The sequence below is a fragment of the Methylobacillus sp. DLP286 genome (genome assembly GCF_056636515.1).
This window is the reverse complement of record NZ_CM153145.1, coordinates 2,336,859-2,450,641: the sequence shown is the minus strand read 5'-3', so window position 1 is coordinate 2,450,641 and position 113,783 is coordinate 2,336,859. Positions and strand designations below refer to the sequence as shown.

Genomic DNA, 113,783 nt, shown 5'->3' with positions numbered 1-113,783 from the left:
TCAACAGCAAGCGGTCATGGTGTCCGATCAGGTCGGCCTCAAGCTTGGCAAGGGAGCGCCGGTGCGCTTTGACCAGCAGGCCCAGCGTCTCCTGCTCCATGTTGGAGAAGCCCGGCATGTCGGCATTCTCGACTATATAGGCGGAATGCTTGTGATAACCCGCATGTGCGATGGAGACACCAATCTCGTGCAGGTATGCGGCCCAGGTCAGGTATTGTGCCGCCGTTTCTTCATCCCATTGCTGCAATTGGCCGGCGCATTGCGCCAGCAGGCGCAATGCCATTTCGCGCACGCGCTCGGCCTGATCGGGCTCTACATGGTAGCGCCGCATGAAGCTTGAAACCGTGATCTCACGAACATCCTGGTCATGCAGGCGGCCAAGCAGTTCATAAAGCACGCCTTCGCGCAGGGCGCTGTTCGCCGTTGTCATGCGTTCGATCTTGAGGGCGTCGAATGCCGCCGTCATGATGGCCAGCCCGCCTGGCAGCACCGCCGCGCGGTCGGCACTCAAGCCAGGCAAGTCTATCTTTTTGATGTCCTTGACCTTGATCAATTGCTCGCGCAGAAACTCCAGGCCCTCCCTGGTAATTTCGCCTTCGCTCAAGCCGCTCAGGCGGATGATTTCGCCCAAGGCCTTGGCCGTCCCGGACGAGCCGACCGCTTCGTCCCAGCCTTCCGCAATGAAATGCTTGCGTATGCTCTGGATTTCCGCGGCAGCGGCAATCCGCGCGCGTTCGAACGCGCTTTCCGTGAGCTTGCCGTCGGGGAAATAGCGCAGGCTGTAGCTGACGCAGCCCATATACAGGCTTTCCATTTCGATGGGTTCGATACCCTGCCCGATGATGAACTCGGTAGAGCCGCCGCCGATGTCGATCACCAGGCGCTTGTGCGTGGCAGGGGGCAGGCTGTGGCTGACGCCGACGAAAATCATGCGCGCTTCTTCACGGCCTGCGATGATTTCGATGGGGAATCCGAGCGCGGCCTGCGCTTCTTCCATCAGGTTGGGTGCATTGCGCGCAACGCGGAAGGTATTGGTGGCAACCGCACGCACCGCCTGCACAGGCAATCCACGCAAGCGTTCGCCAAAACGCTTGAGACAGTCGATCGCCCGTTGCTGGGCATCGGCACTCAGGTTGTTCTTCGCATCCAGCCCCGCGCCTAGGCGGACGGCTTCACGCAAGGAGTCATGGAAAATGAGGTGGCCGTCTGCAACCCGTGCGAGTTGCAGACGGAAGCTGTTGGAACCCAGATCGACTGCCGCGATCTCAGGAAAATCCGATTTTTTGGTAGGCAAGTTCGACCTTCTTGTAAAACGCTAAACCGTTGCCGCCATCACGGCGGCTGACATCAGGGTTCCTGAGCTTCGCGCTCCATCTCCTGCACCGTGGTATGGCGTACGTCCTTACCTTTTACCATGTAGATCACGTATTCGGCAATATTCTTGGCATGGTCGCCGATACGTTCGATGGCCTTGGCGACAAACAGGACCTCCAGCGACATGGAAATGGTGCGCGGGTCTTCCAGCATGAAGGTGATCAGCTGACGCATCGCGGCACGGAACTGCTCGTCCACCTGCTCGTCCTGGCGCGCCACGTCCACAGTCTTGGTCACGTCCAGGCGCGCAAAGGCGTCCAGCGCGGTGCGCAGCATTTCACGCACATGGCCGACCATGGTCTTGATCTCGTTGAAACGCGGCGTATAGAGACGGCCGGACTCGGACACTTTCTGCGCCACGCGGGCAATCTTGGTCGCCTCGTCGCCGATCCGCTCCAGGTCGGTAATGGTCTTGACCACCATCATGATCATGCGCAGGTCGCCCGCGGCAGGCTGGCGGCGCGCGATGATGTGGCTGCAGTCCTCGTCCACCTGGACTTCAAGCGCATTCACCTTGTGGTCATTGGCAATCACCTTGTCTGCCAAGGTGAGGTTGACAGTCACCAGGGCTTCCAGCGCATTGACGATTTGCTGCTCGACCAAACCGCCCATTTCGAGCACTTTTGCACGGACTGATTCCAGCTCGGCATCGTATTGCTTGTATGTATGTTCAAATTGCATAACGCGATCCCTTCCGTGATTGAAACTGGCCGGACTGCGCTAGTTCCGGCCAGTGTTTTGAGTCAACGTTGTAGTGTAATTGCCGATTATGACAATTTCATGTTGAACTGGTGCGCGTCGATTACTTGGCGGTCAATGTCTTGACGCCGTCCGCTGTCGCCAGCAGCAGCACATTAGCTGGACGGGAAGCGAACAGGCCGTTGGTCACGACGCCGACGATGGCGTTGATCTTGGTTTCCAGTTCCACCGGGTCGGCGATGGTCAGGCCATGCACGTCCAGGATCACGTTGCCGTTGTCGGTAGTGAAGTCGCGCAGCTTGGGCTGGCCGCCCAGCTTCACCAGCTCGCGCGCCACATGCTCGCGCGCCATCGGGATCACCTCGACGGGCAGCGGGAACTTGCCCAGCACGGACACCAGCTTGCTCTGGTCGCAGATACAGATGAAATCCTTGGCACAGGCCGCCACGATCTTCTCGCGTGTCAGCGCGCCGCCGCCGCCCTTGAGCATATGCATTTGCTCGGTGATCTCGTCCGCGCCGTCGACGTAGATTTCCATGCCGTCCACGTCATTGAGGTCGAACACTTCGATACCATGGCCGCGCAGGCGCTGGGCAGTCGCTTCGGAGCTGGCGACGGCGCCGTCGATGCGGTCCTTGACCTTGGCCAGCTCATCGATAAAGAAATTGGCCGTGGAGCCCGTGCCTACGCCGATAATGCCGCCCTTCACGTATTCGACGGCCGCCTTGGCAACCTGTTGCTTCAATTCGTCTTGTGTAGCCATTTATTTAAACCTTTTGCTTATTTGTGACCAAATCGGGGCTTTCAAACGCTGTATGAGCCAGCGCAACATTTTGCAGGCCCCGTGTTTTCTTTATAATTCAGGTTCTTTGTGAACCAAACCCCTCAATCATACACTGCCGCACTATACAGTGCAGCCCTGGACAGCGTCCCCAATGAAAATCGATTACCTGCAGAAAATCAAATCCGCCCGCGTTTACGACGTCGCGAGCAAAACCCCGTTGGACCTGCTTCCCAACATTTCCCGACGCATCCACAACCAGGTACTGCTAAAACGCGAGGATATGCAGCCCGTATTTTCATTCAAGCTGCGCGGCGCCTACAACAAGATGGCGCAGCTCTCCGCCGAGGCATTGTCGCGCGGCGTGATCACCGCTTCGGCAGGCAACCATGCGCAGGGCGTGGCCCTGGCCGCCAAGAACGCGGGCTGCCGCGCCGTCATCGTCATGCCGGTCACCACGCCCGGCATCAAGGTCGATGCCGTGCGCAACCGCGGCGCCGAAGTGGTGCTGGCTGGCGAATCCTACACGGATTCGTACAACCACGCCCTGAAGCTCATGGACGAGCAGCAGCTCACTTTCGTCCACCCTTTCGACGACCCGGACGTGATCGCGGGGCAAGGCACCGTGGCGGTGGAGATATTGCAGGACAACCCCGGCCCTATCGAGGCGATTTTCTGCCCGGTCGGCGGCGGCGGCCTCATCGCGGGCGTAGCCGCCTATATCAAGGCGGTACGCCCCGAGATCAAGATCATCGGCGTCGAGGTCAACGACGCCAATGCGATGACGGTTTCGCTGCAACGAGGCGAACGGGTCACATTGGACCAGGTCGGCCTGTTTGCGGACGGCAAGGCGGTCAAGCTGGTCGGCGAAGAGACTTTCCGCCTATGCCAGCAATATGTAGACGAGATGATCCTGGTCGACAACGACGCCATCTGCGCGGCGATCAAGGACGTATTCGAGGATACGCGCGCCATCCTCGAGCCGACGGGCGCCCTGGCGCTGGCCGGCCTCAAAGCCTACGCCCAGCAGCATGGCCTGCAGGACAAGGCATTGGTGGCGGTCGCCTCAGGCGCAAACATGAGCTTCGACCGCCTGCGCTTCGTCGCCGAGCGCGCGGAAATCGGCGAGAAGCGCGAAGCGGTGCTGGCCGTGACCATTCCCGAAACTCCAGGCTCATTCAAGAAGTTCTGCCGGCTGATCGGCAACCGCAACATCACCGAGTTCAACTACCGCTATGCCGACGCCACGGCCGCGCATATCTATGTCGGCGTCGCCATCCAGAACCCCAGCGAATCCGGCACGCTGGTCGCGCAATTGCAGGAGCATGGCCTGCCGGCATTGGACCTGAGCGAGAATGAAGTGGCAAAACTGCACCTGCGCCACCTGGTAGGCGGCCATGCGCCGCAGGCAGAGCACGAGCAGGTCTACCGCTTCGAGTTCCCGGAAAAACCCGGGGCGCTGATGAATTTCCTCGACAGCATGCGTCATGACTGGAACATCAGCCTGTTCCATTACCGCAACCATGGCGCGGATTTCGGCAGGGTGCTGGTCGGCATGCAGGTGCCGCCCGGCGAGGAACAGGCATTCACCGATTTCCTGCAGAACCTGGGCTACCCGTACTGGGAGGAAAGCAACAACCCGGCTTACAAACTGTTCCTCGGCTAAGTTCCGACACCCAAATGAAAAGCCCGCCGATTGGCGGGCTTTTTGCATATCCTAAGCTTGAATCAGGCTTTGTCAGCCAAAGGCGTGCCGTATGCGGTGATATCGTAATCGGTGAGCTCGTAGCCTAGCTCGCGCACGATCACCTTGAGGCGCTCTTCGATGCCGAGGTCATAGAATTCGCGCACTTCACCGGTGCTGGTGCTGACCAAGTGGCCATGGTGCTCTTCGCCATCGTTCAGCTCATACACGGCCTTGTTGTTGCCCAACTGGCTTTTCTTCAAGAGCCCAGTCTGCTCGAATTGCGCCAATACGCGATACACGGTAGCCAAGCCGAACTCGGAATGCTCGGTGATCAGGATCCGGTATACATCTTCAGCCGCCAGGTGGCGTTGCTCGCTGTTACGGAAGATATCCAGCACCTTGAGACGTGGCAACGTGATTTTCAGGCCACTGTTTCTCAAATCCTGATGCGGATCCCCTACTCCGTCTTCTTTTTTCGTTCCCACTATCATCTCCTTAATCAATTGAATCCTGACGCCGCAATAGCATATCACGCATTGGGATGATGCCAAGCATCAGGCAAGTAGTTTCATGATGAACTCCCAGTCCCTGGGGTCCACCGGCGTAATCGAGAGCCGGTTGCCGCGCTGCAGGATGCGCAGATTCTGCAGCTCCGGCGTTTCACGCAATTCTTTCAAGCTCAACAAGCGCGTCTTGCGCACCAGCCTCACATCCACATTGAACCAGCGCGGACTCTCCGGCGTCGCCTTGGGGTCATAGTACTTATGGCCCTCGATAAACTGCAGGCGGTCGGGATAAGCCAGCTTGCTGACTTCGGCAATGCCCACGATGCCAGGTTCCGCACAATTGGAATGATAGAACAATACGCCATCGCCGACCTTCATCTGGTCTCGCATGAAGTTGCGCGCCTGGTAATTGCGCACCCCGTACCAATCTACCGTTTGATCGGGGAAGGAAGCCAGGTCATCGATCGACACGTCGGATGGCTCGGATTTCATCAACCAGTAACGCATGAAATTCTCAAATCAACACAGATTCCGTATCATAACCCGAGTCGCATTCAAATTCAGAATCTCCAGCATGGCCCGCAACGTCCTTGGCACTACATTACAACCTTGCAGCATGGACCCGATCACCGGCTTCACACGCAGCGGCAGCTGTGAAACCGGGCCCGAAGACATCGGCAGCCATACCGTGTGCGCCATGATGACCGAGGAATTCCTCGCATTCTCGCTTTCTAGGGGAAACGACCTCAGCACACCGCGGCCGGAATACGGCTTCCCCGGGCTGACGCCGGGCGAGCGCTGGTGCCTGTGCGCATCGCGCTGGCACGAAGCCGCCGAGGCAGGCTATGCCCCGCCAGTGGTGCTGGAAGCGTCCCACGAGCGTGCATTGGAGATTGTCAGCCTTGCCGACTTGGAATACCACGCCTTGAGATAAGGACCTTGAGAGCCTGAAATGGGAGTTCCCCGCAAATGCCATCCGGACCGGCATCCTGAACCTGTACGGTTCAAGTGGTAACGACCTAAAGCTACGTTAGGTACACCCGCATCGGAGCGCGCACACTGTTACTTAACAGACCGAAACCAAAGCCAAATTTATGGTTCAAGGAATCTATGGCCCGAACAGCACCGCAGGGAACAAAGGGAAGAGGACGGGATCATCCGGCCTCTGAAAACTTGTGGCAGTTGAACTGTCTTGGATTAAAAAACCGCTTTAAAACAGCTGGTTTTGATCGTCGCCGACGGCAGTATCAATCTGCTCCTGCATGGAAGCAATTCTACGCTTTAAATCGCCAATGTCAAAACCGCCGGCATCCGTCGTCAATAGCTCATGCGCGATATTGAGCGCCGCCATGATGGCAATCTTCTCGGCACCGACCACCTTGCCGGTATCGCGGATTTCGCGCATTTTCTTGTCGAGATAATCGACCGAGCGCAACAAGGCCTCGCGCTCATCGTCAGTACACGCGATCGTCAGCTCGCGCCCCATGATGCTGACATCGACGCCACGCACGCTGCTCATACGGTTCCCTCCGGAAGACGCTCGATCAGGGCCTGCAGCTTCTGGCTGGCAAGCTCCATGTTTTCCTTCATCTGCTTGTTGTCATCCTGGGAGCGCACAAGCTCCTGACGGAGCTCAAGATTTTCAGCCCGCAACAATTGGCATAGGGATATCAGCCGCGTGAGCTTTTCTTCCAACGTGATCAAATCAGCATTCATGGCGCCACTATAATTGCAAAATCAGCACATGGTCAACTGCACCCAAGAATTTATGGCATGTTTACAATATCTTATATTGAAAACTTATTTCACCGCATAAAGAGCGAATCATTTATAATCAATAGCAAGTTTTGAGGTGTCCTTGGCCTGTTCATGGCGCAAGGGTGAAACTGGGAAACAGGTGCGTGGCATCCCGACGATGCGATCCACAATGCCTGTGCTGCCCCCGCAACGGTAAGCAAGCCGGTATGCCAACATGCCACTGTGAGAAGTTTTCATGGGAAGGCGGCATATCACTGATCTTGCAAGCCCGGAGACCGGCCTGAAGACGACTAGGAAGTGCTGCGGGGATGCGGCTGACCGATGACCATCCGGCGACGGATCATGCCCTCTGCACACTCTCATTCGTTACCAGCTCTTGCGGGGCCGCGAGAGCCTTATGGAGTTTGCAGTTTGATGTTCCGATTTTCCCTGGGCACCGCCCTTGCCGCAATCTATTCCCTACCCCTGGCGGCCAATGCTGCCGATCTCCGGCTGGAAGACACTATTGTCACGGCTTCGCGTACTGAACAGAAAAGCAGCGAGGTAATCGGTGATGTATCCGTCATTACAGCCGAGCAAATACAAAAGGCTGGTCAGTCCACGCTGGCAGAGTTACTGGCGATGCAGCCTGGCATCGAAATGAGCAGTAACGGCGGCGTTGGCAAATCGACCAATATCTACATGCGCGGCGCCAACACTGCGCACACTCTGATTCTGATTGACGGCGTACGCATCAGCTCTGCCACTACCGGCGAAACTGCCATTCAACACATTCCCCTGAGCCAGATTGATCATGTGGAAATCCTGCGCGGACCGGCCAGCAGCATGTATGGAGCTGACGCCATTGGCGGTGTCATCCAGATATTCACCAAGAAAGGCCAAGGCGCGCCTAAATTCAATGCATCAGTAGGACTCGGCACCTACGGTACGGCAATCGGTGAAGCAGGCGTAAACGGCCGCATAGGCAATACCAGCTACAGCCTGCAAGGCGGCATGACCCATGTGCATGGCATCAATGCCGTTCGCAACAAAAATGCGGTCAGTTATAACGCAGATGCCGATGGTTTTCGCAACCAGAACCTCAGTGCGAACATCAGCCAGCACCTCACGGAAAACCACGAAATTGGGCTGAACATTCTCGTGACCGACAGCCGGAATTTCAATGATGGCGGATCCTCACGCACTACCGCCAGATATGATTACTTCCTTGACCAGACCTTGTCGAGTTATACCCTATTCAGTAAAAACCGTTTCACCGATGCATGGGCCAGCACATTCAGCATTGCAAGAAGCATTGACGATCTATCGTCCTACACCAAACGTCCGGCATCAACTACCGAAAGCATGATCAAGACCACCCAGGATCAATACATCTGGCACAACATATTGACTACGAAAGCCGGGGTATTCAACATCGGCGTGGAACGGCGGGAGCAGAAAGTCGAATCCAACGCCACGCCCGCCCTGCTGGTGACGGAGCGGGATATCCAATCCTATCTCGCCGGCTGGCAAAGACAATTTGATCAACACCGCGTCCAGATCAACCTGCGCAATGATGACAACTCCCAGTTTGGCAACAAAACCACTGGCAATATCGGCTACGCCTATCAAATCACACCACAGTGGAAAGCCAACGCCAGCTTTGGCACCGCTTTCGCCGCGCCAACATTCAACCAGCTCTACGCTCCCGCGACCGCTTTCGGTGGCGTGACTTATGCCAGCAATCCCGACCTCAAACCTGAAGAGTCCCGCAACAAGGAAATCGGATTGCAGTATGAAAACGGCCAGCATGCGGCCGGCGTGTTGTATTACCACAATGATATCGACAACCTGATTACCCGCACGGCATCGGGCAACTTCCGGCAAACAGTCAATATCGACCAGGCAAGGTTACGAGGCCTCACATTGAATCTGCGAACATCAATTGCAGGATTTATTATTAGAGCAAATGCTGATTTCCAGCGTCCTGAAGATGCCGGCAATGGCAACCTGCTACCTCGCAGAGCAAAAGAGCATGGGGCACTGTCTCTCGCCAAATCATTTGGCGCTTGGGAGTGGGGAAGTGAAATTATCACATCCGGTCATCGTTTCAACGATACGTCCAACACTGAACGCCTCTCCGGCTATACCCTGGTCAACCTATACGGCAACTACCGCATCAACGACGACTGGTCCGTGAATACGCGCGTCAACAACCTGTTCGACCGCAAGTACGAATTGGCGAAGGATTACGGCACGTTTGGCGCCAACCTGTTTGTATCCGTGCGCTATGCGCCTACGCTGTAAATCCTCTGGCGGCTGCGGATTTCGGTTAAAATTCAGTGTTTTTGATCATTGACCCAGCCCTAAGGAAGACAACCATGCTGACACTCAACAAGAATCACCAGATCATGATCGGCCTCGTACTGGCCGCCTTGCTCATCGTGACCCGCGGCCATCATTTCGCCGCGATCAACCACCTGCCCAGCGCATCCTGGGCGATATTCTTCCTGGCCGGGGTCTACCTGCGCCCGGCCTGGACATTCCCTGCCCTGCTCGGCCTGGCCGCCGCGCTCGATTTCGCCGCCGTGACCTGGGGCGGCGTGGACGGCTTCTGCACTTCGCCGGCCTACGGCTTCCTGTTGCCTGCCTACGGCAGCCTCTGGCTCGGCGGCCGCTGGTTCGCCAAACGCTACCAGTTTGCCTTCAAGCGCCTTGCCACGCTGGCAGCCACTGTCGTCGCCAGCAGCTTTGTCTGCCACCTGTTCTCCAGCGGCGGCTTCTATTTCTTCTCCGGCCGCTATGCCGACCCCACCCTGGCCGAATTCCTGCCGCGCATCGCCAAGTACTACCCATCCTCGCTGGGCACGTTGGCGTTCTATGTGGCGACTGCCGCCATCATCCATATTGTGGTGAAAGCGCTATACGCTGACAACAAACGAACCGCATGACCGACCAGAAGAAACCAGACCTCAACCAGCGCCATTCAGAGCGGATGGCGCGCAAGAAAACCATCGTTGACGCCAAGATAGAGGCCGCCCGTACCGAACGCGGCCTATTACTGGTCAATACCGGCAACGGCAAGGGCAAGTCCACTTCCGCCTTCGGCCTGCTCGCCCGCGCCCTCGGCCACGGCATGAAAGCCGTGGTGGTGCAGTTCGTCAAGGGCCGTTCCGACACCGGCGAGGAAGCCTTCTTCCGCAACCAGCCCAATGTCGCCTGGCACGTGATGGGCGAAGGCTTTACCTGGGAAACCCAGAACCGCGAGCGTGACGCCGCCGCCGCCCGGCAAGGCTGGCAGGCCGCGCAAGCCGCGCTCAAGGACGAAAGCGTGGGCGTGGTCATCCTCGACGAGCTCAACATCGTCCTCAAATACCATTATCTCGACCTGCAGCAAGTGCTGGCCGACATCGCCGCCCGTCCCGCCATGCAGCATGTGGTCGTCACCGGCCGCGCCGCCCAGCCCGAACTCATCGAGCAGGCCGATACCGTCACCGACATGACCATGGTCAAGCATGCTTTCAAGAACGGCGTGCAGGCGATGCCAGGGGTGGAGTGGTAAAGTCATGGCAGCTAGTCGCCCGGCGTTGCTGCTGTCCGCACCAGCCTCCAACCAGGGCAAGACGCTGGTATCCGCCGCCCTGGCGCGTGCATGGCGCAACCAGGGCCTGACAGTACAAGCCTTCAAGTGCGGGCCGGATTTCCTCGATCCGATGATCCTGCATACCGCGACAGGCAGGCCGGTTTACAACCTCGACCTTGCCATGTGCGGCGCGGACGACATCGCGGCCCGGCTATACCAGGCCGCGCAGCAAGCCGACGTCGTCCTGGTGGAAGGCGTAATGGGCCTGTATGACGGCAGCCCGAGCAGCGCCGACATCGCGGCACGGTTCCAGCTGCCCGTTGCGCTCGCTATCGACGCGAGCGGCATGGCGCAGACTTTCGGCGCATTGGCTGCGGGGCTGTTTGCCCATCGGCCTGAACTCATCCCCGCAGGCGTGATCGCCAACCGCACCGGCAGCGCCGGGCATGGCGTTTTGCTGCGCGACAGCCTGCCACCGGATACTCCCTGGCTGGGCGCATTGCAGAAACAGGAAACGCTCGCGTTGCCGGAACGGCACCTGGGCCTGTTCCGCGCCGATGAAATCGACGGCCTGGAGCAGCGCATCGCGCAGGCCGCGGCGTTGCTGACGGAATCAGGCGCGTTGCCCTTGCCGCCTGAAACCGTTTTCGCGCCCCTCCCCCCTGCCAACGATGTGCAGCGATTGCTCGCAGGCAAAACCATCGCCGTCGCGCGCGACGAAGCCTTTTGCTTCATCTATCCCGCCAACCTCGATTGCCTGCATGCGCTGGGGGCGGACACCATCTTCTTCTCGCCGCTGCATGACGAGGCATTGCCGGCAGGCATAGACGCCGTCTGGCTGCCGGGGGGCTATCCCGAGTTGCACCTTGCAACGCTGGGCGGCAACCACGCCATGCGCGCGGCCCTGCAGCAGGCTTGGCGGCAAGGCCTGCCGATATTGGCCGAATGCGGCGGCATGATGGCGGTGGCGAACAATATCGACCGACAGCCAGGCTTTGGCCTGCTGCCCGGGGATTGCAGCATGCAGCCGCGCTTCCAGGGGTTAGGCGTGCAATTCGCCGAATTGCCGGAAGGCAGGCTGCACGCGCATACCTTCCATTATTCCCGCCTGGACACCGCATTGCCGGTATATGCGCAGGCGACCACCCAGCGCGGCAAGCCCGGCGAAGCCGTCTACCGCCACGGCAGACTCACGGCGAGCTATCTGCATTTTTATTTTCCTTCAAACCCTTCGGCAGTCGCCCGGTTATTTTCCGAATGAAATATTTCTTGCGCTCAGCCCTGTGCGGGATTTGGCTTGTCATCGGCCCAGCGCCTGCCCAGGCCGCCACGCTGTTCGGCGTAGTGTCCGACCGCACCGCGCCTGCCGCCGCCATGGCCGCACAGCAGGCGTTGCAGCAATCCGGCAAGCAGGACCGCATCATCCTGCGCACGCAATCCCAGGTGCTCGCTGCCGACAGCAAGACCCTGCAGCGCTGGCTGCGCGATGCCGATGCGGTATTCGCCGTGGCGGTCTACGGCGAAGCATCGCAGCAATTGCAAAGCCAATTGCAACAGCTTGGCGCTAGTAAGCCGCGCAATTTCATCGCCTTCAACGGCGAAAGCGCCCTGTCGCTGCAAAGCAGCTGGCAAGGGGAAGCCGTCAGCAGTTTTTCCCACGCCAAGAGCCTGACGCTGACGCAGAATAATCTTTCTGAAAAAGTCGCCAACCTCGCGCAGCAGCACGCCGCCGCGCGGCAATGGCTGGGCCTGCACGACCTCTGGCAGGCTGGCGGCAACGGCAACCTCAGCGCCTTTATGCGCTATCTGCTGCATCCTTCCGCCAGCCTGCCAGCAACACGGCCCGAGCCGCTGGTGCGCTTGCGCCAAGGCGGCAAGGAAGCCAGCCAGCCCAAGGTGCCGGGCGATGGTAAATCCATGCTGGCTGTGCTCGACCTCAGCACCAGCGACCCGCAAGCCGCGGATGCGATCTGCGCTGCCAGCGAGGCGCAAGGCCAGCCCTGCATAGCCATCATGGCGCGCTGGGGCGAGGCCTCACGCGACGCCATCGCCAACCTGAAAACCTTGCTCGCGCCTGCCACACCCAGCGGGCTGGTGGTGTTGCAGGACTTTGTCGTCGGCGCCGCCGAGGGCCGCGAAGCCGTGACCGAGCTGCTGGCCCAGCTCGACGTGCCGGTGTACAAGGCCATCCGCCTCACCGACCGCGAGGCCAATGCCTGGCAGCTGTCGGAAGACGGCCTGCCGATCAACTCGGTGCAATACCGCGTCGCCATGCCGGAAATCCAGGGCAGCTCGCAGCCTCTGGTCGTGGCCGCCGCCGGGCCTGCCTCCATAGACAAGCTCACCGGCGTCGAACTGAAGCTGCCGCAGATCTTGCCTGCCGAGGTGCAGTCGCTGGTCAGGCGCAGCCTCAATTGGCAGCGCCTGCGCAACACGCCCAATGCCGAGAAAAAAATCGCGCTGATCTACTACAACCATCCCCCCGGCCGCCAGAACATCGGCGCGGACAACCTCGATGTGCCTGCCTCCTTGTTCGAGACGCTGCACGCATTGAAACGCGCGGGGTACGATACGGGCGAACTGCCGGCCTCGCCCGAAGCGCTGCTCGACCTCATGCAGAAATACGGCGTCAACCTGCCGGAAGACCAGGCCGAGCTGGCCGAGATGAGCCGGCACGTGAACAAGCTCGACAATGCCGCCTACCTCAACTGGTTCGGCACCCTGCCTGCGCAAGTGCGCGGCGAGATGGTGGAAGGCCCGCTCGGCAAGCTGCATGCCGACCTGGTGGCGGCGCAGCGCGCCGGGGAGATCGACATCGCGCGCAACCGCCTCGACAAGGCCATGCACGAACTGCGCCACTTGCTTGAGGGTGCGGACCATCCGCAGCGCGACAACGCGCTAAAGCAGATCGAGGCGCTCAACAATGGCTATCTGCAATGCCTGGAAAAGCACACCGACTGCAACGCGCTGGCCTTGCAGAAAACCCGGCTTGCAGGTTTGGGCATCGAGGGAATGCGCGGCTGGGGGCCTGCGCCGGGGAAGATCATGGTGCATGACCGCCAGGTCCTGGTTCCCGGCTTGCGGTTCGGCAATATCTTCATCGGCCCGCAGCCCCCGCGCGGCTGGGAAGTGGACGAGGAACTGCTGCACGCCAACACCACCATCCCGCCGCCGCACCAATACCTGGCCTACTACCATTGGCTGCGCAGCGTGTTCAAGGCCGATGCATTGGTGCATATCGGCCGCCACTCCACCTATGAATTCCTGCCCGGCAAGGCGGTCGGGCTGGCAGTGAGCGATTACTCACGCCTGATCGTGGGCGACCTGCCCGGCATCTATCCCTATATCGTCGACGGCGTGGGCGAAGGCACGCAATCCAAGCGCCGCGGCCTTGCCGTGATGGTGGACCACCTCACGCCGCCGCTGACCTCGACGCCGCTTTACGACCGCCTGCTGGAACTGCGCCAGGTGGTGGAAAGCTACGAGTCCTCCAGCTCCGAGACCATGAAGGTGGAAGCCGCGCGCGAAATGCGCCGCCTGGTGGAAGCGCTGCAACTGCGCGCCGAGTTGGAAGCCAGCATGGCCGACGTGCTGGAAGTACGCGGCATCGGCTATGAACAGACCGACGACGACCTGCTCGCGCATGAAATCGGCCACTACCTGACCAAGCTGCAGGAGAAATTCATGCCGCATGGCCTGCATATCTTCGGCAAGGATTGGTCGGAGGAATCGCTGGCATTGATGCTGGATTCCATGGCGCGCGGCCATGAGCAAGGCGTCAGCGCGGAAACCCGCGACAAGCTGGCCGCCTCGCCGCGCCTGGAAATGCAGGGCCTGCTGCATGCGCTCGAAGGCGGCTTCGTGCCGCCCGGCAAGGGCAACGACCCCTTGCGCTCGCCCGACGCCTTGCCCACCGGGCGCAACTTCCATGCCCTGGACGGCGACGTGCTGCCGACCCGCCTCGGCTTCCAGATCGGCGCCAGCATGGCATCCAAGGTGCGTGAACGCGACAGCGTGCAGGATAGCGAAGGCGTGATCCTCTGGGCCTCGGATGCGGTGCGCGACGAGGGCGTGATGGTGAGCTTCATCCTCAGCCTGATGGGCATAGAACCGGAATGGAACGCGCGCGGCATCGTGCAGCGCATGCAGCTCAAGCCCGGGACTGTGCGTCATGACGTGATCGTCACCACTTCCGGCCTGTTCCGCGACCTCTACCCCAACCTCATGCAATGGATAGATATCGGCGGCCGCCTCGCCCTCGCCGCCTCCGCCCAGGCCATCCGGGCGCAACACCCCGCCCTGCAGCCCGCGCTGGAAGAAGCCCTGGCCCCGCTCGGCGCGAGCCTGGAGGAAGGCGAAGAGCCACTTGCGGGCAACGGCGTCGCCCTGCAATGGATACGCCGCACCCAGGCCCACCGGCAACAGGGCCAACCGCTGCAGCAAGCAGGACGCGAGGCCGCATGGCGCATTTTCGGCGACGCGCCCGGCGCCTACGGCACCGGCGTCAACCGCCTCACGGAGCGCTCGGGCACCTGGAAGGACCGCAACGAGCTCGGCCAGGCCTATCTCACGCGCATGGGCCATGCCTACGGCCTGGACGCTCAGGGCCAGCCCGCACAGGACGTATTCAGGACCGCGCTCACCAGCATCGCCAACACCTATCACGGCCGCGCCTCCAACCTCTACGGCCTGATGGACAACAACGATGCCTTCGACTACCTGGGCGGCCTGTCGCTCGCGACCGAAACCGTGACCGGCAAGCGTCCCACCGCGCGCATCCTCAACCACACCGACCCGTACAACCTCAGCGACGACCCGCTGGAAACCGCCTTGCTGATGGAACTGCGCGGGCGCTACCTCAACCCGGCCTGGATACGCCCGCTGATGCAGCACGGCTATGCGGGCGCACGCACCATGGGGCAGGAATTCATGGAAAACCTCTGGGGCTGGCAGGTCACCCGGCCCGACATCATCAAGGACTGGGCCTGGGACGAAGTGAAGAAGGTCTACATGGACGACAGCCTGCAGCTCGGGCTCAAGCCTTTCCTCGAACATAAGCACAATGCGCAGGTCAAGGCGCACATGCTCGCCATCATGATGGTGGCGGCGGAAAAAGGCTTCTGGCATACCGATGAACAGACCCTGCGCGAGCTGGGCGGCGAGCTGGCGCGGCTGGTCAATAGGAACGGCCTGCCCGGCAGCGGGCATACCTCGCCCAACCACCCGATGTGGCGATGGCTGGGCCAATACCTGGACGGCGACACCGCCGCCGCATTGCAGCAAACCCTAGCCAAGGCGCGCGGCGACGCAACGCCCGGCTATGCGGATGCTAGTACCGCGGTTGCGGAACAGACCGCTATCGAGGCAGAAGACGCGGAGCCTCTGCCGGAAAAAGCAGCGCCGGTAAAATTGCCAGAAGCCAAGCCCGCCGCTCAGCCGGAACCGGAACCCGCCCGGCCCTCCCCGCCGCCACGCGCTTTCGAAGTTGCGGTCAAATCAGTACGCGAATATTGGTATTGGTGGCTGGCGCTGTTGCCGGTATTCGCTGCCGGCTTATGGTTCGGCATCCGCAAACCCAGGCTTTAACCTCATACGGATAGAATGTCATCATGTCATTTGAACTCGATACCCTGCACCACGCGATCACCTGGCTGCTGAAGCCGGTCATCGCCATCCTGGCGGCCTCCGTCATCCTTGCCGTGCTGGAAGCCGGATTGGCCTTGGGCGAGCGCCTGTTCGGCCTCAAGGCCATGCGCAATTCGGGCAATGCCGATGCCGTGGTCAAGCTGGCCCGCCATCGGCTGGAGCGCGCCGACCTGCTTTCGCGCATCCCGCCCATGCTCGGCCTGATGGCCACCATCATCCCGCTCGGGCCAGGGCTGGCCGCGCTCGGCCAGGGCAACCCCGCGCAATTGGCGCAAGCCGTCACCACCGCGTTCGACGCCACCGTATTGGGGTTGATTGCAGGCATCATCGGCCTGGTGGTCGGCAAGCTGCGCCGCCGCTGGTACGAGGATGTACTGGAGGCCTTGGAAGGCCAGTCGCCGGAAACCCGGCCATGAGCAAAGCCAACGTAAGCAAGCTGCGCCTCAAAAGCCGTTTCGACCACGACGACGAAGACCCGCGCGCCAGCCTGGTCAACCTGGTGGACGTGATGCTGGTGTTCGCCTGCGGCCTGCTGGCCGCCTTGAGCGCCGGAGGACAGGCCATGCTGACCACGCCCAGGGAGATCGAGCAAGGCAAGGAAATCGAGGCGCCGGAAACCACTGGCGACAGTGCCGCTGGCAGCGGCTACCAGGCTGTCGGGCAGGTCTATCGAGACCCCAAGACCGGGAAACTGGTGCTGATCGAGCGTCCGGCACCCCAGCCTTGAGTTAGAGCCTGTTCCACATCTTTGCATGGGTACGTTGCCTCGGCAGCGTAGCCGCTGCCGAGGCAACCCTAAAGGCATGGCCCCAATACGCGCCCGCTCTGCGTTGCAGTCCTTGGCAAGGCAATGAGCATTACCTGCGGACTGCGCCTTGATCGGACGCGTACTGATGCCATGCGTACTCGATGAAAAGATGTGGAACAGGCTCTTAGCGCTTCACCAATTGATTAATCGCTTTATACTGGCTGCTTGAATATCCAACTTCGCTCCAATCACGCAATGTCCAGCAACGAATTCGCCTTTACCGAGCCCGAGATCGCCGGAGTCTACCGCGCCATCCACCAGCGCCGCGACATGCGGCACTTCAAGCCTGGAGGAATAGAGCCGGAAATCCTGCACAAGCTGCTGGATGCGGCGCATCACGCGCCCAACGTCGGCCTGATGCAGCCTTGGCGCTTCATCCGCATCACCAGCGATCAAGTACGCCGGGGCATCTACGACCTGGTGCAGGAAGAGCGCATGCAGACCGCCCATGCGCTGGGCGAGCGGGAATCGGAATTCCTGCGCCTGAAGGTGGAAGGCATCATGCAATGCGGCGAGCTTTTGGTGGCCGGATTGTGCGACCATCGCGAGCGCTATATCTTCGGCCGCCGCACCCTGCCCGAGATGGACCTGGCTTCGGTCGCCTGCGCCATCCAGAACCTTTGGCTGGCGGCGCGCGCGGAAGGATTGGGCATGGGCTGGGTGTCCATATTCGACCCCATCAAGCTAGCCAAACTGCTCAACATGCCCGAAGGCGCCAAGCCCATCGCCATCCTCTGCCTGGGCCAGGTTGACGAGTTCTACAAAACCCCGATGCTGGTGGAGGAAGGCTGGGCCAAGGAACGCTCCTTGTCGGAATTGATGATGGAAAACAGCTGGATAGACAGCGAATGAAAGGCCCGCGGCGCATTGCCTGCCTGACGGCGGAAACCACCGAAGTGCTGTACCTGCTGGGCGAGCAGGAGCGCATCGTCGGCATCTCGGGGTTCACCACCCGCCCGGCGATTGCAAGGCAGGAAAAACCCAAGATTTCAGGATTCAGCAGCGCCAAGATCGAGAAGATTCTCGCGGTAAAGCCGGACCTGGTGCTGGCCTTTTCCAACCTGCAGGCCGATATTGCCACCGACCTGGTACGCGCCGGGACGGAAGTGCATGTGTTCAACCAGCGTTCGGTACAAGGCATCCTGGACATGATTGCGACGCTGGGCGCCCTGACCTATGCCGCCGACCGTGCAAACGCACTGATTGCCGGATTGCGCCAGCGCATGCAGCAAGCTGCCGAAACCGCGCGCTACCTGCCTGTTGCTCCCAAGGTGTATTTCGAGGAATGGAATGATCCATTGATCAGCGGCATCCAGTGGGTGGCAGAGCTGATCGAGATTGCGGGCGGCAGCGACTGCTTTGCAGAATTAGCCGCCTGCAAGTCCGCCAAGGAGCGCATCATTGCCGACCCGGGCGAAGTCGTCCGGCGGCAGCCGGACATCATCATCGGCTCATGGTGCGGCAAGAAATTCCAGCCGGAACACGTGCTGGCCCGGCCGGGATGGCAGGCCATTCCCGCCGTGCGATCCGGGCAGGTGCATGAAATCAAGTCGGCCGACATCCTGCAACCCGGCCCTTCCGCCATCCAGCATGGGCTGCCGCAATTGCAAGCCATCATGCAGCGCTGGGGCGTAAGCCAGGCGCACAGCAAACATTGGAGTTGAACATGAACGCACACGACCACCACCTCATCCTCGGCGGCGCACGCTCAGGCAAGAGCGCCTATGCGGAGAAACTCGCCCATGAAAGCGGCCTGGAAGTGGTATATATCGCCACGGCCCAGGTATACGACAACGAATTCGGCCATCGCGTCAACCAGCACCAGCAGCGCCGCCCCGCGCACTGGCAAACCGTGGAAGTGCCGCACAAGCTGGCGGAGGCCTTGCAACAGCAGGCCGCGCCCGGCCGCTGCCTGCTCGTCGATTGCCTGACGCTGTGGCTGGCCCAGTGCATCTGCCCGGACTGCGCGCCGCCCGAAGGCGTGGACTGGCAACGCGAACGCGCCGCCCTGCTCGATGCGCTCCCGTCACTGCCCGGCAAGATACTGCTGGTGAGCAACGAGGTCGGCATGGGCATCGTGCCGCTGGGAGAAATCAACAGGCAGTTCCAGGACGAGGCAGGCCGCCTCAACCAAGCAGTTGCCTCACTCTGCAACAAGGTCAGCTTTATTGCGGCCGGTTTGCCGCTGGCATTGAAAGCCTAACGTTTCAGGCCAATGACGCGTGCGCCAGTATATTGTGCAAACAACGCAATGGCCTGCTCGACGATGAGGTCGTGATCGGGCTGTAGCCGCTCATCCAACACGACCTCCGACAAACGATAAAGAGGCGGCTCGTCCGAATTGACCGAGCCGAGAACACGGAAGCGCAACCTGCCTGCCTCCAGGCCTGTCAACTGCACCAGCACATCGTGCAGGACTATTCTGAGCAATGCCTCCCCCACGGGCAAAGCAAGCTGCCGCTCACGCAGGCTCACAGCCAGCCTTCCTCCGTCATCACTTCCTGGATCAGCGGCATCAGCGCCTGGGGCAATTTCACCTGGGTCAGCAAGGCCTGGTGCCCAGCTTTGGACACCTTGCGCAAGGTCTTGCGCAGGATATCCTTCCATTTCGGCACATCGTATTCCGGGTGCTGGCCGACGAACTCTTCAAGGTAATATTCGACGAACACCATCACGACCACGTCCTCCAGCACCTGCATCTCGGCATCGGCCAGCGGCGCTTCCTTGCTGACCAATGCAGCCACGCGGAGTATCGTTTCCTCGTCATATCCGGCCTGCTGCATGATCTCGCGCGCGACTTCGGCATGGTACTGCTTGAGCTTGCGCCGCCACTGGTGATAGCCTGGCTTGGTCATCGGATAGGCGTCGCGCGGCAAGGTCCAACGCTCGATGTGCTGGCAGCGCGCAGCCAGTTGCAATGCCTCGGAGGCATCCGGGCGGTAGCGCTGCAACATCTCCGTCATGCGCCGGGCGTAAGCCAGCTCCTTGGGAACAGCCACGCCGTTCACCAGCGTCTGGTTGGGGTCCTGGGCATTGCGTGCATCAAAGGCCTGCATCGCCTGGGAAAATGCTGGGCCGAACTGGGCATCGACTTGCATGGAATACTTTCCTGAATGGGTTGATGCCATTTTACGCGAAACACCCGCCCTGCTCGTTTCATTGCCATGCAAAACATGGTGTAATCGCAGGCATTCAATACAGGGCATCATCATGGAATTCACGCTGCGCGACGACTATATCGAACTTTGCAACCTGCTCAAGCTGACAGGCATCGCCGACTCAGGCGGCCAGGGCAAGGCCATGGTCGCCGAAGGGCTGGTGCAAGTGGACGGCCAGCCGGAAACGCGCAAGACCGCGAAAATCCGCGCGGGGCAGGTGGTGGAATGCATGGGGCATACGATCAAGGTGCTTGGCCGATAGCCATAGAGTCACTAACAACATCCTTCTGGCATTGTTGCGCCGCCCTTCCATAATCGCTTAGCTAGGTTTTGTTAGCGATTTAGATAAATAAAAAGGCCGGAAACCCGGCCTTGTGAACACAAGCTGCTAATGCCTAGCTCGCGTACTTGATGGAGCATCCGTAAGGCTTGGTAACGGCATGCGAAACTTTCTTGCCGCTCGCGAGCTCGGAAAGCGCCAGCTTGACATAGTTGTCCGCCTTGGCAATGTCTTCCACCTTGGCTGTCGCGATGCTATCTATGCCGCCCTTGTAGACCAGCACGCCTTCGGGATTGATGATGTAAAGATGAGGGGTCGTCTGTGCATCGTATTGCTTGCCAACCTTGCCGTCATAATCGAGCAATATCTTGCTGGGCGCAGCGCCACGGTCCGCGTTGAGCTTGAGCGCGGTCTGCGCATCGACATGGCCTTGCGCGCCGGGGGCGGAAGAAATCACTTGCAGCCAGACCACGCCTTGAGCAGTCGCTTCCTTCTGCAAGTTAGGAATGTTGCCGCTACCGTAATGCTTCACTACATAAGGGCACTCATTGTTAGTCCATTCCAGCACCACGGTCTTGCCCTTGAGTGAATCCAGGCTCAATGTTTCCCCAGTGGCAGTCTTGACCGAGAAAGCAGGAGCAGCCTTGCCAATATCGGCAGCAGCCTGTGCCGACACTGGGAGAAAGGCCAGGCTGGCACCACAAATAGCAACATTCAGTAAACGGCGTAATAACATGATGATCTCCTCGATTGGTTAGGTTAATGACTAGTGAATGATCACAACTTCTGTACTGCATTCAATACGATTTCCGGCGTCAGGATCTGCGGCAGCACTTGCGGCTTGGCTTCCTTGCCGGGGGGATAAAGGATGTACAAAGGGACGCCGCTGCGTCCGAACTGCTTGAGCAGCTGCGTGATCTGCTGGTCCTGATTGGTCCAGTCGCCCTTCAAGTAGGTAATACCGGAATTGCTGAACGCATCCACCACCCTGCGCTGGCTCAATGCGACTTGCTCATTGACCAGGCAAGTAATGCACCAAGCGGCAGTCAGGTTGACGAATACCGGTTTGCCTTCCGCCCGCAAGTCTTGCAGCTTCTGCTGGCTGTAGGCTTCCCAATTCTTCTCGACGGTTCCGGCATCGGCAGCGACGGCGGCATTGACCGAGGCGAACAGCTGGATGCCGCTGTAACTGCCGTAGATCAATGCCACAAACCCGAGTACCGCAACGGTATTGGCAACATGGCGTACGCGCTCGCTGCCGTGCCGCGTGATCTCATACAGCCAGGCCAGCAAGGCGATGGCCAGCATGCCGGACAGTGCGAGCGCAATTGCATTGGGCCCGGCCTGTTGCGCCAGCACCCAAACCAGCCATACCGCCGCGCCGTACATCGGGAAGGCCAGCGCCTGCTTGAAGCGCTCCATCCAGATGCCCGGCCTGGGCAGGAAACGCTGCAGGCGCGGCCAATGGCTCAATAACAGGTATGGCAACGCCAGGCCGAAGCCCAGGCTCAGGAAGATGGCAAGCAGCACTCCGGCAGGCTGGGAGATCGCATAGCCCAGCGCTCCGCCCATGAAAGGCGCGGTGCAAGGGGTTGCCACCACGGTCGCCAGTACGCCGGTGAAGAAGCTGCCGCTGTATCCGGGCTTGTCGGCTAGGGAAGAACCGATGCCGCTCAGCGAACTGCCGATGGTCAGCAATCCGGACAGGCTCAAGCCCACCGCGAACATGAGGTAGGCAACCAAGATAACGAAAATAGGCGACTGGAACTGGAATCCCCACCCAACCTGGCCGCCTGCCGACTTGAGCACGATCAACGCAACCGCCAAGACGGCAAAACTGGACAGCACCCCGGCGGTATAGGCCCAGCCCTGCAGTTTCACCTGGGCCTGGGATAGTTTGCTATGGTGCAGCAGGGAAAGCGCCTTGATCGACAAGACCGGGAATACGCAAGGCATCAGATTGAGAATGATGCCGCCGAGCAATGCGAACGCCAGGGCGGAATAAAAACCGATATCCTCGGTCACGGCAAGCAGCGGATTATCAGCGGCCGATCCGTCATCCACGATGGTTTCGGCGATTGCAGGCTCCAGCTTGGCTTCCACTCGATACCCTTGAGCCAGCCTGCCGTTGTTGGTCTCCTTGCTGAGCACCAGCACACCCTTCAATAACTCTCCCTCGCCCAAGGGATTGTCGCCCGCGGTCAACTGCAACAACAGGGCTTCCGGATCCACGCGCCTGGGTTGCGCAGCCTTATGGGATACCCTTCCCCACTCTTCAGGGAAGAACCACGCTTCTACCTTGCTGCCGTTCTCCAGCACCTTGCCGTTCACCTTGAGCAAAGGACCTTGTTGCTGGTGATAAGCATTGAATGCCCAAGGGCTCTCGACCGGCAACCTCTCCGAGGACTTGGCAATCAAATCGCTGCCCTTGCCGCCATCCACGCCTGCCGCAACTACCTTCAGCGGCAGCGTCAATGTCACTTCCTGTGGAATGCAGACATCATTGCATACCAGCCAGTTGACCAATGCCGTCACCGGGAAATTGTCGCCCGGCCTGGCGGATTCCGGCACGCGTATCTTGGTCAACAAGGTAACGTCGTCCGAATAGCCGTAGTTGGTAATGGGGCCGACCTGGAAGCGGCTGGGGATGGGCCAGATGATATCGCCGGCTTGCGCGCCTTCCGGCAACGTCCAGGCGATCGAGGTCGACATGCCGGAATCGCCCGGGTTAATCCAATAGGTATGCCAATGCGGGATGATGCGCTGGTTAACGCCTACCGTGATTTCCTCGCCCGCGTGCACCGCGTCCACCGACGCCACCAGCCTGGCCCTGACTTGCTCGGTAGCCGCCTCCGGCCCGTCGGCCAGCGCTTCGCCAAAAAACGCGAGCGAAAGCATCGCCACCAGCAGCCATTGGACCACCGGGCTCATCGTTTGCGGATTGCTCGACCTGTTGTTCATAACCTGGACTTTATCTTTTCCAAACCTGCAAGCGCGCATTCTTCATCTATCTTGGCGCCGCCTATGCCGATCGCTCCCAGCACCTGCCCGTTTGCCTTGATCAATACGCCGCCAGGACGGCTGTTGTATGCGGGATTCCCGGCAACCCTGGCCGCAAGCGCCTTGTCCGTCTCGACGTGCTCGTGCAAATAGCTGGTGTCAACACCGAAAGCCAGCGCAGTTTGCGCTTTTGCCGTGCTGGAACTCACGCCTCGCGGCGTTGCGCCGTCCGCGGCCAGCAATACTTTCAGTACGCCTGCGCTATCTATGATGCTGACCCCGATGAGCCCATCTTTGCGGGCACATGATTCTATGCTTGCCCGAGCCGCCTCCTGGGCCAGCTCCAGGGAAATACCCGGCAACCCGCCAGGGACAGGCTGCTGTGGAGTATTTTCCGCTGCATTCAGCGCAACTGCTGCGGACAGGAAACCTGCCCATACGATGGTGTTAAACAACTTGCTACGCTTCACTTTCAACCAGCCCCCTCAAGCACGGAGGCGCTGATTGAAGAATGCAATGGTGCGTTGCCAGGCCAGCTTGGCTGCCGCCTCGTCATAGCGCGGAGTGGTGTCATTGTTGAAAGCATGCTGAACCCCAGGATAGATATACACCTGGTATTTCACATTGGCAGCCTTGAGCGCACTTTCATACGCGGGCCAGCCGGATGTAATGCGCTCATCCTGCTCCGCCAACTGGACCAATAGCGGCGCCTTGATCTTGGCAACATCTTCCGCGGGCGGGTGAGCGCCGTAGAACGGCACGGCAGCGTCCAAGTCCGGCAGCCGCGTCGCCAGAAAATTGGCAATGCCGCCTCCGTAGCAAAAACCGACCACAGCCAGCTTGCCATTGCCTTCTGGCAGTTTCTTTAGTGCCGTGGCAGCGGCAATGAAATCCTCGCGGGTCTTGGTTTGGTCTAGCGTGGCAAACAATTCGCGGGCCTTGTCCTCATCGCCGGGATAGCCGCCCAGCGGCGCCAATGCGTCAGGCGCGAAGGCAATGAAGTTATCCAGCGCGACACGGCGGGCGATATCCTGGATATGGGGATTGAGACCCCGGTTCTCATGCACCACCAGCACAACTGGCAACTTGCCTTCTACCTTGGCAGGCTTCACCAAATATCCTTTTACCTTGCCGTTGCCATTGGGAGAAGGAAATTCCACCCATGATGTTTGGATGCGTTTGTCATCCGCAGGTATCTGCTCAGCGGCCGCAAACTGGGGAGAAAGTGCAAGCAATAACGCCTCGGCGGATAAGCCAGCCACGCCCAACTTGGCCACAGTATTCAGGAAACCCCGCCGGCTGATTTCGCCATGGGTATAACGATCGAATGCCTTCAATGCCTCTGGCGGGAAATCTTTTGCTGTTTTACGTGCCATGCTTGCTCCTCTGTGCGCATCGGGAATAATTAGAATCCAATGTTCTGCTTCTTAGATGTCAATGGAACAATGGTTCTCCATCAACTTGGAAGTAACAGCAGATATTGTGCCAGCATTGAATGCATAACCGAGTTGAAGGAACCATCGGGAGAGGGATTCGGAATAAGCTTCTGAATCATAAATTAGAATTTCTGCTAATCAAGGCCTGCCGCCATCATGGTGGACATCAAGAAAACCAGGCGTCTGTTGATATATCAACAGATAATGCATTGCATAGTGTTGGCTGAGAAACAGCAGAGGCGCGGCCTGCGCCCCGACCGTCGGGGACACAGGCAATCTAAAGACGATTTATTTTTGTGCAGCAGCGGGTGGTTCAATGCGGGTCAGCTTGCCACCTTCCTCTTCATAGTTCTGGACGCCGATCGCCCCTGCCACATTGAAGCCCTTGTCGATCAAGACATCTCCAGTCTTCAAGGCCCTGCCGGCGTGATTTGAAACCGTCACGACCTTACGATCCTTGGGGATATAAGCCAGATATTTCTCCAGATCAGCCAATTGGATACTTAAATAGACAGGCAAACCGCCGATCTTTGTCAGTTCGTCAGGACGGCGCACATCAATCACCACCAATTTCTCCGGCTGCGCCAATAATTGATCGATCTCAGCTTTTCCCAGTTTCTTGGTTTTATAAACCGGGGCAGCCGGCTTCGCTTCATCAGCGGCCTGAGCCAGAGCAATATTGAATGTAACAGCCATGCATAAAACACTCAGCAGAACTCTCATAGATTTCCTTCAATCAATAATAGTAGTATGGAAGTCCAACTGAATAGCAGCTTATGTGCCAACCCTCCCCTTTACCGAACTGCCACTATTGTCATATTTAATAATTTTTTAATAATCATCCACATAAGCGATCTTCAGGCAGCGTCGTACCATCAACCGCACCTCTCACGCCAGTCCACCAGCTGCTCTCCAGGCAACACAATTCGATATAAATGTTGATTAATCACCAAACCAAATGATCAGAATCGGCCATTTATCAACAGCCCCTCTCTTACGCCCCGAACATCCCTCCATTAGGATTTCCGATTAAGCATATAAAAATCAATGCATTAAAAAATCTCATCACCTGACTGCCCATCTTTGGCATGCATGTTGCCCTCAGAGTTAGCACCTGTAATTCTTAAAGTAACTAAAAGGGGAAATTGTTAGATGTCGAACTATTCCAAGCTGGGGCAAATGCATAAAAAGCCTATAGCCAAACTGCTCTCACGTATCGGCGCGCCTGCCGTCGTGGCCGCAGGATTTGTGCTCGGCCTGCAACACTATGCAGTTGCTGCAGAGAACGACCCGAAATCCGTGGAAACTCTTCAAGAAGAGAATGCGAAACTTATCAAGGAATTGAACGAGCTTAAGCAACGCTACAATCTTCCGGCTGCGGAAACCGGCGCACAGCCCCAGCCCGTAGCCGCCACGCCCGCCACCTCCGTGGCCCAGCCGGAATCATCAGCCGCGGATAACGCCGCGGCATTGGGTGTCGTTGTGGTCACCTCGCGCAACCGTGAGGAAATCGCCCAGGATGTGCCTATCCCGATTTCCGTTATTGGCGGCCCCAAACTGGATAGAGAACGTATTTTCACTGTTGACGACCTCACCAGGGTAGCCCCCGGCCTGACAGCCACCACGCCTAATGCACGTCGTTCAGGTATTTCTATCCGTGGTATCGGCAAATCTACAGGGGATGAATCCCTGGAAGCGGCAGTTGGGGCAATCGTTGACGATGTGTACCTAAGCCTGCCCGGCATGACGTACCAGGACTTTACCGACCTGGACCGCGTGGAAGTGCTACGTGGCCCGCAGGGAACGTTGAAGGGCAAGAACACTACACTGGGCGCAATTAACTATGTGACCAAAGAGCCTACATTCACTCGGCAAACTTATCTCGAAACCGAGGTCGGCGCCAACCAGAACGGCAGTGATTTTCCTGGCGCATTGCGTGCCCGCGGTTCTATTTCCGATGCGTTGGTCGATGATGTCATTGCCTATCGAGCATCATTTTTTATTGATCGCCAAGAGGGTGATATTGAGAATATCAACGACTCCCGAGAAGGCGGCATCACCGATCAACGCTTTCATGAGCGTAATAGATTTGGTGGAAAAATTCAGTTTTTGGTGACACCAACCGAGAATTTCAAAGCAAAAATCAGCCTGGACTATTCCGAGTCAAAGGAATACAGCAATACCAAGCCTTTCCAATATGATCCGGTCAATTTTGCAGACGGCTCAGCAAGAGGAACCACCTATAGCACACGGTTAGCGCGTGATTACTTTGGCGGATATCGTCCAATTATTGGCTCTAAAGACAAGATTGATATCGGTCAAGCCGAGCCATTATTAACCAAAAACTATGGCATCTCTGCTAAATTGGATTGGACTATTGGTTCGAACACTCTAACCTCGATCACTGCATATAGAGGCTATAACTTCGACGCTACCAACGATCAGGAGCAAACTCGTTTTGATATTGCCCAAAGTGGAACACTGGTTGATCACAAGCAATACTCCCAAGAAATCCGCTGGACATCTGATATTGGGGAACTTTACGACTATCAGGTAGGTTTATTCTATTTGCATACCGAAACTTCACAGACAAATCGCGCATCGTATGGTGCTGATGCTGGCGCATTTTTTGCAAGTACTAATGAATACAATAATTTAATAGCCAATCGAGGCCTATTGCAGCAATCATTAAACGGCGTACGACTCAACACTCGCTTTACCCCTGAAACTGATAGCTTTGCCGCATTTGGTCAAGTTAACTGGCACCTGACAGAGAAGACCACCTTAACCACAGGTTTACGTAAAACCTATGAGTATAAGAACAACAGCGCACAAAGATGGACAACTGGCGGCGATGCGATTAGCGATCCAGATGCTGTGGCTATTCGCAATAGACAGATAGGTAATTATGCAAAAAATAATGCGGATGAACTCAATGACAACTCAATCTCTTGGCTAGTCAGCCCAAGCTACAAAGTCAATGATGATTTGATGTTTTATGCCTCCGCTGCTGGCGGCGAAAAATCACCTGCCATTTCATTCAATAACAACAGAGGAACCGTTGTACCTCTTGACCCAGAAAAATCTGTCAGCTTTGAGCTAGGTACCAAGGGGCTGTTCTTTGATCGTCGATTAATGTTCAACGCGAACATTTATCACACTATCGTTAAAGGCTATCAAGCTACCACCAGCGTAGTAGATCCAACAGTAACAGGAGGCACAGGATATCGTTCACAACTTGGCAATATTCCTGAAATTACCGCTAGCGGTATTGAAGTAGAAGGCGGATACCTTGTTTCAGATCGTCTAAGTTTGACGTTTGCTGCAGCCTATAACCGTGCTAAATACGCAGACTGGGACACAGCCACTCTCCCACCGGAGCTTGGTGAAGGTGTGCGCGACAATACAGGCAAGCAAATTGTAGGCGCCCCCAAACTTACCGGCATTATCGGCGCGCATTATATACAACCCATCTGGGGTGGCCTGAAGGCGCAAGCATTCTTCAGCACAGTTATCCGCTCCAAGCAAAACGTGGAAAATTTGTTGTCTGAATATGGCGAGCAGTCTGGCTACTCTGTCACCGATGCTGGTTTCGGCATCATCGGTGGTAAGAAAGACAACTGGGAATTGAATCTTGTAGGCAAGAATATTTTTGACAAGGTTTACACCACCAGCGTCAATACTTATAGCAATAGTGCCCCAGTAGGCTACGATGGTCTTGGTCAACGCCGTTATATAGGTGTGGTCCTGCGCAACAAGTTCTAAGCTCAAGCCCATAGCAGCAAATTCAATGCCGGCGCAAGCCGGCATTTTTCTACCTCCTGCTCACGCAGAAACAAACTGTACAAATTCAATCACATCTCCTATCTAAATCTGTTGAATGACAAACACATTGAGCAATCACTGCCTTTTATTTTCAACTCCCCATAAAAATATACCAAAAATATCAACTACTTGGACTCATCCTGGCATACCCATCCCGGAAAACCATCCCTGGCATGATAAATGCACACGCTACCTCAGTCTTTGCATGAGCTTTCCGGCTATGCATCACGCATTTGCGCAACCAGTTTTAATTTTAAGGAGTGTTCAGTGAAGTTACTGAATTCAAAATTAGCCAGCACTCTTGGCTTGACTATTATTTATGCAGTTTTAGCCTCTACGCCAGCCAATGCCCACCATGCGTTTTCTGCCGAATTCGATAGCAATCAACCGGTGCAGGTAAAAGGCAAAGTCACCAAGCTTGAGCTGGTGAATCCGCATAGCTGGCTGTTCCTGGACGTTCAGGATAGTTCGGGGACTGTCACCAACTGGGGGTTTGAATTCGGCACGCCATTCAGCCTCAAGCAAAAGGGGTTGGCTAAATCCACCCTCCCGATTGGCACCGAGGTCACGATCAAAGGCTATCGTGCCAAGAGCGGCAAATCTTTTGGGTATGCGGTTATTACGACCTTGGCTGATGGCCGCTCGTTTGAAACTGGCGGCGCACAGGATGCCCCGACAGCAAAAGAAGTTTCTCAATAACAGTTTTTTCTTCAGCAATTGATTAAGAATTTTAGGAGAAATTTCTTGAGCATTTTTTCAGCCGCTGGCATAGCCGGTTTCAAGCGCTTGGCATCGCTGGCTTTTGTTTCACTGGCTTTCATCGCGGGCCATGCCCTGGCGAAAGATGATATTCCCAGGCTGAAGGGCAAGCCGGATTTCTCCGGCATCTGGCAAACGACCAGCGCCGCCAATTACGACATCGAGCCTCATGCCAAGCGCATCGACGCGCCTCCCGGCCCGGGGATAGTAGAAGGAAACTTCATCCCTTACTTGCCCAAGGCGCTTGAGCAAAAGAAGAAAAATTTTGAAGCGCGCGCCACTGCCGACCCGGCTACCAAGGGCTGGACACTAGGCACGCCACGGGGCATTTATTATCCGGAACCGTTTCAAATCCTGCAGAGGCCGGAAGACTTGACCGTCCTGTTTCAGTTCGGGCATTCGGTACGCACCATTTTCACCAATGGCACGGAACACCCTGACGACCCGAATGATTATTGGCTGGGGGACTCGCGCGCCCATTGGGAAGGCGACACCCTTGTGGTGGACGTCAAGCACTTCAATGACAAGACCTGGCTGGACAATGCGGGCAATTTCCACAGCGATGCCCTGCATGTGGTGGAACGCTGGACGTTCCTCGACAAGAACACCATTGAATACAAGGCCACGCTGAAAGACCCCCAGGTATTCAGTCGGCCATTCAATATCAGCGTCATCCTTCATCGTCACCGCGAAAAGAATTTCCAGTTGATCGAGGATTACCGCTTCACCCTGGATTACGACCAATACTATCCGCCCAGGCCCGATAGCAAGTAACCCGGGATAGCAAACAGAACAGGTAACTCAGCATGAATCCATGGAAACCTAGCCTCAAACCCGCTGCCTATATTGTCATCAGCGCCTTGTCATTGCTTTCGTTGACAGGCATGGCGGAAGACAAAAAAAGCGAACCGACGCCGGCTCCCCGCCAAAACAATAGCGGTATAGACCAGGAAAGCTCATTCCCCAAGATCGCCTCCGGCAAATGGACCGGTCCGGTCCTCCCGGACGGCCAGCCGAATGTACAGGGATTTTGGTCGAATACCATCGCCAACCATAATAACTTCACCGACCCGCAAGGCGGTATTCCCGGCTCTGGCCGGCAGCCGAAAACGCCTCGCGACCAGCGCGCTCCCAGCAGGGTGAGCGATCCCGCCAACGGGGAAGTGCCTTTCCAGCCCTGGGCCCTGGAAAAGGTAAAGGAATTCCAGGCGCATTTCCATGACCCGGTAGAGCAACAATGGGTGGAGCCCCTTGCCAGATGCGCGCCGGGCGGCATCCCGAAGTCTTTTTATTGGCATGGCTACGAAATCCGCCAATACCCGGGTTATGTATTGTTCTATTTCGGATCCGGCACCCGCTTGATCCACCTGGACAACAAACCCCACCTGCCCGACAACATCAAGCTCTGGAATGGGGATTCCCGAGGGCACTGGGAAGGCAATACCTTGGTGGTGGACGTCAAGAACCACAACGGCAAGGCCTTGTTCGGGCGTACCGGCGAATTCATCAGTGAAAACGGCCATATCCAGGAACGCTTCATCTTCAGTCCTGACGGCAACCGCTACAACTATGAAGCCGTTTTCACTGATCCCACTGTCTATACCCGCCCATTTACCGTCACCATCCCGGCGCGCAAATGGACCGAGAGGGACGAACCCAACGGCTGGCATTTCGAGACGCGCCATGCCAAGCATAAGGGCAAGGAAATCATCGTGGAAAGCGATGAGCGTATTTGTGCGGAAAATAATGCCGCATTCGGCATGGGGGCCGCTGCCAACCAATAGGCCATTGCGCTACATACGCACATGAAGCGCTTGTTCAACGATCGTGCCATCCCGCCTGGGAAACACGATGTAATATTTAAAAGGCGACAATGTCAGTCTTAACCTTTGCAGAACTGCTTTACGATTCCGAAATCGGGACTTCCCTGCGTGAATCGCTTTTTGCCTTCCCTATTGTCGAAGGCGTACACCTGATTGGACTTGCGCTTTCCGTAGGGCTGCTTTTTTTCATCGATTTGCGCCTTGTCGGCGTTTTGTTCCGTAATGTGCCGATCCCGCAAATACTCCAGCAATTGCGGCCTTGGCTGCTCGGCGGCTTTGCCGTGACCATGACGACCGGCGCCCTGCTGTTTGCAGCCGCGGCGCCCAAGCTCATCGTGCTGCCAGTCTTCTTGTGGAAATTGTCATTCATCGCCTTGGCGGGGCTGAATGCCGCATGGTTCGAGTTCAAATGGGGCCGTCATGCGCATGACTGGGGTCATGGTGCATCCGCCATTCCGGCCGGGGTCAAGTTTGGCGCCTGGGCATCGCTCATCCTGTGGAGCCTGGTCGTCATTACCGGCCGCCTGATTCCTTACCTTAGCTATTAACCGGATTCCAACGGCAGCCATCATGACCAGTCTCGAACTATTCAACGCCATTCAGAACAGCAGCATCGGTGTTTTCATCGGAAAACAGGACCGCATGCTGTGGGCCGTGGCCCAGATCATTCATATTGCGGGCATTATCCTATTGCTGGCGCCGATTGTGCTCGTCAGCTTGCGGCTGTTTCGCTTCGGCCTTTATCAACAACCATTGCCTAAACTCGCTCGGGAAAGCAACCGGCTGATCTGGCTGGGCTTGGGCCTGTTGCTCTTTTCAGGCTTGCTGATCTTCATCCCCGCGGCCTTGCACTATCATGACAATCCCGTATTCTGGATCAAGCTATACCTGATCCTTGCTGCATTGTTCTTCCAGTTTACGCTTTATCGCATCGTCACCCGGCTCGAGAAGCCGAATCCATGGCTGGGTGGATTCACTGCTGTGTTGACTCTCGTCTTATGGTTTGGCGTGGCATTTGCAGGCCGCTTCATAGGCTTTGTCTAATGGTGAAAAAGCCCTTCCATTTCCTGCTGCATATTGGATTGCTTATTGCACTAGGGCTTAATCTGGCCGGCTGCAACAAGCCTGACGCGAAGGAGGAAGCAGCAGCATTCAAACCTGGCGCCTCCTTGCAGGAAATCATGCTGTCGATCATCGACCCCAATGCCGACCATGTGTGGAATTCCGTTTCCATCATCATTACCGATAAAGGCGTGGAAGAACACAGCCCCAAGACCGACGAGGAATGGGCCGAAGTGCACCAGCACGCCATTACCCTGGCAGAAGCCGCCAACCTGCTCTTGATCACCGGCAGAAAAGTAGCCCATGAAGGTGCGGAAACATCCACCCATCCCGTAGAGCTGGGTGCGGAACACATCGAACAGGCGATCGCTAAGGATCGGGCAGCCTTCATTGCAAGTGCGCACCTGCTTCACACTGCGGTGTATGAGGCCATTATTGCCATTGACAAGAAAGACCCGGACGACCTCATGCGTGCCGGGGAGCATATCCAACAGGCATGCGAAGCTTGTCATGCGAAATTCTGGTATCCGGATGAAAAAACGCCAACTTTTCCTTCTCTTTCCGGGAGCTAACATTGATTGATTTAACAACGAATAGAAATTAACATTTCTGGGCTTACGGTTTCTCCCTGCCACAGTCAGGGAGAATAATAGGGAATCCGGTGAAGACACGACGATCGTAATCCGGAACTGCCCCCGCAACTGTAATCGGTGAGTCTGTTTGCCACTCTTGCCACTGGATAATAATCTGGGAAGGCTACAAACAAGACGATGACCCGAGAGTCAGGAGACCTGCCGCAAGTCAGCTATGTTGTTCGAGCAAAGGCGGGGTGCCTGGAATCGGCGAATGTTCACCATTTTCATTCGACATTATTGATGAATTGCAGATTTGGGTTGCCATCCGCGGCCTCAAGTCGAATTGCCGTTGCGGCTGCTTTGCATGCATTTCTCTCCCTGCTCCGACCATATGGCTGATTTACACATGACAGTTTGTCATGCTGAACCATCAATTTGGGAGCAATAATGAAAAATAGCAACTACATCCTGGCAACAGCCTTAATGGCCATATTCTCCAGCGGGGCGCTGGCGGAAGATGCTACCTTGGAAGAAGTACAAGTCAAGGCAACACAAGACAAGCCCGGACTTAACCTGAAAAAGAAAACCGTCACCGGCAGCCGTCTTGGCCTGTCTGCTCAGGAAACACCAGCCAGCGTAGAAAGTCTGGATGCGCAAACTATTCGCCAGCGCGGCGATATCACATTGCGTGAGGCAGTGACCCGGACTACTGGCATTACGGATATCAGCACGCCTGGCAACGGTCAATCCTTCTCGTCTCGCGGTTTCACTGGCAACAACTCCGTTGCGCAGGCAGAAGACGGTGTACGCTTAATGACTGGAGCTGGGACACTGACCTACCCCTCGGATACATGGGGCTATGAACGCATCGAAGTCTTGCGCGGCCCGGCCTCCGTATTGTTTGGCGATGGTGCGGCAGGTGGCATTGTCAATAGCGTCCGTAAACAGGCAAGCCGTGAAGCATCCATTGAAGCGCTCGTTGGTGCTGGCTCCTATGGCGCTTATCGTGCAGCATTGGGCGGCACTGGTGCCATTGGCGAAATCGGCGCATTCCGTATTGATGCGTCCGTATTAGGTGGCGACGGCTATATCAGCCGTGGTGATTACGACAGCAAAAAACTCATGACTTCATTGCTGTTCACACCTACGGACAACCTCAGAATTGGCTTTACTCTGGATCATGCAGAAGATTCCCCTACCGCAAACTATGGGTCTCCTCTGCGCTATGGAAAAATCACGCATTCTCTTCGTAGCAAGAACTACAACGTAGCCGATAACAAAATGGATTTTGAGGACACGCGCGCACGTGCCAAGATTGAATGGGAAATTTCAGAGCGCCTGAAACTACGTAATGAAACTTATTGGTTCAAATCTGACCGCGAATGGCAAAATGCGGAAAGTTATACCTTGAATCCCGTAGCCGGCACAGTACGCAGGGGTACTTTTCTCGCCATCACTCACACCCAGAAGCAAATTGGCAATCGCCTGGAAATCATTCACGAAGACACATTATGGGGTCATTTGAACCGTTTTTCTGCAGGATGGGAAATCTCAAAAACCGATTTCCGGCATGCAAGCAACTCCGGCAATAGCGCAACTGACGTCATTCCTGTAGCTGGATATACCGGCACTTTCCTCAGCACGACTTCAGTTTTGCGCAATTACGATGCAGATCTCAAGCAACAGGCTTTCTTCCTTGAAAATGCGTGGAATGCAACCGACCGCCTCAAATTGGTTGCCGGAATACGCCGCGATTACATTGATACTGAACGGCGCGACTATCGTGGCGCAGCAGATAGTGACAAACAATTCACTCCTGAAACCTGGAGAGTCGGAGCAGTATTCGACTTGACTGCAGATACTTCGCTCTACGCCCAAACCAGTCGAGGAACCGATCCGATCACAAACCTATTGGGACTCAACCTTGCCAATGGCGAATTCGACCTGACACGTTCACGTCAGGCCGAAATTGGTATCAAACAAGCATTGCAGAACCTCAAGGGAGAGTGGTCTTTGGCTGCCTACCATATCGCCAAGGACAATATCATTACCCAAGACCCCGTTACCCCTTCCATTTCCGTGCAAGGCGGTCAACAATCCTCGCGAGGAATTGAATTCTCCACCACGTTGTACCCTGTTGAACACTGGCGTCTGGATTTCAATGCTGCATTATTGAATGCGAGATATGATGAGTTGAGAGAAGGTAGCACCGGCATTTCACGCGCAGGCAATACCCCAACCAATGTCCCAGAAAAAGTGGCAAATGCTTGGCTCTATTATCAGGCATCTGAATGGGAAGCTGGCATAGGTGCGCGTTATGTAGGCAAACGCTATGCAAACAATGCCAATGAGATTACCCTTGCGGGCTATACCGTGTATGACGCAAGCGCGGCCTGGCATGTCAACAAGCAAATGACGCTACGCGCCAATATCCGCAACCTGACTGACAAATTCTATGCAGCATTGGCCTACGGCAGTACCCAGCAAATCATCGGCGCACCGCGCCAGCTCGAACTGACTGCGGAATTCCGTTACTAGGCTCCTGAGTACGTACAGCACCATGAAACTCTTCACCATGCGCAACCTCCACCTCTGGCATCGCTGGCTGGGGATAGCGCTTGGGGTGCTGGTGCTGCTCTGGTTCATTTCCGGGGTGGTCATGCTGTTCGTGGCCTACCCCAAGCTCATGCAGGAAGAACGGATTCCCCGCCTGGAGGCGGTTGCACCTGGCTTGGTGCGCATAGCGCCGGCCCAGGTGGGGGTCATGCTAGGCGGTGAGCCGGACAAGCTCCGGCTTGCCATGCATAATGGGCGGCCGCTTTACCATGCCTTATACCAGAACACTTGGCATTCCGTCTGGGCAGACAGCGGCGAGAAGCTGAGCGTCACGCCCCATGACGTCCGCATATCTGCCCAGGCATTCCTGCCTGGCGCATCCATCATCAATACAGAATTGATCGAGCGCGACCAATGGTCGATCTCGTCCTCTCTCCATGCCCACCGGCCTTTGCATCGCGTGACTTTCAGCAACGGGAATGTGCTGTATTTGTCCAGCCACACGGCGGAAGTCGTGCTGGATACCTCGCGTAGCGAGCGCGCCTGGAACTGGCTGGGCTCCGTCATCCACTGGATATATTTCACTCCGCTCCGCTTCGATTATACCCAGGTTTGGCGTCAGGTCGTCATGTGGCTGTCGTTCCCCGCCACGGCGATGAGCCTGATGGGCATCTGGCTGGGAATAGACCGCCTGCGCCTGCGTCGCCGCTACAAGGGAGGCCGCATGACGCCATATCGCGGCTGGGCCAAGTGGCACCATGTTTCCGGCCTGCTCGCAGGGGTGCTGTGCCTGACATGGCTGTTCAGCGGCTGGCTGTCGATGAAGCCGTTCGATATGTTCTCGGGCAAGAAGCTGAGCGAGCAAGAATCGCGGCACTGGGCAGGAAAACCGCCGTACGGGCCGTTGCCGGCATTGCCGGCGCAGATAGGCGCGACGGAGCAAATTGGCGAGATCGAATGGATATATTTTGCTGGCAGGCCTATCCTGCTCGGCCTTGCACAGCATCGCACCTGGATGCTGGACGCCGCCAGCGGGGCGCCGCTCGCCCCGTTCGCGGCGGCAGCATTCACGGCACAGGCGGCAGGCATGCTGCCGGATGCAGGGATCAAGGCTGCCACCTGGCTGGAGCATGGCGACAGGTATTACTACGGCAAACGGTTAGAGGCTGCCTCCCCGGTCATCCGCATCGACCTGGATGACATTTCCGCCACCAGCTATTACATCGACCCGGCCACTACGCGCATCGTGGCATCGCAGGACAATAACAGCCGCACTTATCGCTGGCTGTTTGCGGCGCTGCACCGCCTCGATTTCGCACCGTTCGACAATGCCGAGATCCCGCGCTGGATCGTCGTGATCCTGTTCTCGATCGGCGGCGTCATCCTCACCGCCGCAGGCATGGTCATGGGCTGGCGCCGTCTCACTCGCGCCTAGCCGCCATGTTGGTGCAGTTGCCAGCTACCAACGGCGGGTTGCCTGAGCCCGGCCTGAGGATGGCGCCGCTGCCCACGCCGTTGGACGCCACGCAGGCCTGGAAGCCCACGCGCGTGCTGCGCGGTGTCGCCGTATTCACCAGCACTTCGCGCTGCTCATCAGTCAAAGCCAAAGCGCCGCGCTCGGAAAGCAACTGGCCGTAGGAAGGGTAGGCGCCATGCGTTTCGCGGAACGCTTCCAGCTTGCCATGCAGCTCCTGGGCGATACGGTCGGTATCCACGGGGCCATTCCGCTGCAAAGCCAACGCTTCAAGCGCCTCTTCCTGTTGCTGCTGCTCCGCTTTTCCCTTGGATACATAGTTGGCGCTGACCAGGAATAGTACCAGCAGCACCGTGTAGGCCAGGTTGATGCCAATGGCGAGGATGGCAAACAAATTGCCTTGTCCGGCGGCGCGCGATTTGAGCAGGGCGAATATCCCCACCACGACACCAAGCAACGGCACGCAGAAGACAGACAACAACAAGGCGATGATGCCGGCCTTCTTGCCTGGGTCATTTGTTTTCTTGGTTTCTGGCGATGTTTGTGCAGCGGTCATGAGGGCTGTTCCGGTCATTGAAGCAAGGTGAGATTAAACCACGCCGGCAAGCACTGTGTCCCGCCAAGATAATATACACTATATAAACGAAACGTATATTTTTGATATGATGCGCTAGTTATCCGGTTTTTTAACCAAGCAATGCGCAATACTAGGGAATACAAATGAAAATACTCAACGATTCAATTAAGGCCATGCTAGCCAAGGAACTGCCGGTTCAAGCCACGGTAAGCCAGGATGGACTGCCGGACATCGGCCCCAAGCGTTCGCTGCGGGTCTATGACGACCAGACCTTGATCTACAATGAGAACACCGGCGGCCAGACCTTGCAGAACATACGCGACGGCTCGAAAATGGCGATTGCCGTGATTGACCGCCCCGCCCTGGATGGCTACCGCATCGTCGGCACGCCCGAGCTATTCAGCGCAGGCACTGCGCCTTATGACAATGCGCTGGCATTCGCGGAAAAGAACGGCATGAAAACGCCGAAATTCGCGGTCCTTATCCATATCGACGATATCTATACATTGAGGTCCGGTCCGGACGCAGGCAAGAAAATCGACGAGCCAGCCAGCGTCAAATAAGCCCGGCCAACAAAAACCCAGCCAGTCAATTGGACCGTTCAATACGCTGCCCTGTACTGGCTGGATAGTTTCCACATTGCTGCTGGTGTGCGACCCACTCGCCCAATGCGCGCGTCATGTGCCTGGCCGCGAAAAGGCGCAAACCTTCAGGCGCGGCCACGTCTTTACATAAAGCATCCAAGCGCTGAAAAGCTTCCTGGTAATGCCCTCCCGCCAAAGCCTGCGCATTTTTCCTACGGTAAATATCGGCGAGATTATGTTGAGCAACGACATAAGCCGCAACCACCGCATCGCCGCATTGGGCGACCTCGTCATCGCCTGCGACACTGCATGCCTCCAGCATTTCCTCGGCCAGCACCAAGGCGTGCTGGTAACGGATGCCAGCTTGCACGCCATCCTGATCGAGCACGGCAGCAGCCATGCCCATCAGCTTTTCCCAGGCACGCAAAGCGCCATAAAAAGACATGCAAGCTGGAGATCGCATCATGCAATTTCCTGATAGGCCCCCAACCCATCCGGCCAATCAGTCAGCAGCTCAAATCCTTCCTCGGTCACTGCCACCATATGTTCCCACTGGGCCGACCAACCCTTGTCCTGCGTCACAACCGTCCACTCGTCCTGCAATGTCCTGGTAGCGGCCTTGCCGGCATTGACCATGGGCTCTACCGTGAAAATCATGCCAGGCTTGAGCCTGAGCCCCTTGCCCGGCTGGCCGTAATTCAGCACTTGCGGCTCGTCATGATAGACCTGGCCGACACCGTGGCCGCAATATTCGCGCACCACGCTGAACCCCTGCGCATGTGCCGCCTGCTGGATTGCATATCCCACGTCGCCCAGGGTATTGCCCGGCTTCACCTGCAAAATGCCGGCCCGCATCGCGTCATAGGCGGCCTGCACCAGCCGCACCGCCTCCGGCGCAGCATTGCCGATCAGATACATGCGGCTGGTATCGCCATACCAGCCATCCTTGATGACCGCGACATCGATATTGAGGATATCGCCATCCCGCAACACTTGCTTCCCGGAAGGAATGCCATGGCAGACCACATGGTTGACGGATGTGCAGATAGTCTTGGGAAAACCGCTATAGCCAAGGTTGGCGGGAATCGCCTTCAGCTCATACACGATATATTCGTGGCAAATGCGGTCAAGATCTTCCGTCGTCACGCCCGGCGCCACATGCTCCTTGACCATGGCAAGCACCTGGGCAGCCATTTGCCCGGCTATGCGCGCCTTTGCAACATCATCCGCCCCATGCAGCACAACCCCCATCACACAGTCCGCTTGAGGCTGATCACGGAAGCCACATCGCCCCCGGCCGGTTTCAGGGCATTGCCCACCTCGCCCCCACTCTGCTCGATCTGCAACAACAAGCGGCAGATGTCCGTATAACTCAATTGCGGATGCATTTCCGCCAGCATGCCCACCCGCAACCAATGCTCCGCTTGCGAATTGATCGAACGGCTGAACGCATTGCTCGCGGAACGGATGTTCTCGTGCATTGAGTCGGAAATCTTGACGATGCCCATGGCTTGCTCCTGGTAAATATTATGTATACGAAACGTATAATAGCAAAAAGACTTGCGGATGACAGATTTTTCCTCATCGTCAAAAATAAGAAATGGCATGCATGCAAAAACAGCATCAATAAAAAAGCACGCCCAAGGGCGTGCTTGAATTTGCAGTGCTAATAATGCTTAGAACTGATAGCGCAGCGTCAACATTGCATTGCGTGGCGTCCCATAGAACACAGTGTTGTAATTGCCAATACCGCTGAAGTAATGCTTGTCGAACAGGTTGTTCACTTGCAGCAGCATTTTCAACTTGGGATTGATGTCATATGCAGCATTGATACCCACCACTGCATAGGTATCTTGCTCAAACTTCCAAGTAGCATTGTTCGCAGCAAAGTTGAAATAAGTGCCATTCTGCCAATTTAAGTTGCCCCCCACTGATAGTTTGTTAAGCACACCGGGAAAGCGATAGCTAGTAGCGAATCTAAATAAACTGAGCGGCTGATTGGTACTCACACGTTTGTCATTGGCATCCACGGAATGGCGATAGGTATAACCTGCCAGCACTTGCCATCGCGGTAGCACTTCACCGGACATTTCCAGCTCTATGCCCCGGGTTTCAACGCCTTTGGCTGCAATCATCGCTGAGCCGCCAGTAGGCGTTGCCGCACCACTAGGATCCAGAATGGCAAAATTATCCTGTTTGATCTGGAAGTAGGCAATGCTGGCATTCAGCTTGCCATCGAAATATTCTCCCTTGCCTCCTATTTCATAGCTTTTACCGGTCAATGGGTCAAGCTGCTGGCCTGCGGCGTTGAAATTGTACGCCTGCGGTTTAAAGATGTCGGTGTAGCTGAAGTACACAGAATGATGTGAATCAACATCCAAGGTCACACCGGCATAGGGTGTGACCTCGCCACTGACCTTGGTATCATATAGTGCTGTTCTAGGCAGAGCGTTGTTGCTCAGCAAAGACCATTCATAATTGGTGACGCGCGCACCGAAAATCACGGAAAGGTAGTCAGTAGGCTTTAATGCAGTAGCTGCATAAAATACATTCTGCTTCACATCAACATCATGGGTAATCCACCACTCAAAACGACTTGGTTCAGTAGCATTATTATTCCAATTGAAGACATCGTTGATCGTGCTGTCCGTATCACCATCATAGCGGCGTGACTTGGCTTCGGTCTTGGCAAAGTTGTAGCCGAATACCAATTCATGACTGCGACCGAACAGAGAATATTCACCCCTAGCCATCAGGTCTATGCCGTTTTCTTTGGTATCAGTGTTAAACCTAGCTGCTCCTCCAACGTAGAAACCGTGCGGAGCGCTATGATCCACTACGTTAATCAAGCCAGTCGAAGAAGGATTTGTCATCCCTGAAATCAGCTCTCTGGAAGTATAGTCTCGATGACTCACGGTTGCTTTGACTACCCAATCGTTGTCGAAACGGTGCTCTAGGTCGGCAAATATCCGCTGGGTTTTTTGATCGCGATACGCCCACTTATCTGCTGGATTGGTATCGCGCTTGAATTTGGCAATCGACCCATCAGTGAAGATGGTCGGCAAATGCGAGTTGGTAGTCGCATCGTTATTGTTCTGTTGGTAGTCTAGTCCCAGCGAGAGTTTGGTCTTCTCAGTCAGGTCAGCCTCCAGGATGCCATAGAAAATATTCTGTTCGCTACGCGCATAATCCATGAAACTGCCTTGATCCTGCACCACAGAGACTACCCTTCCCCTGATACGGCCATCCTCAATTAATGCCCCTGACAAATCCAGTTCAGCACGATAGTTATCCCACGAGCCGGCCCCCAGCATGAGATGTCCCTGGAACTCGGCCGTTGGAGGCTTACGAACAAAATTAATTACACCTGAGGGATAACCCGCACCATTCAATAATCCAGTTGCCCCTTTGAGCACTTCGACACGGTCATAGATTGCAGCATTGGTGATACTGTAGTTATCACGCACATTACCTCCATCACTGGATAAGCTGGGCACTCCATCAAACTGGAAATTCTCTACCTGAAAGCCTCGTGCGTAAAAACTATACCCTTCCGTATTCTCACGATTCACGGTAATGCCTGGCGTCTGCTGTAATACATCCGCAATATTGGTTAGCCCTTGATCATCCATTTGCTGACGCGTAATGACACTGACTGATTGCGGCGTTTCACGCAGGGAGCGATTGAATCGTGTCGCGGCCGCTGATGATTTCACGGTATAGGAACCCGTTCCTTCGCTCATGGTGTTTTTATCACTGGCAGCAGAGACCTGCACTTCTGGCAGTGTTACTGCATCACTTGTCTTTTCGCCGGAAACTGTCTGGGTTTTTTGCAACAGATAAACACCCGTTGTTGTGTTGACAGCTTGCAAGCCAGTGCCGGCCAGAAGTGCATTAAACCCCTGCTGCACGCTATAAGAACCGCTCAATCCTGGACTCGTTTTACCATCCACCAGCGCTGGCGGCAACGTAACACTAACGCCTGCAGCGCCTGCAAACTCACTGAGCGCCTGCTCCAATGGGCCAGCCTTGACATGATACTTGCCAGCTTGACTATGCTCCTCTGCAAATGCAGTAACAGCAGAACACAAGGCAGTGCTGGTCATGGCAAAAATAAGAAGCGCACCTTGTACCGCCTGGCGCAGAAGATGGCGTTGATGTTGCGGTTGCATGAATTCCCCTTTAGTGAATATGAATAAGAATTGCTTTCAATTCACTTCACACGCCAGATCGGCGAAGGGGACAACAATTGGAAAATTTTCTGGCTATATTGCCGTGGGATCTCAAGCTCCGGCACTGGGCGCATTGAAAGTGACCCAATACCGCGTGAGGTAGCTGACTTTCACAGGCAACACCATGGGCAGGCTGGCGAATACCTGGTCAGTATCGGCAAGCTGGAACGCACCAGAAATCTTTAGCTCCGCCACTTCCGGCGCACAGCGCACCACGCCCGGCCGGTAGCGTGCTAGTTCGGCGGCGAAATCGGCGAGGCGCATTTCGCGCGCATGGAGGATGCCTTGCGTCCAGCTATCAGCATTGGGCGCCACTGCCGAAGGCGGCATGATGGCCTCGTCATTGAAGCGCGTTTGCCAGCCTGCCTGTATCACGCGCCGCTCGCCCTCGCGCGTGGTGATTTCCACCGCGCCTTCCAACACGGCAAGCTGGATCTCTTCCGCAGACTGCCGCACGATAAAGCGCGTGCCCAGCGGCTTCAATTGCCCATGCCGGGTGGCGACCACCAGCGGACGATATGCCGGATGCCCCGCGGGCGTTTGGCCCTTGCCGGTCTGGATCAGCACTTCGCCCGTTTCCAGCACTATCAAGCGCCGGTTGGCATCCAGTATGGTATTGATGCCGGTGGAGGTATTGAGGTGCACTGCAGTGCCATCGGCAAGCTGGATCTGCCTGCGCTCGCCGGTGCGCGTGCTGTATTGCGCCAACCGCAGGCGAACCGGCTCGCTGCGCCAGCCCTGCCAGCCGGCCGTCCCTGCCACAACTAGCACCGCCAAGGCCTTGACCGCGCGGCGGCGGCTTTCCAGGTGGCTGCGCTGCAAGGTGGCATGCGCTAGCTTGCCTGGCAAGGCTCCCAACATGGCGCTCACCTGCTGCGCCCGCTGCCAGGCGGCCTCGTGCATGGGGTCCGCTTCGCGCCATACAGCGCATGCCTGACGGTCTGCTTCAGTGGCTTCATGCTCCTGCAGCCGGAAAAACCATTCCGCTGCTTGCAGGGCAATCGTTTCATTCATTGCCGTCATGCGGAAAGCAATATGCAACGCGCCATCGCCTGCACCATGTAGCGCTTGATGGTACGCTCGCTGGCTGCCAGCTGCTGAGCGATCTGGGCGTAAGTCATGCCTTCGAGCTGCGCCAGCAGGAACGCCGCCCGCACCTTGGCAGGCAAGCCGTCGAGCATGCTGTCGATCTGCTGCAGGGTTTCGAGGATCACCAGCCGGTGCTCGGGAGAAGGCGCGGATAAGTCCGGCATGAGCGCCAGGGAATCGAGATAGGCCTGCTCCAGGGCACGCCTGCGGTAGAGGTTGGCCACCAGGCGCTTTGCCACCACGGTAAGGTAGGCGCGCGGCTCCTGCAATTGCCAGCCTGACTTTTTCTCGGCAATATGCTCCGGCGCCGTCAGGATGCGCATGAACGTATCCTGCGCCACGTCTGCCGCATCCGCGGCATCGCCCAATTTGCGCCGCAACCAGTCCTGCAACCAGCCGTGATGGTGGGTATAAAGAAGTTGCAGCGATTGCCGCTCCTGGTCGATAGACATTTGCCTAGCCAAAAATAAGAATTGTTCTCATTTTAATGCAAATCCAGGCCAAATGCATGAGGCGAAATAGTTGTCCACTTCGCTTTAAGGCAGGTATGGCTGCAGCTTGCTCCAATCCAGATGCTGCTCCACTTCATCGGCCAGCCGCTCCAGGCTGGCCTCGCGCACGGCGATGTAATCGTAATGGGCGATTTCTTCCTGCGTCTGTTTAAGCTGGTTGTAGCCTGCCCAATCCAATAAGGCCCGGGTCGCTTCGGCATAGTCGAACAGGCCGTGCAGGTAAGTGCCCGCTATCTGGCTGTCTTCGGACAGTGCGCCTTCTGCCTGCGTACCGATATAGAGCAAAGGCCGCTTCAAGGCTGGGCCGTTGCTGACGCCCATGTGAATCTCATAGCCAATCACGGTAGCGTCGGCAAAGGTGAGCTTGCCCTCGACTTCCTTGAGGTGTTTTTCCTTGGTGAGCGTGGTTTCCATCTCCAGCCAGCCGAAGCCGTCGCTGGATCCCGCATCGCCTTCGATGCCATGAGGGTCGTGGATTTTGCGGCCGAGCATCTGAAAGCCGCCGCAAATGCCCAGCAGCTTGCCGCCGTAGCGCAGGTGGCGGGAGATTTTCTCGCGCCAGCCGTGGGATTCCAGCACTGCCAGGTCGCCGCGCACGTTCTTGCTGCCCGGCAGGATGATGAGGTCGGCTGGCGGCACCGGCTCGTTGAGCTCTATGAACTGGAAATCGACATGCGGGTGCATGCGCAGGGCGTCCATGTCGGTATGGTTGCTGACGTGCGGCAGGACCGGGGCAATCACGCGCAGCCAGGTCTGCGGCTTGTCCGGCGTATCTCTCGCCACGGAATCCTCGGCTTCGAGATGCAAGTTGCGCAGATAGGGCAGCACGCCGAGCACGGGAATGCCGGTTTCCTGCTGCAGCCAGTCTAGCCCGGGCTGCAGCAACGCGATATCGCCGCGAAAACGGTTGATGACGAAGCCGATGATGCGCTTTCTCTCCGACTCGGAGAGTAGCGCCAGGGTGCCGACGATATGGGCGAACACGCCGCCGCGGTCGATATCGGCGATCAATATTACCGGGCAATCCGCCGCCTCGGCGAAGCCCATGTTGGCAATGTCGTTCTGCCGCAGGTTAATTTCCGCCGGGCTGCCCGCGCCCTCGACGATGATGCATTCATATTGTTCGCGCAGGCGCTGCCATGAAGCCAGTACGGCTTCCCGCGCCTTGGGCTTGTAGGCGTGGTAGGCCGTTGCTTCGAGGTTGGTCAGCACCTTGCCGTGGATGATCACTTGGCAGCCGGTGTCGGTATTCGGTTTGAGCAATACCGGGTTCATGTCGGTATGCGGCAACAGGCCGCACGCCTGCGCCTGTACGGCCTGCGCGCGGCCGATCTCGCCGCCGTCGCTGGTCACGGCGGAATTGAGCGCCATGTTCTGCGGTTTGAATGGCGCGACGCGCACGCCCCTGCGGTACAATACTCGGCATAACGCAGCCACCAGCGTGCTCTTGCCCGCATCCGAGGTGGTGCCCTGAACCATCAATGTGTTGGCATATGTCATTGGCCCATTATCCCACTACTTTTCTTACAACCCCAGCCCTGCTGCTCGCTGCATTGCTATTGGATCGGCTGCTGGGCGAGCCAGGACGCTGGCATCCGCTGGTGGGGTTCGGCAACCTGGCATCCGCGCTGGAAAAGCGTCTCAACCGCCAACATGCGCCTTTCATCGCGCGCCTGCTGGGCCTGCTGGCCTGGCTAGCATTATTGCTGCCGGCGTTTGTCTTGGCCGTCTGGCTCACGCACCTTGCCCATCGCTGGCTGCCCGCTTTTGGCTGGCTGCTCGACATCGCGCTGCTGTATCTCTCCATTGGCGCGCGCAGCCTCAAGGAGCATGCCCTACGGATCTACCACGCACTCGCACAACAGGATTTGGCCGCCGCGCGCCATGCCGTGGGCATGATCGTGAGCCGCGACACGGCAGCGCTTGATAAACGTGAAATTGCCACTGCCAGCGTGGAATCGGTGCTGGAGAACGGCAATGATGCGATTTTCGGCGCGATCTTCTGGTTTATATTGCTCGGCGGCAGTGGCGCGCTGCTGTTCCGCCTCGCCAATACGCTGGATGCCATGTGGGGCTACCGCACGCCGCGCTTCCTGTATTTCGGCTGGGCCGCCGCCCGCCTGGACGACCTGCTCAACCTCGTTCCTGCCCGATTGACCGCTTTGAGCTACGCGCTTTGCGGGCATACCAGGAGCGGATTCTCGTGTTGGCGGCAACAGGGCGGGCGATGGTACAGCCCGAATGCAGGCCCAGTGATGGCGGCAGGGGCAGGCGCGCTGCACGTGACGCTGGGCGGCAAGGCGCGCTACCACGGGCAGGACAAGGTACGCCCCACGCTGGGAATCGGGCCGGCTGCCTCGGCTGCGAGCATCCATGCCGCGGTGCGGCTGGTGGATCGCAGCATCGCGCTCTGGTGCCTGGTCATTTTCGTCATGTATGCATTGATCGGGGCATACCATGCTTGAGCACGGCGGCAACCTGCATGCAGCCAGCCAACAATATGGCATTGCACCCGAGGACTGGCTGGACCTTTCCACCGGCATCAACCCGCACGGCTACCCAGTGCCGGACATCCCCCCGTCGGCGTGGCAGCGCCTGCCGGAAACCGACCAGCAACTCGAGCGCATCGCGGCAAACTATTATGGCGCCCGGCACCTGCTGACCACCTCCGGCTCGCAGGCCGCGATCCAGGCGCTTCCGCGAATGCGCGGACCATGCCGCGTCACCGTGCTTGGCCCCATGTATGCGGAGCACGCCCACGCATGGCGGCAGCAAGGGCACCAAGTCAATGAAATCGACAACTTGCCTGACACGAACATCCTTGCTGAAACCGATGTGTTGCTGGCGTGCAACCCCAACAATCCCACTGCCCGCCTGATTGCGCCCGGCGCGCTTCTGGAGTGGCATCAAGCCCTCTCGCAGCACGGGGGCTGGCTGATCTTGGACGAAGCCTTCATGGACAGCACCCCGGAATATAGCCTGGCGGCATACAGCCATCAGCCCGGGCTCATCATCCTGCGCTCTCTGGGGAAATTCTTTGGCCTGGCCGGCGCGCGCGTGGGCTTTCTGCTGGCAGAAACACCGCTATTGAACCGTGTTGCCGATATATTGGGCCCCTGGACCGTCACCGGCCCAGCCAGGATAGTAGCCCAGGCCGCACTGGCCGATCATTCGTGGCGGCAGCATAATCGCGCAAGGCTGTTGGCTGAAAGCCAACAATTGGCGGATATGCTGCAGCAGTCCGGCCTGCCGCCGCTCAATGGCTGCGCGCTGTTCCAATGGCTGAGGGTGGAGCATGCGGAGCACCTGCATGTGCAATTGGCGCATCAAGGCGTCTGGACACGGCATTTCCCGGCACGGCAGGGATTGCGGTTTGGCTTGCCCCCTGCGGACGGTTGGCAGAAACTGGCAGCGGCGCTAGCTAACTTGCACATTTAAACCATCGCAGCATCGACATCTCAGCGATTGACGTAGGCCACCCTGGTCAACCGTTCTTCCACGATGATCTTGCTCACGCTGGCATAGTCGATCTGCAGCTTGAAGGTATGCACCAGCGGCAGGTCCAGCGCATAGCCGGCCAGCGCCCGGATGACGCCCGCATGCGTGAACACCAGGGCCGGCCGTTCATGATGCTGCAAATCTGCAACAAAGGATTGCGCGCGCTGGGAAAGCTGCAGGAAGGACTCCCCATTCGGCGGCACGTGCCGCACATGGTCCTCCGCCCATACGTCCACCAGCCCGCGCGGGATATCGTTCCAGGATTGCATTTCCCAATCGCCGAAGTTCAGCTCCTTGAGCCTGGCATCAGCTTGCACCGCCATCCGCGGGCTGAATGTGGCGGCTACCGACTCGGCCAGTTTCATGCAGCGTTGCAAGGGGCTGCTGTAAATAGCAGGATGCTTGAGGTGCTTGAGCTTGGGGTACAACGCATCGAATTCGGCAAGAAACGTCTCCGTGACGTCAATGTCGCTATGCCCGTAGCATGTGCCGGGCAGAACATCCGGCGTCGTATGACGCACCAGGTAAATTTCCAATTACATACTCCACATATCAGGATGCCAGAATCAAAACGCCGAGATAAAACGCCAGCTCAGTGAGCTGCTGCATGGCGCCCAGGCAATCGCCCGTATAACCTCCCAGGCGCTGCCTTAGCTTGAAGCTAAACCAGAGCCAGACAAGCACGACCGGCAGCAACGCCAGCCACAGCCTGGCCGGCAACAATACCATTGGCGCCAGGCCCGACACTGCGGCAATCCATAGGCTCGCGACCGACGGCTTGGCCGCCAAAGGCTTGGCTTTGCCCTCCTCCCGCACGTATTCCTGGGTGGCCATCACCAGCACGGCGGCAAGCCGGCTCGCGGCATGGGCCGCCAAGAGGACGAACGGCACCAATTCAATCCTGATATGGTCAAGGCTGGCAAATTTAAGCAGCAAAGCCAGAAAAAGCGCTATCGCGCCATAGCTGCCGATGCGGGAATCCTTCATGATGACCAGCGCTTGTTCTTTCGTCCAGCCGCCACCCAGGCCGTCCATGGTATCCGCCAACCCATCCTCATGGAACGCGCCGGTCAACCATGCCGTCGCCGCCATGCTGAGGACGATAGCCACCGTTGCGGGCAATATTTGCAAGCTCAAATACAATACCAGCGCCGCCGCCGACCCGACGAGAATGCCCACCAGCGGGAAATAGCGTGCCGCATCGTTCAGCTCGGCGGAATCAAAATTCTGGATGGCGGGCACCGGCAGGCGCGTGAAAAAGCCCAGGGCCAGAAGGAGCAAACGCCACTGCTGGCTCATGAAACACCCTGCCGGCTGATGTTGGCAGAGTCGAACGAGGCCATCTCATTGAGGAAATTCACGGCAGCCTGCACCAGAGGGTACGCCAGCGCAGCGCCAGTCCCCTCTCCAAGGCGCAAGCCAAGGTTGAGCAAAGGCTTGGCCTCCAGTTGCTCCAGCACCAGTTTATGACCCGCCTCGTCGGAACAATGCGCGAAAATACAGTACTCCAATATAGCGGGAGCTATCCGGCTCGCCACCAGCAAGGCCGCCGTCGCGATAAAGCCGTCGATCAACAGGGCGACCCGCTGTTCTGCAGCGCCCAACATCGCGCCCACCATCATGGCGATCTCGAATCCGCCAAAAGTCGCCAGCACCGCCGAAGGATCTTTATTGTCCACCTGATGGCGTGCTATCGCCCGGCGGATCACGTCCGCCTTGTGGGCCACGCCGGCGTCATCCAGGCCCGTGCCGCGACCGACGCATTGCTCCACCGGCAAATTGCACAGCACCGCGACAATGGCCGAAGCGGAAGTGGTATTGCCGATTCCCATCTCACCGAACCCCATCACATTGGTGCCGGCATCGGCTTCCGCCTGTGCGAGCTTGTAACCGTTGACCAGGGCCTGGTTGCACATATACGGGCACATGGCGGGCATCTTGAGGAAGTTACTGGTTCCCATGCTGACCTTGGCACGAATCAGCTCCGGATGCGCCGAGAACTCATGGCACACCCCGGCATCCACAATCCTGATCCGCATCCCATACTGGCGCGTAAACACATTGATCCCCGCGCCGCCATTCAGGAAGTTCATCACCATCTGCCGCGTGACTTCCTTTGGATATGGGCTAACGCCTTCCTCGACCACCCCATGGTCGCCCGCGAACACCAGCATGGCCGGACGTTGCAGGACAGGCGTCAATGATTGCTGGATCAGGCCAAGCTGCAACGCCAGGCCTTCAAGCTGACCCAATGCACCTCTCGGCTTGGTTTTATTGTCGATCTTGGCTTGCAGCGCGGCTTTCAGACCGTGGTCCAATGGGGATATCGCAAATTCTGGCAATGGCAGTGGTTGGTGACTCATGAAATTTACTTTTTAAATCAAGCCTGGAGCATACCCGAGCACGCAACTTTTTTAAACCATGGGAATAAAACACGAATTTTTTCGATCCCAGCTAGACGAAACGCCGAAGTTTGCTATAATGCTGGCCTTGCGTGAGCTCAAGAGCCAACGTAATAAGTAAGTATATGGCCAGGTAGCTCAGTTGGTAGAGCAGCGGATTGAAAATCCGCGTGTCGGCAGTTCGATTCTGCCCCTGGCCACCAAGGAATACCAAAGGGTTAGCTTCAGTGATGAGCTAGCCCTTTTTCATTACTAGGCAATGCCTGATAAACACCTACGATTCCTGAGCAATCTTGCAGCCTATTCCGGCCCTAGAGTCTGCGCAATTGAAAGCGCATGCAGTGACAAGAGAATCGACCACTGATTCATACCTTTTGCCACTCTCCATCAAGAATGGTCACATAATCTTGCGATGAGTTATCAACCATTACACGCATTCCTTATCAATATATTGCCTGCCACACACGAAATGTGCTCTCGATAAAATCACTCCGACATCCAATAACATGCAATGGATGCCGGAATAGCCACAACCTCTCCAATGGCTGAATTTTCTTCCTGAGGCTCCTTACTATGTTTGCCTGGCTTCATTACAGGAATACGCCTGAAATCTTCCCAGCGCTGGGTAATCACATACCCCCTGCGGCACCTGCCTTTCAGGCGAGCTGGCGTGATTGGAGTATCCTGATATTTCACTTCAAACGGCACGAGGCGGTCTAAGATGCTGGTGACGATATCCACTTCCTGCTTGCTCTTGCCATCAATCCAGTAAGAAAACTCTGGAGTTTCACGCCAGTATGTTCACACCTTCCAATTGCCCACACAAGGTGGGAATGTCGAGAATACCGCCATCATGACCCGGTAAAGGCACGCTAGGCACCAACACCTTGATCTTCCGCAAGCAAGGCAACAGGTTGAAAAGCAAGAACGAGATCCGCATTGCGGCACTTTTTCGCGATGCGCCGGAAGCATTCCTGCGCATGATCGTGGTTGCATGAACTCTCTCACCTGAAAGAACACGACCACAACAAGGCGTTCTACCAGCTATGCCACTATATGGAGCCTAGCTATCTCCAGTTGGAATTCGATATGCGGGTATGGCTGACTTGGCGCGAGCACAAGCATGTTTAGCTACCAATGGGCGGCAACCGCATCAATGGCTCAAGAAAAGACTAGTGTATGGTTATGGTAAGATGGCGCGCTCTTTCTTCAGTTGTTTGGATTTCTCATGGCCAGCCACACCGACATCGACGCGCAAGAGCTGCATGCGTTGCTTTCCTCGCAAAAAGCCATCCTCGTCGATGTGCGTAACGATGACGAGGTGGCGCGCGGCGTGATCGAAGGCGCCATGCACTTGCCCATGATGGTGATTCCCGGCATGGGGAGCCTATTGTGCGAGCATGAGGAAACCCCGCTGGTGTTCTATTGCCATAGCGGCATCCGATCCGCACAGGCAGCGGCATTCATCGCAGGCAACATGGAACGCGGGAATGTGTATAACCTGCGTGGCGGCATCCTGGCCTGGGCCAATGCCGGCTATACTTTTGTCACAAAAACGGATTGATCATGGAATTTCATCAAGAACTCGATGCGCGCGGGCTCAAATGTCCGCTCCCCATCCTGCGCTGCAAGAAGGCGCTGGCTGATGTTGGTTCAGGAGAGATACTGAAAGTCATCGCCACCGATCCCGGCTCAGTCAAAGATTTCCAGGCCTTTTGCAAACAGACCGGCCATGAAATGCTGTCTGTCGGTGAAGATGGCAATGCTCCTCAGAAAGAGTTCATCTTCCATATCAGAAAAAGAGTGGCGTGACTGCTTAGTGGGGTACAGCCGCCCTGCCGTGGGTTGCCACCACCAGGGAACTCAGCAAGGTCGTGAACAATACCTTGCGCCAGATCGCCGGGATGATGGAACCCTTGAGCGAGAACAGCAGGACACGGGCACTGGGATTTTGCGGTTGCGTAATCATGAAACGTCCTTTTATTCAGCGCCCGGCTTGCCTTATTTCAGCTTGGCAAGTTGCGCCTGCAGTTTTGCCACTGTGTCGCTGAATGCCGCCAGCCTGGCTTTTTCCTGCTCGACCACGGCGGCTGGCGCACGCGCCACGAAGCCTTCATTGCCCAGCTTGGCCTGCGCCTTGGCGATTTCCGCCTCAAGGCGGCTGATTTCCTTGCCCAGGCGCTCCTTCTCGGCGGCGACGTCGATCTCGATCTTGAGCATGAGCTTGAAATCGCCTGCCAATGCCACCGGCGCTTCCGCCTCGGGTAGGTCGGCCATGATCTCGACTTCGCTCAGCTTGGCCAGCGCCTTGAGGTAAGGCGCATAGATTGCCAGCTTGTCGTTGTCGCCCACAGCGATCAGCGGCACGCGCGCGGCGGGCGACACGTTCATCTCGCCGCGCAGGCTGCGGCAGGCATCCACCGATTCCTTGAGCAAGGCGACCCAGGCTTCGGCCTGCTCATCCAGCTTGGCCGGCTGGCTGATCGGGTATTGCTCCAGCATGATGCTGGGGCCGGTGCGGCCGGACAGCGGGCCCACGGTCTGCCAGATTTCCTCGGTAATGAACGGCATCAGGGGATGCGCAAGGCGCAGGACGGTTTCCAGCACGCGCAGCAGGGTGCGGCGCGTAGCGCGCTGCTGCGCCTCGCTGCCGTTCTGCAATTGCACCTTGGCCAGCTCCAGGTACCAGTCGCAATATTCATCCCAGACAAACTTGTAGATGGCTTGCGCCACGTTGTCGAAACGGTATTCGGCAAAGCCGCGCTCGATGTCGGCCTCGGTGCGCTGCAATAGGCTGACGATCCAGCGGTCGGCCTGCGAGAAGTCCAGGTAGCCCTCGGGCTGGGTCTTGCAGTCTTCCAGGCCGCAATCCTTGCCCTCGGTGTTCATGAGCACGAAGCGGGTGGCGTTCCACAGCTTGTTGCAGAAGTTGCGGTAGCCCTCGCAGCGCTGCAGGTCGAACTTGATGTCGCGGCCGGGCGAGGCCAGCGAGGCGAAGGTGAAACGCAAGGCGTCGGTACCGAACGCGGGAATGCCTTCCGGGAATTCCTTGCGCGTTCGCTTCTCGATCTGCTCGGCCTGTTTCGGGTTCATGAGGCCGGTAGTGCGCTTCTTCACCAGCTCCTCGATGCCGATGCCGTCGATCAGGTCGATCGGGTCGAGCACATTGCCCTTGGACTTGGACATCTTCTGCCCTTCAGCATCGCGGATCAGGCCGTGCACATAGACGTCGTGGAACGGAATCTTGCCGGTGATATGCTTGGTCATCATCACCATGCGCGCCACCCAGAAGAAGATGATGTCGAAGCCGGTCACCAGCACCGAGGACGGCAGGAATTGCTGCAAGGCTAGGTTGGCCTTGTCCTTTTCCTCGTCGCCGGTCCAGTCCAAGGTAGAGAACGGCCACAGGGCGGAGGAATACCAGGTATCCAGCACGTCTTCGTCACGCTTCAGGTTGCCGCGGTAACCATCGTTGGCGGCGAGCTGGATCGCCTCGGTTTCGTTGTGCGCGACATAGACCTTGCCGTCATCGCTGTACCACGCGGGAATCTGGTGCCCCCACCAGAGTTGGCGCGAGATACACCAATCCTGGATGTTGTTGAGCCACTGGTTGTAGGTGTTGACCCAGTTTTCCGGCACGAAACGGATTTCGCCGTTGGCGACCACTTCCAGCGCTTTTTCGGTAATGCTCTTGCCGTCCGCGCCCGGCTTGCTCATGGCGACGAACCACTGGTCGGTGAGCATGGGCTCGATCACGACGCCGGTACGGTCGCCGCGCGGCACCTTGAGTTTGTGCTTATCGACCTTGACCAGGAAGCCTTGGCCTTCGAGGTCGGCCACCACCTGCTTACGCGCGGCAAAACGCTCCAGGCCCTGGTATTGCACCGGCGCGGCATCGTTGATATGGCCGTCCAATGTGAGGATGCTGATCATCGGCAGCTTGTGGCGCTGGCCCACGGCATAGTCGTTGAAATCGTGCGCAGGCGTCACCTTGACCACGCCGGTGCCGAACTCGCGATCCACGTAGTCGTCCGCAATCACCGGAATCTCCCGGTCGCATAACGGTAGCTTGACGTGCTTGCCAATCAGGTGCGCATAACGCTCGTCCTCGGGATGCACCATTACGGCGACGTCGCCGAGCATGGTTTCAGGACGCGTCGTGGCGACAGTCAGTTCGCCATTGCCGTCCGCCAATGGATAGCGGATATGCCAGAGATGTCCGTCTTCCTCCTCGGAAATCACTTCGAGGTCGGAAACGGCAGTATGCAGCTTGGGGTCCCAGTTCACTAGGCGCTTGCCGCGATAAATCAGGCCCTCGTTATACAGCCGCACGAAGGTTTCCGTCACGGTATGCGACAAGCCCTCGTCCATGGTGAAACGCTCGCGGCTCCAGTCCGGCGAGGTGCCCAGGCGGCGCATTTGCTTGGTGATGCTGCCGCCGGAATATTCCTTCCACTCCCAGACCTTTTCGAGGAATTTCTCGCGGCCGAGGTCGTGGCGGCTGACGCCTTGCGCATCGAGCTGGCGCTCGACGACGATCTGCGTGGCGATGCCGGCATGGTCGGTGCCCGGCTGCCACAGGGTGTTGTCGCCGCGCATGCGGTGATAGCGCGTCAACGCGTCCATGATAGTCTGGTTGAAACCGTGCCCCATATGCAGCGTGCCCGTCACATTGGGCGGCGGCAGCAGGATGCAGAAGTTGTCTTGTTTGCTGGAATCCAGCCCGGCTGCATAGTAGCCGCGCTCTTCCCAGAATTGGTACCAGCGGCTTTCTATGTTCTTGGGTTCAAAGGATTTATCCAGGGTTTGGCTTGCAGTGGTATCGGTAGTCATAGGGGTGGGATTTTAGCATAGCGCATTCATGCGAAAACGCTGTCACGCTAAAAACCGGCCCGACTGCAAATGCAGCAACGCCAGCATGAGCGCCACGAACACCAGCCCATGCAGCCAACATAACAATAAATAACGCCGCTTGAGGCGCTGTGGCGACAGGCTGGAAAGCAGGAACAGGCGGCCGTCGGCTGGCGCCCGCATTACATGCACGCCGGGCGCGGTGCGCAATTCGCGATGCTGCCTCTCCACCTCGCGCGCGGCGGCCCGGCGCGCCAGCTCCCACTCCTTGAGGTCGATCTCGCCGTTGCCGTCCAGGTCAAAGCGTTCCAGCAGGCCGGCTTTGTCGCGTTTCCATTCCGCAAGCAATTCGGAAACATCCTCCTTCTGGTTAAGCAGCATATTCGCGCCGCCCACCGTGGTAAATTCTCCCAGCACGTAAATCGACCCGGCAAACAGGATATCCTCCACGCGCTTGTAGTCCGCGGCATAGCTGACCCTGCGTTCCGGCCCGATGACCTCCGCATGGTCAGGGTCGACGAAGCACTGGCCCGAACCGTCGCTGATGACGAAGGTTTCATGGCTGGCGCCTTCATGCGTCAGGCGCCAATGCCTGCGGTCGTGACGCTGGAATACCTGGAAGCGGTACCAGACGCAGCGTACCGAAGAAAACGGACTGATGATCAAGTGCTCGGGATCGGGCACTGCGCGGCCATACAATTCGACATAGCCCTGCGCGGCAGAGCCGATGCGCGAAGTAGGCAGGTCCGCAATCGCGCGGTTGCGCCTGTAGTTGCCAGCCCAGGCCACCAGGCTGACCAACGCGGCGAGTGCCAGGCAAACCGTCCATACCCGGAGGTTATTCGACTGGGCGGCCACCGCAAGCAACAGCAGGTAGGCAGCGCCGCCCAGGCAATCCAGGTAATAGCTGCGCCAGCCGCGCCACATGAACCGCATCGGTTAATTGAGAAACTTATTGCTTGAAACGCGCCGCGATATCGACATCCTTGAGCTCGCTGCGGGCGAAACGCAGCATGGCCTCGTGATTGAAGCCCAATGTGCGGGCCACCAGCAGGTCGGGAAATTGCGCGATGCGCACATTGTGCAGGTTGACGCTTTCGTTATAGAACTCGCGCCGGTCGGCAATCGCGTTTTCAAGGCTGCTGATGCGCGCCTGCAAATGCAGGAACTGCTCGTTGGCCTTGAGTTCTGGATAGGATTCCGCCACGGCAAACAACGTCCCCAGCCCGGCGCGCAATGCGCTTTCCGCCGCGCCCAAAGCCGCGACGTCATGATGCTGGCTCGCCTCCTGCACGCGGGAGCGCGCCTGGATCACCTGTTGCAAGGTGGCCTGCTCATGCTGCATGTACTGCTTGCAGGTATCGACCAGCTTGGGCAACTCGTCATGGCGCTGCTTGAGCAATACATCGATATTGGCCCAGGCTTTTTCGACATTGTTCTTGAGGTTGACCAGCCCGTTGTACACCATGATGAAATACACGACAGCGACCACCAGCAATGCCAGCAAGAAAATCTGCATATTCCCTCCCCTTTTTGCAGGCAGTGTAATCCGCTTCCTCGCACTCAGGCAACGCCGTCAAACAAAAAGCCAGCATTGCTGGCTTTTTGTCTTCGTGCCTCAAACCCTAGCTAAGCATTTTGCGCCGCGCAGCAAACCCTACCAGTCCCAGGCCAGCAAGCATCAATCCATACACGCTAGGCTCCGGCACCGGGGCCAAGGTCGCCGTGAATGCCAGGTCGCCGCCCAGGGTGGTATTCCAATCCGTCCCGGTCAGCTGGCTGCGATCGTTGCCGTTATTCAAGTAAACAAACGTACCGCCCTCATATGCCGTATCGGGAGCAAAGCCCCATTCGTTGGTGCTTTCCACGCCGCCCTGGATACCGGAAGTAGTGAAATAAAGCACATATTGGCTATTGGCTTGCAAATTCACGGAAGGATACGCCGTGATCTCGGTATATTCGCTCGAGCCAGTGAAGCGGAACGGGTCGGACTGATAAAGAATCTCTCCAACCCTTGAACCAGTCCAGGTCCCGACTTCAATGGTGAATGGCGCATTCAGATCGGTCAGGATAAAAGAGAAAGACTCCAAGACCTGGGCCTGGTCGCCAATAGTGATAGTCTGGCCATAGGTAGCCGTATCCGGCGTACCGAATGGCGAGACTTCTCCATCCCATTGATCTATGGTGCTGATGGTAGTGGCGGCATGGACTGCCGGCGTAAATGCCAATGTCAAAACAAAACCCAATGCGGGAAATTTCATCACGACCTCCTTGATGTTGAATGAACTGAGACAACTCGTGCTTAAAAATTCCCCCCCGTTGGGTGACCATATTGCCAGGGTAAAGTTCTGGTACGATGACGGACTAAACACTCAACGGGACACAATCAAGATGCTGGAACCGCTCTGGATATGGGGCATACTCGGATTAGCCCTGATCGCGCTGGAAATGCTGACGGGCACCCTGTATATACTCTGGTTCGGTATCGCGGCGCTCTGCCTGGCATTACTCACCTACCTGCTCCCGGCATTGGGCACCGCCTGGCAATTATTGATCTTTGCTGCGCTGTCATTGGGCTCGCTCGCAATCTGGAAGCAGTTCTATCGCCGCGAACAGGACGATTCCAGCATCGGGCAATCGCGCGGCGATGAAATCGGCCGCACCGGCATCATCATCGAGCCGGTCAGCCCAAGGCAGAACGGCCTGATCGAGTTCGCCCAGGGCGTGCTGGGGAGCCGCCAATGGGTCGCCATCGCCAATGAGGAAATCGAGGCTGGCGCCGAAGCCGTCGTCGTGGCGGTGGAAGGCAACCGCCTGCGCGTCAGCAAGAAAACCACCGGATAATATCCACAAGGAGAAACCATGTTCGAATTCGCATTTGTATTGATCGCAGCCGTCGCCGTCCTGGCGTGGAAAGGCATCCGCATCGTGCCGCAGGGCGAGGAGTGGGTGGTGGAGCGCCTGGGCAAGTTCAACGCCGTGATCACCCCCGGCCTGCACATCATCAACCCGATCTTCAGCAAGGTGACCTACAAGGTCACCACCAAGGACATCATCCTCGACGTGCCCGAACAGGACGTCATCACCAAGGATAACGCCGTCATCCTCGCCAACGCCGTCGCTTTTATCAAAGTGACCAACATCGAGCGCTCCGTCTACGGCATCGAGGATTTCCGCGAAGCCATGCGCAACATGGTGCAGACCAACCTGCGCTCCATCATCGGCGGCATGGACCTCAATGAAGCCCTCACTTCGCGCGAGCGCATCAAGAGCGAACTGAAAAATGCCATTGCCGACGAGGCCGCCGACTGGGGACTCACGGTCAAGTCGGTGGAAATCCAGGACATCAAGCCATCCGTGAACATGCAGAACGCCATGGAGCAGCAGGCATCGGCGGAGCGCGAGCGTGTTGCCGTGGTAACGCGTGCCGAGGGCGACAAGCAATCGCTCATCCTCAACGCCGAGGCAAGGCTGGAAGCGGCCCGCAAGGATGCAGAAGCGCAAAAGGTGGCTGCCGAGGCTTCCGCAGAATCGATCCGCCTGATTGCCGAAGCCGTCAAGCAGAACGACACCTCCGCCACTTTCCTGCTCGGCGACCGCTACATCCAGGCCCTGCAGCGCATGTCCAACGCCAACAACAGCAAGATCGTCGTGATGCCGGGAGACGTGGTCAGCGCTGTCAAGGCATTGGTGGGCGGCAACAAGTAATTATTTGGGCTGGCAAACCGGGCATGCCGGGTCTTTTGCCAGCTTGAGGCTGCGCCATTCCATATTGATCGTATCCAGCAGCAACAACCTGCCCTGCAAGCTCTTGCCCAGGCCCAGCAACAGCTTCATCGCCTCTGCGGCCTGGGTGGTGCCTATCATCCCCACCAGCGGCGCAAACACGCCGTTCTCGGCACAGCGCAGCCCTTCGTCGCCGCCGAGATTGGGGAAAAGGCAATGGTAGCAAGGGCTGTCGTCATGCCGCATGTCGAAGACCGTCACCTGCCCCTCGAACCCGATCGCGGCCCCTGACACCAACGGCTTGCGCAGCTCTACGCACACCTGGTTCACGGCATAGCGCACCGTGAAGTTATCCGTGCAATCGACCACCACATCCGCAACCTGCACCAGCTCGCGCAGGCTTGCCTCGTCCATGCGCTGCTGCAGGGGATTCACCGTCACTTCAGGATTGAGCGTCGCTATCGTTTCCGCAGCCGAGACCGCCTTGTTGCGCCCCACTGCAGCCGTGGTGTGAATGATCTGCCGCTGCAGGTTGGTGAGGTCCACCTCGTCAAAATCGCATATCGTCAGCCTGCCCACGCCGCCTGCCGCAAGATAAAGCGCCACCGGGGAACCCAGCCCGCCGGCCCCGATCACCAGGACATGGCTGTTGACGAGCTGCTCCTGCCCCTCGTAACTGATCTGCGGCAGGAGGATGTGACGGCTGTAGCGGAGAAGCTGGTTATCGTTCATGGAGAGGTCTGCCAGGGATTCACGAGTTGCAATCCCGGAATATTAAGAAAATCCTTGGTGTTGCGAGTAGCGAGTACCAATTGATGACGCAAGGCAATCGCAGCAATCTGCGCATCTTCAGTCGTCATCACGACTCCCTTCAACTGTAACCCTGCCACCAGCAATGCATAGTCCTGCGCGGCAACATGGTCGAAAGCCAGGCAAGCACCGGCAAAATCCTCCTCGAACATCTGGCTGACGGCTGTCGCCAAGGCGTGCTTGCGCTTGCCGTCGGGCAGCAAGGCCACACCCAGCAACATTTCCGCCTGCGTGATCGCACTTGTGTAAAGATTTGCTGCCGGTTGCCGGGCAAACCATGCCATCACCTCAGGCGCTGGCACCGGGCGCATCAATTCCGACAACACATTGGTATCAAGCAGAATCCCGCCCTGCGCCATTATTCATCCATCAATGTCATACGTGCCGGCTGCCGCTGCGGAACCGGCAACGAGTCGATTTCAATGCCGGCAAACCGTTGGCGTACCCGCTCGGCAAAATTCACCTGTGGCTGGCCCGCATCACTGACAGCCCGCAGCAAAATCTCCCTGGCTTCCTGCTCCATGGACCTGCCATGCGCCGCAGCCTGCAGCCGCAGTTTGCTTTTCACGCCCTCATCCAGGTTTCTGATTGTCAAACTCGCCATCATGCCACCTCACAAAATGATTGCAATGCAATCATTGTAATCATTCATGACACGATGAGCAAACCACGCCGGATTATGGCAACTGTCCGGCTTGGATCATGGCGTTGTAGAGGACGTAGGGGGAAATCCAGGTGACAATATCGTCGAAGTCAGCACTGATGTAATCATAAAACTGCCCAGTCTCTCCAAGACTAGACTGGGCTATACCATTCGCACCATCTGAATAAATCACGGCCACCGCATTTTCGATCATGACAGTATTATTTTCATTCAAGACTTTTAGATCAGGGCCCAAACTGGAAAACCCAACATTCGCAATACCATGTACTGTGGTAAAAGCATTAGCAGATGCTTTCGTCACAGCATATCTAATTCGCCGTCCCCAACCATCAAGTGAGAAACCTGCCGCTATTCCCAAAGTTTTGGCTGGTAAATATCCAACTGCAATAGCGTTCGTGGTACATTCACCGCCAGCGACCTCTTCTTCTCCAGGGAGTCTAGTCCCTCCATCTATTGCAGGACACGGCAAACGCCCATTAGCTTGGGCAAACCCGATCAAGGCTTTTTGAGCAATTTCCAATTGACTTTCTGTGTGGCGTAAAAATCCCGCCTCTCTTTGTGCAGTAACAGGTAGCACTAATGCAGTAATCACAAACCCAAGAATGACCAGAACTACGGCCATTTCCACCAAGGAAAAACCGTGAGATGGTCTCTTAATTTTGCAATAAAGCTTCATTGTCTCCATGCTACAGCGCCATCAAACTTATTTACATCATTAAAATTATTAGTAGCTTTTTCTCCACTAGCTAACTCTTTTAAATTTACCCAGCCTCTGGAAAATATCAATTGACTAATATCTTTTATTTCTTGACCATTCCGATTTAGAACTAAACAACTAGAAGGACACACTCCTGCATTATTTGAATTAAATTCCTCAGCTACTACATAAATATACTTATACCACTCGTTAGAGAAATACCAATCTAAATGTTGCGGCCAATCTAAAGGCCTTTTCATTAAAGGTTCATAATAAATTGTAAAATAACTATCTAAAGTAGGCCCCATAGTACCTTTTTTTGTAATCCTGTCCTCCTCAAAAAGTTTGATAGCCTCCTGCCCAGTCAACTTGATAGCATCTCGTCCCATCATCATAATCTCTCGCTCAGAAATGGGGAGGGGCATTGGAATTGTTACACGTAAAATATTCCCTCTTTCATCTTTCAAAACTGTTTCACATGTCATTAATTGATCTTCTGGTTTACAATCAAAAATTACCTGTGCAACATCCCATTTCTTATAATAGTCTTTATCTACAGCACCCGCGATGACATAACTGCCTTCATTATTCCATTTTAAAGATGCATCCAACTTCTTTTTTTCACATCCACTTAAAGTGCATCTGACCATATCTGGCGTGAAATTTAAATTTTTAACTTCCCTCACTACACGCTTCTCAAGAGCACTAATCAATTCATCAATTGTGATATAAACTAAAGTGTCATTAAAATTAATTGAGGCATTTTTCTGAATAAATGTTTGATTATTATCAATGACGCTTTCAAGAAATTGGCTCGCCCCTGCTTTGGTTACTCTATTCTGGTCGCCAATAGGTTCTCCAGGAGCAACCAACACAACTGCAACTCGATCCGACACAGGATTACCATTGGTATCAACAACCTTAAGCCATGGATAAGGTGCTGCAGACAATATTCCTGGGTTAATAATAGGAGGAGAGTCCGTCGCTATTCTCGTACGTACTAAATTTCGTGAAACCGCATACCATATTCTATTACCACTACCATCTCGCAAATCTGCTCCTACGCCATGCCGGGGAGAAACACAGGGTGCAGTTTGTCCATAAATTGGTAATTGCCCAAGCAAAAGACTATCTGACAATTCGGCTATGGGAGCGGACGAACAATCACTTTTCCCATCATACCCCTCCAGATCATCTGCCCGATCAGGAAAAGGCATGATTCCCGGCCATTGAGGATGTGCAACCGACCATGCAAGTAATGCTCCCTTCGCCTCCGCCAACGCCTTCATGGTCTTTTCTTCCTGCCGCGCCTTCATTTCGGCAGCATCGTAAGATCTCACCACCAATGCCGTGACTGCCAAGCCGATAATGAACATGGCAAGCAGCAACGCCGCCCCTCGTTGAGCATGGCGAGAATGGGGAAGATGAGCGGCTGGCATCAGCACTCCTAGCGAATCACGCCCTGTTCAGCCGGGTTGGTCGCCCGCCCGGGTGCCGTCGTGTGAACGTTGCGCTCGATAATTTCCCCGGTGTCAGGGTTGAATATCTGTCCGGCCTTGAGGCGTACTTGGCGCCCGCTTTCATGGATGGTGAGGGGAATGCCCTGCTGGTTGACCTTGCCCACCTGCACTTGGCCATTGTTGCTGCCTTCCTGCAATGGCTGGTGGTTGATCCAGACCGTGCCCTTGCCGCCGTCGCTGCGCTGTATATAGCCTTGGACGCTGAATTCCTGAGGCGTCAAAGGCATGAGAACCTGTTCGGCATCGCCCAGCGTTTCCGGTATCGGCTGTTGCTCCAGCAATTGGCCGCGTTGGCTTTGCCGCAACCTATCCAGGCTATCCCGCTCGGCAGGCGTGGTGAACAACCGGCCAAAGGATTCGGCCGCCGCACTGGCGTGGACGCACAACAACAAGGACAACAGCAGGGCTCTCATCATGGCGTGGCTCCTGGCGTGGATTCGCGCAAGGTCAGCCAGTCTATCTCGCAGGCCACCGACGCTACGGGCGCGAGCATGGTGGTGACGGCGACGCCGCTACGCTCCATGGTGCAATCCCGCACCAGGAAAGGGGTGCTCTGGTTGCGCTTGAGGCCGTCCAGCAATACCAGCAGGTCTCCCTCGTGCAACAAGGGCAGCTCAAGCTTCATGATGGAGCGGTACAGGGTGAAGGGCGCCGTATTGCCGGCGAAGCCCGGCTGATAGGGCGCTTGCGCGCCGATGCTGTACTTGATGCCGAACAGGCGCTGGGATTGGTGGATATTGCGCAGGGCGTCCACCCACTCGATGCGATGCTCCTCGCCGATAAACCCTTCATTGATCAGGCGTTGGTAGACTGGCAGGTAACGGATGATGTTTTCGCGCTCCTGGTCCGAGGACAACAAGCGAGAGCGTGCCTGCATCAACTGGTTCTGTTGTTGTTGCAGCCGTTGTCCGACCTCATTCCGATACGCCTGGGCATACGCCACGATGCCGATGGCAAAGACCAACGCCACCAGCAAGGCGACCAATGGCAACGCCAGCCTTTGCCAATCCTGGCGGTTCAGTTTCATGGCTGCGCTCCCGGTCCAGCTTCGGATGGTCCCGTCTCGGGTTTCAGTACCAGCTTGAGCTTGAACACGGCTTTTTCGTTCCGCGCCGTACGCTCGTCAGTGGTGCTGCCCTGCAGGCTGGAGTAAGAGCTTACATTCACCGGCTGCTGCATGACAGTGGCTTCCTGTACGGCACCGTCAGCCTTTAGTGCCTCGGCGAAACGATGCACTGTTTCCAGTGCGGCCCGGTAATCTCCGTTAAAACCGCGGATTTCACCCGTCATGAATCCAATCTGGTACGCAGTCCCTCCCGCACTGGCTGATTGTTCCGGCTGGGCAGCACCGGCATTTGCCTCATCCTTGATCCCCAGGTCCTGGCTCACCACCCAGCGCAAGCGGTTCAATTGGATGTTGCCCATCTGGTCCATGACGGTGCCCAGCACCTGCATCAACCTGGCCGGACTGGCCGCCTGCTTGAGGATGGCGTCATGCACGCTGGCAGCCACGTGCAAATCCATGCCCTGGATAGGCGTTGCCGGGAAGTTGTTGGCGATTTCGTTATAGCGTTGCTCCTGCTGGCGGGTTTCGACAGCCAGCTCGTTGAGCTGCTTCACGTCCTCGACCGCTTGCGCCAGGTACAGCAAGGTCAGCAGCAACCCCAGGATGGCGACGATCAATGCGGAAAGCACCAAGCCTTTGCGCAGGAATTCCATCCTGTAGGTTTTGACCAGCGGCTCGGGCGCCAGATTGCCCGGCCTGTTCCCGCGGGCGAGCAATTGCATATGCACCAGTTCGGGCAGCTGGCGCACTTGCTCCAGCGACAATCCGCTGCTTTTTGCCAGCCTGGCCAAGTCGATATACTCGCATTGCAGGCCCTGCTCTTGCTGGATATTGCGGCTGATCTGCTCCGCATCTTCCGCTGGCGTCAATACCACCACGCGCAGGGATGTATCGCGCGCAATCAGGCGCTGGCTTAACAGGTAGAGCCTGGCCTTGTCCGTTTCCACCAGGTGGAAATACGAAATCTGCCGGTAAGCCTCGGGCGGTATTTGCACCAGGCGGCTGACGCGCAAGCGCCCCTGGTTGAGATAGCTCTGGCGCAAACCTGACGATAGTTGCTCGCTGAGCAGGATATCGTTGGCCTTGAACTTGAGCTTGTGCAGCAATAGCTGGCTGACCATCGGCAGGCTGTACACGCCGGCAAGCGGTACCTGCTGGCCGATGAGCGCGTCCAGCCAGGGCTGCAGGGATTCCGTATTGCTCAATGCCACGAAAAGGAAGCGGTCGTCACGACGCTTGTCCCGCTCCCGGTTGAGAAACTGCGCCGCCTTGAACGTATTGCCGCGGTATACCTGGTTGAGCTTGCGCTGCAACAGTTCCTTGCGCGAGCGCCCCGAGGTGTGGGGCAGGACTTCCAGGTGAAAATCCTCTTCCAGCGCATCCACCATGAGATAGGTGGGGATGTAATGGTGGTGCGCCAGGAATTCGGTGAATTCGAGATGCCCCTGCGGCTGGTTGGCGAATATCTCTATCCCGCGCAAACGACCAAAACGCCAGCGGCCGGCAATCAGCCGGTCATGCGTTGCGCAAAGAATGAGGCGTTCGAACATAGGGCTATAACTTGAGTTGGCTAAAGGAATCGTACACCGGACCGAGCACCGAGAACATGATCAAGGCCAGGATGGCGCCCAATATCACGGTCAATGCCGGTTCGATCAGCTTGAGCAATTTTTCCACGGACTCGTTGACGTCCCTGTCATAGAAATAGCTGACGTTGAGCAATGCCTTGTCCAGCCCGCCGGTGCTCTCCCCCACGCGGATCATGCGCACCACCAGCGGCGGAAACAGGCCGACGTTGCGGAAACTGTCGCTCATGCTCTCCCCGGCGTTGATCTGCTGCAAGGCGCGGTTCAATGCTTCTGCCACCACGAGGTTGTCCACGACCTCCTCGCAGCTGCGTATGCCGTCCAGCACGGGGATGCCGGTCTGGTACATCAGCGCAAAATAGCGCGAGAAGCGCGCCAGGATGATCTTATTGAGTATGTTCCCCGTCACCGGCAGGTGCAGCTTGATGAAGTCGTAGCGGTAGCGCACTTCCGGGCTGCGATGGATGGCGATGCCAATGATGATGGCTGCCGATACCGGCAAGCCCAGCATCAGCCACCAGTAATCCACCACGGCGTTCGACACCGCAATCAGGATGCGGGTCTGTAGAGGCAGCGCCTGGCCCATATTGCCCAGGAACGATACCATCTGCGGCACCAGATAGGCCATGAGGAAGATCACTGCCGCCATGACGACCACCAGCACGAACATGGGATATGCCAGCAGCTTGCGCGTCTGCGCGATCAGCTCGTCCTGCCATTTGAGGGTATCGGCCAGGTGGCGGAAGATTTCCGGCAGGCGACCGGTCTGCTCCCCGGCCTTGATCAGGCTGACGAATACGCGATTGAATACGTAAGGATGCTCCGCCAACGCCTGTGAAAGCATCTTGCCGCCCTCCACCGACGACACCAGGGAGCCGATGATCTTCTGGAAATGCGGGTTGGTGGTGCTGTCCCGTAGGTCCACCAATCCCTCGAGCAATGGAACGCCCGCCGTTGTGAGTTGCTCGAGCTGGAAGCAGAAAATCACCAAGTCCTGCAAACTGACCTTGCGGCGGCTCAAGACCGAGGGCCGCAGGCTGGAAGGCCGGAAGGTGATCAAGTCCAGGCCCACGCGCTTGAGGCGCAGCTCCAGGTCGATCTCGTTCAGGGCATCGATCTGGCCGTGTGCCGCCTTGCCTGTTTGATCCACTGCCTTGTAGTTGAATGTCGGCATGGCGCTTTAACTGATGCGGCTGGTGAGATCGATCACGCGCATTACCTCGGACAGGCTGGTATGCCCTTCGAGGATGCGCCGGATGCCGTCTTCCGCCAGGGTGACGAAGCCTTTCTGCAAGGCCAGGTCGCGCAATTCGTCAAAGTGCGCGCGGCGCGCCACTAGCGCATCCATCTCGCTATCCACGCGCAGGAGTTCCATGATGGCCATGCGCCCGTGGAAGCCGGTATAGCCGCATTGCTTGCAACCGGCTGCCCGGTGGATACGTAAGTCCGGGCGGACATTCTTGCCCAGCAGCTTGCGCTCTTCGTCATTCGGGGAATAGGCTTCCTTGCAGTGCTGGCACAACACGCGCACCAGGCGTTGCGCCACCACGCCGATGATGTTGCCGGCCATGATGTCGGGAGAAATGCCGATATCGAGCAAGCGCGGGAACGTGCCCAGGGCGGAATTAGTATGCAGCGTGGTGAAGACCTGGTGCCCGGTCATCGCGGCGCGGAACGCCATGGTGGCGGTATCGGCGTCCCGCACCTCCCCCACCAGGATAATATCCGGGTCCTGGCGCATGATGGAGCGGATGCCGTTGGCAAAATCCACCTTGTTCACTTCCGCCACCGAGGTCTGGCGCATCATGGTCACGGGATATTCGACCGGGTCTTCCAGGGTCATGATATTGACCCCCTCGGTATTGAGGAAGGACAGCAACGAATACAGGGTCGTGGTTTTACCGCTGCCGGTGGGCCCGGTGACGATCACGATGCCTTCGGGCCGCGTCATCATCAGTTGCAATTCATCCAGCGCCTGATCCCGCAGGCCCATGCGCTCTAGCGGGATGATCGACTTTTCCCGGTCGAGCACGCGCAGCACGATATTCTCGCCATGGATGGTGGGGTGGCTGGCGACACGGAAATCGATCGGCCTGCCGGAGAGGTTCATGTTCAGGCGTCCGTCCTGCGGCGACCGCGTCTCGGCGATGTCCATGCCGCTGATTACCTTGAGGCGCACGGCAATGCCCGGCCAATAGGTTTTATGCAGACTGCGCACCTGCTGCAATACGCCGTCGATACGATAGCGGATGCGCAAGAAGGCATATTCCGGCTCGAAATGGATATCCGACGCTCCGCGCTTCACCGCATCCATGAGCAAGGCGCCCACCAGGCGCACCACGGGCTGGGTATATTCGTCGCCGCCCGCCTGCAGGCTTTGGTAATCGATTTCCCCGGTCTCGATCTCGCGCAGGATGCCGTCGACCGACAATTCATAGCCGTAGAACTGGTCGATGTAGTCCTCGAGCTGCGCCTCTGCGGCCAGCACAGGCTTGACCTGCACCTGGGAGCCCACGGTAGCCCGCAACTGATCCAGCGCCACCACGTTGAACATATCGGACATCGCCACCGTCAACTGGCGCGTATTGGCATCGAACGCCACCGGCAGGATATGGTAGCGGCGCGCGAACCCTTCCTGCACCATCTTCAGCGCCTCGGCATCCGCCACCACCGTGGCAAGATCGATACTCTCCTGGCCTATGGTATGCGCGACCAGGTCGCGCACCATCGCCTCGGTGACGAAGCCCAGGCGCACCAGCTGGCGCCCCAGGGGAATATTGCTCTGCTCCTGCTCCATGAGGGCGATGCGCAGCTGGTCCTGGCTGATCAGGCCCTGCTGCACCATCAATTCCCCCAAGCGGAGCTTGCGACGTTGTTCTACCATGAATGAATCTTACATCCGTTATGTGTTGGCCTGGGCAAACCGGGCCATGAGCATATCCTATAAGCGGAAATGGCTACTGAAGCTGGCGTATCCTGGCGGCCAGCTGCGCCTGGTTCACGCTTGGCGAATCCTTGCCGGCCAGCAATGCCTGCGCCTGTTGATAATATTGCAATGCCAGGCTGGATTTTCCCAGCTGGTCGAGGCTCACCGCCAGGTTGAATACATATTCGGGATTGGCGGCATCAAGGTGATGCGCCTGGAAATAAGACTGCTGCGCCAGCGGCCATTGCCCCTGGTCGGCATAATGGTTGCCCAGCGCGGCATGCAAGTAGGCTGCCTCCGGCTGCTGGCTGATGAGGTTCTTGAGCCGGGTTTCGCTGTTCAGCGGATCGGCCTGCCCCTGCAAATCCAGCAAGGCGGCCTGTGCCATGCCGTTGCGCGGCTCCACCTGCAGCACCTGCTGGTACCAGCCCACCGCATCCTGCTGCCGGCCCTGGCGCACAGCGATCGCCGCCATGCCCAGCAACGCATCGATATTGCGCACGTCCGCCAGCAACGCCTGCCGGTAAGCCTGCTGCGCCGCGGCATCGTCGCCGCGGTTGAATGCCTGGTAGGCATCGAGCACATGCTGGTTGACCGTGACCGCCGGACGGTTACGGGTGACCAACACATGGCTGTTGGCAGGCTCTTTCGGCGGCTCGCCGAATACCTGGGGCAATGCTTGCTGCTGCATGGTATTGGCCCGCGATGAAGTGGCAACTGGCGCAGGCGATACGATCGCCTCCACTTGTGCCGGAGCATTATTGGACTCTTCAGCCACCTCAGGCTCGGCGGCAGCTTCCTCTGGAATATCTTGCTCTTGCTGGCTGCCGTCCGGTGCAGTGTTCAACACGACGGGCTTGGGCACGATGACCTCAGGCTGGGTCAAGGAGCTCACATACCAGAACACGCCGCCGCCCACCAGCAACACCAGCAATAACAACAAGAACCCCTGGGTAAACGGCGACAACAGCGACTCCCGCTTGGCTACGCCAGACCTGGCAGCCATCAACTGGGCAGCCGCGCGCTGTTGCGCAGCAGGCTCCATTGCTGGCGGTACGCTTGCTGCCGCAGCTGCGGAAGGCTGGCTGGCCTCGCCCCCGTGCACAGGCTCGGCCGGTGCGATATCCAGCAAGAACTCCTCGATCTCAGCCTTTTCCAGAGGCTGTTGCTTGGCTTGTTCCGCTTTTTGCAATGCGCTAATTAACAGACTCATTAATTAACCTTTGCAATTGCTGGGCGGGCAGGTACTGTTTATATGAATTGAGCTCCTCGCTTTCCAGGCTGGCGTTCTGCACCACGATGGGCCGCAGGAAAATGACGAGCTCGGTCTTCACGTTGAAATTGCTGCGCGCGGTGAACAGCTTGCCCACCAGCGGCACCTTGGCGAGGCCCGGCACATTATCCGTGGCCTGCTGGATGTTATCCTGCATCAGCCCGCCCAGTACCGCAGTGTCGCCACTGTTCACCCGCAAGACGGATTCGAACTCACGCACCTGGATTTGCGGAATCCGGCTCTCTATCCTGGTAGTGGTGGTTCCACTGATCAACGTCAATTGCGGATTTGGGTCATCCACATAGCTCAGCACACGGGAAATGGTCGGCCGCACATTGATATTGACCTGCCCCGAGTCATTGATTTGCGGCGTCACGCTCATCACCATGCCGACAGGCACCGTATTCGGCGTCGTCGTCACCGATTGCAAATTGGTCGAGCCTTGCCCCACGCCCTGCGACACTTGGGATTGAATCGTGAAGTACACCAGGTTGTCCACCACTTTCATGACCGCAGTCTGGTTGTTCAGCACCATCAACTTGGGGCTCGAGAGTACCTTGGTATCGCCGAATCTCTGCAATAGCCGCAGATTGAAATCCACACTGCTGTTATCGCTTGAATACCCGATACTGAAGGGCACCGTCGTCCCTGCTGTGCCCGCGATCCCGGCCGGCGTCAGCACGGTGCTCAGCCCCAATTGGTTGGTCATATTGAACCCATTGCCCAGCTTGGTCCAATCGATGCCGGCCTGGTAGGTATCGTTCAATGTGACTTCCACAATGGAGGCCTCGATCAATACTTGGCGTTTGGCGCTGTTCATGACCTTGTCGAGGAATTCCTGCACCTTCTCGTGCTGACGATGGGTGGCGCGCACGCTGATAATGCCCGTCTCCGGGCTGGCGATTACCGTGGCCGCAAACAACGTCCTGTACTCCGTACGGGCATCCTCTCGCTCTTGCGTGGCGTTACGCGGCGCGGCCGCCTGTTGCTGGACTGCCGTACCGTCTCCTGACTCTGCAGGCGGAGCTTCCGTTGACTGAGGTGCCGTAGTACCGGTACGGGTAATAATGACTTCCTTGTCGGTTTCCGCAAGGATGTCCTTGAGGTTCTGGATCAGGGTTTCCCAGAAATGATTGGTCGCCACGCTATTCACTGCGGTACGCGAGCTATTTGCCGCTCCCGTCCCCGTACCGGAAGACGTACTAGTGCCGGAAGTGCCGCCGGCGCCGCTCGTGGTGGATGCGCTGCGCCCGGTGCTCGCAATCTCCGCCGCCGCACCGATGAAGCCCGTGGTATCGCGCGACATGTTCACATAATCCACCTTGTAGCTGCGCAGCACGGGCATATCCGGCGTAATGCTCAGCACATTGCCGTCTACGCGGTAGGTGAGGTCGACCTGTTTCGCCAGGCGCTCCAGGATGGCGGGCAAGGTCTGGTCGACGGCATTCAGCGTCGCACGCCCCTGGATGGCGGGATGGATGTCGATATTCAGCTTGCTTTCGCGCGCGAGCGCAAAGAGGATTTCCTTGACCGGCACATCGTTGACCACCACGCTGTAGGTCTGCTCCTTGGCCCTGGGCTTGGGCGGCGGCAGGTAATTGCCGCTCTTGACCGGCTTGGGAATGTCCGCAGATGCGCTTGGCTTGGCGGATGGCTGCTCGTCGATATGGCCGGTGGAAGGGGAAACCGTGGATTGATGGGCGCAACTTGTCAGGCCAAGCACAAATGGCAATATCAGAATGCTGGCAACTTTGGGCAACTGGCCGGACAAAATGCAACTCCCTTTGTTAGTAAATTCTGGGTTAGTGATTCTGGTTTCGGGATTTATCCCATAATCGCTACTTGAATGCAACCAAGCTATTGATGTTGCTTCATTTCTTCCATGATACCGGCAATGGTGCGCAAGTACGCACCGGCCTGCAGCTCCTCGGGTAGAAGCTTCAACTCGGCCAGTGCATCCTGGCGGCTTTCATACGCGCCATATAATATGATAACGCTGCCATCCGCATTAACTTTAGTGTCAACGGCATATAGATTATCCAGCACCAGCTGCGCCAATACCGGCTGTAGCTGTTTTTCCAGATCATCCTCGGCAAGATGGCGCGCGAGTTCTATGGTGAGATAGTGCGGCGGCAAGGTCGCAAGCCAGGCGCCTGTACGCTCCTCGCGCTGCTTGATGAGTTGGCTGATGGAAGCAGCAGGGGCTGGCCCGGGTTCCAGCTCGGCGGGGGAAGGCGCGGCAGATTGCACCATTGGCTCGGCCGGCGGTGTATGCGGCACAAGCACTTTCTCGTTCCACGCTACAAAAACGGCCCATGCAGCGGCCGCAATCAGCAATATCCAAAGCACCGCTGACGAACGTTTGGAGGGACGAGGCCTCTCGCTGGCAAACTCGCTATCGCGGATTGCAGCCCTCACATGCCTGGGCGTTACCTGGTAGGTATTGGCGGCAAATGCAGCCAGCAACGACTTGTCCGCCAGAATATTGACGCGACGCACCAACCCCTGGGCCTTTTCCGCCAGTTGCTTGATGGCACGCCTGGCAAACAATGGCGGCCCGTAATATCCGGCAGCCCGCAGGCGAAACATCAGGTATTCAGCAATTTCATCCTGGTTCAGCGGGCCAAGATAAAAACTATGGGTAATCCGCTCCTTGAGCTGGCGGATTTCGCGCCGGTTAAGGTTGTCATCCAGCTCAGGCTGGCCGAACAGCACAATTTGCAGGAGCTTGTCGTGGCGGGTTTCCAGGTTGGTCAACAAGCGGATTTCTTCCAGTGTCGCCAAGGGCATGCCTTGCGCCTCTTCTACGAACACTACCACTTGGCGCTTGGCCTCGTGCTTTTCCAGCAATGCCTGCTGCAGCCGCTGCATGACTTCCAGCCTGCCCAGGCCGGCAGGAATATCCAGCCGCAGCTCAAGCGCAATCGCATGCAGCACATCTTCCGGCGCCATGCTGGGATTGGCCAGGTAGACATTGTCCACATGGTCCGGCAGCTGCGTTTGCAGCATGCGGCACAACATGGTCTTGCCGCTGCCCACCTCGCCGACTACTTTGACTATCCCTTCGCCATGCAGGATGGCGTAGCGCAATGCTTCCAGCACTGCGCCGCGATTGCCGCCGGGAAAGAAAAAGTCGGTATTGGGGGTGATCTTGAATGGCGGCTCTTTCAGGCCAAAGTGCGCGTAATACACTATTCGCCTTTGTAATCCTGCTGCAGCTGGATGCGGCTGTATAGCGTCGTGCGGTTGATGCCCAGCAGCTTGGCGGCCTGGCTCAGGTTGCCGTGGGTGATTTTCATCGCGGCATCGACATAAGCGCGCTCCCAGGACTTCAGCACTTGGTCCAGGTTGACATTGGCCTGCGTTTGCAAATGCTTGTGCGCCTGGCTTGCCATGGCGTTTTCGTCCGTTATCAACGGCGCCTCGGCGCCATTGCCGGCAGCCTGGCCCAGGCCTGTATGCATCAGGTCCAGCTCCGAGGCCAGTTGCGCATCTGTCACGACCTGGCCGGAATATTTGGCCACCAGCCGGATGATAATGTTGCGCAGCTCGCGTACGTTGCCCGGGAAATGATAGTCCAGCCAGCGCTGCCTGGCCTGCTCGTCCAGGGCAAAGGGTTGCTGCCCGGTTTCACGCGCATAGAACTGATTAAAATGCTCCAGCAGCACATAGCGGTCCTGCTCCAGGTCCCGCAGCGGCGGCACGCGCACTGAAAACACGCTCAGGCGGTGATAGAGGTCGATGCGGAAATGGCCTGCGCGGACTTCTTCGCGCAGGTCACGGTTCGTCGCTGCCACGATGCGTGCACGGCTGCGGCGCGTCTGTATTTCGCCGATGCGCTGATACTCGCCGTTTTCCAACACTCTTAACAGCTTGGCTTGCAACTCAAGAGGCAGCTCGCCCACTTCATCGAGAAACAGCGTCCCTTCGCCGGCATCCTCGAAATAGCCGCTATGCGCGTTCGCCGCCCCCGTGAACGAGCCTTTGCCATGTCCAAACAGGATGGACTCGGCAAGGTTCGGTGAAATCGCGGCGCAATTCAGGGAAAGATAAGGCTGTCGCGAACGGCGGCTGAAACGGTGCAGGCAGTTGGCGACCAACTCCTTGCCGCTGCCAGACTCGCCTTCTATCAGCACCGGGAAAGGCGCGTCCGCAAACTGCGTAATCTGCGTGCGCAATGTCTGCATCGGCAGGCTGCTGCCGAGCAAACCCCATCCATCCTCGGCGCTTGCCGTCTCGCTGAGTTCGGCATCCTGCAGTTTCAAGGCGTTATGCAGCAATTGGCGCAAGCGCTCGACATCGCAAGGCTTGGGAATAAAGTCCACGGCCCCCAAGGCCAGGGCATGCTTGACATTGGCCTCTTCATTCTGGCCCGACAGCACGAGGATTTTCATGGTGGGCGCATGCGCGAGCAGCTCACCGATCACCTTGAAGCCCTCGTCAGGCTTATGCGGCACTGGTGGCAATCCCAGATCCACCAACGCGAGCGGCGGCGGGTTTTCAAGCTGGCGCAACAGACTCCTGGCCTGCATGCGCGACTCGGCGACATAAACTTCGAAATCCTTGCCCAGCAGGAAATGCAAGGTATCGGTGATCAAGGGATCATCATCAATAATGATCAACGCAGGAAGCTGTGCAACCATCAGAACGGCTTTCCGTGAATCAGGCAGGGGGAGAAATGAGTACAAACCATGGCGCTACTATAAGCATAACGCCCTGTTGACACAAGATTGCAGGGAGAATGGGGTGGCTGATCGGGCTCGAACCGACGACAACTGGAATCACAATCCAGGGCTCTACCAACTGAGCTACAGCCACCATTGAAACTGGATTATAAACCAGTGAATGGCCTGCCCGACAGGAATCGAACCTGTAACCCCCAGCTTAGAAGGCTGGTGCTCTATCCGGTTGAGCTACGGGCAGATTGTCGGACAATCATCTTGGGAAAAATATGGTCGGGGTGGAGAGATTCGAACTCCCGACATCCTGGTCCCAAACCAGGCGCGCTACCAGGCTACGCTACACCCCGAGGGCGAGAAATATAGCGCACTCCAGCAGGAAGGTCAAACTGATTCTGCTAAAATATCGCATTATTTTTGAAAAAATTTGTCATGACCGCCCAAATCATCAACGGCAAGGCCATTGCCGAAACCACGCTAGCCGAAACAAAATCCTTAATAGACAAAAGGTTGGAAAAAGGCTTGCGCGCGCCGACGCTGGCCGTGATCCTGCTTGGCGCAGATCCGGCATCTGCCATCTATGTACGCAACAAAAGGCTGGCTTGCGAGAAAACCGGCATCCGCTCCCTAGCCTACGACCTGCCCGACACCACGAGCGAGGCTGATTTGCTTGCGTTGATCGAGCAGCTCAATCAGGACGATACAGTGGACGGCATCCTGGTGCAGTCTCCCCTCCCCGCGCATATTGAGGAAAAGAAGATCATAGAAACCATCAGCGCCGCTAAGGACGTGGATGGCTTTCATCCATACAACATCGGCAGGCTGGCCGTGCGCCAACCAACGTTGCGTTCATGCACGCCTTATGGCGTGATCAGGCTCCTGCAATCCACAGGGATCAAGCTGCTGGGACTGGATGCCGTGGTCGTCGGCGTTTCCAACCATGTTGGCCGCCCCATGGCCTTGGAGCTGCTGCTTGCTGGCTGTACCGTCACCAGTTGCCACCGCCATACCAAGGACTTGCAAGCGAATGTGGCACGTGCCGATATCGTGGTAGCGGCAGTAGGCAAGCCTCACCTGATTAAGGGCGAATGGATCAAGCCTGGCGCGATCGTGGTGGATATCGGCATCAACCGCCTCGCGGACGGCAGTTTGTGTGGGGATGTCGGGTTTGAAACCGCCAAAACGCGTGCAGCGTGGATTACGCCCGTCCCGGGCGGCGTTGGCCCCATGACCGTTGCCACATTGATGCAGAACACGCTCACGGCGCTTGAATTACGTGAATCCAGACAACTCATGGCTTAGGCTATCGATTCTTCTTCATTAGCGAGTGCAAGCCTTGCGGCACAAGGCTTTTGCATCGCTGAATTATTCAGTGTACACTTGCGCCTGCTTTATTTTTCTGTTAATCGAACATTAACTCTTAAGGCGCACATGGCTGAAGCAATTACAAGACAATTTGTTCCTTACCAACCCAAGGCTGGCGAGGAATACATGAATGAGAAGCAGCTTGATCATTTCCGGAAAATTTTGAACGACTGGAAAGCAGAGCTTAGTCATGACATTGACCGCACGGTCCATACCATGCAGGACGAAGTCACCATGTTTGCCGATCCGAACGATAGGGCAAGCCAGGAATCCGACATGGCATTGGAATTGCGCAATCGCGACCGCGAACGCAAGCTGATCAAGAAGATTGACGAGACCCTGTCCAAAATTGACGAAGGTGATTACGGCTATTGCAATGGTTGCGGCATCGAGATCGGCCTTAAACGATTGGAAGCTCGCCCTACTGCAACGTTGTGCATCGATTGCAAAACGCTGGATGAAATCCGCGAAAAGCAGGTTGCCAAGTAATTCATTCTGTATCGAGATCCGTCACATTCTAATGTGACGGGTTTATCGCGTCCTGATTTTCTCGCACTAGATCACACATTGTTTTTGTTTTGAAATCCCAAATAAAAAGGCCGGTTTGAAACCGGCCTTTTTATTGAGCTAATGCAACTGATTACTGTTGGTCAGCCACTGTTGCCGAGTCTTCTGCCTTCTTGTCTTCCGCAGCAGGCGCCTCGATCAATGCCTTGGCACTCAGGCGCACACGACCCTTGTCGTCCACTTCCAGCACCTTGACCTTGACTACTTGGCCTTCCTTGAGGAAGTCAGCCACGGCATTCACACGCTGGTGTGCGATTTGGGAGATATGTAACAGACCATCCTTGCCCGGCAGCAAGGAAACAATCGCGCCGAAATCCAGCAGCTTGAGGACGGTGCCGTCATAGACTTGGCCTACTTCCACCTCGGCAGTAATCACTTCGATGCGCCTCTTGGCCTCTTCGCCGGCTTCCGCACTGATGCAGCCGATCTTGATGGTGCCATCTTCCTCGATGTCGATAGTCGTGCCGGTTTCTTCGGTCAATGCGCGAATCACTGCGCCGCCCTTGCCGATCACATCGCGAATCTTCTCAGGATTAATCTTCATGGTGATGATGCGCGGCGCGAATGCGGACAGCTCCTGAGGCTTCTCGCCAACGGCTTCCTTCATCAGGCCGAGGATATGCAGGCGGCCTTCTTTGGCTTGCGACAAGGCGACACGCATGATTTCCGCAGTGATGCCGGTGATCTTGATATCCATCTGCAGCGCAGTGATGCCGGACTCGGTACCAGCCACCTTGAAGTCCATGTCGCCCAAATGATCTTCATCGCCCAGGATGTCGGTCAATACGGCAACGCGGTTGCCTTCCTTGATCAGGCCCATCGCAATGCCAGCCACTTGGGCTTTCAAAGGCACACCGGCATCCAGCAAGGACAGGCAGCCGCCACAGACAGAAGCCATGGAGCTGGAACCGTTGGATTCGGTGATTTCAGAAACGACGCGGATGGTATAGCCAAATTCTTCCTGACTTGGCAGCACTGCCAGCAGCGCACGCTTGGCCAAGCGGCCATGGCCGATTTCACGGCGCTTAGGCGTACCGACGCGGCCAGTTTCGCCTGTAGCGTAAGGAGGCATGTTGTAGTGCAGCATGAAGCGGTCTGCATATTCGCCCTGCAGCGCGTCGATGATCTGCTCGTCACGGCCAGTACCCAGCGTTGCCACTACCAATGCCTGGGTTTCACCTCGCGTGAACAGTGCGGAACCATGGGTGCGCGGCAATACGCCGGTACGGATGCTGATGGGACGCACAGTGCGTGTATCGCGGCCATCAATACGCGGCTCGCCATTCAGGATCTGGGTACGCACTACCTTGGCTTCCAGATTGAACAGCGCGCCCTTGATTTCGTTGGCTTCGGCAGTGGAAGTTTCTTCCGTGATCAATTCGCCCAATACACGATTCTTGATTTCATCCAGCTTGCTAGAGCGGGCGCCCTTGGACTTGATTTTGTACGCTTCGTTGATATCAACGCCAGCCAGCGCTTCGACCTTGGAGATCAGTTCGGTATTCGGTTCTGGAGGCGCCCAGTCCCAAGGCTCCTTGCCGACTTCGGCAGCCAGTTCATTGATCACATTGATCACAGCCTGCATTTGTTCATGGCCGTAGACCACGGAACCCAGCATGACATCTTCAGGAAGTTCCTTGGCTTCGGACTCCACCATCAATACGGCGCTGTCAGTCGCTGCCACTACCAGGTCAAGCGCAGTTTCCTTGAGCTGGGAAGCGGTCGGGTTGAGGACATACTCGCCATTGATGTAACCAACGCGTGCTGCGCCAATCGGGCCATAGAATGGAATCCCGGAAATGGCCAGTGCTGCGGATGCGCCAATGATCGCTGGAATATCGGCATCGATTTCGGGGTCGGAAGACATGACTGTCGCCACCACTTGCACTTCGTTATAGAAGGCTTCAGGGAACAGCGGGCGCAACGGGCGGTCGATCAGGCGGGAAGTCAGGGTTTCCTTTTCGGAAGGACGGCCTTCACGCTTGAAGAAGCCGCCAGGGATTTTGCCGGCAGCATAGGTTTTTTCCTGATAATCCACGGTCAGTGGGAAGAAATCCTGGCCAGCCTTCACTTCACGCTTGCCAACCACGCTCACCAGAACTACGGTGTCGCCATAGCTGACCATCACGGCACCATCCGCCTGACGTGCGATTTCTCCGGTTTCAAGTGTCAGCTCATGCTGACCATAGGTAATCGTTTTCTTGATTGCCGTCACAATATTTGTCCTTTATAAAAAAATAAGCCGACAAGCATTGCGTCTCCGCTTTGCTTTCGGCTTATCCTATGAATTCACAAGTGCGCGATGATTACTTACGCAGACCCAAGCGTTCGATCAATGTACGATAGCGGTCGGCATTCTTGCGCTTGAGATAGTCCAGCAACTTGCGGCGCTGACTTACCAGCTTCAGCAGACCACGACGGGAGTGGTGATCCTTGGCATTGCTTTTGAAATGCTCGGTTAAATAAGCAATACGGGCGCTCAGAAGCGCGACTTGAACTTCCGGGCTGCCTGTATCGTTTGGAGCTTGTTGGAAATCAGCAACAATCTTTGCTGTTTCTTGAACTGTAATTGCCATAACTTAATCCTAATGTTGTGAGATGTGTTTTGCGTCAATGCAAATGCAGGCTACATCAATCCCGCTAGAGCATTCATTTACAATCAACTCCATATTATAACGCTATTTCAATATGAGTTCAATGAAGCAGTACTAGGGCGATTTTCCGCTTACCGCCTCTTAAAAATGCCAAGCTTTCATTCGCTACTACAAGGCGAATCAATCAATCGTTATCGATCAACCTGCCTGGCGCAGCAAGCGCTTGGGGGCAATGGAGCCCCGGGAGGTCTGTTCGCCAATGCCTAGGAAAACGCCCTGTTCAGAGTAAAGCCTGAACAATCCTTCGATGCTTAAACCTGACTTCCAGACTTCCTGCCCGCGCAACAGATAAAAAGCACTGTCATCATCAAGAGTGACTTGAGGCAAATCCTCAATCGCGGCATCAGCCCCTAGCAGGACTTCGTCACGCTGTTCCAGCGACATCTGCTCGAGCTGCTCGATCGTAACCGCATCCTGTAGATTGAAATGTGCCGTCGTCAGTCGTCTCAAGCCACCGAGATGGGCGCCGCACCCCAACAGCTTGCCAATGTCTTCCGCCAGCGTCCGTATATACGTGCCCTTGCTGCATGACACGACCATCTCGAACTGCTCGCCTTCAAACCGCTCTAGTTGAATCGCATGTATGGTCACTGGCCGGGGCTCGCGGACAATTTCCACACCATCCCGAGCATACTCATATAGTGCCTTGCCGCCATGCTTCAAGGCGGAATACATGGGAGGCACCTGCAGAATACCGCCGAGCATCTTTTTTAGCGCGGCTTCCAACCCGGACTGCGTCGTGGTAACAGGCAAGCGCGCCAGCACTTCGCCCTCGGCATCGCCTGTCGTGGTTGTACTGCCCAGCGTCACCAATGCGCGGTAGCTTTTATCAGCGTCCAATAAGAAATGGGAAAACTTGGTGGCCTCGCCCAGGCAGATCGGCAACAAGCCGCTTGCCAAGGGGTCAAGGCTGCCGGTATGGCCAGCCTTGGCAGCTTGGTAAAGCCGCTTGACGATCTGCAAGGCCTGGTTGGATGAAATACCTAATGGCTTGTCCAGCAATAGGACGCCATCGATATTGCGCTTGATTCGCCTGAATTGTTGCACAACCGCTTTACTCAGGCAGACTCGTCGTCTTGGTCAGGCGCGGAGGGAGGCAATACCTCGTCGATCAGCTTGGCGATGTGCATGCCGCGGTCGATCGAGGCATCGTAACTGAAATGCAGTTGCGGCACGGTCCTCAACAGCAAGCGCTTAGCAAGCTGGCTGCGCAGGAAGCCAGCCGTCTTTTCCAGGCCTTTCTGCAGCTCAGGCGTACCTTGCGGCGCGGTGTAATAGATCTTGGCATGCGCCATGTCGCCGCTGACCTCGACTTCGGTCACAGTCACCATGGAAGAAACCCTGGGGTCCTTCACCTCGAATTGCAGCAGATCAGCGAGTTCACGCTGAATCTGCTCGGCAACACGGTCACTTCTGGAAAATTCCTTAGCCATGCTTACAGGGTCCGCGCGACTTCCACAACTTCGAATACTTCCAGGATATCGCCCACTTCAATTTCGTTGTAGTTCTTCAGGGAAAGACCGCACTCGAAGTTCGACTTCACTTCCTTGACGTCGTCCTTGAAGCGCTTGAGCGAATCCAGCTCGCCGGTATGGATCACCACATTGTCGCGGATCAGGCGGATCTTGGAGTTACGGCGCACCACGCCATCCTGCACGTAGCAACCTGCAACCGCGCCCACCTTGGAAATGCGGAATACTTCGCGGATTTCCACGGTGCCGATGACGTTTTCCTTCTGCTCTGGCGACAACATACCGCCCAGTGCCGCCTTCACTTCATCCACAGCCTCGTAGATGATGTTGTAGTAGCGCACGTCAACGCCGGAGCTTTCGATCAGCTTGCGCGCGCCTGCGTCGGCGCGCACGTTGAAGCCGATCAACACGGCCTTGGACGCAGCCGCCAGGTTGACGTCGGACTCGCTGATGGCGCCCACGCCGGTATGAATGATGTTGACCTTGACCTCATCGGTGGACAACTTCTGCAGCGACGTAGCCAGCGCCTCGTAAGAACCCTGCACGTCGGACTTGATGATCAATGGCAACACCTTGACCTCGCCCTCGCCCATTTGCTCGAACATGCTTTCCAGCTTGGCGGCTTGTTGCTTGGCCAGCTTCACGTCGCGGAACTTGCCTTGACGGAACAAGGCGATTTCACGCGCCTTGCGCTCATCATTGAGCACAATGACTTCTTCACCGGCGCTCGGCACATCGGAGAGGCCGAGAATTTCCACTGGAATGGAAGGGCCAGCTTCTTTCACATCCCGGCCGGATTCATCCAGCATGGCGCGGACGCGGCCGTAGGCGGTACCGGCCAGGATCATGTCGCCGCGCTGCAATGTGCCGGACTGCACCAGGATCGTCGATACCGGGCCGCGGCCCTTGTCCAGCCGGCCTTCGATCACCAGGCCCTTGGCCGGGACGTTCTTAGGCGCCTTGAGCTCAAGCACTTCGGCCTGCAGCAGTACGGCTTCCAGCAGGTTGTCGATACCGATGCCGGTCTTTGCAGACACTTCGACGAACATGGTGTCGCCGCCCCAGTCTTCCGGCACCACTTCATGCGTGACCAGCTCCTGCTTCACACGCTCAGGATTGGCTTCGGATTTATCAATTTTGTTCACCGCCACGACCAGCGGCACATTCGCTGCCTTGGCATGGTGCACCGCTTCAATGGTTTGCGGCATCACGCCGTCATCCGCCGCCACCACCAGGATCACCACGTCGGTTGCCTTGGCGCCACGCGCACGCATCGCAGTAAACGCTTCGTGGCCCGGAGTATCGAGGAAAGTCACCATGCCGCGCGGCGTTTCCACATGGTAAGCGCCAATGTGCTGTGTAATGCCGCCGGCTTCGCCAGAAGCCACGCGGCTGCGACGGATATAGTCCAGCAGCGAGGTCTTGCCGTGGTCGACGTGCCCCATGACCGTCACCACTGGTGGACGCGGCTCTTGCGTCGCTTCTGCATGTTCTGCTTCATCGAGGAAGGCTTCCGGATCGTTGGAAGCGGCAGCCTTGGCGTTATGTCCCATTTCTTCCACGATAATGATCGCGGTTTCCTGGTCGAGCACTTGGTTGATCGTCACCATCATGCCCATCTTCATCAGGGTCTTGATGACTTCACTGGCCTTGACCGCCATCTTGTGGGCAAGATCGCCCACGGTAATGGTTTCCGGGACCAATACGTCATGCACGATCGGCTCTGTCGGCGCCGTGAATGCATGCTGCTGGTTTTCATTGCCCTTGGATTTGGACTTGCCGCCCTTGGCGCGCCAGCCCTGGCCGGCAGCGCCTGCATCGCCACGGGCTTTTACGCCGCCACGCTTCTTGCCGTCGCTATCATTCCAGTCCTTGGCACCGCTCTTGCCAGTCTTCTTGGCATTCTTGTCTTCAGGCTTGGGAGCTTCCTTGACCGCAGGTTTATGCAATGTGCCTTCAGACAGCTTGCTCGCGGCAGCCTCGGCAGCACGCTTGGCTTCTTCCTGACGGCGTTGGGCCAGTTCCTGTTTCTTGCGTAACTCTTCAGCCTGGATTGCCATCAACGCAGCCTGGCGCTTCGCTTCGCGCTCGCGCAAAGCCAATTCATCAGCTCCGAGCAGCTCCTTGGCTGTCAGTTTCGGACGTGCATCTGTTGCGGGCTTTTCCTCTGCAGGTGCAGCGGTCTCCGCCGCTGCAGGCTCAGCCTCGGCAACAGGTTCCGGCTCTGGCTCCACTTCAGCCTGCACGACGACAGGCTCCGGCTCTGGCGCCGCCTCAACTACTGGCTCAGGTACGTGTTCGACAACCGGCGCAGTTTCCACTATTGATTCATCCGCAACCGCTTCCTGAACAGGCTCTTCTTCAACCACCGGCTCCAATGCGGGATCACGGCGCACAAGCACGCGCTTCTTTCGTACTTCCACCTGGATAGTACGCGCCTTGCCGCTGCTGTCCGATTTCTTGATTTCAGTAACTTGCTTGCGGGTCAGCGTAATCTTGTTCTTAGGCTCTTGTGCGCCATGTTCCTTGCGCAGATATTCCAGCAAAGAGGTTTTATCCTGCTCTGTGAGTGTGTCTTCATATGCAGTCTTGTTGACGCCCGCTCCTTTTAACTGCTCCAGGAGCAGTTCAGCCGGCAGCCCTAATTCACTGGCAAACTGTGCTACGCTCGATTGTCCCATTCTGTTACTCCAATCTCTTTCACTTGCACTGTCAGCCAGTGCATTTCTTCTTAGCTACGCTAATCTATACACGCCTCAAGCAAACCAAGGGGCACGCGCAGTCATGATCAATTGCTTGGCACGTTCGACATCCATTCCGGTCAGTTCAACCAGGTCATCAACCGCGAGGTCTGCAAGGTCATCCATCGTGGCCACGCCCTTGCCGGCCAAGGTACGTGCGGTCGCCTCGTCCATTCCTTCCATGCGCAGCAAGTCTTCAGATGCCTCACCCACTTTCTCTTCCTTGGCAATCGCCTCGGTCAGCAGTGCAGCGCGGGCACGCTTGCGCAGCTCATTGATGGTGTCTTCGTCGAACGCTTCGATTTCACTCATCTCAGCCAAAGGCACATAGGCGATTTCTTCCAGGGTGCTAAATCCTTCTTGCACCAGGATATCAGCAACCTCTTCATCCACATCCAGCTTTTCGACAAACAGTTGCAGGATGCTGCTGTGCTCTTCTTCGTTCTTCTTGGCGGCTTCTTCCTCGGTGAGGATATTCAATGTCCATCCGGTCAGTTCCGAAGCAAGGCGCACGTTCTGGCCATTCCGCCCGATCGCCTGGGCCAATTGCTCCTCATCGACGATGACATCCATGCTATGGGCATCCTCGTCCACCACAATGCCTGAAACTTCGGCAGGCGCCATGGCGTTGATAACGAACTGGGCAGGATCCATGGACCACAACACGATATCCACGCGCTCGCCTGCCAACTCACCGGTAACGGCCTGCACACGCGAACCACGCATCCCAACGCAAGTGCCGACAGGATCCAAACGCTGGTCATTCGATTTCACCGCGATCTTGGAGCGCAAGCCGGGATCGCGGGCTGCCGACTTGATTTCCAGCAATCCCTCTTCAATCTCCGGCACCTCGAGCTCGAACAACTTGATCAAAAACTCGGAGGCTATTCGTGACAGGATCAGTTGCGGGCCACGGCCACCGCGCTCAATACGCGAAAGATAGGCGCGAACCCGGTCGCCAACGCGTAGGTTTTCCTTGGGAATCATTTGCTCTCGAGGCAGCACCGACTCGAGACGCCCCACTTCGATGATGGCGTTGCCCTTCTCCATGCGCTTGATGACGCCGGTCACCAAATGCTCCTTGCGCGCGAGGAAGTCATCCAGAATCTGCTCACGCTCGGCTTCGCGCACCTTTTGCAAGATAACCTGCTTGGCGGCCTGCGCCCCGATGCGGCCAAATTCCACCGACTCCAAAGGCTCTTCGATGTAGTCACCGACAGCAAGGCCTGCAGCACGTGCATCATCCGTGGCAACCTGCGCATCCGGATTTTCCAGCTCCTCAGCCTCAACCACCTGCCAGCGGCGGAAAGAATTATATTCTCCGCTATCGCGGTCGATTTCTACGCGGACATCGGCATCTTCAGTAAAACGCTTCTTGGTAGCAGAGGCCAGAGCCAGCTCCAGTGCCGTAAAAATAACGGTTTTAGCCACATTCTTCTCATGGGCCAATGCATCGACCAATAACAATATTTCGCGACTCATTTCAATCTCCGCCAAAAAATTGGTGTTTAGAACTCAGGGGACAATCTTGCCTTGTCAATATTGGAAAATGGCACGCGTTGTTCCACGCCTTCACACTCCAATACAAGATGCTCCTGATCCACGCCACGCAATATGCCTAAAAAATTCTTCCTGCCTTCAACCGGCACCCGTAATTTCACTTGGGCTCGCTCGCCCACGAACCGTACAAAATCCGATTCTTTCTTCAATACCCGATCCAAGCCAGGGGAAGAGACTTCCAGCCTGTCGTAATCTATATCGTGTTCGACAGCCAATAAGTTGCTTAAGTGATTGCTCACTAACACGCAGTCGTCAATATCGATGCCTTCCGGCTTGTCGATGAACAAGCGGATCAATTTTCCGCGATTGGCCAACTCCATGTCGACCAGTTCGTATCCAAGCTGGTCGAGGGACTTTTCCAACAATGCGTTTAAATCCTGCATAAAAACCTTATTGCCTGATTCTACAAATAAAAAATGGGCTCAACGCCCATCCCCAATGGTCGCTATTATAGCAACCAGCCGCTAATAACACAAAAACAAAAGCCCTCTTTTAGAGGGCTTTTGTCATCATCCAGAGAGCTCTGGATGCTAAATAAAAGTCTGGCGGTGACCTACTTTCGCATGCGAGGTGCATACTATCATTGGCGCGGAATCGTTTCACGGCCCTGTTCGAGATGGGAAGGGGTGGTTCCAATTCGCTATGGCCGCCAGACATAACCGGTAGTGCGTGTGCGGTGCACATGCACTGATATCTGATGGAATTTGCTTAGCAAATTCGTCTTCAACAAACAGAAGAAGTAAAGATGGTATTTTGATTGCTGCTTTAGAGCGACCTTGATTCAAGTTTCAAGGTTATAGGATCAAGCCTCACGAGCAATTAGTATCGGTTAGCTTAACGCATTACTGCGCTTCCACACCCGACCTATCAACGTCCTGGTCTCGAACGACTCTTTAGTGTGCTCAAGGCACAAGGGAAGTCTCATCTTGAGGCAAGTTTCGCGCTTAGATGCTTTCAGCGCTTATCTCTTCCACACTTAGCTACCCGGCGATGCCACTGGCGTGACAACCGGTCCACCAGAGGTGTGTCCACTCCGGTCCTCTCGTACTAGGAGCAGCCCCCCTCAAACTTCCAACGCCCACGGCAGATAGGGACCAAACTGTCTCACGACGTTTTAAACCCAGCTCACGTACCACTTTAAATGGCGAACAGCCATACCCTTGGGACCGGCTACAGCCCCAGGATGTGATGAGCCGACATCGAGGTGCCAAACTCCCCCGTCGATATGAACTCTTGGGAGGAATCAGCCTGTTATCCCCAGAGTACCTTTTATCCGTTGAGCGATGGCCCTTCCATACAGAACCACCGGATCACTATGACCTGCTTTCGCACCTGCTCGACCTGTCCGTCTCGCAGTCAAGCAACCTTATGCCATTGCACTATCAGTACGATTTCCGACCGTACCTAGGTTACCTTCGCACTCCTCCGTTACTCTTTGGGAGGAGACCGCCCCAGTCAAACTGCCCACCATGCACGGTCCCCGATCCGGATTACGGACCTAGGTTAGAACCTCAACAACATCAGGGTGGTATTTCAAGGATGGCTCCATAGGAACTGGCGTCCCTACTTCAAAGCCTCCCACCTATCCTACACAAATCTTGTCAAAGTCCAATGCAAAGCTACAGTAAAGGTTCATGGGGTCTTTCCGTCTAGCCGCGGGTAGATTGCATCTTCACAAACATTTCAACTTCGCTGAGTCCCGAGAGGAGACAGTGTGGCCATCGTTACGCCATTCGTGCGGGTCGGAACTTACCCGACAAGGAATTTCGCTACCTTAGGACCGTTATAGTTACGGCCGCCGTTTACCGGGGCTTCGATCAAGAGCTTGCACCCCATCACTTAACCTTCCGGCACCGGGCAGGCGTCACACCGTATACGTCCACTTTCGTGTTTGCACAGTGCTGTGTTTTTATTAAACAGTCGCAGCCACCTTTTCACTGCAACCCCATCAAGCTCCGGACGCGAGGTCCTTCACCCTACCGGGGCGCACCTTCTCCCGAAGTTACGGTGCTAATTTGCCGAGTTCCTTCTCCCGGGTTCTCTCAAGCGCCTTAGAATTCTCATCCTGCCCACCTGTGTCGGTTTGCGGTACGGTTCACATATACCTGAAGCTTAGTGGCTTTTCTTGGAAGCTTGGTATCAATCACTTCGTCTCACAAGGAGACTCGTCATCACGCCTCAGTCTTAACCTCCCGGATTTGCCTAAGAGATCAACCTACACGCTTAAACCACCTATTCCAACAGATGGCTGACCTAACCTTCTCCGTCCCCACATCGCAGTATATGTAAGTACAGGAATATTAACCTGTTTCCCATCAGCTACGCATCTCTGCCTCACCTTAGGGGCCGACTCACCCTGCGCCGATGAACGTTGCGCAGGAAACCTTGGGCTTTCGGCGAGGGAGCTTTTCACTCCCTTTATCGCTACTCATGTCAGCATTCGCACTTCTGATACCTCCAGCATTCCTCACAGAACACCTTCGCAGGCCTACAGAACGCTCTCCTACCATGCTAGTAAACTAGCATCCGCAGCTTCGGTTACGTGCTTAGCCCCGTTACATCTTCCGCGCGGGACGACTCGACCAGTGAGCTATTACGCTTTCTTTAAAGGATGGCTGCTTCTAAGCCAACCTCCTGGCTGTCTGTGCCTTCCCACTTCGTTTTCCACTTAGCACGTCATTAGGGACCTTAGCTGGCGGTCTGGGTTGTTTCCCTCTTGTCCACGGACGTTAGCACCCATGGACTGTCTCCTGTGATTGCACTTCTCGGTATTCGGAGTTTGCCATGGTTTGGTAAGCTCTTATGAGCCCCCTAGCCATAACAGTGCTCTACCCCCGAGAGTGAGACACAAGGCACTACCTAAATAGCTTTCGGAGAGAACCAGCTATCTCCAAGTTTGTTTAGCCTTTCACCCCTATCCACAGCTCATCCCCTAATTTTTCAACATTAGTGGGTTCGGACCTCCAGTACCTGTTACGGCACCTTCATCCTGGCCATGGATAGATCACTTGGTTTCGGGTCTACACCCAGCAACTGAACGCCCTATTCGGACTCGCTTTCGCTACGCCTCCCCTATCGGTTAAGCTTGCTACTGAATGTAAGTCGCTGACCCATTATACAAAAGGTACGCAGTCACCCCTTACGAGGCTCCCACTGTTTGTATGCATGCGGTTTCAGGTTCTATTTCACTCCCCTCCCGGGGTTCTTTTCGCCTTTCCCTCACGGTACTGGTTCACTATCGGTCGATTACGAGTATTTAGCCTTGGAGGATGGTCCCCCCATGTTCAGACAGGATTTCACGTGTCCCGCCCTACTTGTCGTTACCCTAGTTCCACATACGGGATTTCATATACGGGGCTATCACCCACTATGGCCGGACTTTCCATTCCGTTCTATTATCGCGTATGCTAAAAGTAACAGGCTTTTCCGGGTTCGCTCGCCACTACTTCCGGAATCTCGGTTGATTTCTTTTCCTCGAGCTACTTAGATGTTTCAGTTCACTCGGTTCGCCACCGCCCTCCTATATATTCAGAGGGGGTTACCCTTGCGGGTGGGTTTCCCCATTCGGACATTCCCGGATCAAAGCTTGTTTGCCAGCTCCCCGAGACTTTACGCAGGCTACCACGTCCTTCATCGCCTGTAATCGCCAAGGCATCCACCACATGCACTTATTCGCTTGACCCTATAACGTTGAATCCTGAACCCTTTTAAATTCAAGAACATGACTGACGAGTAGTAGTCAGTCCGTTATAGGCTGCTTCTAAAGCACTATCGAACCACGTTAAAAAACAACGCTGTTCAATGTTTTGATTTCTGCAATCAAATTACCCATTGAATGTTTCAGACCTCATCACAAAGTCTTACTTCATTCTCTTTACTTCTTCCATTTTGTTAAAGATCAATCTAGCTTGTAAAAGCCAGACATAAAGACAGCACGCTGCGCTTATGTCTAACTTTTCAACAAAGAGTTGGTGGAGGATGACGGGATCGAACCGACGACCCCCTGCTTGCAAAGCAGGTGCTCTCCCAGCTGAGCTAATCCCCCTCTGAACTTCGCATTACTTCGTTACTCATCTTCTTGCATACCAAAGTATGCGGCGAAGATTCGCGCCTCGTACTACTCGTCCACTTGATAATGCGTTGGTGGGTCTGGTTGGGCTCGAACCAACGACCCCCGCCTTATCAAGACGGTGCTCTAACCAGCTGAGCTACAGACCCTTAAGGCCAATCTTTGTTGCGCTCTTTAAACAACCGATAAGTGTGAATGCTTGCAAGCAAGGCATACTCTAGAAAGGAGGTGATCCAGCCGCACCTTCCGATACGGCTACCTTGTTACGACTTCACCCCAGTCATGAATCCCACCGTGGTAAGCGCCCTCCTTGCGGTTAGGCTACCTACTTCTGGTGAAACCCACTCCCATGGTGTGACGGGCGGTGTGTACAAGGCCCGGGAACGTATTCACCGCGACATGCTGATCCGCGATTACTAGCGATTCCGACTTCATGCAGTCGAGTTGCAGACTGCAATCCGGACTACGATCGGCTTTCTGAGATTAGCTCCCCCTCGCGGGTTGGCAACCCTCTGTACCGACCATTGTATTACGTGTGAAGCCCTGGCCATAAGGGCCATGAGGACTTGACGTCATCCCCACCTTCCTCCGGTTTGTCACCGGCAGTCCCAATAAAGTGCCCAACTGAATGATGGCAATTATTGGCAAGGGTTGCGCTCGTTGCGGGACTTAACCCAACATCTCACGACACGAGCTGACGACAGCCATGCAGCACCTGTGTCCACTTTCCCTTTCGGGCACCTAATGCATCTCTGCTTCGTTAGTGGCATGTCAAGGCCAGGTAAGGTTTTTCGCGTTGCATCGAATTAATCCACATAATCCACCGCTTGTGCGGGCCCCCGTCAATTCCTTTGAGTTTTAATCTTGCGACCGTACTCCCCAGGCGGTCAACTTCACGCGTTAGCTGCGTTACTAATGGATTTTACTCCACCAACAACTAGTTGACATCGTTTAGGGCGTGGACTACCAGGGTATCTAATCCTGTTTGCTCCCCACGCTTTCGAGCATGAGCGTCAGTATTAGGCCAGGAGGCTGCCTTCGCCATTGGTATTCCTCCACATCTCTACGCATTTCACTGCTACACGTGGAATTCTACCTCCCTCTCCCATACTCTAGCCTTGCAGTTTCAAACGCAGTTCCCAGGTTGAGCCCGGGGCTTTCACATCTGACTTGCAAAACCGCCTGCGCTCGCTTTACGCCCAGTAATTCCGATTAACGCTCGCACCCTACGTATTACCGCGGCTGCTGGCACGTAGTTAGCCGGTGCTTCTTATCAAGGTACCGTCATCCTCATCTAGTATTAGTAGATAAGTTTTCTTTCCTTGCGAAAGAGCTTTACAACCCGAAGGCCTTCTTCACTCACGCGGCATGGCTGGATCAGGCTTTCGCCCATTGTCCAAAATTCCCCACTGCTGCCTCCCGTAGGAGTCTGGGCCGTGTCTCAGTCCCAGTGTGGCTGATCATCCTCTCAGACCAGCTACTGATCGTCGCCTTGGTAGGCTTTTACCCCACCAACTAGCTAATCAGATATCGGCCGCTCCATTAACGTGAGGTCCGAAGATCCCCCACTTTCCCCCTCAGGGCGTATGCGGTATTAGCTAATCTTTCGACTAGTTATCCCCCATTATTGGACACGTTCCGATATATTACTCACCCGTTCGCCACTCGCCACCAGGGAGCAAGCCCCCCGTGCTGCCGTTCGACTTGCATGTGTAAAGCATGCCGCCAGCGTTCAATCTGAGCCAGGATCAAACTCTTCAGTTTAATTCCGACTATTACTTGTGACCTCTTTCGAGGTCGGTATATCGCTTGGCTTAATCTCAAATGAATCTTAGGTGTAACTTAAAAAGTTACAGATTTCATTTAAGTGTTAAGCACTTGTTTGTTGAGCTTCGGATACAAATTAACTATGTATCTTTTTGCACTCACCTACAAGCACCCACACTTATCGGTTGTTCGTTTTGTTAAAGAGCGGTTACTTCGTTACTTCTTTTGTCACTGCTGATTCGTTTCCAAATCAGCGAGAGGTGCGCATTATACAGACCTTTTTCATTCGGTCAAGCTAGTTTCGAAAATTATTTTTAAACAACTTTCTAACTAACTTCGCTTCACATCACCTCGTTCAGCGAGCCGCGCATTTTACAGCTTCTTTCGAACCGGTCAAGCTATTTTTGAAACTAATTTCAAACTGCTTAACTGCGCTTCGCTTTCTCAAGCGAGCCGCGCATTTTACAGACCTTTTTTAATCGGTCAAGGAGAATTTTCATTCCTTCAAACTCTCCTGCGAGCCCCGCCGTTCAAGCGAGGTGCGCATTTTACGTAGCCCAGGATTTTGGTCAAGCCCTTTTTGCTACTGTTACAAAATAATTACATTTAAGACTATCCGGCCAGCATTACTTGCTGATCGTAATCCGGGCAAACTTGCGCTTTCCCACTTGCGCCACTACTACTGCCCCCAGGCCGATTTGCAATCCGCGATCTGTCACCTTCTCACTGTCCAGCTTCACGCCACCCTGCTCTATCATGCGGAAAGCTTCGGACGTGCTGGCAACCAGCCCGGCCTGCTTCAACAAAGGGCCTATCGCGATCGATGATTCCTGGATCACCACGTTCACTTCCGGCACATCTTCGGGAATGCCGCCTTTCGAGCGCAACTCGAAATCCGCCAGCGCATCGACTGCGGCCTGCTTGCTATGGAATCGCGCGACGATTTCCTGCGCGAAACGCACCTTGATATTGCGCGGATTCTCGCCAGCCGCCACGGAAGCGCGCCATTGCTCGATGGTCGCTATCGATTCAAATGACAATAAAGTGATATATCGCCACATCAGCTCATCCGAAACCGACATCAATTTACTAAATATAGTATTGGCGGGCTCGGCGATACCTATATAGTTGCCTAGGGACTTGGACATCTTGTTGACGCCGTCCAGGCCTTCCAGCAACGGGACTGTCAATACGGACTGCGGCGCCTGGCCAAAATGCTTTTGCAGTTCGCGCCCCATTAATAAGTTGAAGCGCTGATCGGTGCCACCAAGTTCGATATCCGCGTTCAAGGCTACGGAGTCGTAACCTTGCAACAAGGGATAAAGGAACTCGTGAATGGCAATCGGCTGGTTGCTCTTGTAGCGCTTTTCGAAGTCATCCCGCTCCAGCATGCGCGCCACGGTATGCGTTGCCGCGAGCTTGAGCATGCCTGCGGCGCCAAGCTCATTGATCCAGCTTGAATTGAAAACCACTTCCGTTTGCTCGGGCTTGAGTATCTTGAATACTTGTTCCTGGTAAGTTTGCGCATTGATCTGCACCTGCTCGGCGCTCAACGGCGGGCGGGTTGCGCTCTTGCCGGTTGGGTCGCCGATCATGCCGGTGAAATCGCCGATCAGGAACAGCACTTTGTGGCCCAGATCCTGGAATTGGCGCAGCTTGTTGATCAATACCGCATGCCCCAAGTGCAAATCGGGCGCAGTCGGGTCAAAACCCGCCTTTACCTTTAACGGCTGCCCGGTTTTAAGCTTGTCGATTAATTCCTGCTCGCCGATCAGGTCATCAATACCGCGCTTGATCAACGCCAAACTGTCATTTAAATTTGCCATATCTTTAGAAATAACCGTGATTTAGAATGCTTTTTTGCCTTCACCATGCAGAATTTTTCTGTTAGCATGCCTCATCGTTGATTTGTCACAGTAATGAGGTAGCGACCAGTGCAGCAAACTGAGCAGAGCCAAAAGGAAGTTATTTTAACGCAAAACCCAGCATTAAAAGAACGTAAGCTACGCCTGCGTTGGTTGCTCGCCATTTCAAGCCTGCCGCTGTTCGGCATCATTACCGCTTTCGGTATCGCGCCACAAACCTCTACGCAAGACGTTGCGATCTCCACTATCGTGGAGGATATCGCATTGCCTGAGATTTCCACGCCGTTTGTTTCAGAGAACCTCGAAAGCGAAAACTACTGGCAAGCCGACCAGGTGCGCCGCGATGACACGCTTGCCAGCCTGATGTCCAGGTTGAATGTGCAAAACAGCGAAGCGCTGGAATTCTTGCGCAGAAGTCCCGACGCCAGCGCACTGGCATCCCAGCTCCGGCCTGGGCGCGCCATCCAGGCGCAAGTCAATGCCAATGGTGAATTACTCAAGCTGCAATACCAGCTCAGCCCCACTTCCACCCTGACCGTAGAACGCACCGACTCGGGCTACCAGGCCAAAACCGGCGAGCCTGTACTAGAAGTCCACAACGTATTGAAAACAGCCGAAATCAGAAGCTCGCTTTTCGCCGCAACCGATGCGGCCGATATCCCGGATTCCGTCGCCATCCAGATGGCGGAAATTTTCTCCTCTGACATCGATTTCCACAGCGACCTGCGCAAAGGCGACCGTTTCGTCGTGATCTACGAGGCCAAGTACAACAACGGCAACTTGGTCAACACCGGCCAGGTGCTGGCAGCTGAATTCACCAACCAGGGCAAGACATACAAGGCGGTCATGTACCGCAATCCTGAGGGCAAGGTCGCCTACTACACCCCTGAAGGTAAGAGCTTGCATAAATCATTCCTGCGCTCCCCGCTGGAATTCACCCGCATCAGTTCCGGTTTCACCTTGGGCCGTTTCCATCCTATCCTGCAGAAAATGCGCGCTCACAAGGGTGTGGACCTTGCCGCGCCGATCGGCACCCGCATCAAGGCACCTGCTGACGGCGTGGTGCAGTTTGTCGGCGTCAAGGGCGGTTACGGCAACGTCATCTACTTGCAGCACAGCGGCGGCGTGACCACGGTATACGGCCACCTTTCCCGCTTCGCGCCAGGCTTGCGTAACGGCATGAAAGTATCGCAGGGCGACATCATCGGCCATGTGGGCATGACCGGCATGGCGACCGGCCCTCACCTGCATTACGAATTCCTGCTCAACGGCGTGCATAGGGACCCGCTCAAGGTAGCCCTGCCTGCGGCGCAGCCACTCTCTCCTCAATACCGTACAGATTTTCTCGCGCACAGTGCCAACCTGAGCGCCCAATTGCAACTGCTGAGTGCAAGCACCGTCGCTTCGCTTGACTAGTGCAGTCCGAGCTTTTCATTGGCTTGATGTCGGGCACCAGCCTGGATGGTGCCGACAGTGTGATCGTTAGGCTGGAGCAGCAGCATTGCCAGGTCATACAACAGCAATTCACACCTTATCCCGCAGCACTGAAACGACAATTGTTGGCATTGCATGATCCGGGCCACAATGAGCTCGAATCAACAGCGCTGGTCGGCAACCAGCTTTCCGAGTTATACGCCAAGAATATAGCAGCGCTCTTGCAGCAGGCTTCTATTGAGCCGAGCGCAGTACGCGCGATCGGCTGCCACGGGCAAACCATACGTCACCGCCCTGAATTGGGCTTTACCTTGCAGATAGGCAACCCGGCATTGCTGGCCGAGCTGACCGGGATCAACGTCGTCGCCGATTTCCGCAGCCGCGATATTGCGGCAGGCGGACATGGCGCTCCGCTGGTACCTGCCTTCCATGCCGCGATGTTTTCCTCTCCCGGAAAACACCGGGTGGTGCTCAATATCGGCGGCATTGCCAATCTCACCAACCTGCCTGCGTCAGGAAATGCCATCACCGGTTTTGATACCGGGCTTGGCAATATGCTCATGGATGCCTGGATCAACAAGCATCAGGGCAAGGATTACGATACGGATGGGGCCTGGGCAGCCAGCGGCTCCATCATTCCAGGCTTGCTGAAATCCATGCTGGCCGATCCTTTTTTCGCCATGCAGCCGCCCAAGAGTACGGGGCGCGACACGTTCAACCTGGCCTGGCTCGAGCAACTATTGCACCAGATAAAGGACAAATACTCACCGCAAGATGTGCAACGCACGCTTTTGGAGCTGACCGCCATGTCAATTGCCATGGCAGTAACACAGTATTGTGGTAGTGTCGATGAGCTGTATGTATGCGGCGGCGGCGCTTATAATAGCGCTTTGATGCAGCGATTGCGGCAACTGCTGCCACCTGTGGTCATTGAGCTGAGCGATACGCTTGGCCTAGCGGCCAATGCCGTAGAGGCAGCTGCTTTTGCCTGGCTTGCGCAACAGACATTACATGGGCTGCCTGGCAACCTGCCTGCCGTGACCGGCGCACGCGGCCCGCGAATACTTGGCGCAGTTTATGCTGCTTAATTTGTAACCAATCAACCATCTTGACTCCAGAATTATGAAACCAAGCAAAGTCACCCTTACTTTCGATGATGGTTCCGCGCCAATCGAACTGCCTATTCTGCCGGGCAAGCTGGGACCCAGCGTCATCGACATCCGCTCCTTGGGCAAGCATGGCTATTTCACCTACGACCCCGGCTTCCTGTCGACGGCTTCGTGTGATTCCAATATCACTTACATCGACGGTGAAAAAGGCTTGCTGTTTTACCGCGGCTATCCCATCGAGCAGTTGGCCGAACACTCCGACTTCATGGAAGTTTGCTACCTGCTGATGCATGGCGAATTGCCCGATGCCGAGCAGAAAGCCAAGTTCACCAACACCATTACGCGCCATAGCATGGTGCACGACCAGCTCACGCACATCTTCCGCGGCTTCCGCCGCGATGCTCACCCGATGGCAGTCATGGTCGGCGTGGTCGGCTCCATGTCCGCCTTCTATCATGAAGCGATCGATGTCAGCGACCCGAAGAACCGCGAATTCGCGGCGCACCGCCTGCTGGCCAAGGTGCCCACGATTGCCGCCTGGAGCTATAAGTACAACATCGGCCAGCCTTTCATGTACCCGAGGAACCGTTTCAACTATGCGGAAAACTTCATGCACATGATGTTCGCCACGCCCTGCGAAGACTACGAGCCCAACCCTGTGCTGGCAAAAGCATTCGAGCGCATCCTTATCCTGCATGCAGACCATGAGCAGAATGCCTCGACCTCCACGGTGCGCTTGGCCGGCTCCAGCGGCGCCAACCCGTTCGCCTGCGTCGCCGCAGGCATTGCCTCGCTATGGGGGCCTGCTCACGGCGGCGCCAATGAAGCCACCCTGAAGATGCTGGAAGAGATCGGCGACGTGAGCCGCATCGGGGAATACATCAAGCGCGCCAAGGACAAGACCGATTCGTTCCGTCTGATGGGTTTCGGCCACCGCGTCTACCGCAACATGGACCCGCGCGCCGCCATCATGCGCCAGACCTGCCACCAGGTTCTCGATGAGCTTGGGCTGCACGACGACCCCATGTTCAAGCTTGCGCTGGAACTGGAAAAGATTGCGCTGGAAGACGAATATTTTGTCAGCCGGCAGCTTTATCCGAATGTGGATTTCTATTCCGGTATCGTCATGCGCGCGATGGGCATCCCGAACTCCATGTTCACGGCCATCTTCGCCTTGGCGCGTACCGTCGGCTGGGTTGCCCAATGGAATGAGATGATGTCCGATCCCGGTTCCAAGATCGGCCGTCCGCGCCAGCTTTATACCGGCTCAGAGCGCCGTGACTTTATCCCGCTAGGCCAGCGTTAAAACCGCATAGGCAAAATAAAAAGGGGCCAATGGCCCCTTTTTATTTTATACGCCCTGCTTAAGCGGAAAAAGACGATCCGCAACCACAAGTCGTTGTGGCATTGGGATTGCGGATGACGAACTGGGAGCCTTGCAGGCTGTCCTGATAGTCGATCTCGGCACCCACCAGGTATTGCAGGCTCATCGGATCAATCAGCAATGTGACCCCGTCCTTGTCGACGGTCGTATCATCCTCATTGATGATTTCCTCAAAGGTGAAGCCGTACTGGAACCCAGAACAACCGCCACCGCTCACGAACACGCGCAGCTTGAGATCCGGCGAGCCTTCCTCATCGATTAACTCCTTTACCTTGCGCGCCGCATTATCGGTAAAGATTAATGGGCTTGGGATTTCTTCCGTCACTGCGTTCATGGTTAGTAACTCCTTAAACTAATTGAATTCATTATCCTGCTCGAAACTCCCACGGTCAATCTTTGACCTCTGGAACGAGAGAAGTTTCTTTCTTGGCAGCATCACCGATATACACCAGCTGACCCTCAATAATGGCGCCGGTATGGATTTCCAATGATTTGTAATGCACGTCACCGGTAATCCTGGATTTGGCGAGCAGTTCAAGATAGTGGCTTGAGCGCACCGGGCCGCGCACCTCGCCATTCAATACTATCCGCGCCACGGTCACCGCCCCTTCAATGCGGCCCTGTTCGCTCAATACCAGCGTACTGGGGGTGCCGGGCAGCTCGCTTACATCGCCCTTGATCTGGCCATCCACGCGCAAACCACCGCTGAATGTAATGTTGCCTTCAATGCGCGTATCGGTACTGACCAAGGTATCAATACGGCTTTGGGGTTTATTCTTGCTCTTCAAGAACATGCGTATACCTTTATTCAGGAGGGTGGCCAGCGTTATCCAGGCAACTCCACCTTTTGACTGATATTGGGCTGTTTAGCCCCCGTTTCAAGGAAGCTGAGTTCCAATTCCTCAGCCGTGACGTCTTCCGGCAGCGCGAAACTGCCGTCTAGGCGCTGATAATAGCGGAAATTCACTTTTGCCTGGTTGCTGTTGGCAGGCTGCAGGAGCAGCGGAAGCTTGACCGGCTGGCCTTGCTGGTTCCTGCCTTGCAGGATAAAGCTCAGATTGCCTTGTACCGGCTTGCTGGCGTTGCCTTGTTGAGAGAGCACCAGGTGGTATTGATAATGGCCGGGCTCCTTGGCTTTTTCCACAAACAAGCGCGTGAGTTTCACATTCTTGGCGGCGGAATCGCCGTTCTGCATGCTTTTATAGAAAGCCAAGTCCTCTTTCAGCTTCATCAGCTCGTCCTGCACCTGTTCGAAATCATGCGCGAGCTTTTCTTGCGCCGTCCGCTGCACTTGTAGCTGCCGCTCTGCCAGGACAGTCCGGCTCATGAGCTCCTTCCTGGTGGGTTCGGACTCGAGCGTCAACGCCAGCGTGCCTGTCGCGCTCAGCCGCCAGTAAGCAAGCGCATAGCCAATCACGACCAGAACTATGATTCCCAGTAATTGCCAATACCAAGCACGATGGGATTTAACCGTCACCGGCTTGGTCGGCTTATGGAAGTGACGCTTGACGCGGCGCGAGATGCGTTTCATCGGTCAATCAAGGCAGCAAAGGCACGATTTCCAGCCCTGCCCGTTCATCAAGCCCGAACATGATGTTCATATTTTGCACCGCTTGTCCCGCCGCCCCTTTGACCAGGTTATCCTGCACCGCGATCACCGTCAGGTAGCCGCTATCCGGCTGCGGGTGCAATGCCAGGCGCAATTGGTTGCCACCGCGAACCGTACGCGTTTCCGGCAAACTGCCTGGAGGCAGGACATCCACGAACGGCTCGTGCTGGTATCGCGCCTCATACAAGGCCTGAATGTCTGTCTTCAGCCCCTGGGCTGACAACTTGACGTAGATGGTGGACAGCATGCCACGAATCAGCGGGACCAGGTGGGGCACAAAAATAAATTGCAGCGAGGTGCCAGCCAACTGCTGCAATTGCGCAAGAATCTCAGGATGGTGCCGGTGCCCGGCGACGCCATAGGCTTTCATGTTGTCGCTGGCTTCCGCAAACAAAGTGGCGACCTCCGCTTTTCTGCCGGCGCCGGAAACGCCCGATTTGGAGTCCGAGACGATGGGGACGGATAAATCAATCAACCCTTGCTCCAGCAGCGGCGCCAGTCCCAGCAATACGGTCGTCGGATAGCATCCGGGATTGCCGATCACCTGGGCGGAACGCACTTTTTCACGATACAGCTCAGGAATGCCATATACGGCATCAGCCAGGATATCCGGACAGCCGTGCGGCAGCTTGTACCATTTCTCGAATACCGCCGTATCCTGCAGCCGGAAGTCCGCTGCGAGATCGATCACCTTCACTCCTGCCGCCACCAGCGCTTGCGCCTGGCTCATGGCCACGCCATGCGGCGTAGCAAAGAACACCACGTCGCACTGTGACAGGTCGGCCTGGGCAGGATCGGTGAAGACAAGGCCTACGCGCCCGCGCAGGCTGGGAAACATATCCGCAACCGGCAGCCCGGCTTCGCCGCGCGAAGTAATAACGTTCAATTCCACATGCGGATGCAAGGCCAACAAGCGCAACAACTCAACGCCGGTATACCCTGTACCACCGACAATGCCAACTTTTATCTTTTTGCTTTGCATCACCTGAACTTACCTTCCGTATGCCGCAGGGCATATCCACAGAAAATCTATAGTAACAAAACCCCAAAGCATTTTGAAAACCGCCAAAACAAAAAAGCCGCAACAAGTGCGGCTTTTTCGATAATACGACAACAGTAAAGCTTAGCGCTTGGAGAATTGCTTACGGCGGCGCGCCTTGCGGAGGCCGACCTTCTTACGCTCAACTTCACGTGCATCACGAGTCACGAAACCTGCCTTGGACAGGGCGCTCTTCAGAGCAGCATCGTAATCGATCAGCGCACGGGTGATACCGTGGCGCACTGCACCGGCTTGGCCGGACTCGCCGCCGCCAGTCACGTTGACCAGAATGTCGAAGCTGGCTTCGTTTTCGGTCAGAGCCAATGGCTGGCGCAGAATCATGCGTGAAGTCACGCGGGAGAAATATTCGTCAGCAGGCTTGTCGTTAACAACGATGTTACCGCTACCGGACTTCAAGAAGACACGAGCTACCGAACTCTTGCGGCGGCCAGTACCGTAGTTATATTTACCAATCATCGCTGCTTATCCTTACGCTTGACTTTGGATTACCAATGGTTGCGGCTGTTGTGCAACATGGTCATGCTTTTCGCCAGCGTAGACCTTGAGCTTGCGGAACATCGCATAACCCAGCGGGCCCTTAGGCAGCATACCCTTGACAGCCTTTTCCAGGGCGCGGCCTGGGAAACGCTCTTGCATCTTGCCAAAAGTTGTTGTGGAGATACCGCCTGGGTAACCACTGTGGCGGTGGTACTTCTTGTCCAGCGCCTTGTTGCCGGTTACCTTGATCTTGTCGGCATTGATCACAACGATATAATCGCCCGTATCCACGTGCGGTGTGTAAATAGTCTTATGCTTGCCACGCAGGCGGTGCGCAATTTCACTCGCCAAACGGCCCAGCACCAAATCCGTAGCATCAACTACGAACCAGTCGCGCTTTACTTCATGCGCTTTTGCAGAAAAGGTCTTCATCGGACAAACCAATATTCGCTGAAAAAATTAAGAGGCGGATTGTATGTCAAGCCCTTACGCTTTGTCAAACATTTCCGAGCTAGATTTTTCAATCTTCATAGACACTTAAAATGCATGCTTAAAGATAATCGCTTGCCAGCACTCCAGCGAAGATGGCAGCGCCAAGCCAATTGTTGTGCAGGAACGCCTTGAAACAAGACGTGCGATCACGTCCGCGGATCAACGCATAATGATACAGGGCGATGAGCGCCGCGGCCGCCAGCCCGGCAAAATACGGCCAGGATTGCTGAAGGCGCACTCCCGTCCAGGCCATCAACACCAGGAAAACGCCGTAGCATGCCATGACGGCGAAGATGTCCAGCCTGCCGAAGAAAATGGCCGAGGATCTGATGCCGATCTTGAGGTCGTCGTTGCGGTCCACCATGGCATATTCGGTGTCATAGGCCACAGCCCAGAACACATTGGCAAGCAGCAGTATCCAGGCATCCAGCGGCAATCGGCCCGTGACGGCCGCAAACGCCATCGGGATGCCGAAGCCGAAAGCAATGCCGAGATAAGCCTGCGGGATGGAGAGGAAGCGCTTGGTCAGCGGGTAGCTGGCGGCCAGGAACAAAGCCGGGAAAGACAAGGCCACCACCAGAGCGTTGAGCTGCAGCACCAGGACAAATGCGGCCAGGCTCAATGCCATCGCCAGCAAAACGGCTTCCTTCGCGCTTACGTCGCCGGTCACCAGCGGGCGCTGGCGGGTGCGCTCCACATGGCCGTCGAAATTGCGGTCGGCCAGGTCGTTCATGACGCAGCCCGCCGAACGCATCAACACAGTACCGGCAATGAATACGAACAATACCAGGCCGTCAGGCCAGCCCGGGCTTGCCAGCCATATGCCCCACAAGGTGGGCCAGAGCAGCAGCAGGATGCCGATGGGCTTATCCAGCCGGGTCAGGCGGTAATAGGCTTGGAGCTTTTGCCTAAGGGATGGGTTATTCATTTTTAAACAGTCTGCCCTATTCAGCTTCCACATGCAGTTTCAACACGGCAGGCAGGAACAACTCAGTCACCAGCACTGCCTTCTTCCCCAACCTGAAGACCGAGCGCCTTGCCCATATCGGCCCGCCAATCGAGGGAATGTACGCAGCTGCCAGGCGGTAGAGAAAATGCCGGGATGAAAGTTTCTTGTACTGCAATGCACCGCGGCACATGCGCGGATCCGCAAACAAGGCGCTGCCGAGCGAGTGCGCTCCCAGGCGGCCCAGTCCGCGCCAGGCGCCCCGCATAGCTTGTTGGGGCAATAGGCTATGCGCAAACACCACCGCTTCGCCGTCGCAACGCAATATGACGTCACGCAGCAAGGTATGCCTTCGAGGCAGCACCTGCAATAATTGCGCCTCAGCAAAAGGCGGCTTTTTCCTGGCCAGGCGCAAAGGTTGCACCGCAAACTGCCTGCTATGCTGCTGCAAGCGCCGAGTCAGCGAACCGCGCTCAGCGAGCCAGGGACGGTAATGCCGGGAGCCTACGGCCTGCTTGAGCCAGCGGTCTCGCATCTGCGGAAAATGGGCAAAGACTTTCACCGGCCGATTATCTCAGACTTTGACCAATTCTTCCGCATGGCCGAGCCAGCGTGCCAAGTGGGCGTCTGCCGCCTGCGGCGCTTTCTCCAGCAATCCTGCCGCGATATCGCGCGCGGCTTCCAGCAAGTCCTGGTCCCGCTCCAGGTCGGCGATCCTCAGCATGGGTACCCCGCTCTGCCGTACCCCCATGAACTCCCCCGGTCCGCGCAATGCGAGGTCAGCCTGGGCAATGGCGAAGCCATCGCTGGACTCGTAGATGATTTTCAGGCGCGCGCGCGCCGTTTCCGAGAGCTTGCCGTCCTGGTAGAGCAGGATGCAGCTGCTCTTGGCAGCGCCGCGCCCGACACGGCCGCGCAATTGGTGCAATTGTGCCAGGCCCATGCGCTCGGCATGCTCGATCACCATCAGGCTGGCATTGGGCACATCCACGCCCACCTCGATCACGGTAGTCGCCACCAGCAGCTGGGTTTCGCCTGCGCTGAATGCGGCCATCACGGCCTGCTTCTCGGCAGGCTTCATGCGGCCATGCACCAACCCCACCCGCAACTGCGGGAAAGTCTCGCGCAAGCTCTCGTAGGTTTCGGTCACGGTCTGCAATTGCAATGCCTCGGATTCCTCTATCAAGGGGCAGACCCAATAAGCCTGCCGGCCTTCCATGCATGCATGCTGCACGCGCTCCAGCACTTCGTCCCGCCTGGCACCGGATACCAGACGGGTCACGATGGGCGTGCGCCCGGGCGGCAGCTCGTCGATCACCGACACATCGAGGTCGGCAAAGTAGCTCATGGACAAGGTGCGCGGAATCGGCGTGGCGCTCATCATGAGTTGATGCGGCTGCACGCCTTTCTGCCGCAATGAAAGGCGCTGCTGCACGCCAAAGCGGTGCTGCTCGTCGACGATGGCGAGCGCCAGCCGCTGGAATATCACCTGATCCTGGAACAAGGCATGGGTGCCGATCACGAGCTGCGCCTCGCCATTTTCCACAGCGGTCATCATCTCGCGCCGCTCCTTCTTGCCCTGGCTGCCGGACAGCCAGGCCACCCGTATGCCCAAGGGCGCCAGCCAGGCCTGCATCTTCTGGCAATGCTGCTCGGCGAGGATTTCCGTCGGCGCCATGATGGCCGCCTGCCAGCCGTTTTCAATCGCCTGCAACGCCGCCATCGCGGCGACTATGGTCTTGCCGCTGCCGACATCGCCCTGCAACAGACGCTGCATGGGGTGCGGCTGTTCCAGGTCGCGGCCAATCTCAACGGCGACACGCTGCTGAGCCTGGGTCAGGACGAACGGCAGGCTGCGCAGCAAGGCGGTGACCAGGGTGCGGGACGGCGGCAGTGCAGGCGCACCCTGGTGCCTGCGGCGCGCATGATGCTTGCGCATGGAAAGCTGCTGCGCGAGCAATTCATCAAAGGCCAGCCGCCGCCATGCAGGATGGTCGCGGGATTCCAGGCTACGCAGCGCCGCCTCTGGTGCCGGATGGTGCAGGAGGTGCAGGCTTTCCGCGAATCCCGGCAAGGAAAGTCCGCGGTATATCTCCTGCGGCAGGATTTCCGCGGTATCCACCTGCTCCAATGCCCAGGATATCCATTTGCGCAACGCGGCCTGGCTCAAGCCTGCCGTGGTGGGGTAAAACGGCGTCAATGCCTCGGCAACCGGCGCATCCTCTTCCACCTGTTTGCACTGCGGATGCACCATTTCCCAGCCGAAGAAGCCGCCGCGCACTTCGCCGAAGGCGCGGATATGCCGCCCTTCCTTCAGGCTGGCGACCTGGCTGGGGTAGAAATTCAGGAAACGCAGCACCAGCTGCCCCGTGTCGTCGCGCAACCGGCAAATCAGTGCTTTTCGCGGACGGTATTGCACCTCGGTATGCACGATCTCGCCCTGCACCTGGGCCTGCTCGCCGGTATGCAGGTCACGGATCGCCGTGATGCGGGTTTCGTCGAGGTAGCGCAGGGGCATGTGCAGCAGCAGGCCCTGGCAATTGAGGATGCCAAGCTTGGCAAGCCGCCCCTGCAACGCAGGGGTCATGCCTTTAATGCCGTCGAGCTTGCTGTTGGCGGGTAGTTTTGACGCCATGATCCTGGGAAGTTATTGATCCTGGCTGAGTCGCTCAATATGTCATGAGCAGGCAGGAAAATCGGTCAAGCGACTCTGGCGGCATTGCTGGGCACTCGATACAAGCGCAAGCAAGCAACACGCCAGGAAAGTCATCGTGCTTAGGCGCCAATCTCCAGCACGCCATCGGCTTCCACCAGCGCGTTGCGCGGCAGCTGCGCCACGCCGACCGCTGCGCGGGCAGGATAAGGCTGGGTGAAGTATTCCGTCATGATGGTGTTCACCAGCGCAAAGTGGGAGAGGTCGGTCAGGAAGATATTGAGCTTGACCACGTCAGCGAGCGAGCCGCCGGCGGCTTCCGCCACGGCCTTGAGGTTCTTGAATACGCGGTGGACTTGCGCCTCGATGCCATCCACCAACTCCATGGTCGCAGGGTCAAGGCCGATCTGGCCGGACAGGTAGACGGTGCTGCCGTTGACCTTGACTGCCTGGGAATAGGTGCCGATCGCCTGGGGGGCGCCATCGGTATGGATGATTTGCTTGGCCATGTATCTCTCCTGAAAACTCGATTGGTTGAAGTATTATTGGTTGAAAAGTGACGCTACTGAATCCGCTGCTCGGCCCCGGAACCCTTGACGCGGTTGATGCGCACCACATCCGGAATCTTGCGCAGGCGCCGCATCAGCTCGGCCAGGTGCACGCGGTTCTCCACCTGCACGGTGAAGTTCATGTTGGTGTAGGTGCTGTTGTCCGCCTCTTCCATGCTGACATTGTCGATATTCGAGCCGGCCTCGGCAATGCCTGAGGCGATCTTCGCCAGCATGCCGCGGCGGTTCGCCACCACCAGCTTGAGGCTGACCTTGTACAGCCTGTGCCCCTGCGGGTCCCATTCCACGTCCAGCCACTTGTCGGGATCGAGGCGGAATTTGCGGATTGCCGGACAATCGTGGGTATGGATCACCAGCCCCTTGTCCTTGTTGATGAAGCCCAGGATGGGATCGCCGGGAATGGGGCGGCAGCATTGCGCGAACTGCACCGCCATGCCCTCGGAGCCGCGGATGGTGATGGTGTCCAGCACCTTGGCAGGCACCTTCTGCTGCTCCGCCACGGCTTCCTGCTGCCCTGCCTGCGCCATCAACTGGTGCGCCACCATGACGTTCAGGCGCTTGCCCATGCCGATGTCCGCGAGGATTTCGTCCTTGCTCTTCGCGCCATAATCCCGCACCAGGCGCTGCCAGGCAGGATCATCAATCGTGATGGGGTTGGCGTGCAGGGCGCGCAGCGCCTGGTTGAGCATGCGCTCGCCCAGCAATGCCGACTCGGTGGACTGCATGGATTTGAGATAGTGCCGGATATGGGCGCGCGCCTTGCCGGTCAGCACGTAATTGAGCCATGCGGGGTTGGGGTGCGCATGGGCGGCGGTGATGATCTCGACATGGTCGCCGTTGTGCAGCTCGGTCCGCAAGGGAGCGAGTTCCTGGTTGATCTTCACCGCCACGCAGCGGTTGCCGATGTCGGTATGCACCGCATAGGCGAAATCGACGGCAGTGGCCCCCTTGGGCAATGCCATGATGGTGCCCTTGGGCGTGAAGACGTAGACCTCGTCCGGGAACAGGTCGACCTTGAAATGTTCGAGAAACTCGAGCGAGTCGGTGCTCTCGCTCTGGATGTCCAGCAGGCGCTGCAGCCATTGGTGCGTTTGCTGCTGCAAGGCCGTCAGGTGGGCATCAGTGGTCTTGTAGAGCCAGTGCGCGGCAACCCCCGCATCGGCGATGTTGTGCATTTCGCGGCTGCGGATCTGGATTTCGATCGGCGTGCCGAACGGGCCGAACAACGTCGTATGCAACGACTGGTAGCCGTTGGCCTTGGGGATGGCGATATAGTCCTTAAACTTGCCGGGAATCGGCTTGTATAGCCCGTGCAGCACGCCTAGCGCGGCGTAACAGGTCGGCAGGTCGCGCACGATGACGCGGAAGCCGTAGATATCGTAGATCTGCGAAAAGGTGACGGTCTTGCCCGTCATTTTCTTGTAGATGCTGTAAAGGTGCTTTTCGCGCCCGGTCACATCGGCATCGATATGCTGGTCTTTCAGGCGCTGGTTGATGGCGTCGAGGATCTTGCCGACCACTTCCTTGCGGTTGCCGCGCGCCGCCATGACCGCCTTGGAAATCACGCGGTGGCGCATCGGATAGAGATACTTGAAGCTCAGGTCTTCCAGCGTCTGGTAAATCTCGTTGAGCCCGAGCCGGTTGGCAATCGGCGCGTAGATATCCAGCGTTTCACGCGCGATGCGCCGCTGCTTCTCCGGCTTCATGACATCGAGCGTGCTCATGTTGTGCAAGCGGTCGGCAAGCTTGACCAGGATCACGCGCACGTCCTGCGACATCGCCAGCAGCATTTTGCGGAAATTCTCCGCCTGCGCCTGGGTCGCGCTCTGGAATTCGATCTTGTCGAGCTTGGACAATCCGTCCACTAGCTCGGCCACCTGTTTGCCGAATTTCTCGCCGATTTCCTGCTTGGTGACGCCGGTATCCTCCACCACGTCGTGCAGCAAGGCCGCGATCAAAGTCGGAGGATCGAGATGCAGTTCGGCCAGGATGCCGGCCACGCTGACCGGGTGAATCACATAGGGCTCGCCGCTGCGGCGCACCTGCCCTTCATGCGCAGCGGCGCTGAAACGGTAGGCGTCCCAGATATGGTCTATGTCGTCTTGTTTGAGGTATTCCCGCAGGCGCAGGGTGAGTTGGGAGTCTTCGCTGTCCGCTGGCAGCAAAGGTAAGGGTGAAACTGGTTCGGCTGGTCTTTTGGCTGCGGTCTTGGGCATAAATTCCAGTAATTACTCAATTCTACATAGTCGCCAACCCGGGACCGTGCATTGGCATGATCCCGGCTGCATCACCAGCTAGCATTCACTGCAAGGTTGTGCGATCAGGCGTGTCCGCGATTAAGCACTTCCAGGCCTACCTTGGCAGCCGCGATTTCACGCAGCGCCAGCACGGTGGGCTTATCCTTGCTGCCGTGCGCGTTCACGAGCGGCTCCGAGCCATTGGCGAGCTGGCGTGCGCGGTAAGCGGCGACAAGGGTCAACTGGAAACGGTTGGGTATCTTTTCCAGACAATCATCAACGGTAATACGTGCCATGTTACGAATATCTCCTGAATTTTGTCATGTACATTTACATGGGCCGGAAGACGGCTAGAGCAGTTTCTGCACCACGTCCTGGTAGCGCAGCAATTGCTTGTCGCGCCGCAATCTCTGGCTGCGGATAATGGCTCGCAGGTCTTCCAGCGCATGTTCAAACCTGTCGTTGATTGTAACATAGTCGAATTCCGCCACGTGGCGCATCTCGTCCCGCGCTGCAGCAAGCCTGCGCACAATCACCTCCGCGCTATCCTGCGCGCGGTTGTTCAGGCGCTGCTCTAGGGCTTCCATCGAAGGCGGCAGGATGAAAATGCTGATGGCTTCGGCATATTGGCTGCGCACCTGCTGCGCGCCCTGCCAGTCGATTTCCAGGATCAGGTCGTACCCTTCCGCCAATACGGAATTCACCGTCGACTGCGATGTACCGTAATAAGCGCCGTGCACTTGCGCGCTTTCGAGGAAGTCGCCGTGGTTGAGCAACTCCACGAACCTCGCTTCCTCGACGAAGTGGTAGTGCACGCCGTCTTCCTCGCCGGGCCGCGGCTGGCGCGTGGTATGGGACACAGAGAGCTTGATATGCTCGTCACCGTCCAGCAGCGCGCGCACCAGCGAGGTTTTGCCGGCGCCTGATGGGGCGGTGATAATGAATAGGTTGCCTTTCATAGCATGGTTGTTCCGTCGTGCAAACTTAAAAAAATCAGACCCGATGCGCCAGTCTGCGCCTGTAGAAGATGGATGACAACAAGGCCGCCATGATGAACACCACGCCGATGAGGCCGGTCACCACCTCAGGCACGGGTCGGTAGATGGTATAGAACATGATCAGTCCGAGCACCCCGATCGCATAGTGGGCGCCGTGCTCCAGGTAAACATAGTTGTCGAGCGTGCCCTTGTACACCAGGCGCACGGTCATGGAGCGCACGAACATCGCGCCTATGGTCAGGCCCAGCATGATGATCACCACGTCGCGCGTGATCGCAAACGCACCGATCACGCCGTCGAACGAGAACGAGGCGTCGAGAATTTCCAGGTAAAGAAACCCCATCGCCCCGTTGCGCTTCGCGGTCTTGGCAAAGGCGTCACCCTCGGCCTGCGAAGAGAAAAACCCGCTCAGGCTGTCGATCACGACATACAGCACCACCCCGCTCAACCCTGCCAGCAGGATGGTCAGGCGCTCTGCCTGGGAAATGGGCAGGAAGTTCTGCAAGCCCAGCAGGATCAGCAGAATGACGATGATCTTGATGGACTCCAGGCTGCCCAGCCTGCCGAATGCCGCTTCTAGGCGGCCCAGCCAGTGCAGCTCCTTCTCCGGGTCCAGCAGGAAGCTCAGGAACACCAGGAACAGGAAGGAGCCGCCGAATGCCGCAATCGCGTTATGGCCGTCGTCGAGGTAGTCGGCGTACAGCGCCGGATTATTGATGGCCATGTCGGCTACCTCGAGCAGTCCCTGGTCGGTGGCCGCCGCCACCAGCAGCAAGGGGAACAGCAGTCGTACGCCGAACACGGCAATCAGGATGCCCACGGTGAGGAAGATATGCCGCCATTTTTCGTCCATCTCCTTGAGGATGGAGGCGTTCACCACGGCATTGTCGAACGACAGGCTGATTTCCATGATGCCGAGGATCAGCGCCACGCTCAGCGCAGGCCAGATGCCGGACACCCCGCCCTTGATTTCATAGCCCCAGAGCGCGGCCAGCCCAAGGCAGAGGAAAGTGACGAAAAAGGAATATCTGAAATCGCGCATTGCTTAAGTTCCGGATCAATGAGGTTCGCGGCCAGGCAGCAGCCTGCGCCAGGACAATCGGACGGCTACTCTATGTTCTGCACTTGCTCGCGCATTTGCTCGATCAGTAGCTTGAGCGCCATGGCGACTTGCGACACTTCGGTGGAAACAGACTTGGAAGCCAGGGTATTGGCTTCGCGGTTCAGTTCCTGCATGAGGAAATCCAACTGCTTGCCTGCCGGACTGCCTGCTTCGAGAATACGCTTCACTTCCTCGATATGCGCGCCCAGGCGGCTCAACTCCTCATCCACATCAATCCGCTGGGCGAAGATGGTGAGTTCCTGGCGGATACGCTCGTCATCCACCGAACTCAGCGCTTCCTGCAGTTTGCCGTACAGGCGCTCCTGATAGATCTTCACCTGCTCGGGCAGCAAGGGACGCACCCTAGCGACCAGGCCTTCCATTTCCGCCAGGCGGTCGAGGATGATCGCCTTGAGCTTGATGCCTTCGCGCGCCCGGGCTTCCGTCATCTGCTGCACCAGCTTCAGCAGGCTGTCGCGAATGGCGGCTGCCAAGGCCTCGTGATCCGCGCCTTCTCCCGATATCACCCCTGGCCAGCGCAGGATGTCCGCCACGCTCAAGGGGCGGCTTTCCGGGAAGTGGCGTTGCACGCTGACGGTCATCTGCGCCAGCTGCTGCAACACCATGTCGTCCAGCTGCACCTGCCGCTGTTCGGAGGCGCGATGTGCCAGGCTGATGCGGCACTCCACCTTGCCGCGCTTGAGGCGCTGGTTGATCAGTTCGCGCACCTGCGGTTCGAACATGCGCACATTGTCATCCAGCTTGAGCTGCAACTCGAGGTAGCGATGATTGACCGAGCGCAGTTCGAGCACCAGAACGCCATGGCTCACCTCCTGCTCCAGCGAGGCATAACCCGTCATGCTGAAAATCATGTTGATGGAAATTCCCGATTAAATTTGGCCCATGGTATCAAATCCGGAGCGTTTCATGACAGAATAGCCTGCAAATTATAGGTTTTACCCTTGCCGCCCATCATTCACCAGCACATGCACGCCAACCAGAATCTTGCCCTGCCGCCAGGCTACCAATTGCAGGGCTATGAAATCAAAAAGCTTCTCAGTGCCGGTGGATTCAGCTTCGTCTATATCGCGCGCGACCTGGAAAACGACACCACCGTCGCCATCAAGGAATACCTTCCCAACATGCTCGCGCTGCGCAAGGAAGGCGACCAGGTACGCATTCCGACCAATGAAGCCGCCGCAGGATTCCGTTTTGGGCTGAAATGCTTTTTTGAGGAAGGCCGGGCGCTGGCCAATATCGAGCACAAGAACATCGTACGCGTGCAGAACTTCTTCCGCGCCAATGACACCGTCTACATGGTGATGCGCTACGAACGCGGCAAATCCCTGCAGGAATACGTGCTGGCGCGCGACACAGCCTTGCCGGAAACCATGCTGCGCAGCGTGTTCAGCCAGCTGCTCAACGGCCTGCGCGAGGTGCATGCGCAAAAGCTGCTGCACCTCGACATCAAGCCCGCCAACATCTATATCCGCCTGGACGGCTCCCCGGTATTGCTGGATTTCGGCTCCGCCCGCATGGCACTCAACGAAGCCTCCAACGCGCTGCCGCCAAGCTATACCCCCGGATTCGCCTCGCCCGAGCAATATGGCGACCGCAAGCAACTCGGCCCATGGAGCGATGTCTACAGCATAGGCGCCAGCATGTACGCCTGCCTGCTCCAGGCCGCGCCGCAAGCGGCGGACCAGCGCGTGAGGAAGGACCAGCTGGTGCCTGCAGCCAGGCTGGGCAAGGGAAGATACTCGCGCAACCTGCTGCAGATCATCGACAACTGCATGGCCTTGGACCACATGGACCGACCGCCCAGCGTGTTTGCCTTGCAGAAATCGTTGCTGGAAGCGGTACCGCTGCCCGCACGCCACGGCTGGCTGAACAAGATTACCTCGCTGTTCACCCAGGATTGAAAGATATTGAGCGCTCACTAAACCAGGATGAAATTCACCATACACCAGAGCAGCCGTAGCGGAGGACGCCCGGTCAACCAGGACCGGGTTGCCTATTCCTACAGCAAAAACGCCGTGTTGCTGGTGCTTGCCGACGGCATGGGCGGGCACCATCATGGTGAAGTTGCGGCGCAGCTTGCGGTCAAGATGCTCACCGGCGCATTCCAGCAGGCGGCCCAGCCGGACCTGCCCGATGTAGTGGGATTCCTGCAGGCCGAAATCATGAAACTGCATGAGGCCATCCACCAGCTGGCAGAAAACCGCGGATTGCCGGAAACGCCCAAGACCACGCTGGTAGTGGGCATCCTGCAGCACAACACGCTCTACTGCGCCCATGTGGGCGACTCGCGCCTCTATCATTTCCGCAACGGCAAGCGGCTGTTCCGTACCGAGGACCACTCCATCGTCCAGCTGATGCTGAAACAGGGCAAGCTGGATGCGAAATCCATGCTGCAACACCCCGACCGCAACAAGATATACAACTGCCTGGGCAGCGAGTTGACCCCGAGCATAGAAATCAGCCCGCCTTATTCCCTGAAGGCGGGGGACCAGATCCTGCTGTGCAGCGACGGCTTATGGGCCCAGCTCAGCGACGAACGCATGCAGGACATCCTCAACAGCGGCCTCGGCATCGCCCACAGCGTACCCAGCCTGCTGGACGCTGCCGAGCGGCTGGGAGGCAAGAACATGGACAACCTGAGCGCCATCGGCGTGCAATGGGAAAGCCAGGCCGAACAGCCGCTGACGATCTCCACGCTGGAGATGTCATTGGTCCAGTCCCATACCATCCTCGGGCCGGCGGAACCTGCGGAAAATAGTACCGCGGCAACGGCCGCCGACCTGGATGAAGAAGACATCGAGCGCGCCATCGCCGAGATCAACGCCGCCATCAAGCGCAGCAGGCATTGATTCCACGGGACAAAACTACGCCGGGCCGCGGTAATCATCACGCTTGTCATGGTCATCGCATATAATATGCACTTTGCAAATTCAGGAAACATCATGCGTCCCAGCAACCGCGCCCCAGACCAGCTACGCGAAGTCGAGATCATCCGCCGTTACACCAAGCATGCGGAAGGGTCTGTGCTGGTCAAGTTCGGCGACACCCACGTGCTGTGTACCGCCAGCGTCGAAGACAAGGTCCCACCCTTCCTGCGCGGCAAGAACCAGGGCTGGACCACCGCGGAATACGGCATGCTACCCCGCTCCACCGGCAGCCGCATGGACCGCGAGGCAGCGCGAGGCAAACAATCGGGCCGCACGCAGGAAATCCAGCGCCTGATCGGCCGCAGCCTGCGCGCCGTCATCGACCTCGAGAAGCTGGGAGAGCGCACCATCCATATCGATTGCGACGTGATCCAGGCCGACGGCGGCACGCGCACTGCCAGCATCACCGGCGCCTACGTGGCGCTACATGACGCTGTCGGTTTCCTATTGAACAAAGGCCTCATCCAGGCATCGCCGTTGCGCGACGCGGTGGCCGCCATTTCTGTTGGCGTCTATCAGGGTACTCCGGTGCTGGACCTGGATTACATCGAGGATTCCGCCTGCGATACCGACATGAACGTGGTCATGACCGGCAGCGGCGGCTTTGTCGAAATCCAGGGCACCGCGGAAGGCGAGCCGTTCCAGCGCGAGGCCATGAACCGCATGCTGGAACTGGCCGAAAGCGGTATCCGCACCCTCTTGCTCAAGCAGAAAGAGGCGCTGGGGCTGTAAGCATGGGCATGCCTTTCCAGAAACTGGTGATCGCCAGCGGCAACCAGGGCAAGCTGAGGGAAATCCAGGCCTTGCTCGCGCCGCTTTCTATCGAGGTGTTGCCACAATCCGCGTTCAATGTGCCGGAAGCGGAAGAACCATTCGTGACCTTCATCGAGAATGCGTTGGCCAAGGCACGCCATGCCAGCCGCCATACCGGCCTGCCTGCGCTGGCCGACGACTCGGGCATCTGCGTCAACGCGCTGCAAGGCGCGCCGGGCGTCTATTCCGCACGCTATGCCGGCGAGCCCAAATCCGATGAGCGCAACAACCAGAAGCTGCTGCAAAGCCTGGATGGCCAGCACGACAGGCATGCTTATTACTATTGCATCATGGTACTGGTGCGCCACGCCGACGACCCGCAACCACTGATTGCGGAAGGCATCTGGCAAGGAGAAATCCTGGCTGAACAGCGCGGTAGCGGCGGTTTTGGCTACGACCCGTTATTTCTCGATGCCAAGACCGGACAAACCGCGGCGGAACTGCCAGCCGAAATCAAGAACCGCATCAGCCATCGCGGCCATGCCTTGACCAAACTCGTGCAACAGCTGGAAAGGCTGGCATTATGAGCGGAAACTGGCCCAAATGGTTGCGTGACGACGGCAGCGTTGTCTCCTGCACGGAAAAGGTCAAGGTCATGACCGAGAACTTCGACGAACTCAAGCAGATTGCCCAGGATGCGCTGGAGGACGGCCTGTTGATGGAAGTGTCTGAGGCACAGATGCGCGAAGCATTGCACCGCTTGATTGACGAACTGGTGAACCCCTATCAGCACACCCATCGAAATCAAGGCGATTAGCGATACTCCCGGGCTAGCAGAGCCAGGGGAAACGCCCGCATCCGCTCCTACCCAGCCCCCGCCGCTCTCGCTTTACATCCATATTCCCTGGTGTGTCCGCAAGTGCCCTTATTGCGACTTCAATTCGCACGAGTCGCGCAGCGAGATTCCCGAAGCTGCCTATGTCGATGCATTGATCGCCGATCTGGAGCAATCGGTGCCGCGCGTCTGGGGACGGCGCGTGCACAGCATTTTCTTCGGCGGCGGCACGCCCAGCCTGTTCTCGCCCGAGGCGATCGACCGCATCCTGAGCAATGTGCGCGCCCTCGTGCCATTGAACGTGGATTGCGAGATTACGCTGGAGGCCAATCCCGGCACCGTGGACGCCGCTCATTTCCGCGGATACCGCGCTGCTGGCGTCAACCGGCTCTCGCTCGGCATCCAGAGCTTCGACAGCGCCTACCTGCAAAAACTCGGGCGCATCCATGATGAAAACCAGGCTGTGGCGGCCGCCGAGCTGGCGCTGCAGACCTTTGACTCCGTCAACCTGGACATCATGTACGCCCTGCCCGGGCAAAGCCTGGAACATGCCCTGGCCGACGCGCAACGCGCCTGCGACCTCGGGCCCGCGCACCTGTCGTTCTACCACCTGACACTGGAGCCCAATACGCCGTTTCACCGCACCCCGCCTGCATTGCCGGACGACGATACCAGCGCCGCCATGCAGGAAGCGATCGAAGACCTGCTGGGCCGGCATGGCTACGGTCACTACGAAACCTCGGCGTTTGCGCAGCATGGCAAGCAATGCCGCCACAACCGCAACTACTGGCTGTTCGGCGACTACCTGGGCATCGGGGCCGGCGCGCACAGCAAACTGAGCTTTCACGACCGCATCACGCGCGAAAGCCGCCACAAGCATCCCAAGCGCTATCTGGAACATACGGGCCGAGGCAATGCCATGGAACACCAATGGCAGATTGCCAAGGATGAGCTGCCCTTCGAGTTCATGATGAACGCCTTACGGCTCACCAATGGCTTTGAACCCGCACTGTTTGAACTGCACACCGGATTGCCGCTGGAAAGCATTGCCCATACCCTGCAACAGGCTGTCCAAAAAGGCTTATTGGACGCAAGCCCGGAGCGCATTGCCCCGACATTGCTCGGGCAGCGCTTCCTGAATGAGTTGCTGCAGCTGTTCCTGGATTGACTCCCGCACGCTAAGTTTTACTTTGTAAGACATTCTCTGTATTACAATACAGCGATTCTGGAAGCGCAGAGCAATCAGCATGGGGATGAAGTTGCGATGAAAGTTGCCAAGCTCACCCGGAATCTCAGGGAAACCGACACAATTTGGGTCAGCTATGGATCAACATAAAAAGTCCGTCGAAACCGCACGACAAACCCTTATCCAGCTTGCCAAAAGCCGGATAGCGCCAACACCGGACAACTACCGCAAAGTCTATAACGCCATTGCCGGCCAAGCCGCAACGGACAACTCGTTGACCATTGGCCAACTGTTGAGCAACGTGCTGAAGGAAGTCGGCGCGCAACAGCCTCGCCACAGCCCCGGCATCAACCATATTCTCAAACAGCTTGAAGCGCAGAACTGGGCGGGGCTGGAAATTACGCTGCGCGAGCTGCTGGCCAACCTGTCCACGCCTGGCAACAAACACCCCGCTCCTTCAAACCCGAGTG

109 protein-coding genes, 6 tRNA genes, 3 rRNA genes, 1 other RNA gene, 1 pseudogene and 2 riboswitches (2 of these 122 cut by a window edge) are annotated in these 113,783 nt (G+C 56.9%); of the genes and pseudogenes, 43 read left to right on the top strand and 77 right to left on the bottom strand.

Features of this window, described 5'->3' with window-relative positions; all coding sequences use genetic code 11:
• The 3 genes from ppx to rpiA form a co-directional block, all read right to left on the bottom strand.
• Window positions 1-1,294, bottom strand: partial view of an exopolyphosphatase gene (ppx, locus tag ACWXTG_RS11655; RefSeq protein WP_407997669.1) — the 5' portion only. Its footprint begins 206 nt before the window's first position; the window shows 1,294 of its 1,500 coding nt (coding positions 1-1,294); it begins with the start codon at window positions 1,292-1,294; its stop codon lies beyond the left edge, outside the window.
• Window positions 1,295-1,347: 53 nt separating this feature from the next.
• On the bottom strand, window positions 1,348-2,055 hold the full coding sequence (phoU, locus tag ACWXTG_RS11650; protein ID WP_226757426.1) for a phosphate signaling complex protein PhoU: 708 nt from the start codon (window positions 2,053-2,055) through the stop codon (window positions 1,348-1,350).
• Window positions 2,056-2,176: 121 nt separating this feature from the next.
• Complete coding sequence (rpiA, locus tag ACWXTG_RS11645; protein ID WP_407997670.1) at window positions 2,177-2,836, bottom strand: ribose-5-phosphate isomerase RpiA; 660 nt, start codon at window positions 2,834-2,836, stop codon at window positions 2,177-2,179.
• A gap of 172 nt (window positions 2,837-3,008) precedes the next feature.
• Between rpiA and ilvA the strand changes: the two genes are divergently transcribed.
• On the top strand, window positions 3,009-4,520 hold the full coding sequence (ilvA, locus tag ACWXTG_RS11640) for a threonine ammonia-lyase, biosynthetic (RefSeq protein ID WP_480219991.1): 1,512 nt from the start codon (window positions 3,009-3,011) through the stop codon (window positions 4,518-4,520).
• A gap of 62 nt (window positions 4,521-4,582) precedes the next feature.
• Here ilvA and ACWXTG_RS11635 read toward each other — a convergent pair whose 3' ends face one another.
• Window positions 4,583-5,032, bottom strand: coding sequence for a ferric uptake regulation protein (locus tag ACWXTG_RS11635; protein WP_480219990.1), 450 nt, complete (start codon window positions 5,030-5,032; stop codon window positions 4,583-4,585).
• Window positions 5,033-5,095: 63 nt separating this feature from the next.
• Complete coding sequence (locus ACWXTG_RS11630; protein ID WP_407997673.1) at window positions 5,096-5,554, bottom strand: EVE domain-containing protein; 459 nt, start codon at window positions 5,552-5,554, stop codon at window positions 5,096-5,098.
• A gap of 67 nt (window positions 5,555-5,621) precedes the next feature.
• On the opposite strand from ACWXTG_RS11630, the gene ACWXTG_RS11625 reads away from it, so the two are divergent.
• Window positions 5,622-5,981, top strand: coding sequence for a DUF2237 family protein (locus ACWXTG_RS11625; protein ID WP_480219989.1), 360 nt, complete (start codon window positions 5,622-5,624; stop codon window positions 5,979-5,981).
• A gap of 22 nt (window positions 5,982-6,003) precedes the next feature.
• Here the strand turns inward: ACWXTG_RS11625 and ssrS are convergent.
• The 3 genes from ssrS to ACWXTG_RS11610 form a co-directional block, all read right to left on the bottom strand.
• Window positions 6,004-6,184: non-coding RNA, 6S RNA (gene ssrS / locus ACWXTG_RS11620), on the bottom strand.
• 73 nt (window positions 6,185-6,257) lie between these two features.
• Complete coding sequence (locus tag ACWXTG_RS11615; RefSeq protein WP_480219988.1) at window positions 6,258-6,566, bottom strand: cell division protein ZapA; 309 nt, start codon at window positions 6,564-6,566, stop codon at window positions 6,258-6,260.
• The gene (locus ACWXTG_RS11610; RefSeq protein ID WP_457137068.1) at window positions 6,563-6,763 is read right to left on the bottom strand and encodes a hypothetical protein; all 201 of its coding nucleotides are present in this window, start codon (window positions 6,761-6,763) and stop codon (window positions 6,563-6,565) included. Before ACWXTG_RS11610 ends, ACWXTG_RS11615 begins: the two co-directional genes overlap by 4 nt.
• A 117-nt stretch (window positions 6,764-6,880) precedes the next feature.
• Window positions 6,881-7,103: riboswitch (cobalamin riboswitch) on the top strand.
• Between the two features lie 116 nt (window positions 7,104-7,219).
• Between ACWXTG_RS11610 and ACWXTG_RS11605 the strand changes: the two genes are divergently transcribed.
• The 10 genes from ACWXTG_RS11605 to cobU all read left to right on the top strand — a co-directional run bounded on the left by ACWXTG_RS11605 (window position 7,220) and on the right by cobU (window position 19,024).
• A complete protein-coding gene (locus tag ACWXTG_RS11605; RefSeq protein WP_480219987.1) occupies window positions 7,220-9,091 on the top strand; it encodes a TonB-dependent receptor domain-containing protein in 1,872 nt (623 codons plus the stop codon).
• Between the two features lie 74 nt (window positions 9,092-9,165).
• Window positions 9,166-9,735, top strand: a complete 570-nt coding sequence (locus ACWXTG_RS11600; protein WP_480219986.1) for a hypothetical protein — start codon at window positions 9,166-9,168, stop codon at window positions 9,733-9,735.
• Window positions 9,732-10,346: a cob(I)yrinic acid a,c-diamide adenosyltransferase gene (cobO, locus tag ACWXTG_RS11595; RefSeq protein WP_309566859.1), complete on the top strand. Its 615-nt coding sequence runs from the start codon at window positions 9,732-9,734 to the stop codon at window positions 10,344-10,346. The genes ACWXTG_RS11600 and cobO overlap by 4 nt, the downstream gene beginning before the upstream one ends.
• A gap of 4 nt (window positions 10,347-10,350) precedes the next feature.
• The gene (locus ACWXTG_RS11590) at window positions 10,351-11,628 is read left to right on the top strand and encodes a cobyrinic acid a,c-diamide synthase CobB (protein WP_480219985.1); all 1,278 of its coding nucleotides are present in this window, start codon (window positions 10,351-10,353) and stop codon (window positions 11,626-11,628) included.
• A complete protein-coding gene (locus tag ACWXTG_RS11585) occupies window positions 11,625-15,953 on the top strand; it encodes a cobaltochelatase subunit CobN (RefSeq protein ID WP_480219984.1) in 4,329 nt (1,442 codons plus the stop codon). Before ACWXTG_RS11590 ends, ACWXTG_RS11585 begins: the two co-directional genes overlap by 4 nt.
• Before the next feature lie 23 nt (window positions 15,954-15,976).
• A complete protein-coding gene (locus ACWXTG_RS11580; RefSeq protein ID WP_309567013.1) occupies window positions 15,977-16,429 on the top strand; it encodes a MotA/TolQ/ExbB proton channel family protein in 453 nt (150 codons plus the stop codon).
• Window positions 16,426-16,740, top strand: a complete 315-nt coding sequence (locus ACWXTG_RS11575) for a DUF2149 domain-containing protein (RefSeq protein ID WP_480219983.1) — start codon at window positions 16,426-16,428, stop codon at window positions 16,738-16,740. Before ACWXTG_RS11580 ends, ACWXTG_RS11575 begins: the two co-directional genes overlap by 4 nt.
• Before the next feature lie 276 nt (window positions 16,741-17,016).
• Window positions 17,017-17,673, top strand: coding sequence for a 5,6-dimethylbenzimidazole synthase (bluB, locus tag ACWXTG_RS11570; RefSeq protein WP_480219982.1), 657 nt, complete (start codon window positions 17,017-17,019; stop codon window positions 17,671-17,673).
• Window positions 17,670-18,485: a cobalamin-binding protein gene (locus ACWXTG_RS11565; protein ID WP_480219981.1), complete on the top strand. Its 816-nt coding sequence runs from the start codon at window positions 17,670-17,672 to the stop codon at window positions 18,483-18,485. Before bluB ends, ACWXTG_RS11565 begins: the two co-directional genes overlap by 4 nt.
• A 2-nt stretch (window positions 18,486-18,487) precedes the next feature.
• Window positions 18,488-19,024 (top strand): bifunctional adenosylcobinamide kinase/adenosylcobinamide-phosphate guanylyltransferase, encoded by a 537-nt coding sequence (gene cobU, locus ACWXTG_RS11560; protein WP_480219980.1) that lies wholly within the window; start codon window positions 18,488-18,490, stop codon window positions 19,022-19,024.
• On the opposite strand, the gene ACWXTG_RS11555 is transcribed toward cobU, so the two are convergent.
• Both ACWXTG_RS11555 and ACWXTG_RS11550 read right to left on the bottom strand, forming a co-directional pair.
• Window positions 19,021-19,296, bottom strand: coding sequence for a hypothetical protein (locus ACWXTG_RS11555; RefSeq protein WP_480219979.1), 276 nt, complete (start codon window positions 19,294-19,296; stop codon window positions 19,021-19,023). The two genes, cobU and ACWXTG_RS11555, sit on opposite strands and share 4 nt — an antisense overlap.
• Window positions 19,293-19,919 carry a DUF4202 domain-containing protein gene (locus tag ACWXTG_RS11550; RefSeq protein ID WP_480219978.1) on the bottom strand — a complete coding sequence of 209 codons (627 nt, stop codon included), beginning with the start codon at window positions 19,917-19,919 and terminating at the stop codon, window positions 19,293-19,295. Before ACWXTG_RS11550 ends, ACWXTG_RS11555 begins: the two co-directional genes overlap by 4 nt.
• A 112-nt stretch (window positions 19,920-20,031) precedes the next feature.
• On the opposite strand from ACWXTG_RS11550, the gene ACWXTG_RS11545 reads away from it, so the two are divergent.
• Window positions 20,032-20,241: an RNA-binding S4 domain-containing protein gene (locus ACWXTG_RS11545; protein WP_480219977.1), complete on the top strand. Its 210-nt coding sequence runs from the start codon at window positions 20,032-20,034 to the stop codon at window positions 20,239-20,241.
• A gap of 133 nt (window positions 20,242-20,374) precedes the next feature.
• Here ACWXTG_RS11545 and ACWXTG_RS11540 read toward each other — a convergent pair whose 3' ends face one another.
• The 5 genes from ACWXTG_RS11540 to ACWXTG_RS11520 all read right to left on the bottom strand — a co-directional run bounded on the left by ACWXTG_RS11540 (window position 20,375) and on the right by ACWXTG_RS11520 (window position 25,418).
• Entirely contained in the window at window positions 20,375-20,995 is a 621-nt protein-coding gene (locus tag ACWXTG_RS11540; RefSeq protein WP_480219976.1) for a redoxin domain-containing protein, read from the bottom strand.
• A gap of 41 nt (window positions 20,996-21,036) precedes the next feature.
• On the bottom strand, window positions 21,037-23,190 hold the full coding sequence (locus ACWXTG_RS11535) for a protein-disulfide reductase DsbD family protein (protein WP_480219975.1): 2,154 nt from the start codon (window positions 23,188-23,190) through the stop codon (window positions 21,037-21,039).
• Between the two features lie 26 nt (window positions 23,191-23,216).
• Window positions 23,217-23,729, bottom strand: a complete 513-nt coding sequence (locus tag ACWXTG_RS11530) for a GlcG/HbpS family heme-binding protein (protein ID WP_480219974.1) — start codon at window positions 23,727-23,729, stop codon at window positions 23,217-23,219.
• Window positions 23,730-23,744: 15 nt separating this feature from the next.
• Window positions 23,745-24,635, bottom strand: a complete 891-nt coding sequence (locus ACWXTG_RS11525; protein ID WP_480219973.1) for a dienelactone hydrolase family protein — start codon at window positions 24,633-24,635, stop codon at window positions 23,745-23,747.
• 348 nt (window positions 24,636-24,983) lie between these two features.
• Complete coding sequence (locus ACWXTG_RS11520) at window positions 24,984-25,418, bottom strand: rhodanese-like domain-containing protein (RefSeq protein WP_480219972.1); 435 nt, start codon at window positions 25,416-25,418, stop codon at window positions 24,984-24,986.
• A gap of 429 nt (window positions 25,419-25,847) precedes the next feature.
• Between ACWXTG_RS11520 and ACWXTG_RS11515 the strand changes: the two genes are divergently transcribed.
• From ACWXTG_RS11515 to ACWXTG_RS11475, 9 genes are all read left to right on the top strand, one after another.
• On the top strand, window positions 25,848-28,460 hold the full coding sequence (locus ACWXTG_RS11515; RefSeq protein ID WP_480219971.1) for a TonB-dependent receptor: 2,613 nt from the start codon (window positions 25,848-25,850) through the stop codon (window positions 28,458-28,460).
• 327 nt (window positions 28,461-28,787) lie between these two features.
• Window positions 28,788-29,219 (top strand): DUF6152 family protein, encoded by a 432-nt coding sequence (locus ACWXTG_RS11510; RefSeq protein WP_480219970.1) that lies wholly within the window; start codon window positions 28,788-28,790, stop codon window positions 29,217-29,219.
• A 45-nt stretch (window positions 29,220-29,264) separates the two neighbouring features.
• Window positions 29,265-30,053, top strand: a complete 789-nt coding sequence (locus ACWXTG_RS11505) for a hypothetical protein (protein ID WP_480219969.1) — start codon at window positions 29,265-29,267, stop codon at window positions 30,051-30,053.
• 32 nt (window positions 30,054-30,085) lie between these two features.
• Window positions 30,086-31,063 (top strand): hypothetical protein, encoded by a 978-nt coding sequence (locus ACWXTG_RS11500; protein WP_480219968.1) that lies wholly within the window; start codon window positions 30,086-30,088, stop codon window positions 31,061-31,063.
• Between the two features lie 89 nt (window positions 31,064-31,152).
• Entirely contained in the window at window positions 31,153-31,650 is a 498-nt protein-coding gene (locus ACWXTG_RS11495; RefSeq protein ID WP_480219967.1) for a DUF6644 family protein, read from the top strand.
• Window positions 31,651-31,672: 22 nt separating this feature from the next.
• A complete protein-coding gene (locus ACWXTG_RS11490; RefSeq protein WP_480219966.1) occupies window positions 31,673-32,146 on the top strand; it encodes a DUF6644 family protein in 474 nt (157 codons plus the stop codon).
• Window positions 32,146-32,736, top strand: a complete 591-nt coding sequence (locus tag ACWXTG_RS11485) for a hypothetical protein (RefSeq protein WP_480219965.1) — start codon at window positions 32,146-32,148, stop codon at window positions 32,734-32,736. Before ACWXTG_RS11490 ends, ACWXTG_RS11485 begins: the two co-directional genes overlap by 1 nt.
• Before the next feature lie 29 nt (window positions 32,737-32,765).
• Window positions 32,766-32,977, top strand: a riboswitch (cobalamin riboswitch).
• Window positions 32,978-33,186: 209 nt separating this feature from the next.
• The gene (locus ACWXTG_RS11480) at window positions 33,187-35,277 is read left to right on the top strand and encodes a TonB-dependent receptor (protein ID WP_480219964.1); all 2,091 of its coding nucleotides are present in this window, start codon (window positions 33,187-33,189) and stop codon (window positions 35,275-35,277) included.
• Window positions 35,278-35,299: 22 nt separating this feature from the next.
• Window positions 35,300-36,730, top strand: coding sequence for a PepSY domain-containing protein (locus ACWXTG_RS11475; protein ID WP_480219963.1), 1,431 nt, complete (start codon window positions 35,300-35,302; stop codon window positions 36,728-36,730).
• Here the strand turns inward: ACWXTG_RS11475 and ACWXTG_RS11470 are convergent.
• Window positions 36,717-37,325, bottom strand: coding sequence for a hypothetical protein (locus ACWXTG_RS11470; protein ID WP_480219962.1), 609 nt, complete (start codon window positions 37,323-37,325; stop codon window positions 36,717-36,719). The genes ACWXTG_RS11475 and ACWXTG_RS11470 overlap by 14 nt on opposite strands.
• Before the next feature lie 164 nt (window positions 37,326-37,489).
• Between ACWXTG_RS11470 and ACWXTG_RS11465 the strand changes: the two genes are divergently transcribed.
• Complete coding sequence (locus tag ACWXTG_RS11465; protein ID WP_480219961.1) at window positions 37,490-37,909, top strand: pyridoxamine 5'-phosphate oxidase family protein; 420 nt, start codon at window positions 37,490-37,492, stop codon at window positions 37,907-37,909.
• Between the two features lie 25 nt (window positions 37,910-37,934).
• Here ACWXTG_RS11465 and ACWXTG_RS11460 read toward each other — a convergent pair whose 3' ends face one another.
• From ACWXTG_RS11460 to ACWXTG_RS11430, 7 genes are all read right to left on the bottom strand, one after another.
• Complete coding sequence (locus ACWXTG_RS11460) at window positions 37,935-38,396, bottom strand: hypothetical protein (protein WP_480219960.1); 462 nt, start codon at window positions 38,394-38,396, stop codon at window positions 37,935-37,937.
• Window positions 38,393-39,181 (bottom strand): type I methionyl aminopeptidase, encoded by a 789-nt coding sequence (gene map / locus ACWXTG_RS11455; protein WP_480221237.1) that lies wholly within the window; start codon window positions 39,179-39,181, stop codon window positions 38,393-38,395. The genes ACWXTG_RS11460 and map overlap by 4 nt, the downstream gene beginning before the upstream one ends.
• Complete coding sequence (locus ACWXTG_RS11450) at window positions 39,181-39,438, bottom strand: ParD-like family protein (protein ID WP_309566998.1); 258 nt, start codon at window positions 39,436-39,438, stop codon at window positions 39,181-39,183. The genes map and ACWXTG_RS11450 overlap by 1 nt, the downstream gene beginning before the upstream one ends.
• Window positions 39,439-39,606: 168 nt before the next feature.
• Window positions 39,607-42,102 (bottom strand): TonB-dependent siderophore receptor, encoded by a 2,496-nt coding sequence (locus ACWXTG_RS11445; protein WP_480219959.1) that lies wholly within the window; start codon window positions 42,100-42,102, stop codon window positions 39,607-39,609.
• Between the two features lie 111 nt (window positions 42,103-42,213).
• On the bottom strand, window positions 42,214-43,176 hold the full coding sequence (locus ACWXTG_RS11440) for a FecR domain-containing protein (RefSeq protein ID WP_480219958.1): 963 nt from the start codon (window positions 43,174-43,176) through the stop codon (window positions 42,214-42,216).
• A gap of 5 nt (window positions 43,177-43,181) precedes the next feature.
• Window positions 43,182-43,703 carry a sigma-70 family RNA polymerase sigma factor gene (locus tag ACWXTG_RS11435; RefSeq protein WP_480219957.1) on the bottom strand — a complete coding sequence of 174 codons (522 nt, stop codon included), beginning with the start codon at window positions 43,701-43,703 and terminating at the stop codon, window positions 43,182-43,184.
• Between the two features lie 84 nt (window positions 43,704-43,787).
• Window positions 43,788-45,242: a cobyric acid synthase gene (locus ACWXTG_RS11430; protein ID WP_480221236.1), complete on the bottom strand. Its 1,455-nt coding sequence runs from the start codon at window positions 45,240-45,242 to the stop codon at window positions 43,788-43,790.
• A gap of 14 nt (window positions 45,243-45,256) precedes the next feature.
• Between ACWXTG_RS11430 and cbiB the strand changes: the two genes are divergently transcribed.
• Window positions 45,257-46,228: an adenosylcobinamide-phosphate synthase CbiB gene (gene cbiB, locus ACWXTG_RS11425; RefSeq protein ID WP_480219956.1), complete on the top strand. Its 972-nt coding sequence runs from the start codon at window positions 45,257-45,259 to the stop codon at window positions 46,226-46,228.
• The gene (cobD, locus tag ACWXTG_RS11420; protein WP_480219955.1) at window positions 46,221-47,201 is read left to right on the top strand and encodes a threonine-phosphate decarboxylase CobD; all 981 of its coding nucleotides are present in this window, start codon (window positions 46,221-46,223) and stop codon (window positions 47,199-47,201) included. The genes cbiB and cobD overlap by 8 nt, the downstream gene beginning before the upstream one ends.
• A gap of 20 nt (window positions 47,202-47,221) precedes the next feature.
• On the opposite strand, the gene cobC is transcribed toward cobD, so the two are convergent.
• Genes cobC through cobT form a run of 3 tightly spaced genes read right to left on the bottom strand, consistent with a single transcriptional unit; the run spans window position 47,222 to window position 49,624 of the window.
• The gene (cobC, locus tag ACWXTG_RS11415; RefSeq protein WP_480219954.1) at window positions 47,222-47,797 is read right to left on the bottom strand and encodes an alpha-ribazole phosphatase; all 576 of its coding nucleotides are present in this window, start codon (window positions 47,795-47,797) and stop codon (window positions 47,222-47,224) included.
• 16 nt (window positions 47,798-47,813) lie between these two features.
• Window positions 47,814-48,560 (bottom strand): adenosylcobinamide-GDP ribazoletransferase, encoded by a 747-nt coding sequence (locus ACWXTG_RS11410; RefSeq protein WP_480219953.1) that lies wholly within the window; start codon window positions 48,558-48,560, stop codon window positions 47,814-47,816.
• Window positions 48,557-49,624 carry a nicotinate-nucleotide--dimethylbenzimidazole phosphoribosyltransferase gene (cobT, locus tag ACWXTG_RS11405; protein WP_480219952.1) on the bottom strand — a complete coding sequence of 356 codons (1,068 nt, stop codon included), beginning with the start codon at window positions 49,622-49,624 and terminating at the stop codon, window positions 48,557-48,559. The genes ACWXTG_RS11410 and cobT overlap by 4 nt, the downstream gene beginning before the upstream one ends.
• A gap of 166 nt (window positions 49,625-49,790) precedes the next feature.
• On the opposite strand from cobT, the gene ACWXTG_RS11400 reads away from it, so the two are divergent.
• Window positions 49,791-49,866 (top strand) — tRNA-Phe (locus ACWXTG_RS11400).
• A gap of 283 nt (window positions 49,867-50,149) precedes the next feature.
• Here the strand turns inward: ACWXTG_RS11400 and ACWXTG_RS11395 are convergent.
• On the bottom strand, window positions 50,150-50,404 hold the full coding sequence (locus ACWXTG_RS11395) for a hypothetical protein (protein ID WP_480219951.1): 255 nt from the start codon (window positions 50,402-50,404) through the stop codon (window positions 50,150-50,152).
• A 131-nt stretch (window positions 50,405-50,535) separates the two neighbouring features.
• Here ACWXTG_RS11395 and ACWXTG_RS11390 point away from each other — a divergent pair.
• The 3 genes and pseudogenes from ACWXTG_RS11390 to ACWXTG_RS11380 all read left to right on the top strand — a co-directional run.
• Window positions 50,536-50,794: pseudogene (locus ACWXTG_RS11390) on the top strand (YgjP-like metallopeptidase domain-containing protein); the annotation flags it as partial.
• A 97-nt stretch (window positions 50,795-50,891) separates the two neighbouring features.
• Window positions 50,892-51,227 (top strand): rhodanese-like domain-containing protein, encoded by a 336-nt coding sequence (locus ACWXTG_RS11385; protein ID WP_309566981.1) that lies wholly within the window; start codon window positions 50,892-50,894, stop codon window positions 51,225-51,227.
• Window positions 51,228-51,229: 2 nt separating this feature from the next.
• On the top strand, window positions 51,230-51,475 hold the full coding sequence (locus ACWXTG_RS11380; protein WP_309566980.1) for a sulfurtransferase TusA family protein: 246 nt from the start codon (window positions 51,230-51,232) through the stop codon (window positions 51,473-51,475).
• A 4-nt stretch (window positions 51,476-51,479) separates the two neighbouring features.
• Here ACWXTG_RS11380 and ACWXTG_RS11375 read toward each other — a convergent pair whose 3' ends face one another.
• The 5 genes from ACWXTG_RS11375 to ACWXTG_RS11355 all read right to left on the bottom strand — a co-directional run bounded on the left by ACWXTG_RS11375 (window position 51,480) and on the right by ACWXTG_RS11355 (window position 56,775).
• Window positions 51,480-51,632, bottom strand: coding sequence for a bestrophin family ion channel (locus ACWXTG_RS11375; RefSeq protein WP_309566979.1), 153 nt, complete (start codon window positions 51,630-51,632; stop codon window positions 51,480-51,482).
• Between the two features lie 32 nt (window positions 51,633-51,664).
• Window positions 51,665-54,496 carry a valine--tRNA ligase gene (locus tag ACWXTG_RS11370; protein ID WP_480219950.1) on the bottom strand — a complete coding sequence of 944 codons (2,832 nt, stop codon included), beginning with the start codon at window positions 54,494-54,496 and terminating at the stop codon, window positions 51,665-51,667.
• A 42-nt stretch (window positions 54,497-54,538) separates the two neighbouring features.
• On the bottom strand, window positions 54,539-55,450 hold the full coding sequence (locus ACWXTG_RS11365; RefSeq protein ID WP_480219949.1) for a hypothetical protein: 912 nt from the start codon (window positions 55,448-55,450) through the stop codon (window positions 54,539-54,541).
• A 16-nt stretch (window positions 55,451-55,466) separates the two neighbouring features.
• Complete coding sequence (locus tag ACWXTG_RS11360) at window positions 55,467-56,033, bottom strand: LemA family protein (RefSeq protein WP_480219948.1); 567 nt, start codon at window positions 56,031-56,033, stop codon at window positions 55,467-55,469.
• A gap of 106 nt (window positions 56,034-56,139) precedes the next feature.
• Window positions 56,140-56,775, bottom strand: coding sequence for a PEP-CTERM sorting domain-containing protein (locus ACWXTG_RS11355; RefSeq protein WP_309566975.1), 636 nt, complete (start codon window positions 56,773-56,775; stop codon window positions 56,140-56,142).
• Window positions 56,776-56,905: 130 nt separating this feature from the next.
• Here ACWXTG_RS11355 and ACWXTG_RS11350 point away from each other — a divergent pair, with 130 nt between their 5' ends.
• Together ACWXTG_RS11350 and ACWXTG_RS11345 are read left to right on the top strand one after the other, a co-directional pair.
• Window positions 56,906-57,358: an NfeD family protein gene (locus ACWXTG_RS11350; protein WP_480219947.1), complete on the top strand. Its 453-nt coding sequence runs from the start codon at window positions 56,906-56,908 to the stop codon at window positions 57,356-57,358.
• An 18-nt stretch (window positions 57,359-57,376) separates the two neighbouring features.
• A complete protein-coding gene (locus ACWXTG_RS11345; protein WP_309566973.1) occupies window positions 57,377-58,222 on the top strand; it encodes an SPFH domain-containing protein in 846 nt (281 codons plus the stop codon).
• Here the strand turns inward: ACWXTG_RS11345 and ACWXTG_RS11340 are convergent, their stop codons facing one another.
• The 17 genes from ACWXTG_RS11340 to ACWXTG_RS11260 form a co-directional block, all read right to left on the bottom strand.
• A complete protein-coding gene (locus ACWXTG_RS11340) occupies window positions 58,223-58,972 on the bottom strand; it encodes a HesA/MoeB/ThiF family protein (RefSeq protein WP_480219946.1) in 750 nt (249 codons plus the stop codon).
• Window positions 58,969-59,409, bottom strand: coding sequence for a PIN domain-containing protein (locus ACWXTG_RS11335; RefSeq protein ID WP_480219945.1), 441 nt, complete (start codon window positions 59,407-59,409; stop codon window positions 58,969-58,971). The genes ACWXTG_RS11340 and ACWXTG_RS11335 overlap by 4 nt, the downstream gene beginning before the upstream one ends.
• Entirely contained in the window at window positions 59,409-59,654 is a 246-nt protein-coding gene (locus tag ACWXTG_RS11330; RefSeq protein WP_480221235.1) for a FitA-like ribbon-helix-helix domain-containing protein, read from the bottom strand. The genes ACWXTG_RS11335 and ACWXTG_RS11330 overlap by 1 nt, the downstream gene beginning before the upstream one ends.
• Before the next feature lie 73 nt (window positions 59,655-59,727).
• Window positions 59,728-60,399: a prepilin-type N-terminal cleavage/methylation domain-containing protein gene (locus ACWXTG_RS11325; protein ID WP_480219944.1), complete on the bottom strand. Its 672-nt coding sequence runs from the start codon at window positions 60,397-60,399 to the stop codon at window positions 59,728-59,730.
• On the bottom strand, window positions 60,387-61,850 hold the full coding sequence (locus ACWXTG_RS11320) for a hypothetical protein (protein ID WP_480219943.1): 1,464 nt from the start codon (window positions 61,848-61,850) through the stop codon (window positions 60,387-60,389). The genes ACWXTG_RS11325 and ACWXTG_RS11320 overlap by 13 nt, the downstream gene beginning before the upstream one ends.
• Window positions 61,851-61,858: 8 nt before the next feature.
• The gene (locus tag ACWXTG_RS11315) at window positions 61,859-62,347 is read right to left on the bottom strand and encodes a hypothetical protein (protein ID WP_480219942.1); all 489 of its coding nucleotides are present in this window, start codon (window positions 62,345-62,347) and stop codon (window positions 61,859-61,861) included.
• Window positions 62,344-62,958, bottom strand: coding sequence for a hypothetical protein (locus ACWXTG_RS11310; RefSeq protein ID WP_480219941.1), 615 nt, complete (start codon window positions 62,956-62,958; stop codon window positions 62,344-62,346). The genes ACWXTG_RS11315 and ACWXTG_RS11310 overlap by 4 nt, the downstream gene beginning before the upstream one ends.
• The gene (locus ACWXTG_RS11305; RefSeq protein WP_480219940.1) at window positions 62,955-64,547 is read right to left on the bottom strand and encodes a hypothetical protein; all 1,593 of its coding nucleotides are present in this window, start codon (window positions 64,545-64,547) and stop codon (window positions 62,955-62,957) included. The genes ACWXTG_RS11310 and ACWXTG_RS11305 overlap by 4 nt, the downstream gene beginning before the upstream one ends.
• Before the next feature lie 4 nt (window positions 64,548-64,551).
• Entirely contained in the window at window positions 64,552-65,757 is a 1,206-nt protein-coding gene (locus ACWXTG_RS11300; protein ID WP_480219939.1) for a type II secretion system F family protein, read from the bottom strand.
• Window positions 65,758-65,763: 6 nt separating this feature from the next.
• Entirely contained in the window at window positions 65,764-67,467 is a 1,704-nt protein-coding gene (locus ACWXTG_RS11295) for a GspE/PulE family protein (RefSeq protein ID WP_407994401.1), read from the bottom strand.
• A 73-nt stretch (window positions 67,468-67,540) separates the two neighbouring features.
• Window positions 67,541-68,722 carry a tetratricopeptide repeat protein gene (locus ACWXTG_RS11290; protein WP_480219938.1) on the bottom strand — a complete coding sequence of 394 codons (1,182 nt, stop codon included), beginning with the start codon at window positions 68,720-68,722 and terminating at the stop codon, window positions 67,541-67,543.
• On the bottom strand, window positions 68,706-70,505 hold the full coding sequence (mshL, locus tag ACWXTG_RS11285; protein ID WP_480221234.1) for a pilus (MSHA type) biogenesis protein MshL: 1,800 nt from the start codon (window positions 70,503-70,505) through the stop codon (window positions 68,706-68,708). The genes ACWXTG_RS11290 and mshL overlap by 17 nt, the downstream gene beginning before the upstream one ends.
• 134 nt (window positions 70,506-70,639) lie before the next feature.
• Window positions 70,640-71,974, bottom strand: coding sequence for an ExeA family protein (locus ACWXTG_RS11280; protein ID WP_407997732.1), 1,335 nt, complete (start codon window positions 71,972-71,974; stop codon window positions 70,640-70,642).
• On the bottom strand, window positions 71,974-73,425 hold the full coding sequence (locus ACWXTG_RS11275) for a sigma-54-dependent transcriptional regulator (RefSeq protein WP_480219937.1): 1,452 nt from the start codon (window positions 73,423-73,425) through the stop codon (window positions 71,974-71,976). The genes ACWXTG_RS11280 and ACWXTG_RS11275 overlap by 1 nt, the downstream gene beginning before the upstream one ends.
• Before the next feature lie 99 nt (window positions 73,426-73,524).
• Window positions 73,525-73,600, bottom strand: a tRNA-His gene (locus ACWXTG_RS11270).
• Between the two features lie 28 nt (window positions 73,601-73,628).
• A tRNA-Arg gene (locus tag ACWXTG_RS11265) sits at window positions 73,629-73,705 on the bottom strand.
• A 29-nt stretch (window positions 73,706-73,734) separates the two neighbouring features.
• A tRNA-Pro gene (locus ACWXTG_RS11260) sits at window positions 73,735-73,811 on the bottom strand.
• A gap of 82 nt (window positions 73,812-73,893) precedes the next feature.
• Between ACWXTG_RS11260 and folD the strand changes: the two genes are divergently transcribed.
• Together folD and dksA are read left to right on the top strand one after the other, a co-directional pair.
• Window positions 73,894-74,763 carry a bifunctional methylenetetrahydrofolate dehydrogenase/methenyltetrahydrofolate cyclohydrolase FolD gene (gene folD, locus ACWXTG_RS11255; RefSeq protein ID WP_407997734.1) on the top strand — a complete coding sequence of 290 codons (870 nt, stop codon included), beginning with the start codon at window positions 73,894-73,896 and terminating at the stop codon, window positions 74,761-74,763.
• A gap of 129 nt (window positions 74,764-74,892) precedes the next feature.
• Window positions 74,893-75,315, top strand: a complete 423-nt coding sequence (dksA, locus tag ACWXTG_RS11250) for an RNA polymerase-binding protein DksA (RefSeq protein ID WP_309567014.1) — start codon at window positions 74,893-74,895, stop codon at window positions 75,313-75,315.
• Window positions 75,316-75,466: 151 nt separating this feature from the next.
• On the opposite strand, the gene pnp is transcribed toward dksA, so the two are convergent.
• The 13 genes from pnp to tyrS all read right to left on the bottom strand — a co-directional run bounded on the left by pnp (window position 75,467) and on the right by tyrS (window position 91,482).
• Entirely contained in the window at window positions 75,467-77,608 is a 2,142-nt protein-coding gene (gene pnp, locus ACWXTG_RS11245) for a polyribonucleotide nucleotidyltransferase (protein WP_480219936.1), read from the bottom strand.
• A 91-nt stretch (window positions 77,609-77,699) separates the two neighbouring features.
• Window positions 77,700-77,969, bottom strand: coding sequence for a 30S ribosomal protein S15 (gene rpsO / locus ACWXTG_RS11240; RefSeq protein WP_480219935.1), 270 nt, complete (start codon window positions 77,967-77,969; stop codon window positions 77,700-77,702).
• A gap of 216 nt (window positions 77,970-78,185) precedes the next feature.
• Window positions 78,186-79,094: a tRNA pseudouridine(55) synthase TruB gene (gene truB, locus ACWXTG_RS11235; RefSeq protein ID WP_480219934.1), complete on the bottom strand. Its 909-nt coding sequence runs from the start codon at window positions 79,092-79,094 to the stop codon at window positions 78,186-78,188.
• An 11-nt stretch (window positions 79,095-79,105) separates the two neighbouring features.
• The gene (gene rbfA / locus ACWXTG_RS11230) at window positions 79,106-79,480 is read right to left on the bottom strand and encodes a 30S ribosome-binding factor RbfA (protein WP_407994393.1); all 375 of its coding nucleotides are present in this window, start codon (window positions 79,478-79,480) and stop codon (window positions 79,106-79,108) included.
• A gap of 2 nt (window positions 79,481-79,482) precedes the next feature.
• Complete coding sequence (infB, locus tag ACWXTG_RS11225) at window positions 79,483-82,200, bottom strand: translation initiation factor IF-2 (protein WP_407994392.1); 2,718 nt, start codon at window positions 82,198-82,200, stop codon at window positions 79,483-79,485.
• 75 nt (window positions 82,201-82,275) lie between these two features.
• A complete protein-coding gene (gene nusA / locus ACWXTG_RS11220) occupies window positions 82,276-83,742 on the bottom strand; it encodes a transcription termination factor NusA (protein WP_480219933.1) in 1,467 nt (488 codons plus the stop codon).
• A 26-nt stretch (window positions 83,743-83,768) separates the two neighbouring features.
• Window positions 83,769-84,203, bottom strand: coding sequence for a ribosome maturation factor RimP (gene rimP / locus ACWXTG_RS11215; RefSeq protein ID WP_407994391.1), 435 nt, complete (start codon window positions 84,201-84,203; stop codon window positions 83,769-83,771).
• Window positions 84,204-84,360: 157 nt separating this feature from the next.
• Window positions 84,361-84,474, bottom strand: a 5S ribosomal RNA gene (gene rrf / locus ACWXTG_RS11210).
• A gap of 144 nt (window positions 84,475-84,618) precedes the next feature.
• A 23S ribosomal RNA gene (locus tag ACWXTG_RS11205) occupies window positions 84,619-87,502 on the bottom strand.
• 287 nt (window positions 87,503-87,789) lie between these two features.
• Window positions 87,790-87,865 (bottom strand) — tRNA-Ala (locus tag ACWXTG_RS11200).
• A 96-nt stretch (window positions 87,866-87,961) separates the two neighbouring features.
• A tRNA-Ile gene (locus ACWXTG_RS11195) sits at window positions 87,962-88,038 on the bottom strand.
• A gap of 72 nt (window positions 88,039-88,110) precedes the next feature.
• Window positions 88,111-89,653, bottom strand: a 16S ribosomal RNA gene (locus ACWXTG_RS11190).
• The 16S, 23S and 5S rRNA genes sit together here with 2 tRNA genes alongside, the layout of an rRNA operon.
• A 629-nt stretch (window positions 89,654-90,282) precedes the next feature.
• Window positions 90,283-91,482 carry a tyrosine--tRNA ligase gene (tyrS, locus tag ACWXTG_RS11185; protein ID WP_480219932.1) on the bottom strand — a complete coding sequence of 400 codons (1,200 nt, stop codon included), beginning with the start codon at window positions 91,480-91,482 and terminating at the stop codon, window positions 90,283-90,285.
• A 108-nt stretch (window positions 91,483-91,590) separates the two neighbouring features.
• On the opposite strand from tyrS, the gene ACWXTG_RS11180 reads away from it, so the two are divergent.
• From ACWXTG_RS11180 to gltA, 3 genes are read left to right on the top strand one after another with little or no spacing between them, the layout of a single operon-like run.
• Entirely contained in the window at window positions 91,591-92,937 is a 1,347-nt protein-coding gene (locus tag ACWXTG_RS11180; protein ID WP_405029513.1) for a peptidoglycan DD-metalloendopeptidase family protein, read from the top strand.
• Window positions 92,937-94,043: an anhydro-N-acetylmuramic acid kinase gene (locus tag ACWXTG_RS11175; protein ID WP_309566047.1), complete on the top strand. Its 1,107-nt coding sequence runs from the start codon at window positions 92,937-92,939 to the stop codon at window positions 94,041-94,043. Before ACWXTG_RS11180 ends, ACWXTG_RS11175 begins: the two co-directional genes overlap by 1 nt.
• A 34-nt stretch (window positions 94,044-94,077) precedes the next feature.
• Window positions 94,078-95,370, top strand: coding sequence for a citrate synthase (gene gltA / locus ACWXTG_RS11170; RefSeq protein WP_309566046.1), 1,293 nt, complete (start codon window positions 94,078-94,080; stop codon window positions 95,368-95,370).
• Between the two features lie 58 nt (window positions 95,371-95,428).
• Here the strand turns inward: gltA and erpA are convergent, their stop codons facing one another.
• The 15 genes from erpA to ACWXTG_RS11095 form a co-directional block, all read right to left on the bottom strand.
• Entirely contained in the window at window positions 95,429-95,782 is a 354-nt protein-coding gene (gene erpA / locus ACWXTG_RS11165; RefSeq protein WP_309566045.1) for an iron-sulfur cluster insertion protein ErpA, read from the bottom strand.
• Window positions 95,783-95,837: 55 nt separating this feature from the next.
• Window positions 95,838-96,242: a bactofilin family protein gene (locus ACWXTG_RS11160; RefSeq protein WP_309566044.1), complete on the bottom strand. Its 405-nt coding sequence runs from the start codon at window positions 96,240-96,242 to the stop codon at window positions 95,838-95,840.
• Between the two features lie 32 nt (window positions 96,243-96,274).
• Window positions 96,275-96,979, bottom strand: coding sequence for a DUF6776 family protein (locus ACWXTG_RS11155; protein ID WP_480219931.1), 705 nt, complete (start codon window positions 96,977-96,979; stop codon window positions 96,275-96,277).
• A 7-nt stretch (window positions 96,980-96,986) separates the two neighbouring features.
• On the bottom strand, window positions 96,987-98,039 hold the full coding sequence (gene argC, locus ACWXTG_RS11150) for an N-acetyl-gamma-glutamyl-phosphate reductase (RefSeq protein ID WP_309566042.1): 1,053 nt from the start codon (window positions 98,037-98,039) through the stop codon (window positions 96,987-96,989).
• Between the two features lie 141 nt (window positions 98,040-98,180).
• On the bottom strand, window positions 98,181-98,573 hold the full coding sequence (rpsI, locus tag ACWXTG_RS11145) for a 30S ribosomal protein S9 (protein WP_230348300.1): 393 nt from the start codon (window positions 98,571-98,573) through the stop codon (window positions 98,181-98,183).
• A gap of 12 nt (window positions 98,574-98,585) precedes the next feature.
• A complete protein-coding gene (gene rplM, locus ACWXTG_RS11140) occupies window positions 98,586-99,026 on the bottom strand; it encodes a 50S ribosomal protein L13 (RefSeq protein WP_025872981.1) in 441 nt (146 codons plus the stop codon).
• Between the two features lie 118 nt (window positions 99,027-99,144).
• Window positions 99,145-100,014, bottom strand: coding sequence for a 4-hydroxybenzoate octaprenyltransferase (ubiA, locus tag ACWXTG_RS11135; protein ID WP_480219930.1), 870 nt, complete (start codon window positions 100,012-100,014; stop codon window positions 99,145-99,147).
• A gap of 16 nt (window positions 100,015-100,030) precedes the next feature.
• Window positions 100,031-100,594, bottom strand: a complete 564-nt coding sequence (locus ACWXTG_RS11130) for a chorismate--pyruvate lyase family protein (protein ID WP_480219929.1) — start codon at window positions 100,592-100,594, stop codon at window positions 100,031-100,033.
• 12 nt (window positions 100,595-100,606) lie between these two features.
• Window positions 100,607-102,667, bottom strand: coding sequence for an ATP-dependent DNA helicase RecG (gene recG / locus ACWXTG_RS11125; RefSeq protein ID WP_480219928.1), 2,061 nt, complete (start codon window positions 102,665-102,667; stop codon window positions 100,607-100,609).
• A gap of 140 nt (window positions 102,668-102,807) precedes the next feature.
• On the bottom strand, window positions 102,808-103,194 hold the full coding sequence (locus tag ACWXTG_RS11120) for a RidA family protein (protein WP_480219927.1): 387 nt from the start codon (window positions 103,192-103,194) through the stop codon (window positions 102,808-102,810).
• Between the two features lie 53 nt (window positions 103,195-103,247).
• Window positions 103,248-105,470, bottom strand: coding sequence for a RelA/SpoT family protein (locus ACWXTG_RS11115; protein ID WP_309566037.1), 2,223 nt, complete (start codon window positions 105,468-105,470; stop codon window positions 103,248-103,250).
• A 104-nt stretch (window positions 105,471-105,574) separates the two neighbouring features.
• A complete protein-coding gene (rpoZ, locus tag ACWXTG_RS11110) occupies window positions 105,575-105,787 on the bottom strand; it encodes a DNA-directed RNA polymerase subunit omega (RefSeq protein WP_309566036.1) in 213 nt (70 codons plus the stop codon).
• A 54-nt stretch (window positions 105,788-105,841) separates the two neighbouring features.
• Entirely contained in the window at window positions 105,842-106,450 is a 609-nt protein-coding gene (gene gmk / locus ACWXTG_RS11105; protein WP_407993529.1) for a guanylate kinase, read from the bottom strand.
• Between the two features lie 34 nt (window positions 106,451-106,484).
• On the bottom strand, window positions 106,485-107,531 hold the full coding sequence (locus ACWXTG_RS11100) for a DUF475 domain-containing protein (RefSeq protein ID WP_480219926.1): 1,047 nt from the start codon (window positions 107,529-107,531) through the stop codon (window positions 106,485-106,487).
• A 65-nt stretch (window positions 107,532-107,596) separates the two neighbouring features.
• Complete coding sequence (locus ACWXTG_RS11095) at window positions 107,597-108,463, bottom strand: YicC/YloC family endoribonuclease (protein WP_480219925.1); 867 nt, start codon at window positions 108,461-108,463, stop codon at window positions 107,597-107,599.
• A gap of 114 nt (window positions 108,464-108,577) precedes the next feature.
• Between ACWXTG_RS11095 and ACWXTG_RS11090 the strand changes: the two genes are divergently transcribed.
• The 7 genes from ACWXTG_RS11090 to ACWXTG_RS11060 form a co-directional block, all read left to right on the top strand.
• Entirely contained in the window at window positions 108,578-109,513 is a 936-nt protein-coding gene (locus tag ACWXTG_RS11090; protein WP_480221233.1) for a serine/threonine protein kinase, read from the top strand.
• Window positions 109,514-109,540: 27 nt separating this feature from the next.
• The gene (locus tag ACWXTG_RS11085) at window positions 109,541-110,461 is read left to right on the top strand and encodes a PP2C family protein-serine/threonine phosphatase (protein WP_480219924.1); all 921 of its coding nucleotides are present in this window, start codon (window positions 109,541-109,543) and stop codon (window positions 110,459-110,461) included.
• Window positions 110,462-110,554: 93 nt separating this feature from the next.
• Window positions 110,555-111,271, top strand: coding sequence for a ribonuclease PH (rph, locus tag ACWXTG_RS11080; protein ID WP_407996374.1), 717 nt, complete (start codon window positions 110,555-110,557; stop codon window positions 111,269-111,271).
• Between the two features lie 2 nt (window positions 111,272-111,273).
• Complete coding sequence (gene rdgB / locus ACWXTG_RS11075; protein ID WP_480219923.1) at window positions 111,274-111,879, top strand: RdgB/HAM1 family non-canonical purine NTP pyrophosphatase; 606 nt, start codon at window positions 111,274-111,276, stop codon at window positions 111,877-111,879.
• Entirely contained in the window at window positions 111,876-112,109 is a 234-nt protein-coding gene (locus tag ACWXTG_RS11070; protein ID WP_400882005.1) for a hypothetical protein, read from the top strand. Before rdgB ends, ACWXTG_RS11070 begins: the two co-directional genes overlap by 4 nt.
• Window positions 112,105-113,295, top strand: a complete 1,191-nt coding sequence (gene hemW / locus ACWXTG_RS11065; RefSeq protein WP_480221232.1) for a radical SAM family heme chaperone HemW — start codon at window positions 112,105-112,107, stop codon at window positions 113,293-113,295. The genes ACWXTG_RS11070 and hemW overlap by 5 nt, the downstream gene beginning before the upstream one ends.
• 154 nt (window positions 113,296-113,449) lie before the next feature.
• Window positions 113,450-113,783: the start of a GGDEF domain-containing protein gene (locus tag ACWXTG_RS11060; RefSeq protein WP_480219922.1), read on the top strand. Its footprint extends 1,247 nt past the window's final position; 334 of the gene's 1,581 nt are visible here — the first part of the coding sequence; it begins with the start codon at window positions 113,450-113,452; its stop codon lies off the right edge, out of view.

Bases quoted from the DNA above. Each gene is read 5' to 3' on its own strand.
- phoU (WP_226757426.1), bottom strand. From the start codon at position 2,055: ATGCAATTTGAACATACATACAAGCAATACGATGCCGAGCTGGAATCA.
- rpiA (WP_407997670.1), bottom strand. From the start codon at position 2,836: ATGGCTACACAAGACGAATTGAAGCAACAGGTTGCCAAGGCGGCCGTC.
- ilvA (WP_480219991.1), top strand. From the start codon at position 3,009: ATGAAAATCGATTACCTGCAGAAAATCAAATCCGCCCGCGTTTACGAC.
- ACWXTG_RS11635 (WP_480219990.1), bottom strand. From the start codon at position 5,032: ATGATAGTGGGAACGAAAAAAGAAGACGGAGTAGGGGATCCGCATCAG.
- ACWXTG_RS11630 (WP_407997673.1), bottom strand. From the start codon at position 5,554: ATGCGTTACTGGTTGATGAAATCCGAGCCATCCGACGTGTCGATCGAT.
- ACWXTG_RS11625 (WP_480219989.1), top strand. From the start codon at position 5,622: ATGGCCCGCAACGTCCTTGGCACTACATTACAACCTTGCAGCATGGAC.
- ACWXTG_RS11615 (WP_480219988.1), bottom strand. From the start codon at position 6,566: ATGAGCAGCGTGCGTGGCGTCGATGTCAGCATCATGGGGCGCGAGCTG.
- ACWXTG_RS11610 (WP_457137068.1), bottom strand. From the start codon at position 6,763: ATGAATGCTGATTTGATCACGTTGGAAGAAAAGCTCACGCGGCTGATA.
- ACWXTG_RS11605 (WP_480219987.1), top strand. From the start codon at position 7,220: ATGTTCCGATTTTCCCTGGGCACCGCCCTTGCCGCAATCTATTCCCTA.
- ACWXTG_RS11600 (WP_480219986.1), top strand. From the start codon at position 9,166: ATGCTGACACTCAACAAGAATCACCAGATCATGATCGGCCTCGTACTG.
- cobO (WP_309566859.1), top strand. From the start codon at position 9,732: ATGACCGACCAGAAGAAACCAGACCTCAACCAGCGCCATTCAGAGCGG.
- ACWXTG_RS11590 (WP_480219985.1), top strand. From the start codon at position 10,351: ATGGCAGCTAGTCGCCCGGCGTTGCTGCTGTCCGCACCAGCCTCCAAC.
- ACWXTG_RS11585 (WP_480219984.1), top strand. From the start codon at position 11,625: ATGAAATATTTCTTGCGCTCAGCCCTGTGCGGGATTTGGCTTGTCATC.
- ACWXTG_RS11580 (WP_309567013.1), top strand. From the start codon at position 15,977: ATGTCATTTGAACTCGATACCCTGCACCACGCGATCACCTGGCTGCTG.
- ACWXTG_RS11575 (WP_480219983.1), top strand. From the start codon at position 16,426: ATGAGCAAAGCCAACGTAAGCAAGCTGCGCCTCAAAAGCCGTTTCGAC.
- bluB (WP_480219982.1), top strand. From the start codon at position 17,017: ATGTCCAGCAACGAATTCGCCTTTACCGAGCCCGAGATCGCCGGAGTC.
- ACWXTG_RS11565 (WP_480219981.1), top strand. From the start codon at position 17,670: ATGAAAGGCCCGCGGCGCATTGCCTGCCTGACGGCGGAAACCACCGAA.
- cobU (WP_480219980.1), top strand. From the start codon at position 18,488: ATGAACGCACACGACCACCACCTCATCCTCGGCGGCGCACGCTCAGGC.
- ACWXTG_RS11550 (WP_480219978.1), bottom strand. From the start codon at position 19,919: ATGCAAGTCGATGCCCAGTTCGGCCCAGCATTTTCCCAGGCGATGCAG.
- ACWXTG_RS11545 (WP_480219977.1), top strand. From the start codon at position 20,032: ATGGAATTCACGCTGCGCGACGACTATATCGAACTTTGCAACCTGCTC.
- ACWXTG_RS11540 (WP_480219976.1), bottom strand. From the start codon at position 20,995: ATGTTATTACGCCGTTTACTGAATGTTGCTATTTGTGGTGCCAGCCTG.
- ACWXTG_RS11535 (WP_480219975.1), bottom strand. From the start codon at position 23,190: ATGAGCCCGGTGGTCCAATGGCTGCTGGTGGCGATGCTTTCGCTCGCG.
- ACWXTG_RS11525 (WP_480219973.1), bottom strand. From the start codon at position 24,635: ATGGCACGTAAAACAGCAAAAGATTTCCCGCCAGAGGCATTGAAGGCA.
- ACWXTG_RS11520 (WP_480219972.1), bottom strand. From the start codon at position 25,418: ATGAGAGTTCTGCTGAGTGTTTTATGCATGGCTGTTACATTCAATATT.
- ACWXTG_RS11515 (WP_480219971.1), top strand. From the start codon at position 25,848: ATGTCGAACTATTCCAAGCTGGGGCAAATGCATAAAAAGCCTATAGCC.
- ACWXTG_RS11500 (WP_480219968.1), top strand. From the start codon at position 30,086: ATGAATCCATGGAAACCTAGCCTCAAACCCGCTGCCTATATTGTCATC.
- ACWXTG_RS11495 (WP_480219967.1), top strand. From the start codon at position 31,153: ATGTCAGTCTTAACCTTTGCAGAACTGCTTTACGATTCCGAAATCGGG.
- ACWXTG_RS11490 (WP_480219966.1), top strand. From the start codon at position 31,673: ATGACCAGTCTCGAACTATTCAACGCCATTCAGAACAGCAGCATCGGT.
- ACWXTG_RS11485 (WP_480219965.1), top strand. From the start codon at position 32,146: ATGGTGAAAAAGCCCTTCCATTTCCTGCTGCATATTGGATTGCTTATT.
- ACWXTG_RS11480 (WP_480219964.1), top strand. From the start codon at position 33,187: ATGAAAAATAGCAACTACATCCTGGCAACAGCCTTAATGGCCATATTC.
- ACWXTG_RS11475 (WP_480219963.1), top strand. From the start codon at position 35,300: ATGAAACTCTTCACCATGCGCAACCTCCACCTCTGGCATCGCTGGCTG.
- ACWXTG_RS11470 (WP_480219962.1), bottom strand. From the start codon at position 37,325: ATGACCGCTGCACAAACATCGCCAGAAACCAAGAAAACAAATGACCCA.
- ACWXTG_RS11465 (WP_480219961.1), top strand. From the start codon at position 37,490: ATGAAAATACTCAACGATTCAATTAAGGCCATGCTAGCCAAGGAACTG.
- ACWXTG_RS11460 (WP_480219960.1), bottom strand. From the start codon at position 38,396: ATGATGCGATCTCCAGCTTGCATGTCTTTTTATGGCGCTTTGCGTGCC.
- map (WP_480221237.1), bottom strand. From the start codon at position 39,181: ATGGGGGTTGTGCTGCATGGGGCGGATGATGTTGCAAAGGCGCGCATA.
- ACWXTG_RS11450 (WP_309566998.1), bottom strand. From the start codon at position 39,438: ATGGGCATCGTCAAGATTTCCGACTCAATGCACGAGAACATCCGTTCC.
- ACWXTG_RS11445 (WP_480219959.1), bottom strand. From the start codon at position 42,102: ATGCAACCGCAACATCAACGCCATCTTCTGCGCCAGGCGGTACAAGGT.
- ACWXTG_RS11440 (WP_480219958.1), bottom strand. From the start codon at position 43,176: ATGAATGAAACGATTGCCCTGCAAGCAGCGGAATGGTTTTTCCGGCTG.
- ACWXTG_RS11435 (WP_480219957.1), bottom strand. From the start codon at position 43,703: ATGTCTATCGACCAGGAGCGGCAATCGCTGCAACTTCTTTATACCCAC.
- ACWXTG_RS11430 (WP_480221236.1), bottom strand. From the start codon at position 45,242: ATGGTTCAGGGCACCACCTCGGATGCGGGCAAGAGCACGCTGGTGGCT.
- cbiB (WP_480219956.1), top strand. From the start codon at position 45,257: ATGTCATTGGCCCATTATCCCACTACTTTTCTTACAACCCCAGCCCTG.
- cobD (WP_480219955.1), top strand. From the start codon at position 46,221: ATGCTTGAGCACGGCGGCAACCTGCATGCAGCCAGCCAACAATATGGC.
- ACWXTG_RS11410 (WP_480219953.1), bottom strand. From the start codon at position 48,560: ATGAGCCAGCAGTGGCGTTTGCTCCTTCTGGCCCTGGGCTTTTTCACG.
- cobT (WP_480219952.1), bottom strand. From the start codon at position 49,624: ATGAGTCACCAACCACTGCCATTGCCAGAATTTGCGATATCCCCATTG.
- ACWXTG_RS11385 (WP_309566981.1), top strand. From the start codon at position 50,892: ATGGCCAGCCACACCGACATCGACGCGCAAGAGCTGCATGCGTTGCTT.
- ACWXTG_RS11380 (WP_309566980.1), top strand. From the start codon at position 51,230: ATGGAATTTCATCAAGAACTCGATGCGCGCGGGCTCAAATGTCCGCTC.
- ACWXTG_RS11375 (WP_309566979.1), bottom strand. From the start codon at position 51,632: ATGATTACGCAACCGCAAAATCCCAGTGCCCGTGTCCTGCTGTTCTCG.
- ACWXTG_RS11370 (WP_480219950.1), bottom strand. From the start codon at position 54,496: ATGACTACCGATACCACTGCAAGCCAAACCCTGGATAAATCCTTTGAA.
- ACWXTG_RS11365 (WP_480219949.1), bottom strand. From the start codon at position 55,450: ATGCGGTTCATGTGGCGCGGCTGGCGCAGCTATTACCTGGATTGCCTG.
- ACWXTG_RS11360 (WP_480219948.1), bottom strand. From the start codon at position 56,033: ATGCAGATTTTCTTGCTGGCATTGCTGGTGGTCGCTGTCGTGTATTTC.
- ACWXTG_RS11355 (WP_309566975.1), bottom strand. From the start codon at position 56,775: ATGAAATTTCCCGCATTGGGTTTTGTTTTGACATTGGCATTTACGCCG.
- ACWXTG_RS11350 (WP_480219947.1), top strand. From the start codon at position 56,906: ATGCTGGAACCGCTCTGGATATGGGGCATACTCGGATTAGCCCTGATC.
- ACWXTG_RS11345 (WP_309566973.1), top strand. From the start codon at position 57,377: ATGTTCGAATTCGCATTTGTATTGATCGCAGCCGTCGCCGTCCTGGCG.
- ACWXTG_RS11340 (WP_480219946.1), bottom strand. From the start codon at position 58,972: ATGAACGATAACCAGCTTCTCCGCTACAGCCGTCACATCCTCCTGCCG.
- ACWXTG_RS11335 (WP_480219945.1), bottom strand. From the start codon at position 59,409: ATGGCGCAGGGCGGGATTCTGCTTGATACCAATGTGTTGTCGGAATTG.
- ACWXTG_RS11330 (WP_480221235.1), bottom strand. From the start codon at position 59,654: ATGGCGAGTTTGACAATCAGAAACCTGGATGAGGGCGTGAAAAGCAAA.
- ACWXTG_RS11325 (WP_480219944.1), bottom strand. From the start codon at position 60,399: ATGGAGACAATGAAGCTTTATTGCAAAATTAAGAGACCATCTCACGGT.
- ACWXTG_RS11320 (WP_480219943.1), bottom strand. From the start codon at position 61,850: ATGCCAGCCGCTCATCTTCCCCATTCTCGCCATGCTCAACGAGGGGCG.
- ACWXTG_RS11315 (WP_480219942.1), bottom strand. From the start codon at position 62,347: ATGATGAGAGCCCTGCTGTTGTCCTTGTTGTTGTGCGTCCACGCCAGT.
- ACWXTG_RS11310 (WP_480219941.1), bottom strand. From the start codon at position 62,958: ATGAAACTGAACCGCCAGGATTGGCAAAGGCTGGCGTTGCCATTGGTC.
- ACWXTG_RS11305 (WP_480219940.1), bottom strand. From the start codon at position 64,547: ATGTTCGAACGCCTCATTCTTTGCGCAACGCATGACCGGCTGATTGCC.
- ACWXTG_RS11300 (WP_480219939.1), bottom strand. From the start codon at position 65,757: ATGCCGACATTCAACTACAAGGCAGTGGATCAAACAGGCAAGGCGGCA.
- ACWXTG_RS11295 (WP_407994401.1), bottom strand. From the start codon at position 67,467: ATGGTAGAACAACGTCGCAAGCTCCGCTTGGGGGAATTGATGGTGCAG.
- ACWXTG_RS11290 (WP_480219938.1), bottom strand. From the start codon at position 68,722: ATGAGTCTGTTAATTAGCGCATTGCAAAAAGCGGAACAAGCCAAGCAA.
- ACWXTG_RS11275 (WP_480219937.1), bottom strand. From the start codon at position 73,425: ATGGTTGCACAGCTTCCTGCGTTGATCATTATTGATGATGATCCCTTG.
- folD (WP_407997734.1), top strand. From the start codon at position 73,894: ATGACCGCCCAAATCATCAACGGCAAGGCCATTGCCGAAACCACGCTA.
- dksA (WP_309567014.1), top strand. From the start codon at position 74,893: ATGGCTGAAGCAATTACAAGACAATTTGTTCCTTACCAACCCAAGGCT.
- rpsO (WP_480219935.1), bottom strand. From the start codon at position 77,969: ATGGCAATTACAGTTCAAGAAACAGCAAAGATTGTTGCTGATTTCCAA.
- rbfA (WP_407994393.1), bottom strand. From the start codon at position 79,480: ATGGCTAAGGAATTTTCCAGAAGTGACCGTGTTGCCGAGCAGATTCAG.
- infB (WP_407994392.1), bottom strand. From the start codon at position 82,200: ATGGGACAATCGAGCGTAGCACAGTTTGCCAGTGAATTAGGGCTGCCG.
- nusA (WP_480219933.1), bottom strand. From the start codon at position 83,742: ATGAGTCGCGAAATATTGTTATTGGTCGATGCATTGGCCCATGAGAAG.
- rimP (WP_407994391.1), bottom strand. From the start codon at position 84,203: ATGCAGGATTTAAACGCATTGTTGGAAAAGTCCCTCGACCAGCTTGGA.
- tyrS (WP_480219932.1), bottom strand. From the start codon at position 91,482: ATGGCAAATTTAAATGACAGTTTGGCGTTGATCAAGCGCGGTATTGAT.
- gltA (WP_309566046.1), top strand. From the start codon at position 94,078: ATGAAACCAAGCAAAGTCACCCTTACTTTCGATGATGGTTCCGCGCCA.
- erpA (WP_309566045.1), bottom strand. From the start codon at position 95,782: ATGAACGCAGTGACGGAAGAAATCCCAAGCCCATTAATCTTTACCGAT.
- ACWXTG_RS11160 (WP_309566044.1), bottom strand. From the start codon at position 96,242: ATGTTCTTGAAGAGCAAGAATAAACCCCAAAGCCGTATTGATACCTTG.
- ACWXTG_RS11155 (WP_480219931.1), bottom strand. From the start codon at position 96,979: ATGAAACGCATCTCGCGCCGCGTCAAGCGTCACTTCCATAAGCCGACC.
- argC (WP_309566042.1), bottom strand. From the start codon at position 98,039: ATGCAAAGCAAAAAGATAAAAGTTGGCATTGTCGGTGGTACAGGGTAT.
- rpsI (WP_230348300.1), bottom strand. From the start codon at position 98,573: ATGATTGGTAAATATAACTACGGTACTGGCCGCCGCAAGAGTTCGGTA.
- rplM (WP_025872981.1), bottom strand. From the start codon at position 99,026: ATGAAGACCTTTTCTGCAAAAGCGCATGAAGTAAAGCGCGACTGGTTC.
- ubiA (WP_480219930.1), bottom strand. From the start codon at position 100,014: ATGAATAACCCATCCCTTAGGCAAAAGCTCCAAGCCTATTACCGCCTG.
- recG (WP_480219928.1), bottom strand. From the start codon at position 102,667: ATGGCGTCAAAACTACCCGCCAACAGCAAGCTCGACGGCATTAAAGGC.
- ACWXTG_RS11120 (WP_480219927.1), bottom strand. From the start codon at position 103,194: ATGGCCAAGCAAATCATCCATACCGATGGCGCCCCCCAGGCGATCGGC.
- ACWXTG_RS11115 (WP_309566037.1), bottom strand. From the start codon at position 105,470: ATGCCCAAGACCGCAGCCAAAAGACCAGCCGAACCAGTTTCACCCTTA.
- rpoZ (WP_309566036.1), bottom strand. From the start codon at position 105,787: ATGGCACGTATTACCGTTGATGATTGTCTGGAAAAGATACCCAACCGT.
- gmk (WP_407993529.1), bottom strand. From the start codon at position 106,450: ATGAAAGGCAACCTATTCATTATCACCGCCCCATCAGGCGCCGGCAAA.
- ACWXTG_RS11100 (WP_480219926.1), bottom strand. From the start codon at position 107,531: ATGCGCGATTTCAGATATTCCTTTTTCGTCACTTTCCTCTGCCTTGGG.
- ACWXTG_RS11095 (WP_480219925.1), bottom strand. From the start codon at position 108,463: ATGATTTTCAGCATGACGGGTTATGCCTCGCTGGAGCAGGAGGTGAGC.
- ACWXTG_RS11090 (WP_480221233.1), top strand. From the start codon at position 108,578: ATGCACGCCAACCAGAATCTTGCCCTGCCGCCAGGCTACCAATTGCAG.
- ACWXTG_RS11085 (WP_480219924.1), top strand. From the start codon at position 109,541: ATGAAATTCACCATACACCAGAGCAGCCGTAGCGGAGGACGCCCGGTC.
- rph (WP_407996374.1), top strand. From the start codon at position 110,555: ATGCGTCCCAGCAACCGCGCCCCAGACCAGCTACGCGAAGTCGAGATC.
- rdgB (WP_480219923.1), top strand. From the start codon at position 111,274: ATGGGCATGCCTTTCCAGAAACTGGTGATCGCCAGCGGCAACCAGGGC.
- ACWXTG_RS11070 (WP_400882005.1), top strand. From the start codon at position 111,876: ATGAGCGGAAACTGGCCCAAATGGTTGCGTGACGACGGCAGCGTTGTC.